Origin of the sequence: Bacillus sp. BHET2, from assembly GCF_005938125.1 — a bacterium.
Lineage (GTDB): Bacteria > Bacillota > Bacilli > Bacillales > Bacillaceae_B > Rossellomorea.
This window is the reverse complement of sequence record NZ_VCQN01000003.1, coordinates 173,015-288,357: the sequence shown is the minus strand read 5'-3', so window position 1 is coordinate 288,357 and position 115,343 is coordinate 173,015. Positions and strand designations below refer to the sequence as shown.

The 115,343-nt window shown below is 42.6% G+C and carries 108 protein-coding genes, 1 riboswitch and 1 other annotated feature (2 of these 110 running past the window's edge); of the genes, 37 read left to right on the top strand and 71 right to left on the bottom strand.

Translation table 11 applies throughout. The annotated features are described in order from the left end of the window. The 12 genes from FGG79_RS14025 to FGG79_RS13970 form a co-directional block, all read right to left on the bottom strand. Positions 1-269, bottom strand: the 5' portion of a protein-coding gene (locus FGG79_RS14025; RefSeq protein WP_138779360.1) for a hypothetical protein. Its footprint begins 244 nt before the window's first position; only the first 269 of its 513 coding nucleotides appear in the window; its start codon is at positions 267-269; the stop codon falls past the left edge of the window. A gap of 19 nt (positions 270-288) precedes the next feature. Further along, complete coding sequence (locus FGG79_RS14020; protein WP_138779358.1) at positions 289-1,314, bottom strand: hypothetical protein; 1,026 nt, start codon at positions 1,312-1,314, stop codon at positions 289-291. Between the two features lie 27 nt (positions 1,315-1,341). Continuing rightward, complete coding sequence (locus FGG79_RS14015) at positions 1,342-2,556, bottom strand: MFS transporter (RefSeq protein WP_138779356.1); 1,215 nt, start codon at positions 2,554-2,556, stop codon at positions 1,342-1,344. Between the two features lie 62 nt (positions 2,557-2,618). Continuing rightward, positions 2,619-2,868 (bottom strand) — a binding site (T-box leader). Positions 2,869-2,920: 52 nt separating this feature from the next. After that, positions 2,921-3,559 (bottom strand): hypothetical protein, encoded by a 639-nt coding sequence (locus FGG79_RS14010; protein ID WP_138779354.1) that lies wholly within the window; start codon positions 3,557-3,559, stop codon positions 2,921-2,923. Beyond that, on the bottom strand, positions 3,552-4,103 hold the full coding sequence (locus FGG79_RS14005) for a sigma-70 family RNA polymerase sigma factor (protein WP_138779352.1): 552 nt from the start codon (positions 4,101-4,103) through the stop codon (positions 3,552-3,554). Before FGG79_RS14005 ends, FGG79_RS14010 begins: the two co-directional genes overlap by 8 nt. A 466-nt stretch (positions 4,104-4,569) precedes the next feature. Beyond that, positions 4,570-4,767, bottom strand: a complete 198-nt coding sequence (locus tag FGG79_RS14000) for a hypothetical protein (protein WP_138779350.1) — start codon at positions 4,765-4,767, stop codon at positions 4,570-4,572. A gap of 342 nt (positions 4,768-5,109) precedes the next feature. Continuing rightward, entirely contained in the window at positions 5,110-6,558 is a 1,449-nt protein-coding gene (locus FGG79_RS13995) for a carbon starvation CstA family protein (RefSeq protein ID WP_138779348.1), read from the bottom strand. 281 nt (positions 6,559-6,839) lie between these two features. Beyond that, on the bottom strand, positions 6,840-7,556 hold the full coding sequence (locus FGG79_RS13990) for a LytR/AlgR family response regulator transcription factor (RefSeq protein WP_240794285.1): 717 nt from the start codon (positions 7,554-7,556) through the stop codon (positions 6,840-6,842). Continuing rightward, positions 7,553-9,292, bottom strand: a complete 1,740-nt coding sequence (locus FGG79_RS13985) for a sensor histidine kinase (protein ID WP_138779346.1) — start codon at positions 9,290-9,292, stop codon at positions 7,553-7,555. Before FGG79_RS13985 ends, FGG79_RS13990 begins: the two co-directional genes overlap by 4 nt. A 117-nt stretch (positions 9,293-9,409) precedes the next feature. Continuing rightward, positions 9,410-10,252 carry a YihY/virulence factor BrkB family protein gene (locus FGG79_RS13980; protein ID WP_138779344.1) on the bottom strand — a complete coding sequence of 281 codons (843 nt, stop codon included), beginning with the start codon at positions 10,250-10,252 and terminating at the stop codon, positions 9,410-9,412. Between the two features lie 17 nt (positions 10,253-10,269). Further along, complete coding sequence (locus FGG79_RS13975; RefSeq protein ID WP_138779342.1) at positions 10,270-10,689, bottom strand: YtxH domain-containing protein; 420 nt, start codon at positions 10,687-10,689, stop codon at positions 10,270-10,272. Next, positions 10,676-11,170, bottom strand: a complete 495-nt coding sequence (locus FGG79_RS13970; RefSeq protein WP_138779340.1) for a low molecular weight protein-tyrosine-phosphatase — start codon at positions 11,168-11,170, stop codon at positions 10,676-10,678. Before FGG79_RS13970 ends, FGG79_RS13975 begins: the two co-directional genes overlap by 14 nt. A gap of 178 nt (positions 11,171-11,348) precedes the next feature. Between FGG79_RS13970 and FGG79_RS13965 the strand changes: the two genes are divergently transcribed. Continuing rightward, positions 11,349-11,573 (top strand): DUF1128 domain-containing protein, encoded by a 225-nt coding sequence (locus tag FGG79_RS13965; protein ID WP_138779338.1) that lies wholly within the window; start codon positions 11,349-11,351, stop codon positions 11,571-11,573. Between the two features lie 87 nt (positions 11,574-11,660). Here the strand turns inward: FGG79_RS13965 and FGG79_RS13960 are convergent, their stop codons facing one another. The 10 genes from FGG79_RS13960 to motA all read right to left on the bottom strand — a co-directional run bounded on the left by FGG79_RS13960 (position 11,661) and on the right by motA (position 24,837). Then, positions 11,661-12,176 (bottom strand): type 1 glutamine amidotransferase domain-containing protein, encoded by a 516-nt coding sequence (locus FGG79_RS13960; RefSeq protein ID WP_138779336.1) that lies wholly within the window; start codon positions 12,174-12,176, stop codon positions 11,661-11,663. Positions 12,177-12,241: 65 nt separating this feature from the next. Then, the gene (locus tag FGG79_RS13955; protein ID WP_240794284.1) at positions 12,242-13,558 is read right to left on the bottom strand and encodes a lysine N(6)-hydroxylase/L-ornithine N(5)-oxygenase family protein; all 1,317 of its coding nucleotides are present in this window, start codon (positions 13,556-13,558) and stop codon (positions 12,242-12,244) included. A gap of 484 nt (positions 13,559-14,042) precedes the next feature. Next, positions 14,043-15,032, bottom strand: coding sequence for a class I SAM-dependent methyltransferase (locus tag FGG79_RS13950; RefSeq protein ID WP_138779334.1), 990 nt, complete (start codon positions 15,030-15,032; stop codon positions 14,043-14,045). After that, on the bottom strand, positions 15,029-16,345 hold the full coding sequence (locus tag FGG79_RS13945; protein ID WP_138779332.1) for an FAD-dependent oxidoreductase: 1,317 nt from the start codon (positions 16,343-16,345) through the stop codon (positions 15,029-15,031). Before FGG79_RS13945 ends, FGG79_RS13950 begins: the two co-directional genes overlap by 4 nt. Positions 16,346-16,689: 344 nt before the next feature. Continuing rightward, on the bottom strand, positions 16,690-19,149 hold the full coding sequence (locus FGG79_RS13940) for a PAS domain S-box protein (protein WP_171050932.1): 2,460 nt from the start codon (positions 19,147-19,149) through the stop codon (positions 16,690-16,692). Between the two features lie 116 nt (positions 19,150-19,265). After that, a complete protein-coding gene (locus tag FGG79_RS13935; protein ID WP_138779807.1) occupies positions 19,266-20,195 on the bottom strand; it encodes a pseudouridine-5'-phosphate glycosidase in 930 nt (309 codons plus the stop codon). 23 nt (positions 20,196-20,218) lie between these two features. Further along, positions 20,219-21,322: a carbohydrate kinase gene (locus FGG79_RS13930; RefSeq protein ID WP_240794305.1), complete on the bottom strand. Its 1,104-nt coding sequence runs from the start codon at positions 21,320-21,322 to the stop codon at positions 20,219-20,221. Between the two features lie 128 nt (positions 21,323-21,450). Next, on the bottom strand, positions 21,451-22,842 hold the full coding sequence (locus FGG79_RS13925) for an alanine/glycine:cation symporter family protein (protein ID WP_138779326.1): 1,392 nt from the start codon (positions 22,840-22,842) through the stop codon (positions 21,451-21,453). A gap of 425 nt (positions 22,843-23,267) precedes the next feature. Further along, positions 23,268-24,059, bottom strand: a complete 792-nt coding sequence (motB, locus tag FGG79_RS13920; RefSeq protein ID WP_138779324.1) for a flagellar motor protein MotB — start codon at positions 24,057-24,059, stop codon at positions 23,268-23,270. Next, a complete protein-coding gene (gene motA, locus FGG79_RS13915) occupies positions 24,046-24,837 on the bottom strand; it encodes a flagellar motor stator protein MotA (protein ID WP_138779322.1) in 792 nt (263 codons plus the stop codon). The genes motB and motA overlap by 14 nt, the downstream gene beginning before the upstream one ends. Before the next feature lie 176 nt (positions 24,838-25,013). Here motA and FGG79_RS13910 point away from each other — a divergent pair, with 176 nt between their 5' ends. After that, positions 25,014-26,495, top strand: coding sequence for a methyl-accepting chemotaxis protein (locus FGG79_RS13910; RefSeq protein WP_138779320.1), 1,482 nt, complete (start codon positions 25,014-25,016; stop codon positions 26,493-26,495). A 49-nt stretch (positions 26,496-26,544) separates the two neighbouring features. Then, positions 26,545-26,730 carry a histidine kinase gene (locus tag FGG79_RS13905; RefSeq protein ID WP_138779318.1) on the top strand — a complete coding sequence of 62 codons (186 nt, stop codon included), beginning with the start codon at positions 26,545-26,547 and terminating at the stop codon, positions 26,728-26,730. 39 nt (positions 26,731-26,769) lie between these two features. On the opposite strand, the gene FGG79_RS13900 is transcribed toward FGG79_RS13905, so the two are convergent. Further along, entirely contained in the window at positions 26,770-27,147 is a 378-nt protein-coding gene (locus FGG79_RS13900) for a DnaJ family domain-containing protein (RefSeq protein WP_138779805.1), read from the bottom strand. Between the two features lie 204 nt (positions 27,148-27,351). Here FGG79_RS13900 and FGG79_RS21835 point away from each other — a divergent pair, with 204 nt between their 5' ends. Beyond that, the gene (locus FGG79_RS21835; protein WP_171050931.1) at positions 27,352-27,519 is read left to right on the top strand and encodes a hypothetical protein; all 168 of its coding nucleotides are present in this window, start codon (positions 27,352-27,354) and stop codon (positions 27,517-27,519) included. Between the two features lie 177 nt (positions 27,520-27,696). On the opposite strand, the gene hmpA is transcribed toward FGG79_RS21835, so the two are convergent. Next, a complete protein-coding gene (hmpA, locus tag FGG79_RS13895; RefSeq protein ID WP_138779316.1) occupies positions 27,697-28,890 on the bottom strand; it encodes an NO-inducible flavohemoprotein in 1,194 nt (397 codons plus the stop codon). 162 nt (positions 28,891-29,052) lie between these two features. Between hmpA and FGG79_RS13890 the strand changes: the two genes are divergently transcribed. Further along, positions 29,053-29,511 (top strand): RrF2 family transcriptional regulator, encoded by a 459-nt coding sequence (locus tag FGG79_RS13890; protein ID WP_138779313.1) that lies wholly within the window; start codon positions 29,053-29,055, stop codon positions 29,509-29,511. 342 nt (positions 29,512-29,853) lie between these two features. Here the strand turns inward: FGG79_RS13890 and FGG79_RS13885 are convergent, their stop codons facing one another. Next, complete coding sequence (locus tag FGG79_RS13885) at positions 29,854-30,246, bottom strand: hypothetical protein (RefSeq protein WP_138779311.1); 393 nt, start codon at positions 30,244-30,246, stop codon at positions 29,854-29,856. Between the two features lie 231 nt (positions 30,247-30,477). Here FGG79_RS13885 and FGG79_RS13880 point away from each other — a divergent pair, with 231 nt between their 5' ends. Beyond that, positions 30,478-31,710 carry an aminopeptidase gene (locus tag FGG79_RS13880; RefSeq protein WP_138779309.1) on the top strand — a complete coding sequence of 411 codons (1,233 nt, stop codon included), beginning with the start codon at positions 30,478-30,480 and terminating at the stop codon, positions 31,708-31,710. 361 nt (positions 31,711-32,071) lie between these two features. On the opposite strand, the gene FGG79_RS13875 is transcribed toward FGG79_RS13880, so the two are convergent. Beyond that, entirely contained in the window at positions 32,072-32,653 is a 582-nt protein-coding gene (locus FGG79_RS13875) for a DUF6944 family repetitive protein (RefSeq protein ID WP_138779307.1), read from the bottom strand. A 186-nt stretch (positions 32,654-32,839) separates the two neighbouring features. On the opposite strand from FGG79_RS13875, the gene FGG79_RS13870 reads away from it, so the two are divergent. Continuing rightward, positions 32,840-34,129: an MDR family MFS transporter gene (locus tag FGG79_RS13870; RefSeq protein ID WP_138779305.1), complete on the top strand. Its 1,290-nt coding sequence runs from the start codon at positions 32,840-32,842 to the stop codon at positions 34,127-34,129. Between the two features lie 42 nt (positions 34,130-34,171). Here the strand turns inward: FGG79_RS13870 and FGG79_RS13865 are convergent, their stop codons facing one another. Together FGG79_RS13865 and FGG79_RS13860 are read right to left on the bottom strand one after the other, a co-directional pair. Continuing rightward, entirely contained in the window at positions 34,172-35,626 is a 1,455-nt protein-coding gene (locus tag FGG79_RS13865) for a hypothetical protein (RefSeq protein ID WP_138779303.1), read from the bottom strand. Positions 35,627-35,659: 33 nt separating this feature from the next. Further along, on the bottom strand, positions 35,660-36,844 hold the full coding sequence (locus FGG79_RS13860) for a hypothetical protein (protein WP_138779301.1): 1,185 nt from the start codon (positions 36,842-36,844) through the stop codon (positions 35,660-35,662). A 308-nt stretch (positions 36,845-37,152) separates the two neighbouring features. Between FGG79_RS13860 and FGG79_RS13855 the strand changes: the two genes are divergently transcribed. From FGG79_RS13855 to FGG79_RS13805, 11 genes are all read left to right on the top strand, one after another. Beyond that, the gene (locus tag FGG79_RS13855) at positions 37,153-37,281 is read left to right on the top strand and encodes a DUF2639 domain-containing protein (RefSeq protein WP_138779299.1); all 129 of its coding nucleotides are present in this window, start codon (positions 37,153-37,155) and stop codon (positions 37,279-37,281) included. Between the two features lie 168 nt (positions 37,282-37,449). Further along, a riboswitch (purine riboswitch) is annotated at positions 37,450-37,551 on the top strand. 146 nt (positions 37,552-37,697) lie between these two features. Next, positions 37,698-38,891, top strand: a complete 1,194-nt coding sequence (locus FGG79_RS13850) for a NupC/NupG family nucleoside CNT transporter (RefSeq protein ID WP_138779297.1) — start codon at positions 37,698-37,700, stop codon at positions 38,889-38,891. A gap of 89 nt (positions 38,892-38,980) precedes the next feature. After that, positions 38,981-39,484 carry an acyl-CoA thioesterase gene (locus tag FGG79_RS13845; protein ID WP_138779295.1) on the top strand — a complete coding sequence of 168 codons (504 nt, stop codon included), beginning with the start codon at positions 38,981-38,983 and terminating at the stop codon, positions 39,482-39,484. Positions 39,485-39,835: 351 nt separating this feature from the next. Then, positions 39,836-40,813, top strand: coding sequence for a BMP family lipoprotein (locus FGG79_RS13840; protein WP_138779293.1), 978 nt, complete (start codon positions 39,836-39,838; stop codon positions 40,811-40,813). A gap of 22 nt (positions 40,814-40,835) precedes the next feature. Then, positions 40,836-42,494 carry a methyl-accepting chemotaxis protein gene (locus FGG79_RS13835; RefSeq protein WP_138779291.1) on the top strand — a complete coding sequence of 553 codons (1,659 nt, stop codon included), beginning with the start codon at positions 40,836-40,838 and terminating at the stop codon, positions 42,492-42,494. Positions 42,495-42,872: 378 nt separating this feature from the next. Then, a complete protein-coding gene (gene mreBH / locus FGG79_RS13830; RefSeq protein ID WP_138779289.1) occupies positions 42,873-43,877 on the top strand; it encodes a rod-share determining protein MreBH in 1,005 nt (334 codons plus the stop codon). Positions 43,878-44,068: 191 nt separating this feature from the next. Continuing rightward, positions 44,069-44,632 (top strand): RNA polymerase sigma factor, encoded by a 564-nt coding sequence (locus FGG79_RS13825; protein ID WP_138779288.1) that lies wholly within the window; start codon positions 44,069-44,071, stop codon positions 44,630-44,632. Beyond that, on the top strand, positions 44,629-45,345 hold the full coding sequence (locus tag FGG79_RS13820) for an anti-sigma factor (RefSeq protein WP_138779287.1): 717 nt from the start codon (positions 44,629-44,631) through the stop codon (positions 45,343-45,345). Before FGG79_RS13825 ends, FGG79_RS13820 begins: the two co-directional genes overlap by 4 nt. Positions 45,346-45,702: 357 nt before the next feature. Next, positions 45,703-47,055: a copper amine oxidase gene (locus tag FGG79_RS13815; RefSeq protein WP_138779286.1), complete on the top strand. Its 1,353-nt coding sequence runs from the start codon at positions 45,703-45,705 to the stop codon at positions 47,053-47,055. A 74-nt stretch (positions 47,056-47,129) separates the two neighbouring features. Beyond that, positions 47,130-47,777, top strand: coding sequence for a class F sortase (locus FGG79_RS13810; protein ID WP_138779285.1), 648 nt, complete (start codon positions 47,130-47,132; stop codon positions 47,775-47,777). Positions 47,778-47,865: 88 nt separating this feature from the next. Then, positions 47,866-48,093, top strand: a complete 228-nt coding sequence (locus FGG79_RS13805; protein WP_138779284.1) for a hypothetical protein — start codon at positions 47,866-47,868, stop codon at positions 48,091-48,093. Between the two features lie 78 nt (positions 48,094-48,171). On the opposite strand, the gene FGG79_RS13800 is transcribed toward FGG79_RS13805, so the two are convergent. From FGG79_RS13800 to queF, 7 genes are all read right to left on the bottom strand, one after another. Next, on the bottom strand, positions 48,172-49,239 hold the full coding sequence (locus FGG79_RS13800) for a nitric oxide synthase oxygenase (protein WP_138779803.1): 1,068 nt from the start codon (positions 49,237-49,239) through the stop codon (positions 48,172-48,174). Between the two features lie 191 nt (positions 49,240-49,430). Then, positions 49,431-50,405: an NAD(P)/FAD-dependent oxidoreductase gene (locus tag FGG79_RS13795; protein ID WP_138779283.1), complete on the bottom strand. Its 975-nt coding sequence runs from the start codon at positions 50,403-50,405 to the stop codon at positions 49,431-49,433. 88 nt (positions 50,406-50,493) lie between these two features. Further along, positions 50,494-52,374, bottom strand: a complete 1,881-nt coding sequence (gene abc-f / locus FGG79_RS13790; RefSeq protein ID WP_138779282.1) for a ribosomal protection-like ABC-F family protein — start codon at positions 52,372-52,374, stop codon at positions 50,494-50,496. Positions 52,375-52,603: 229 nt separating this feature from the next. Continuing rightward, a complete protein-coding gene (locus FGG79_RS22355) occupies positions 52,604-52,717 on the bottom strand; it encodes an RAxF-45 family protein (protein WP_098351140.1) in 114 nt (37 codons plus the stop codon). A 79-nt stretch (positions 52,718-52,796) separates the two neighbouring features. Then, positions 52,797-54,437 carry a DUF2339 domain-containing protein gene (locus tag FGG79_RS13785; protein ID WP_138779280.1) on the bottom strand — a complete coding sequence of 547 codons (1,641 nt, stop codon included), beginning with the start codon at positions 54,435-54,437 and terminating at the stop codon, positions 52,797-52,799. 130 nt (positions 54,438-54,567) lie between these two features. Further along, positions 54,568-55,416, bottom strand: a complete 849-nt coding sequence (locus tag FGG79_RS13780) for a YitT family protein (RefSeq protein ID WP_138779278.1) — start codon at positions 55,414-55,416, stop codon at positions 54,568-54,570. A gap of 412 nt (positions 55,417-55,828) precedes the next feature. Beyond that, positions 55,829-56,326 carry a preQ(1) synthase gene (gene queF, locus FGG79_RS13775; RefSeq protein WP_138779276.1) on the bottom strand — a complete coding sequence of 166 codons (498 nt, stop codon included), beginning with the start codon at positions 56,324-56,326 and terminating at the stop codon, positions 55,829-55,831. Between the two features lie 347 nt (positions 56,327-56,673). Between queF and FGG79_RS13770 the strand changes: the two genes are divergently transcribed. The 3 genes from FGG79_RS13770 to FGG79_RS13760 all read left to right on the top strand — a co-directional run bounded on the left by FGG79_RS13770 (position 56,674) and on the right by FGG79_RS13760 (position 58,535). Continuing rightward, positions 56,674-57,324, top strand: coding sequence for a cobalamin B12-binding domain-containing protein (locus tag FGG79_RS13770; protein ID WP_138779274.1), 651 nt, complete (start codon positions 56,674-56,676; stop codon positions 57,322-57,324). 128 nt (positions 57,325-57,452) lie between these two features. Continuing rightward, a complete protein-coding gene (locus FGG79_RS13765; RefSeq protein ID WP_138779272.1) occupies positions 57,453-57,950 on the top strand; it encodes a hypothetical protein in 498 nt (165 codons plus the stop codon). A gap of 27 nt (positions 57,951-57,977) precedes the next feature. Next, entirely contained in the window at positions 57,978-58,535 is a 558-nt protein-coding gene (locus tag FGG79_RS13760) for a beta-class carbonic anhydrase (RefSeq protein ID WP_138779271.1), read from the top strand. Positions 58,536-58,681: 146 nt separating this feature from the next. On the opposite strand, the gene FGG79_RS13755 is transcribed toward FGG79_RS13760, so the two are convergent. Next, positions 58,682-59,404, bottom strand: coding sequence for a 5-formyltetrahydrofolate cyclo-ligase (locus FGG79_RS13755; protein ID WP_138779269.1), 723 nt, complete (start codon positions 59,402-59,404; stop codon positions 58,682-58,684). Positions 59,405-59,756: 352 nt separating this feature from the next. Here FGG79_RS13755 and FGG79_RS13750 point away from each other — a divergent pair, with 352 nt between their 5' ends. Continuing rightward, positions 59,757-60,200 carry a GNAT family N-acetyltransferase gene (locus FGG79_RS13750; protein ID WP_138779267.1) on the top strand — a complete coding sequence of 148 codons (444 nt, stop codon included), beginning with the start codon at positions 59,757-59,759 and terminating at the stop codon, positions 60,198-60,200. 127 nt (positions 60,201-60,327) lie between these two features. Here FGG79_RS13750 and FGG79_RS13745 read toward each other — a convergent pair whose 3' ends face one another. Then, positions 60,328-61,512, bottom strand: coding sequence for an acyltransferase (locus tag FGG79_RS13745; RefSeq protein WP_138779265.1), 1,185 nt, complete (start codon positions 61,510-61,512; stop codon positions 60,328-60,330). Then, positions 61,503-61,820 carry a phospholipase gene (locus FGG79_RS22150; protein WP_138779263.1) on the bottom strand — a complete coding sequence of 106 codons (318 nt, stop codon included), beginning with the start codon at positions 61,818-61,820 and terminating at the stop codon, positions 61,503-61,505. The genes FGG79_RS13745 and FGG79_RS22150 overlap by 10 nt, the downstream gene beginning before the upstream one ends. Before the next feature lie 171 nt (positions 61,821-61,991). Between FGG79_RS22150 and FGG79_RS13735 the strand changes: the two genes are divergently transcribed. Beyond that, positions 61,992-62,495, top strand: a complete 504-nt coding sequence (locus tag FGG79_RS13735; protein WP_138779261.1) for a peroxiredoxin family protein — start codon at positions 61,992-61,994, stop codon at positions 62,493-62,495. Between the two features lie 45 nt (positions 62,496-62,540). On the opposite strand, the gene FGG79_RS13730 is transcribed toward FGG79_RS13735, so the two are convergent. Further along, entirely contained in the window at positions 62,541-63,449 is a 909-nt protein-coding gene (locus FGG79_RS13730; protein WP_171050930.1) for a phosphotransferase, read from the bottom strand. A gap of 110 nt (positions 63,450-63,559) precedes the next feature. Between FGG79_RS13730 and FGG79_RS13725 the strand changes: the two genes are divergently transcribed. Both FGG79_RS13725 and aldA read left to right on the top strand, forming a co-directional pair. Next, positions 63,560-64,582 carry an NADP-dependent oxidoreductase gene (locus FGG79_RS13725; RefSeq protein WP_138779257.1) on the top strand — a complete coding sequence of 341 codons (1,023 nt, stop codon included), beginning with the start codon at positions 63,560-63,562 and terminating at the stop codon, positions 64,580-64,582. A gap of 173 nt (positions 64,583-64,755) precedes the next feature. After that, a complete protein-coding gene (aldA, locus tag FGG79_RS13720) occupies positions 64,756-66,204 on the top strand; it encodes an aldehyde dehydrogenase (protein ID WP_138779255.1) in 1,449 nt (482 codons plus the stop codon). 278 nt (positions 66,205-66,482) lie between these two features. Here aldA and FGG79_RS13715 read toward each other — a convergent pair whose 3' ends face one another. Next, positions 66,483-66,716 carry a hypothetical protein gene (locus FGG79_RS13715; RefSeq protein WP_138779253.1) on the bottom strand — a complete coding sequence of 78 codons (234 nt, stop codon included), beginning with the start codon at positions 66,714-66,716 and terminating at the stop codon, positions 66,483-66,485. Positions 66,717-66,879: 163 nt separating this feature from the next. On the opposite strand from FGG79_RS13715, the gene FGG79_RS13710 reads away from it, so the two are divergent. Beyond that, on the top strand, positions 66,880-67,314 hold the full coding sequence (locus FGG79_RS13710; protein WP_138779251.1) for an RDD family protein: 435 nt from the start codon (positions 66,880-66,882) through the stop codon (positions 67,312-67,314). A gap of 25 nt (positions 67,315-67,339) precedes the next feature. Here the strand turns inward: FGG79_RS13710 and FGG79_RS13705 are convergent, their stop codons facing one another. Further along, positions 67,340-67,756 carry a GNAT family N-acetyltransferase gene (locus FGG79_RS13705; protein ID WP_138779249.1) on the bottom strand — a complete coding sequence of 139 codons (417 nt, stop codon included), beginning with the start codon at positions 67,754-67,756 and terminating at the stop codon, positions 67,340-67,342. A 772-nt stretch (positions 67,757-68,528) separates the two neighbouring features. Here FGG79_RS13705 and FGG79_RS13700 point away from each other — a divergent pair. After that, complete coding sequence (locus FGG79_RS13700; protein ID WP_138779247.1) at positions 68,529-69,329, top strand: VLRF1 family aeRF1-type release factor; 801 nt, start codon at positions 68,529-68,531, stop codon at positions 69,327-69,329. Positions 69,330-69,618: 289 nt separating this feature from the next. Further along, positions 69,619-69,906, top strand: a complete 288-nt coding sequence (locus FGG79_RS13695; RefSeq protein ID WP_138779245.1) for a hypothetical protein — start codon at positions 69,619-69,621, stop codon at positions 69,904-69,906. Between the two features lie 58 nt (positions 69,907-69,964). Here the strand turns inward: FGG79_RS13695 and FGG79_RS13690 are convergent, their stop codons facing one another. Together FGG79_RS13690 and FGG79_RS13685 are read right to left on the bottom strand one after the other, a co-directional pair. Beyond that, positions 69,965-71,923 (bottom strand): phospholipase D-like domain-containing protein, encoded by a 1,959-nt coding sequence (locus FGG79_RS13690; protein ID WP_240794283.1) that lies wholly within the window; start codon positions 71,921-71,923, stop codon positions 69,965-69,967. Between the two features lie 341 nt (positions 71,924-72,264). Then, the gene (locus tag FGG79_RS13685; protein WP_138779243.1) at positions 72,265-73,074 is read right to left on the bottom strand and encodes an RDD family protein; all 810 of its coding nucleotides are present in this window, start codon (positions 73,072-73,074) and stop codon (positions 72,265-72,267) included. A 103-nt stretch (positions 73,075-73,177) separates the two neighbouring features. Between FGG79_RS13685 and FGG79_RS13680 the strand changes: the two genes are divergently transcribed. Then, entirely contained in the window at positions 73,178-74,140 is a 963-nt protein-coding gene (locus FGG79_RS13680; protein ID WP_138779241.1) for a stage II sporulation protein M, read from the top strand. Here FGG79_RS13680 and FGG79_RS13675 read toward each other — a convergent pair. The 11 genes from FGG79_RS13675 to FGG79_RS13625 form a co-directional block, all read right to left on the bottom strand. Further along, positions 74,132-75,490, bottom strand: coding sequence for a DUF58 domain-containing protein (locus FGG79_RS13675; protein WP_240794282.1), 1,359 nt, complete (start codon positions 75,488-75,490; stop codon positions 74,132-74,134). The genes FGG79_RS13680 and FGG79_RS13675 overlap by 9 nt on opposite strands. After that, positions 75,441-76,370 carry an AAA family ATPase gene (locus FGG79_RS13670; RefSeq protein WP_138779239.1) on the bottom strand — a complete coding sequence of 310 codons (930 nt, stop codon included), beginning with the start codon at positions 76,368-76,370 and terminating at the stop codon, positions 75,441-75,443. Before FGG79_RS13670 ends, FGG79_RS13675 begins: the two co-directional genes overlap by 50 nt. Further along, positions 76,367-77,497, bottom strand: a complete 1,131-nt coding sequence (locus tag FGG79_RS13665; protein ID WP_240794281.1) for a DUF4350 domain-containing protein — start codon at positions 77,495-77,497, stop codon at positions 76,367-76,369. Before FGG79_RS13665 ends, FGG79_RS13670 begins: the two co-directional genes overlap by 4 nt. Positions 77,498-77,506: 9 nt before the next feature. Then, positions 77,507-78,163 (bottom strand): DUF4129 domain-containing protein, encoded by a 657-nt coding sequence (locus FGG79_RS13660; protein ID WP_240794280.1) that lies wholly within the window; start codon positions 78,161-78,163, stop codon positions 77,507-77,509. A gap of 104 nt (positions 78,164-78,267) precedes the next feature. Beyond that, positions 78,268-79,194 (bottom strand): glycerophosphoryl diester phosphodiesterase membrane domain-containing protein, encoded by a 927-nt coding sequence (locus tag FGG79_RS13655; RefSeq protein ID WP_138779236.1) that lies wholly within the window; start codon positions 79,192-79,194, stop codon positions 78,268-78,270. 247 nt (positions 79,195-79,441) lie between these two features. Then, positions 79,442-80,071, bottom strand: a complete 630-nt coding sequence (locus tag FGG79_RS13650) for a response regulator transcription factor (protein WP_138779234.1) — start codon at positions 80,069-80,071, stop codon at positions 79,442-79,444. Beyond that, the gene (locus FGG79_RS13645) at positions 80,064-81,113 is read right to left on the bottom strand and encodes a sensor histidine kinase (protein WP_138779232.1); all 1,050 of its coding nucleotides are present in this window, start codon (positions 81,111-81,113) and stop codon (positions 80,064-80,066) included. Before FGG79_RS13645 ends, FGG79_RS13650 begins: the two co-directional genes overlap by 8 nt. Next, positions 81,110-81,841 carry a cell wall-active antibiotics response protein LiaF gene (gene liaF / locus FGG79_RS13640; protein ID WP_138779230.1) on the bottom strand — a complete coding sequence of 244 codons (732 nt, stop codon included), beginning with the start codon at positions 81,839-81,841 and terminating at the stop codon, positions 81,110-81,112. Before liaF ends, FGG79_RS13645 begins: the two co-directional genes overlap by 4 nt. A 200-nt stretch (positions 81,842-82,041) precedes the next feature. Further along, positions 82,042-82,695: a PspA/IM30 family protein gene (locus FGG79_RS13635; RefSeq protein WP_138779228.1), complete on the bottom strand. Its 654-nt coding sequence runs from the start codon at positions 82,693-82,695 to the stop codon at positions 82,042-82,044. Between the two features lie 85 nt (positions 82,696-82,780). Further along, positions 82,781-83,125, bottom strand: a complete 345-nt coding sequence (locus FGG79_RS13630; RefSeq protein WP_138779226.1) for a lmo0954 family membrane protein — start codon at positions 83,123-83,125, stop codon at positions 82,781-82,783. A gap of 186 nt (positions 83,126-83,311) precedes the next feature. Next, positions 83,312-85,099 carry a M3 family oligoendopeptidase gene (locus FGG79_RS13625; RefSeq protein WP_138779224.1) on the bottom strand — a complete coding sequence of 596 codons (1,788 nt, stop codon included), beginning with the start codon at positions 85,097-85,099 and terminating at the stop codon, positions 83,312-83,314. A 190-nt stretch (positions 85,100-85,289) separates the two neighbouring features. On the opposite strand from FGG79_RS13625, the gene FGG79_RS13620 reads away from it, so the two are divergent. After that, positions 85,290-86,009 carry a TspO/MBR family protein gene (locus FGG79_RS13620; RefSeq protein ID WP_138779222.1) on the top strand — a complete coding sequence of 240 codons (720 nt, stop codon included), beginning with the start codon at positions 85,290-85,292 and terminating at the stop codon, positions 86,007-86,009. A 97-nt stretch (positions 86,010-86,106) separates the two neighbouring features. Beyond that, positions 86,107-86,241 carry a hypothetical protein gene (locus FGG79_RS22285; protein ID WP_276607966.1) on the top strand — a complete coding sequence of 45 codons (135 nt, stop codon included), beginning with the start codon at positions 86,107-86,109 and terminating at the stop codon, positions 86,239-86,241. A 14-nt stretch (positions 86,242-86,255) separates the two neighbouring features. Here FGG79_RS22285 and FGG79_RS13615 read toward each other — a convergent pair whose 3' ends face one another. The 3 genes from FGG79_RS13615 to FGG79_RS13605 all read right to left on the bottom strand — a co-directional run bounded on the left by FGG79_RS13615 (position 86,256) and on the right by FGG79_RS13605 (position 93,068). Beyond that, the gene (locus FGG79_RS13615) at positions 86,256-88,133 is read right to left on the bottom strand and encodes a cation:proton antiporter (protein ID WP_171050929.1); all 1,878 of its coding nucleotides are present in this window, start codon (positions 88,131-88,133) and stop codon (positions 86,256-86,258) included. 137 nt (positions 88,134-88,270) lie between these two features. After that, on the bottom strand, positions 88,271-89,587 hold the full coding sequence (locus tag FGG79_RS13610; RefSeq protein ID WP_138779220.1) for an oligosaccharide flippase family protein: 1,317 nt from the start codon (positions 89,585-89,587) through the stop codon (positions 88,271-88,273). A 331-nt stretch (positions 89,588-89,918) separates the two neighbouring features. Beyond that, on the bottom strand, positions 89,919-93,068 hold the full coding sequence (locus FGG79_RS13605; protein WP_138779218.1) for an efflux RND transporter permease subunit: 3,150 nt from the start codon (positions 93,066-93,068) through the stop codon (positions 89,919-89,921). 163 nt (positions 93,069-93,231) lie between these two features. Here FGG79_RS13605 and FGG79_RS13600 point away from each other — a divergent pair, with 163 nt between their 5' ends. Next, positions 93,232-94,086: a TetR/AcrR family transcriptional regulator gene (locus tag FGG79_RS13600; RefSeq protein ID WP_138779217.1), complete on the top strand. Its 855-nt coding sequence runs from the start codon at positions 93,232-93,234 to the stop codon at positions 94,084-94,086. A 19-nt stretch (positions 94,087-94,105) separates the two neighbouring features. On the opposite strand, the gene FGG79_RS13595 is transcribed toward FGG79_RS13600, so the two are convergent. Next, the gene (locus FGG79_RS13595; protein ID WP_138779215.1) at positions 94,106-94,534 is read right to left on the bottom strand and encodes a DUF1284 domain-containing protein; all 429 of its coding nucleotides are present in this window, start codon (positions 94,532-94,534) and stop codon (positions 94,106-94,108) included. 14 nt (positions 94,535-94,548) lie between these two features. Further along, complete coding sequence (locus tag FGG79_RS13590; RefSeq protein ID WP_138779214.1) at positions 94,549-95,202, bottom strand: NAD-dependent epimerase/dehydratase family protein; 654 nt, start codon at positions 95,200-95,202, stop codon at positions 94,549-94,551. A 368-nt stretch (positions 95,203-95,570) separates the two neighbouring features. Between FGG79_RS13590 and FGG79_RS13585 the strand changes: the two genes are divergently transcribed. After that, positions 95,571-97,103 (top strand): BCCT family transporter, encoded by a 1,533-nt coding sequence (locus FGG79_RS13585; protein WP_138779212.1) that lies wholly within the window; start codon positions 95,571-95,573, stop codon positions 97,101-97,103. A gap of 83 nt (positions 97,104-97,186) precedes the next feature. On the opposite strand, the gene FGG79_RS13580 is transcribed toward FGG79_RS13585, so the two are convergent. From FGG79_RS13580 to FGG79_RS13545, 9 genes are all read right to left on the bottom strand, one after another. Next, positions 97,187-97,387 carry a hypothetical protein gene (locus FGG79_RS13580; protein WP_138779210.1) on the bottom strand — a complete coding sequence of 67 codons (201 nt, stop codon included), beginning with the start codon at positions 97,385-97,387 and terminating at the stop codon, positions 97,187-97,189. Between the two features lies 1 nt (position 97,388). Then, a complete protein-coding gene (locus FGG79_RS21830; protein ID WP_171050928.1) occupies positions 97,389-97,541 on the bottom strand; it encodes a hypothetical protein in 153 nt (50 codons plus the stop codon). Between the two features lie 11 nt (positions 97,542-97,552). Then, positions 97,553-97,747 carry a hypothetical protein gene (locus tag FGG79_RS13575; protein ID WP_138779208.1) on the bottom strand — a complete coding sequence of 65 codons (195 nt, stop codon included), beginning with the start codon at positions 97,745-97,747 and terminating at the stop codon, positions 97,553-97,555. A 109-nt stretch (positions 97,748-97,856) separates the two neighbouring features. After that, positions 97,857-99,821, bottom strand: a complete 1,965-nt coding sequence (locus tag FGG79_RS13570) for a hypothetical protein (RefSeq protein ID WP_138779206.1) — start codon at positions 99,819-99,821, stop codon at positions 97,857-97,859. A gap of 82 nt (positions 99,822-99,903) precedes the next feature. Continuing rightward, complete coding sequence (locus FGG79_RS13565) at positions 99,904-101,175, bottom strand: ATP-grasp domain-containing protein (RefSeq protein ID WP_138779204.1); 1,272 nt, start codon at positions 101,173-101,175, stop codon at positions 99,904-99,906. 209 nt (positions 101,176-101,384) lie between these two features. Beyond that, positions 101,385-101,972, bottom strand: coding sequence for a hypothetical protein (locus FGG79_RS13560; RefSeq protein ID WP_138779202.1), 588 nt, complete (start codon positions 101,970-101,972; stop codon positions 101,385-101,387). A gap of 147 nt (positions 101,973-102,119) precedes the next feature. After that, complete coding sequence (locus FGG79_RS13555; protein WP_138779200.1) at positions 102,120-102,839, bottom strand: YebC/PmpR family DNA-binding transcriptional regulator; 720 nt, start codon at positions 102,837-102,839, stop codon at positions 102,120-102,122. Positions 102,840-103,071: 232 nt separating this feature from the next. Beyond that, positions 103,072-104,583, bottom strand: a complete 1,512-nt coding sequence (gene gntK, locus FGG79_RS13550; protein WP_138779791.1) for a gluconokinase — start codon at positions 104,581-104,583, stop codon at positions 103,072-103,074. A gap of 90 nt (positions 104,584-104,673) precedes the next feature. Continuing rightward, complete coding sequence (locus FGG79_RS13545; RefSeq protein WP_138779198.1) at positions 104,674-106,017, bottom strand: GntP family permease; 1,344 nt, start codon at positions 106,015-106,017, stop codon at positions 104,674-104,676. Positions 106,018-106,331: 314 nt separating this feature from the next. Here FGG79_RS13545 and FGG79_RS13540 point away from each other — a divergent pair, with 314 nt between their 5' ends. Then, a complete protein-coding gene (locus FGG79_RS13540) occupies positions 106,332-107,186 on the top strand; it encodes a MurR/RpiR family transcriptional regulator (protein WP_138779196.1) in 855 nt (284 codons plus the stop codon). Between the two features lie 572 nt (positions 107,187-107,758). After that, on the top strand, positions 107,759-109,168 hold the full coding sequence (locus FGG79_RS13535) for a sodium:solute symporter family protein (protein WP_138779194.1): 1,410 nt from the start codon (positions 107,759-107,761) through the stop codon (positions 109,166-109,168). A 74-nt stretch (positions 109,169-109,242) separates the two neighbouring features. Here the strand turns inward: FGG79_RS13535 and FGG79_RS13530 are convergent, their stop codons facing one another. The 3 genes from FGG79_RS13530 to FGG79_RS13520 all read right to left on the bottom strand — a co-directional run bounded on the left by FGG79_RS13530 (position 109,243) and on the right by FGG79_RS13520 (position 113,499). Beyond that, positions 109,243-110,565: an aspartate aminotransferase family protein gene (locus FGG79_RS13530; protein WP_138779192.1), complete on the bottom strand. Its 1,323-nt coding sequence runs from the start codon at positions 110,563-110,565 to the stop codon at positions 109,243-109,245. A 47-nt stretch (positions 110,566-110,612) separates the two neighbouring features. Continuing rightward, a complete protein-coding gene (locus tag FGG79_RS13525) occupies positions 110,613-111,998 on the bottom strand; it encodes a YjiH family protein (RefSeq protein WP_138779190.1) in 1,386 nt (461 codons plus the stop codon). Between the two features lie 121 nt (positions 111,999-112,119). Beyond that, complete coding sequence (locus tag FGG79_RS13520; protein ID WP_138779188.1) at positions 112,120-113,499, bottom strand: sigma-54 interaction domain-containing protein; 1,380 nt, start codon at positions 113,497-113,499, stop codon at positions 112,120-112,122. Between the two features lie 294 nt (positions 113,500-113,793). Here FGG79_RS13520 and kynU point away from each other — a divergent pair, with 294 nt between their 5' ends. Beyond that, on the top strand, positions 113,794-115,077 hold the full coding sequence (gene kynU, locus FGG79_RS13515) for a kynureninase (RefSeq protein WP_138779186.1): 1,284 nt from the start codon (positions 113,794-113,796) through the stop codon (positions 115,075-115,077). A gap of 24 nt (positions 115,078-115,101) precedes the next feature. Next, positions 115,102-115,343 carry the 5' end (the start) of an arylformamidase gene (gene kynB / locus FGG79_RS13510; RefSeq protein WP_138779184.1) on the top strand. The gene runs 382 nt beyond the window's last position, so only the first 242 of its 624 coding nucleotides appear in the window; it begins with the start codon at positions 115,102-115,104; its stop codon lies off the right edge, out of view.

Genomic DNA, 115,343 nt, shown 5'->3' with positions numbered 1-115,343 from the left:
AAATAGGGATTCGATCGATACCAGCTATATCCTTTTGTGCTCTTGGATATACTCGCAACACCTAAACTTCCTGCATAATCATAGAATACAATCGTTTCCCCTTGATACTCTTCCATCGAAAGTTGTTTGAGGGGACTACCGCTTTCAGAAGTTCGTATCCCATGATCAACGGCCTCTTCCTTCGTCTCGAACCATTCCCTTGAGTCTTGACTGCTGCAGGCAAATAAAGAAAAGATACAAAGAATAATGAGAAAAGCACTTCTCTTCATTACGATGTCCCCCTTCTACCTAAATCCCATAAAACCTCTCCACTTCCCGACTAAAAAAATCATTCCCATTCCTTGCATCGAAATCCTCGGCAATTTCCTCTGCAATCTCACTCATCACGTCAACCGCAAATCCCGGACGATGACCAGCTTCCACAAGCTTACTGTGAAGCACGATTGCACTCATATAAAAATAGAACATCCCATAAGGGTCTTTAGCACTATCAGCATACTCAATATGCCGCTCCAACACCTTGATTCCCCTGACCGGTTCCGTCAATGCGAGGAAACGGATATGTTCAGATGCCTCCACTAAGAAGTGTGGCTTATCATAAATGAAAAAGTATCCCTCTGATTGGTACCGTTCAGCTTCCTCGATCCGTCCATCTTCATAATAGGGAAGGAGCAGCTTACTATAGGTTAGATGGGGAATTTCACCGCATGTCACTTCTTTCGTTAATAGCAGCTTTTCGATGGGTGCGGCTTTCTCTTTCTCTCCCGTAATATAGAAATACTCCAGCTGTGTCTGATACTCACATGCTTCACAGTCCGCAAGTGCATCCCTTTCAGCCTCTATCCATTTTTGGTAATAAATTTCTGCATATTCCAGGTTCCCTGTTTTCAATGCCATTTTATGCTGGTGCTGATAATAGGGACGGAGGCTATAGCCATATCGGTCATATGCATCTTTAAAGTCATTGAAAAAGGAATCTATCATTTCCATACTGATCACGGGCATTTTCACCATATGCTCTGCCATCCATTTATAGATCCAGAAGAAGCTTTCAACCCACTCCTGCAAATTCTCTTCATTATCTAAAAAAAAGCCGTTGCACCACTCAAAATGATCAAATAACTCTTCATATTCACCAAGGTAGTTGACCGTTCTCATAATCCCGAAACGGCAGCAGAATTCTTTGTAGAGATCCCCTTCTTTTTGCGCTATGAACAATAGATCTTCCAAACCGTTCCACTTTTCAAAACTTGCTTCCTCCTGGTTCATCAACTCTTCCCATTGATCCCAGTACTGATCCATTGTCATCTTCATCTGCGAACCCCCCTTTATGAGCTCTTTTTATTTATTATAACATTCAGAATACTGTTTTTCCCAATTTTTATTCATCGAACATATACACAAAACCACCGTGATCGCGAGCATAACCATCGACCCTGATGCCACTATGAAACGGATCGATATCACTTCTGCCACCACTCCAATGAGCACCGTCGAAAGAATGACCAGTACTCCCTCCAAGAGTCCATATATACTGGCTACACGCCCCATTATTTCAACGGGAATATGTTCTTGATAGAAGGTTTCAAATCCTGTCGTCGCAAATGCTAATGCGAAGGATAATAGAGCAAACCCGATCGCTGCGACGGAGAAACCTGATGAATAAGAATAGAGGATATACCCAAGAGAAACGATCAAAGAACCAACTCCCATTAGGTGCATATGATGGAGTTTGTGGGAAAGGGCCGTATTCAAAATCGAGCCCAGTACAAACCCTCCTCCTGCAATACTCACAAGGTATCCGTACGTACTATTCGAGAGATGAAGCACCTCTTTTGAAAAAGCGGCTTCCAGGGAATCGATTGCAGCCGTCATCACTAACATGCAGATGAACAAAACGTACAAGGTCATCACATAGGTAGAGCGCCTGCTAAAGATCCGCACCACTTGCCAGTCCCCCTTGATGATCTCCCATTTGGTATCAAATGCTCTAACGGAAGCCTTATTTTCAATCTTAGGTAAAAAGAGCGTGATCACCCCTGATAGAAGCAGAGCGAGAGCATTCATGTATAAGGCAAAGGTCGGGGTCCCCATCATAAACATCAGTCCCGCCACTCCTGGTCCGATGAGAAATGCACCTGATCCAATCAATCCCCGCATCGCATTGAAACGCTGTCTGTTCTCTTTCGGAATGAATGCCGTGATATAGCTCATGGAAGCCGGATAAAAAATGGCGCTACCCATATTGATGACCAACACCACCACATACATCCACCAACCTGACGACAGAAAAGGTAATACCCCAATCAATACGGCCCTGGAAAAATCGAGAGCAGCCATCAGATTTCGCTTATCGACCCGGTCAATCACACTCCCCGCCCAGGCATTCGTCAACAGGGCAGCAACTGGCTTCATTACATATAACATCACCACCGCAAGCGGCGATCTCCATTCATCCAGCACAATCAAATTGAGGGCGATTAAATAAATCCATCCTCCTATATTCGAAATCCCGATTCCTGATAGCAATAATAAAGGATACTTCCACTTACTCATTCGTTCTTCCTCCCCGCGATTTCATTTGAGAAACAAAAAAATCCCACCCCCAAGACGTTGGTCTTGGGGGCGAGATTCGATATCGCGGTGCCACCCCAGTTCGTTAGTATGTCGCCATACTAACCTTTTCAGGTACGGCCAATAGGCTTATACCCTAGCTCGCTAACGGGAGCTCCCGTCACACCATCCCCAACCGGTTCCGGTGTACTGCTCAGAGTCTTGGTTCAATACCTTCCTTCTTGCCCCTTTTCAGCTACCGGAGCTCTCTGGTAAAGAAATCTGGATATTTACTCTTCTCTTCATGGCATTTTAGTTGAAATTTTTATTATGGTAACACGGTTAAGTTTGAAAGTAAACATAAAATTCAGATAATCAGTTTCTGTTTAATCAAATCTTCATAATCGGACTTTCGTTTGATGATGCTCATGATAAGTTCACGGAGTTCATCGAGTTCCCTGCCATCTGCTGTTGTATTGCAATCCACAAACCGGTACTCATAGGTATCCCGGTTCATTCTGATTTTCATCACAAAGTTCTGACTCGGTTGAATAGAACATTTTTCCCCATTTGAAAGATGTTTATCTTCTTTGAAATTCATGGTCTCCAATTTTGTGTAAATCTCGTTCATTTCCTCCTTTGAGAAATTTAACTCCCTTTTCTCCCCTTCCTCACTTATAATTGCGTCCGAAAAGGTGCTGATGGTCATCCCTCCGTCGTAACGGATCTCCACATCAAAATTAGACTTATTTGTAAAGAAACCACTCAGCTTCTCGTTCCCAAGAAATCCCCATTGCTCCCCCTTCACAACTGCAAACACAAATACGAAGAGGAGTATGATCATAAAACTGATCAGCGGTGCGTACCACCTGCGGCGATACTCCCTTTTCGGTTTCTCATCGGCTACTCTATTCCTGACCGTATCCTTCATTCTGTTGTTAAAATCGAATCCTTGTAATCCTTCATCGGTCATTTTCCTAATCTGTCGCTGAAGCTCCCTATCCATCGTGATGCACCCCTTTTGGATACATTTTTTGTAGTTTCTCTTTCCCTGTTTTCAATCTCGTTTTAGCCGTGTTGATGTTGATATCCAAACAATCGGAAATCTCCGAGATTTTCAGTTCTTCATAATAATACAGAAAGAGGATTTCCCTGTATTTGATGGGCAGTGACAATAAATTCTTATGCAGCTCCCTGCCCGTTTCCTTATGTATGATTTCAGTTTCCGGTCCATCATTCTTTCCCGGATGGATGATGTCATGTAGTTTATTCGTAAAAGTAAGCTTCCTCGTTTCCCACTTCTTGAGATGATCTTTGCTCTGATTGATCGCAATCCGAATGATCCAGGTCTTCAAAGAGGATTCATTTCGAAATGATTCATATCGCTGATAAAACCTGACAAACACTTCTTGGGCTATATCTTCTGCTACACTGTAATCCTTCACATAGGAATAGGCGATATATAACACTTCTTTCCCATATTGACTCATCGCTTCTTCCAGAATGTCGTCCTTCGAAAGAGTGATATCATATGCCTGGTCGTCATTCAAAGGATGATCACCTCTTTTCTAATACTTTGACGATTGTCGAGGGGAAAAGGTTTGATTTTTTTTCGGGAGTGGATTTTGATTGGGGGTTGGGGTGGGGCCAGATGTTAGATTTATCAACCGTTATGGAGATTTATAGACCGACATGGGATTATATCTACCGCCATAGGGATTTATCTACCGCCATAGGATTATATCGACCGTTATAGAGATTTATCGACCGCTCATCAAAAGACGACACTTTCCACAGGCCAATTCGGACTTGGTGCCAGCCCGATAAAGTTTATCTGTCATTCTGAAGATTTACGTGCCATTTTCAATTTTTATCTGCCGTTTTTTCATTTCATCTGCCATATTCACAATATATCTGCCATTCCGCAAATAACGACAAATTTCGCGCACACACAAAACCGTCCTTGATTCAATCCACAAAAAAAGAGCACTCTCCATACCGAGCGCTCCACTTTCTTTAGCTTCCCATCTTACGACGAGTATTGCTAGGCTTCTTCGTTTGTTGACTTTGCATGCGTTGGTTAGAGGCAACTCCGCCTGTTGATTGTTTACCGCCTGATTGAGCTTCTTTCTTCTTGGCAAGCTGTTGTTTCATTGCTTCTTGAAGGCTAATTTTTTTCTTTTCTGGCTGTATTTGTTGATCATTATTCGACATAATGGGATCTCCTTTTGAGATTGCAAAATTTTTGAAACTACTCTTATTATAATACAACATTCCAGATAAAACATCTGCGTTCCTCAAATAAAAAAGCCAACCCATAATGGATTGGCGATTGTTTTTAGTGGTACCCATTTTGTCCGTTTGCTGAACCGGATGTTTTTTGTGTCGGTTTGTGCTTACCGTTTTGCTTGGTACCGCCGTCTTTTTTTGTTTTCTTTGTCATGCTGAATCACTCCTAAATATTAGTCGCTATCAAGAAAACCTGGTTTGTGAACCACTCTTATTTTGTGCAAAAAGAGAAAAGAGTTTCCCGGTAATTACCGGAAAACTCTCCATTTATGCTGCTGGCTGTGATACCTCTTCGTCGACTTGAATGACGGTCCCATCGTTTAAGCGCTTTCTTAACGTATAGATAAAAGCCAGTATAGCTGCAATGGTTACGACTGCTGCGCCAAAATATGCCGTGCCCATTGAAAGTCCGAATCCAATTGGAGCGCTCAGGATATACGTGAACGTCACCATGGTCATGAAGATGGCAGGAATCGTTGCGACCCAATGTGGTTTCTTTTGCAGTCCAAGATACATAGCACCTACCCAAAGAGCAATCATTGCGGTTGATTGGTTTGCCCAAGAGAAGTATCTCCATAATAGATTAAAGTCCATACGTGTCAACACGACTGAAATGACAAACAGTGGAATGGCGATCCAAAGACGGCTGGAGATTTTCACTTGACCTACTTTGATGTAGTCAGCAATGATCATACGTGCACTTCGGAATGATGTATCGCCAGATGTGATTGGAAGAATGATAACACCAAGGATCGCAAGTGTTCCACCAATCGATCCAAGCATCAGAACCGATACTTCACTTACGACTGCTGCTGGTCCACCTTCTTTTAAGATGGCATTCAGTTCACCTGGTTCAAACAGGCTCATCGCTGCTGCCGCCCAGATCATTGCAATGATGGCTTCTAAAATCATCATACCGTAGAAGATTTTACGTCCATTCTTTTCGTTTTGAGTCGTTCTTGAGATAATCGGTGATTGTGTTGCATGGAACCCTGACAGTGCCCCACATGAAATCGTCAAGAATAATAGAGGAAAGATCGCCACTGAGTCAGGGTGCATATTCGTTAATGAAATCTCAGGAATATCTGCACCTGTAATCACTAATCCTGCTCCGATTCCTACTGCACTGATTAATAGCAATGCTCCGAAAAGCGGATATACTTTACCGATAATTTTATCAATCGGTAAAAGAGTTGCGACAATGTAGTAAATAAAAATCGCTGCAATGATCACGCCTAATGAAATCCAGGCTGGTGATAAATTTGCGATCAAGGCTGCTGGTGCTGTCACAAATACCGTTCCTACTAGTACTAGTAAAAGAATCGAGAATGCGTTCACCACATGCTTCATCGTCTTACCAAGGAATCTTCCTGCAAGCTCCGGTAAATGAGCTCCTCCGTTTCGGATCGAAATCATTCCCGTTAAGTAATCATGTACTGCACCGGCAAAAATCGCACCGAGTACGATCCAAAGAAAAGCAACCGGTCCGTACAACGCCCCCATGATCGGACCGAATATAGGTCCTACACCGGCGATATTCAATAGTTGGATCAAGGAGTTCCGTTTCGTGTCCATAGGCACGTAATCCACTCCATCAGCCTTTGCATACGCAGGCGTCGAACGTTTTTCATTAACACCAAAAATCTTTTCTATAAATTTTCCATATGTGAAATACCCAATAATTAAGACAACAATTGCGACTAGAAATGTGACCATGTATATGATCCCCTTTCGTTCAGTTATGAATACGCTTTCATTATAGCAATCCTATTCACCGTTTCGTCACATTTTGTTTAAGATGTCGTAAATCTGGGTTGAGATGTAATAAGTGGTGATTGACGTGCAGGGGGAAAGGTCGATGTCAGGTACAAAAGGCAGTGCTGGTGCCTGGCACTGAAAGGCCGATTGGTACCTGGCACCCATTCAGCATTGAGTACCTGGCACACAAACCAAAAAATGTACCAGGTACAAATCTGACTCTTCGTACCTGGTACATTCTACAGCTCCAACCGCTCACGCAGTTCCTTCACATAATTCCTGCTCACAGGAATCGCTTCATCCGCGCCATGGACCTTCAATTGATACACGCCGCTTCCCCACGGGATCAGTTCTTCTACAAATGGAAGCTGCACAAGATAGCTTTTGTGAACGCGGAAGAACGGATACGTACTTAGTTTCGTTTCCAAATCCTTTATTGGCAACCGGCACGTGTACTTCTTTTTTTCCGTGCAGATAAAGGTTTCCCGCTCTTCCCGGTAAATATATTGAATCTCTTTAGGGCTGATAAAAACAATCTTATCTTCATCCTGTACTGCTAGCTTTCCTATAGAAGAGGACTGCACCTTGTCTTCCACCTTCAACACATTCTTCAACCGCTCCATCGTTTGGGCTAGCTGGCCTTCCTCAAATGGCTTCAATAAGTAATCCACAGCTTCCACTCTAAAGGCTTTAAGGGCATAATCAGGATACGCCGTAGCGAAGACGACCTCAGGCTTCCGTTTCATTTTCTGAAGGGCTTCAGCCAAATCGACACCGCTCATCCCCGGCATTTCAATATCCAGAAATAAGACGTCTGGTTCGCTCGTTAAAATGAGCTCCAATCCTTTTTCCGCTGAGCTTGCTTCTCCCACAACCTCCACCCAAGAGTAACCACTTAAGAGGTGCTTCATCTCCTCGCGGCTATAAGGTTCATCATCTATAATGGCGACTTTCAATCTTTCTCACTCCTTATGGTAAATTTCACTGTGGTTCCGCTTCCTGTTGATGATGAGATCGACAGCCCGGCTTCTTTCCCCATCATCATTTCCAATCTCTTATTTACATTGTATAGTCCGATTCCCGTACCAGAGTGTGATTCTACAGGTGCATTCAGAAGATTCTCTATTCTGCTCTCAGGGATTCCAGATCCGTTGTCCTCCACACAAACGGTCACTTCATGATCAATTCTCCCAATTGAAATCCTCAACACAAACCCCTCCTCTACATTCTTCATCCCATGCTTAATCGCATTTTCAACAAGAGGCTGAAGAGTAATGGCAGGAACTTTGGCCTGTAACGCTACTTCTTCAATCTGATACACCACTTTCAGCCGGTCAAAAAAACGGGCTTCTTCAATGGCTAGATATGATTTTACATGCTGACATTCTTCCTTAAGTGTAGAGGTGGATTTCGTACTCCCCGTAAGATTTTGGCGGACGAACTGGGAAAGGGAGATCAGCAGGGTCCTTGCCTTATCCGGATTAATCCTTGTAAGAGACACAATGACGTTGATAGTATTGAACAGAAAATGGGGATTAATTTGGGCTTGAAGTGCTTTCACTTCCGACTCTTTTGCAAGTTCTTTATGGGTATCAATTTCCGCCAGTTCCAGTTGATGACTGAGGAGGGTGGCAATCCCCTTTGTTAGCTCCATCAGGATCGGGGAGATTTCTTTTTCTGAGTGAAAATAGAATTTCAGTGTGCCGACTATTTCATCGCCTTTTAAAAGAGGGGCCATAATGGCAGCACCCAAAGGGCACCCGCTTCGGTCGCATTGAATATCCTCTCTCCCTACTTTCATCAGTTCACCTGTTCCGATCACTTTCTTCGTCGCTTCGGTTTGAATCGGGCGTCCTTCGTGATGGTGATCCGAAGCCAGTCCCACATGAGCAAGAATATGGGAAGTATTCGTAATCGATACCGCCAATGCGTTGACATCTCTCATCAGAATTTCACATGTAGCCTGGGCAGAAGAGACATTCAGCCCTTTACGCATATATTTAACCGTACTATCAGCCAGCCTCAAAGCTTTCTGGGATTGTGCTGCGCCCATCCGCTCTTCTTCATAGAAAACACTCTTAATAATGAGGAGGAATATACCAGTCCCGATACCATTTGCAAGAATCATCGGCCAGCCGATATCTGAAACGAGTAAGTATGCCTCGTCGTATGGTTTGGATAACAGAAGAATAAGGAGCATCTGCATACCTTCCGCGATAAAACCTACCAAAAATGCTTTTTGGGGAGAAACAAGCCTGTTCTTTTTTTCACGCTTCCCGACCCAACCTGCAAGTAATCCTGCTAACACAGTGGAGATCCCGCATGAGAAGGCTGTGAATCCACCAAGAAAATATCGGTGAATCCCGGCCACCAAGCCAGCACCAAGCCCTATCCACGGTCCTCCCAGTAAACCGGCGACCACTACGCCGATCACCCTGGAGTTGGCGATCGCTTCATTTTGCTGAAGATGCCACTGCCACTTCGTATATTCTTCCTGAAACGGATTCACAATCAATCCTGTATATGTACCAACAATCCCAAAAAAACCAAACAACAAAATAAGAAGCAGGGTCTGGCTCTTTTTCACATGGGTCCGCTTCTCGATCAAATGACGGAAGAAGCTGATCCTCGTCATGACAAAGGCAATCGTCACGATGATGCCAAGCCGTTCGACCATCGCCGCTATCAACATATGCTCCACCTCGATTTCTTTAATGCATAAAAAAAGAAGACCTATTAAACGAGTTGTTTAATAGAATCTTCCCCTTGTTTACCTACTACTATGTCCAAGGATCGATTTCCTCTTATTTTAACACGAATCCTTGTCCTTAATCGTCACTAAAGCGTTGATTTCCCCACCGATCATGATGATGATTCCAGTTAGATAAAACCAGATCATGAGTACGATGATTCCTCCGATGCTTCCATAGGTGGCTGAATAATTCCCAAAGCTTCCAACATAAAACGAAAAAGCCAAGGAAACAAGAACCCAGCCAAGGGTCGCAAAGATCGCTCCCGGAAACGCGCTTAGGCATTTGATTCGCTTACTTGGAGCGAAGTAATACAAGCCTACAAACACAATAAAGAGGATGATTGGACTGATTGCCCAGCGTACGGCATTCCATATCGATAGAAATTGCTCGGAAAACCCGAATTGTGAGAATAATAATACTCCGATTTGCTTGCCGAATACTGGAAGTAAAAGAGCTACCACAAACACTAAAATCATTCCCAAGGTAAGCAAGATCGATATGAAGCGTGTCACGATAAATGACCTGGACTCCCCCACATCATATGCCCTGTTCAAGCTTTTCACAATTGCATTCATCCCATTGGACGCAGACCATATGGTAGCGATGATACTGACCGATAGCAAACTGGAATTACGATTAGACATGACGTCTTGAAGAGTCTCCTCTATCATCGTCATCGTCTCACCTGGTGCGAAATCCCTGACGACCCCAAGCAAATCTGACTGCTCTACCGGCAAATAGGGCAACAGCGTGACAGTGAAAATCAGTAGTGGAAAGAGAGATAAAAGAAAGTAATAGGCAATTTGCGCAGCAAGACCCGTTACATCATTCGCACTAATATTTGAGAAAAGACTTTTCGAAAATCCTTTCCATCCTCCTTTGAACGTCTCATCCGACATCTTCTCACCTCGTTTGATTAATATCCCTTGAAGGATGAAGCAATCGGTTGATTCTCTTCATCTTGTGTGGATAGTTCATTTGATGTTTCTCGATCTGAAAACGTCTCTTTGTAAGTTTCTGAAGAGTCTTCAAAGGTTTCTTTTGTTTCCTCGATCATTTCCTTCACCTGTGGAGACATTCCTTTAATTTCATCTACTTTTTCGCTGATGAATTGAATATCCCTGCTCACTTGATCGGCCGTCATGCGCAGCTTATCATACACATCCTTCGACGCCTCGACCAAGTTCTGAGGATTTTTTGTATAGGCAGACAGATAGTTCCCGCTGTTCTTTAATGAAGCACCTACTTCTTGACGTGTCTTTTTGTCCAGCAAGGACAGAAGCCCCCCCGCAACAGCACCTAACATGACTCCTTTGAAAAATTTATTGCTTCCCATATGTATTACCCTCCTTCAAATGATTGTCCTTTTTGATTTTATTTACTAATTGGCTGCACCCGGATTCCACTAAATCATACACTTTTTGAAAATTCCCTGTGTAATAAGGATTGGGAACATCCTTCCTATCACTTTCCTCGACCAGATCAAGGAGCTTAAATACCTTCCCGTGATGTTCCGGTTCCAGGATAACCATCACATTTTGTTCGTTTGATGAATCCATGGCTACGATATAATCATACTCCTTATCCTCTCGCTGAAATTGCCGGGCAACGAGGCCATCACTCTCTATATTATTTTCTCTAAGGATGGACAAAGTTCCTTCATGAGGTTTTTTTCCAACATGCCAGTCACCAGTACCTGCTGAGTCCACCTCAATGATATCTTCCAAGTTCTCAGCCTTTATTTTCGTTCTGAAGATTGCTTCTGCCATTGGGGAGCGACAAATATTTCCCAAACATACGAACAAAACAGATATCATCAGCATGCCTCTCCTAACGTTTTAGCTTACCTATTCATTTCCCATTCCATAATAGTGTAAAACATTCTCGAAAAAAATCCTTATCCAATCACCCTGAACGAAGGTGTGTTGACAGGGAGATCAAATCATGGAAAGATAAATGGTATAATAACTGGTACGTCAGAAAGGACGATTTCAATTGAATTTATCTCAAAACACAACCGAGAATATCGAATTCATGGTAACAGCAATTAAAGAAAAATTAAAAATAGTTAACGGCGGTGCAGTAAAGCCTGAAGATTTCGACGAAGCAATGTATGAAGACCTTCATGATCTTTATGTTATGGTCGATCGGAAAGAGCGATTCAGCCCGAGTGAAATGACAGCCATCATTGAAGAAATGGGTAACCTTCGCCGTAAGTAAGCAGCTGGCAGGTTGAGCATTTGAAAAGGGGACATTCCCACAAAGGTACAAAATACCTTGGGGAATGTCCCCTTCCATTTACTTGTCTTATTTCGAAAGGAGCGCTAATGATTCACGGTTAAATGCCGGGATATCATCTGGCGTTCTGCTTGTCACAAGTTGGTTGCCGCATACGACCACCTCTTTGTCCTCATACGTCACACCTGCATATTCCATATCTACTTTAATAGACTTAAAGCCTGTCGCTTTTCGCCCTTCCAATGCTTTTGCCGTGATCAGTAATTGTGGACCATGACAAATCGCGAATACCGGTTTCTTCTCGTCCATGAAATGCTTCGCGAATGCTACGAACCGGTCATCTGCCCGAAGCTGATCCGGCGAGAATCCCCCTGGTAATAAGAGGGCATCAAAGTCTGATGGATTGACGTTATCGATGCTTTCATCAATGTTCACCGTCGCGTCCCCCTGCTTACCTTTGACCGACTTTCCTTTTTCTTTCTCGATTGTCACAACTTCGTGCCCAGCTTCCTTAAACGCTTTTTCAGGATCTGTGAATTCTACGTCTTCAAACATGTCTGTAATTAATGTTGCGATTTTAGCCATAAAATTAAACACTCCTATTTTTCGTTTGTATTTATCACACATATACTTTACCCTCAACACATAAATTAAAACCCTTTTTTATCCATCGTAAATTGAGTAAATACCGTATTCCTCTGTACTTCATATACTTCTTCTCCAACGATGTCATTGATGATTTGAATATTTCGGTCGACGGCTAATCCCAGGTTCGTAGCTCCAGCACCGTGGGAATGTTCAAGATTCGTCACCGTGTAGAAATGATACTCTCGATTGGAGCTCTCTTTAAACTGGAGCTTATAATTTCGGGAAACTTTATATTTCTTCTCGTCTTCCCATACTATTTTATCCTCGAATTCTTCATAGAACCACTGTGGAATATTCGGTTTATATCCTGTTGCCAATATCACCTTCTCACTCTCATACGTGAAGTCACGTTCCTCCTGCCATTGACGGCAATTCAAGACGTAACGATCCCCTTCTTGCTGGATCTTATTCACTTCCGTTAAAGGCTGAATCGTAATATCCGGTGAGCTATCGCTGACTGAATGGTTGTATAGGATGTTGTAAATATTATTGAGGGTATCAGGATCAATTCCATTTCTAAGTTGATCCAGCGTTTTCAGGGTTTCCTTCCGTTTGTCGTATGTAAGCCCGTGGAAATAATCCACATAGTCAGGTGCGAAAAACTCTTGTCCGAGCTTTGACGACTCGAGCTGAAGTATCCCTTCGGAACGGGTTAGCCATGTAAGCTGATACGAATGATTTTCCTGCTCTTTCAATAAATCGTAGAACACCTCGGCTGCACTTTGTCCGGATCCGACAATTGTTATCGAGGATCCTTCCAAGGTCGTGTCTTTATGAAACAGATATTTACTCGTATGGTGAACATCAACATCAGGGAAACCATCCATTCCGTCTACTATCAACGGCTTACTTCCTGTCCCCATCACTACATGCTTGGAGTAATAAACCTCACGCTCGTCGGTCAACCGGTTATCGATGACAACCTTATAACCGTCTCCTTCATCCGTTACCCCAATAACTTCACTATGAAATTGGCACGAACTGAGCTGACTCACCACCCAGCGGGCATAGTCATTGTACTCCTGCCTTGGCATTTCGAATTTTTGAAAGAAGAAAAATTTATATAAACGATTATGGGTATGTAAATAATTCAAATAACTATACCGGCTCTGAGGATTCGCAAACGTCACCAAGTCGGCGATGAACGGAACCTGCAAATCGGTCAGATTAATCAACATTCCTGGATGCCACTGAAACTCCGGGGTCTGATCGAAAAATTTCACCTTCAGATCCGTCTTCTCCTCCATCAGGGCCGCTAAACTTAAATTGTATGGACCGATTCCAATCCCGATACAATCATACATATCTTGTCTACTCAAATAGCTCTCCTCCATCTTCATGATCATCTTTTTATTTTTACCCTAAAACGCTGGACGTTTACCCTATTTAGTGAAAATAATTGTGACGGATGTGTTGTGGAGATATATATTTTGGTTGAATTTTGTTGCCTGTTTTGTTGCCTGTTGAATCGAGCCAAATTTTTAACAGGTGAATTTCAAACGGAATTTGACTGTTAAAATGACTATCTATAGGGGATGCCTCCGGGAAGTAAGAAATACGTATGTATTCGGAGCTAATAAGGGCTGCGAATCTTTTTATTATCGAGTTTTTGATTATTTTATCGACTTTCCCTCATATATTATCGACTTTCCAATTATATTATCGACTTCACTGCTTTTATTATCGACTTTCCAGATATATTATCGACTATTAAAACAGTGGTACGAACCGTCATATCAAAAATGCCACAAACACAACCACAAACCACTCGGTCAAACAAAAAAACGATCCTCACCTAGAGGATCAGTTTTTCCTGAAAACCATTACGTACCATCCTCCCTCTTTTACAATCGGTTCGAGGGACTCTACTTTGAAATTCGTTTTCCCCGCCAATGTCTCCATTTCCTTTTGGGAAGGAATTGGGTAAAGGTTCTCGAATGTCATGAAGAAGCTGTTGAAGGCACTTGAGAATTGCTTTCCGTGCTTTGATTTCTGCATCGGGGTTAGGACAAAGAAGAGCCCTTCCGGTTCAAGCCATGCGGATGCCTTTTTGAAGAATTGCAGGCGTTCCGATGGATCTATATAGTGAAAAAGATTGTTGGCCATAATCATATCGAATTGTTTTTCAGGCTCATATTCATGAAGATCCTTACAAAGTACTTCAATATTCTCGAAGCCTTGAAGTGATTCTGCTGCAGATTTTGCCACCGCCTCATGAATTTCGATTCCTACCATGCGCTTTTTAGGATAACGCTCTCCTATTCTTTTAACATATCCACCTTCACCACACCCTAAGTCCAGGATTGAATCAACGTTATATTTTTTGATCACCTTCTCGACTTTTGGGAAAGCAAATCGTTCCAGTAGAATCGACGTTTTCGCTACCGTCGAACCATGGACATCCGAATTGAAGTGCTGTTTGGTTTGATTACGCAGTAATTGAGGATATGATAACAGGGCGGGAATGTGGAGCTCCATCATTTCTTTTAACAGGATGCCTGATGAGTGGGGATCTTTTTTTGATGTCGGCAACTTCCACCTGTTTCTCGTTGTGACTTTTTCATCCTCTACCCGTTTCAGGTGCTTGATGGTTATGCCGACCTCCACCCACTGTTCAAGCAAATCCATTTCGATGTCTCTCGCTAATGCCACTTCCTGAATGGATGCAGGCTTTGTGAAGCTTTCAAACAAATCCATTTCATACCCTACATAAGCATGCCAGCTGTATAGAAAAGGGACATTTTTTTTCATCCATGTCCTAGCCCTCCATACTTTCACTATTTCTCCTATCATTGTAGTGCCTCCTTTCGTTTCCAAGGATAATCCTGGTGTTCCGTAAAGGTGGTAGTCCATTTTTCCTCGTCCGTTAACGGCTCATTCCTGATCGGAAGCATGCCTCCTTGAATCATCCGATCATATAGGGTTTCCCTCCACATACCGAGACCGGAAATATTCAGCATCTGCTTGAAATGGGAAATGGAATCCTTCTCCATCCGCTGCAGACTCTTATTTCGAAGCCATCCTACCGGTCGGTATGGATACGAATATACAAGCGCCGATAAATGACTGAGGTGCATTTGATGGGCGACTCTTCTTTTTCTGACTTTTGGATACCACTCCAAATTGACTGGATCTAATTTTCTCTGCGCATACATATCACATAATAATTCACCAAGAATACTTCCATCTTGTATCGCCATATTCATGCCTTCCCCTGCCATGGGGTGAACGGTATGAACAGCATCACCGATAAGGGCAAGGTGATCCAACACATATGTTTCTGCATGATATTTCACCGGCACCATCAGCTGGATTTTCTTCCAGTCTTTTATTTGGTTCACATATCCATCCAGGTCGGGGCACATTTGTATATAGAGCTTATGAAACTCTGAAATTGGCTTTTTCCGAAGCGTTTTGTATTCCCCGGCCGGAATGAGATACACGGATCTCACTTCATCATTTGGTAACGGGAATAGGCCTAAGAATGATTGATATGTAGAAATGATCCGCCCCTTTATCAGTTCTTTTGGGCGGGGAAAGGTCACCGTTAAGAAATGATGGTTGTATTTCTTTTCTTTCACATTGACTCCCATATAGTCACGGGTGACCGAGCTTCTCCCTTCAGCACCTATGATAAAGTCACTATAAATCTCTTGTTCTTCCTTTGATTCTCTATCTTCAACGATCACACTATGTCCATCAATTTTCTTGCAGGCTGTATTCGGTCGATAGTGAAAGGTCGGATACTCTTTCCCTTTTTTTCGTAAGATCTCTTTTAACGTTTCATGGTGGATCATTAAAGAAAAGGGATAACGACTGGGAAGAATTGAATAGCTCATCATGGAGTGATCCTCTTCCGATTTAGCGTTCTTCAATTCGATGAGTTCTAAATCGGAAATGATATGTCCGTTTTGGAAAACAGTGTCTAGGACACCTAATGACTCGAATATTTCCAAGCTTTTAGGTTGGAGGAGTTCCCCTTTGTAAACAGAACCTGGTCCTGGCAGACGTTCCACGACTGTTACATCGATATCACATTTAGCCAATTTCAATCCGAGTGTCAGGCCTCCGATTCCTCCACCACTAATCAACACATTGGTCTTCATCTCTCCTCACCTCTTTCCTATTCTTTATCCTTATTCCAAAATGTTGAAACGTGACGATGTGCTCTCACCACGAATAGACAACTTTCTACCAATGAGACAGAATGATAGAATTATGTAGAACATAGATATTTCCCGGAAAATATCTATGTTCCACTCGATACTACCTGTATTCAAACTCAGTTATTGTCGTATCCTCGCCGCCTTGAATTCGACATTACTCTTCATCTACCTACCCTGTACCGATGTGAAGAGTGGTGAAAATCATCAAGACACATTCATGAAGATAATTTGCCATAACCAGAAAAACTCCACGATAAGATTGTCCTCTTATCGTGGAGTTTCTCCTATCTTTTTTCAGCTATAGGCAGGAGGATCGTAACAGTCGTCCCTTCACTGACATTGCTACGAATGGAAAGGGATCCATGGTGCTCTTTAATGATTTTTTGGCAAATCATTAATCCCAGGCCCGTCCCTTTTTCTTTTGTGCTATAGAAGGGTTCTCCTAAATGCTTCATCCGTTCAGGGGGAATCCCGCTTCCGTTATCCTGAATGAATATTTTTGCATGTTCATCTTCTTTCTCCAGTTGAACATTGAGGAGACCTCCGCTCGGCATAGCTTCGAGGGCATTCTTCATCACGTTCAAGATGACCTGTTTCATTTGATGGGAGTCACAATCGATTTCTGCTTCCTCCACCGAAAATCTCACATCGACTCCCTGCTTCAGGCACTCCATCTTAATAAACTCAACGGAGCTTGTGAGAAGTGTCGTCAATGAAGTTAATGAAAACTTGACGGCCCTTGGTTTGGCCAATGCCAGAAACTCATTGGTAATGATCTCGATACGGTCTAATTCTCCTTGGATGACCCCCAGATAGAAATCATCTTCTGCATTTTCTTTCATGAGTTGAAGAAATCCTTTTAAGGTGGTCAACGGGTTTCTGATTTCATGGGCGACACCTGCTGCGAGTTGTCCAATCATGGCAAGCTGTTCTGATTTCTTCAATAAATCTTCATTTCGCTTCTTCTCTGACAAGTCCCGTATGATGGCTGAAATACCGATTAGGCTTCCATTGTCATTTATGATCGGATTCATATTAAAGGCGATTTCAATAGGTGAGGCGTTTTTGCGGTATCGAATGGTTTCATAATCCTTGATCCGCTTACCTGCCTTCACCGTGGATAGGTTTTGCCTGAACTGTCCCACTTGATCTTCCTGATGCAAGAAGGTAATTTCCCTCCCTGTAATTTCATCCTTTGTCCAACCGAACATAGATTCAAATTGTTGATTGACCTTTAATACATTTCCTTCGGGATCTAGCAGGGCAATCCCGTCACCGGCATGTTCGAAATAAGCTTCAAGTAATTCTTTTGCTTCTTTTAGTTCTTCTTCCATCTTCAGTTTTTCTGTGATGTCTTGTCCGAATCCATAAATTCCTATGACCTTATTCTTGACCCGTATCGGTATATTGGTCACCGCTACATGACTCTTGCCGCCTTCCCCGTTTTCAAAGGTGGTCACAAACCTTGAGGCTTCTCCTTGAAGTGCAATTTCAAATTGATCTATGGCTGTCTTCTTACTTCCATCTGCAATGAACTCACTGAAATGGCTTCCGATCATGTGAGGGGAGATATGATTCCACTGATCCTTTACAGCCGGATTGATTTCTTGAATGATCCCCTTTGTATCGACCATATAGATATTGTCAGGACTGTATTTCACAATCGATTTATACTTCTGTTCGCTTTCGATGAGCTTTCGCTGGATATCCTTTACGAGAGAAATATCTGAAATGGAACAGATGATTTCTACCACTCTACCGTTTTGGAGGACGGGTACGATGGAGGCTAAATACTCTAATTCCTTGTACTCATCTTCATACGTCAATTCTTCCCCTGTTTCCCATATACGCTTTAGCTTTGGTTGGATTTTTCCTAAGTGGTGGGAATCGAACACATCCTGGATCGTTTCCCCGATCACTTTTGAAGGGGTCAGGTTCAGCTTTTTCAATAGTTCCCCCGCTGCCATTTCAATGACAAAGTCATTCTGTTTCTTTTTAATCTTGTATGTAATTGTCTTCTGTAGCCGAAGTGTGTTTTCAAGCTCCACTTTTAGTGACATCAGTTCATTTTCATAATTTTTCTTCTCGGTAATGTCGTGAAGGATGATTCCGACGCTGTCAACCGTTCCATCACTCCTATAATTTGCAGGGGAAATCGTGATGTTACAAGTGATTTTCTGATGAGACGGCATGTCAAAGGTAACTTCTTTTCCTGTCGTATTCATTCCCTTCAACCCGTCCTCCACAATAGTGATAAAGGATTGATGCAGGAGTGGCGTCTGGTTATAAAGGGATTCTCCCAGAATGGCATCAGATATCTGGAACAGCTTCTGGAATGAATGATTCATTTCCATCACTCTTCCGTTTTTATCAATGATACATACACATGTCGGGGTGTTGTAAATTAGCGATTCATAGATAGCCGATTGAGAGTGTTGTAAGTTCTCACCGGAAGCAAGGTTTTCTTCAGAACCTTGTGGAACAATCATCACAAGTTCCTTGGAATGATCGATGCTTTTCCTTTTAAAGCGATGGGATTGATGGTTGATGCGAATGGAATAATCCTCTTCTTGCAATATCCTGGTAAGAAGATCTCCTTCTTGAAGGGTAATCCCTTTCCATTCATTGTTTTCTTCTATAATCGAAGGGTTCAATACATCGATTATTGCTGCCGGGGCGGGAATTGACTCAACGTTCAGTGCATGATAGGGGTGCATATCAGCCATAATACCTTCCTTTTTCATAACATTATTTAACACCATTTTACCCTACCTCTGACCACATATAAACGACAATATCAATTCAACCTAAAAAACCTGGGCGTGATGTCCCACCCAGGTCCACTGTTCACCTCATTGAATTAAAAGGTTTCCACCTTACCAAGTTCACAGTAATGAACGGCAATATCGGCTCCTATATGAGCATTATGCTTCACGAGGGCAATATTTGCCTTAAGGCTCTTTCCATCTGTTAACTCTTTCACTTTTCCAAGAAGGAAAGGTGTGGCTTCCTTACCTGAAATCCCCTGTACCTCCGCTTCCTTCAATGCCATTTCGATTATCTGATCCATCTCTTGTTCATCCAATGCATCCGTTTCAGGTATCGGGTTAGCCACAACGACCCCTCCCTTTAATCCAAGATCCCATTTAGCTTTTAGTATCGCAGCTGTTTCACCAGGAGTCTCGACTTTATAATTCACTTTATAAGGACTTTTTCTTGTGTAGAATGCCGGCAATGAATCGGTTTTAAAACCTAAAACGGGAACTCCTTTTGTTTCTAAATATTCGAGGGTCAAGCCGATGTCCAATATCGATTTCGCTCCTGCACAAACTACCGCTACATTCGACTTCGCCAATTCCTCCAGATCTGCTGAAATATCCATCGTTACTTCTGCGTTTCGATGGACTCCTCCAATCCCCCCCGTCACAAATACAGAGATGTCTGCAAGCTCCGCACAAATCATAGTCGCAGCAACCGTTGTCGCCCCGTCTTTTTTAGAAGCCAGGATATACGGAAGGTCCCGGCGGCTGGCTTTGATGACTGCTGTGGCCTGACCCAGATATTCTAGCTCTTCATCGGATAATCCTACTTTTATTTTCCCATTTAATATCGCGATCGTTGCCGGTACTGCACCCTTTGAACGAATGATATCTTCCACTTCACGTGCGGTCTTTACGTTTTGAGGATATGGCATCCCATGAGAAATGATTGTCGATTCTAAAGCAACGATGGCCTTTCCCTTTTTTTGGGCTTCCTGTACTTCCTCTGAGTATTCTAAATATGAATTGATGTCCACGTACTTATCCCCCTCTATTAATAATAAAGACTAAACTCTTGTTGCAACTTGCTCTTATTCAATGTCGGTGCCACCGTATATTTTGATTGGAGGGTGATCGATGAGCAAACGACGCCGATCCTGCACGCCCCGTCGGTATCGGATCCCTTTAGATAGCCGAATAATATCCCGGCAACTAGGGCGTCACCTGCACCAGTTACGTCCTCGACATCAACCTTTGGTGGCAATACGGCCCTTGCTTCTTTGTAAGTAGTGTAATAGATTAGCCCTTGATCCCCCCTTGTAATGACGACTCGCTCCGCCCCTTTCAAGGTAAGGGCTTTCGCTGCTTTGAAATAATCTCCTTCTGTTTCAATCTTCATATCTAAATACACTTCAGCTTCTCCTTTATTGCATATAAACCACGTAACTCCTTCTAAAGAGGTGGGGAGCTTTTTTACCTTGGGTTCTGAAACAGGAATCACCGTCAGTGGTATTCCTTCTGTGTGACACCTTCGAATAATGTACTTTAGGACATAATCAGGAAAATTAGTATCCAATATCACCATTTCGGACGACGATATCAAACTCCATCGCTTTTCGATAAAGTCAATGTCAACGCTTTCATAAATGTCCATATCAGCCAGGGCAAACATCATTTCACCCTTTTTATCCAAAATCGCCGAATACGTTCCTGTATTTTCATTTAACAGTCTCTGGGAACCAGAAATATTAGCAAAAGATTTTGTTTGGGCCAAAAGCCAGCTGCCCCCTGTGTCTTCTCCTACTACAGTAACCAAATTAGCATCTCTACCCAGTCTTCCAAGGTTCTCGGCGATATTCCTCGCCACTCCGCCACTTGTTTGTTCCGTTCTTGCAGGATTTGATGTTTCAGGTATCATATTTCCCTTCAACTGCATCTTGCGATCTATATTCGCGCCACCTATGCATGTGATACCATTTTTCTTCGGCAATACGTACGCACGACCCAATAGTTTTCCCTGCTTTACCAGATTCGAAATGTAACCTGCTACTGCTGATCGGGAAATTCCACTTCGTTCTGACAGCTCCTGTTGGGTCATAAACGGATTTTCCTCGATGTACGACAATAAAAGCTTTTCCTTTTCGTTCAATTCTCCCACCCCTATAAAGAAAATCAACTTTTGTTAATATTCTAAACTTTTGTTTTAATTTACACAAGTTGGAAGATAGTAATCTTCAAAAAAAAAAATGGAATGGGGTTTCTGTGCAGAAAACCCATTCCATTCGGTTACGATATTTTCTTTTCTTTTACCTGACCAGTATCCTTCAAATAGTATTCATCCGATGTAAAGAATTCGTCCGTCAATCTCTTAACCTCTTTGCTCAAGAGTAGGACTGCAATGATATTCGGAATCAAGATTGCCACTAGTGCCAGGTCAAGAAATTGCCAAATGACTTTCGCTGCTCCGACAGAACCAAGAACGATGGCGATGGTATAAACAATTTTGATTGCCTGTGATGCTTTCCAGCCGAATAGGAATTCCGCTTGCTTTGCTCCATAAAAGACGATGACGATAATCGTCGACAAGACGAAGAATAGTAAGGAAATCGTTACGAGAATTCCGCCAAATTCTCCAAAATAACTGCTGAAAGCTTCTGTCGTAAGAGCAGAAGGGTCATCCAGTGCATTTTCTGCAGTCCAAACCCCTGAAGATAATACGACGAATGCCGTGGCCGTGCAAACGATGATTGTATCAATTACAATTCCCACAATCGCCCAAAGTCCCTGTCGCACAGGATGATCCGTTTGTGCTGCCGCATGGGCAATCGGTGCGGTTCCAAGACCTGCCTCATTCGAGTACAATCCCCGGGCAAATCCCCAACGGATCGTCTCAGCTACTGCTACACCTGCGAATCCGCCCATCGCAGACATGGGTTGAAAGGCATTGGAAAGAATTAAACGGAAGAATTCAGGTACGGCGTCCATGTTCATAAACAGGATCACGAGTGCACTTCCTACATAGATCAGCGCCATGAACGGTACGAAGATTTCCGTTACTTTACCAATTCGCTTGATTCCTCCAAATACAATCAACACTACGATAAGTGCCACCACAATACCTGTGATGAGTCCATTTATATGGAACGTTTCTTCTACTGTTGAAGCAACAGCATTCCCTTGGACCATGACACTCGGAATCAACTCAATCATAAGGGCAAAGGCGAACCATACACCTAACCATTTCATGTTCAAGCCTTTCTTCATGTAGTACATGGGACCGCCTACATACTCTCCCTTTCCATTCTTCTCACGGTACCTTACAGCCAGGACGCTCTCTGAAAATTTCAGAGCCATTCCGATTAATGCAATTACCCACATCCAGAAAACAGCTCCTGGACCACCGAACATAATCGCGGCCGGGACACCTACGATATTCGCCGCCCCGATCGTAGACGACAGAGCTGATGTTAAAGCCTGCAGCGGAGTCACTGTACCTTCACCCTTAGGTTTTTTAAATACACTCCCTACGGTTTGCTTAAAAATATAAAGCGGATACCGAAATTGTATAAATTTCAATAAAATTGTTAAGTACAAGCCTGTTGCTCCTAGGACAATGATTAACGGGGGACCCCATAACCATGCAGAAATCTTACCTATGATGTCAAAAAAAGTCTCCAATCATGCTCCTCCTCTTGTAGAGGCCATGGCTAAGGTTTGGATGAATTCACGGGGGCATATGAATCAGTCTAAAATATGTATAAAACTTGTCATTCTTCTATTAGAGACCCCCGGATCCAGAAAAATTAGCCAGTGCTTCTAAATCGTTTTCCTGACTTTTCCCTTAATAAGGAAGCTCAAAACCTTCTTCGTGAATTTTTTTAAAAATTCTTTCTACATCTGGAAATCCAATAGAAAAATGGTTATGACCACTCAGGAAAAACATGTCATATTTTCGGCTATTTGTTTCTTTACCAATGGCCACAAATGTAGCTAGCGACTATCCCTCATCACCATTTGACAAATTCGGTTCATTTCCCTGGAAATGTGCCAGCATTTGACCATAAAAAAGACTGCAGCCGACATTCAACTGCAGTTCCTGAAGTTTATTCTGTGACTCTTGGCAATATCAGTACTTCCACACGACGATTCTGTCCCCGTCCTTCTGCTGTTCCATTGTCAGCAATCGGCTCAAATTCTCCAAATCCTTTTGCGCTGAACCATTGTGGATCAAGCTTTGGATTGTGCAAAATAATTTTCATGAAATTGACCGCCCTCATGACGCTTAGCTCCCAGTTGGAATCGAATTCTGCATTCCGGATGGGCACATTGTCAGTGTGTCCGCTGATAATAATGTTCCGTGGTGGATTCATCTCAAGCAGACCGGACAATTCGTCGGCCACCCCCAGATCACTCCCCTGCACGGTCGCAGATCCCGAATCGAATAGGACATTGTCCCGTATTGTCAGAAGCAACCCTTCATCGGTCAGTTTCGTGACGAACTGAAGCTCCAAGTTATTCGTTTTGATGTACTCATTTATTTTTTGCTGAATTTCTTTTAACTCTTCTTGATCCTTAAGAAAAGCCTGTTTGTCCAGTTCTTCTTTGCTTAATTCCTTCTCTTTCTCTACATCATGTCCTGAGGAAGCTGCCTGCTTCTCCACCTGATCACTCGACTGCTGAGGTGCCACCGGGCTTGGATGATCCATCATCCCCGTTCCTCCAGTGAAGATTTCATTGAAGACTTCTGAAAGTTCCTCAAATTTTTGAGCGTCCACTGAACTTGACGCATAGAGGACGATAAACAGGGCCAATAACAAGGTGAGTAAATCCGCATACGGGATCAGCCAGGACTCATCCATATGCTCGTCGTCATGTTTCTTCTTACGCCGCCTCATCCTCATCCCCCTTTAGTAGTAAGATCCGTTCACTTGCCGGCAAATAGGACGCAAGCTTCTGTTCAATTACCCGTGGTGATTCTCCTTCAATAATTGAAAGGATACCTTCTACAATCATCATCTTCATCTGGACTTCAACTTTGGACTTCCTTTTCAACTTGTTGGCGAAAGGATGCCAAAGGACGTATCCCGTGAAGATACCGAGCAGTGTGGCAACAAATGCCGCTGATATCGCATGTCCAAGCTCTTCAGTATTGTCCATATGACTAAGTGCTGCGATTAATCCAATGACCGCCCCGAGCACACCAAGTGTCGGCGCGTACGTTCCTGCCTGTGTAAAGATGAGCGCCCCTCCACTATGACGCTCTTCCATTGCGTCGATTTCTTCATGTAGTACATCCCTTATGTAATCCGCGCTCTGGCCATCAACAGCTAAGGAAAGTCCGTCCCTCAAGAAAGGATCGTCTACTTCCTGAGTCTTGGCTTCAAGGGCAAGCAGTCCTTCTTTTCTGGCAAGATCTGCGATTTGAGAGAAAAATTGAATCGTTTGTTTCGGGTCCTGCACTTTTTGTTCTTTAAACAATATGCCAAAAAGCTTCGGCACTTTTTTTATTTCGTGTGTCGGGAAGGCAATGGTCACTGCGGCCACCGTTCCAAGTATAATAATCAATATGGCCGCAGGGTTCAGCAAGGCAATCGGGCTTACACCCTTGAATACCATCCCCACTCCAACCGCTATAATCCCTAAAATGACTCCTATAAAAGACGTCTTATCCATCTGATCGCTCCACCTTACTTCTCGTAGTCTACTATTAGTATCGGATGGAACCTTGGAATATTGAATGAAAGATGCGTTCGAAATTTTCTTAAAATTACTTCTAAAGGTTATTAAAGCGCTATCTATTTATGACGATATAGAGAGTATTAGGTGTCTTATTAAAGGAGAGAATCGTCATGACCCCAAAGCAAATGAAAGAAGTCGACAGTAAAAGAAAGAATCTTCTACTGCTGATTACCTATGGAATCAGCCTGGTAGCCGCCCTTACGTATTCAATCATCCACGAATCGGGCATCATCACCGTTGCTGCTTTTGCATCACAGATCCTGCTTCTGGCCGGATATTTTGTTGTACTTCAATTGATCATGAAAAGACCGCATTACTTTGTGTATTTGAGCATCCCTACTGTGTACGCCATTATGGGAATCTGGCTCTTTCTTGAAGGATCCAACCCTCCTGATTTAGTCATTCTTCTCTTTTTAGCTGTGATCAGTGCCATTCACTTTAATCCTGTCATCTTTGGAATAGGTTACACGTCCGGTCTTGTACTGCTCGTTATGAATGGTGTATTGGCTCCAAAGGGAGATCCGGTTTTCGCCGAATTATTTGTCCCTTCCTTGCTCAGCTATGTATTGCTCGGAATAGTCCTAGGGGTCGTCATCCAATTAAATCAATCACAATTTAAACAGCTTCAAGAATTCATTCACATAACAGAAAGCGAAAGTAAGAAAAAAGAGAATCAGCGAAATTTCTTACAAAAAGAGTTGGCGACAATCTCAAGCAGTATCCATCAAATAAACGATCAGATTCAAACCCATCTCATTTCACATGAAGAAATGAAAACGGCTGTCGGAGAAATTTCGGCAGGAAGCGTCACGCAAAGTGATCAGATCAACAATATCGCCTCCGTAACAGAAACGACGATGAGTAAAATGGAGGAAGTCTCCAAACTCTCAAATGACCTGACAATACATTCAACGGATGCGAACGCCATTGCTGTTTCAGGCAGCGAACGGGTCATTGATCTTCAGGAGAATATGATTGAGTTGAAGAATATCATTGAAGGACTACATCAAACCTTCAAAGAACTTACAAGCAAGATTGAAGAAACCAATACCTTTATCGGAAGCATACAAGACATTACAGATCAAACCAATTTACTCGCATTGAATGCTTCCATCGAAGCGGCAAGAGCTGGTGAAGCAGGACGAGGCTTCAGTATCGTAGCGGACGAAATTCGCAAATTAGCAGAGATCACACGTAACACTGCCACCCAAATCAACGACAATCTTGCTTCCGTGAACACAGCAAACTCTACCGCTGTGGAAATCATGAATCTTAGTTCGGTTAAGCTGAATGAAAATGTGGGGGCAACGGGTGAAGTAACAGAGTATTTCACGACACTCCGAGAGAAGCTTACAGCCTTATCATGCGAATTCCAGCACTTGACTGATACTGCTTCGGATGTAAGAGGACAGACCCAGGATGCTGAACTATCAACGAAAGAATTGGCTGCCGTCATCCAACAAACTTCTGCCGGACTTGAAGAAATCAGCGCAACCATCGAAACCTTGCACGGAGATAACCGGACGATCGCCCAATATGTTCAAGAAACTGCCACAAGCGCCGAACGAATTCAGCGAAGTGTAGAGGAATAAACTATGATACACTAATAACAACATTTACGTTTATAAGGATGTGGCACTCTTGAAGAAACGACTCACCATGGTCATTCCCATCATGATTATCGTAGCTCTGGCAGCTAACTGGATGCTCGGCAAACAATACGCTGAAATTCCGCCTGGATCAAAAGCCATGCTTATTATCGGGGGCGCACTCTTATCCGGGGTCATTTCTTTCTTCTTGTTCAAAGAGGACAAGGACCCGAAATAATAATAAACACCACTTTCGACGATGAAAGTGGTGTTTTTTTTATTTCAGTAGCTTTCCTTCGAGCTTGTGTTCATAATTTTTAAATAAGGAACTATTGGTGTTGATTCTCTTCTTGGAAAGCATGGCATTATACTTCAACATTTTCTCATTCAGGTTCTGTTGCAGCTCCTGTTTATCCAATTCGTTATCACATACTTTGATCAGATCTTCAATACGCATCATTTCTTTTTTCACGTTCATTTCATCCGTTGAGAAGCCAGCATTCTTCATCATTCGATGCGCCATCTTCAACTCTTCTGGGACTCCTAAATCATCGTCCAGATTGAGCGGTTTACCGAAGCCTGGCAACGCCTTAAACTCACCGTCCTCATACGCCTTCTTAATTCGATGCTCAGATACAATCATTGAAAAATCCATCTCTACCCCTCCTGATTCTTTTTCAGTGGAATCGGGTGATCTTTCCATATCGTAGTGACTACGCCCCACCTTTTACAACTAGTATATCTAAATGACCGGGTCACAGAATGAATGAAATGAGTCTATTTTCTGACAATTCATTTCACATATTTTCATTCGAGCTGGAAAAGCTATTTATATACTGGAATAAAAGGAGTGGCGAACATGGCACGTGGTAAATCATTCGATTCAAAGAAAAAAGGACACCCAGGAAACTTCCCTCAAAATAGCACATCAGTAAAGCATTCTGAAGAGGCAGCTGGTGATGAAGAACTGATCGTGACACAGGAAGCCTTTAAAAATCGTGAAGATCACGACGAACATCGATTATAAAATAGAAAAAACGCTAGGATTCCTAGCGTTTTTTCTATTCAGCATGGCGGTATGATGTGAAATTTGTGTTTGGATTGGGACCAAACGTTTTTATATTTTCAACTTTGTGACTTTTATTTTCAAATCCACCACATTTATTTTCAAGTTAAGCATTTTATTTTCAAATCCCCAATTTGATTAAACCGGTACACTTTCCACCTTTGATAAATCCATCGCCGGGCCGAAGAATTCAAAATGGATTGTTGTCACGCCCATTTCTTTCAATGTCGAAATAACCGCTTTCATAAATGGTGCCGGTCCGCACACATAACATGTCGTCCCTTCATCCACATACTGGGAAAGGATGTCTTTGTTCACGTAGCCTTGAAAATGTGATTGGGATTCATCATGGGGATTTTCATAAATATAACAAGTCTCTCCGTTCACTAATTCGTCCATGAGAGTGTCTACTTCATCTCTAAAGGCATGAACACCTTCGTGTTTGCTCGCATGGATAAAAGTCGTTTTCCGTTCAGGTATGTTACGGGCTATTGTATCAAGCATACTCATCATTGGTGTAATGCCAACCCCTCCACTGATCAAAGCAACAGGTGACTGACCTTCCTCTAGATGAAAATCTCCAGCAGGTGCACTGACTTCGATCTCACTCCCTGCTTCGATCTTCTCATGTAAGAAATTAGAAACTTTTCCAATAGGATCGAATTCTGCTTCTTTTTTGACAGAGATTCTGAAGAAGTCTTGACGGGGTGCACTTGATAAGCTGTACTGGCGGATATGTGTGAACTCTTCACCTGGAATGGTCACGCGCACTGAAATATATTGGCCTGGTATATAGGCGGGAACGTCGCCTCCTTCTTTCGGTTGAAGATAAAAGGAAGTAATCACATCGCTTTCCTCTACTTTTTCTGATACAACGAAGGTCTTAAAGTCTCTGTATCCTGCTTCTTTGTACATCTCTTCCTCTACATTGATGAATACTCCTGCGATGACACCGTACGCCTCTCCCCAAGCTTCAATGATCTCATCTGTCGCTGCCTCTCCAAGTACTTGTTTGATCGCTTGAAGGAGATGCTCGCCAACAATCGGATAATGTTCAGGCTTTACGCCTAAACTTCTATGCTTGTGGGCAATCTGCTTCACTACAGGCAGAATCGTCTCGAGCTTATCGATATGTTGAGCCGCTGCATACACCGTATTGGCTAATGCCGTTTGCTGTCGACCTCTTTTTTGATTGGCATGATTGAAAATATTTAATAGTTCCGGATGATTGGTAAATAAATTATTATAAAACACGGACGTAATTTCCGTTCCTTTAACTTCTAAGACAGGGGCAGTAGACTTCACGATTTCAATGGTTTTTTGAGATAACATATTGGTCACTCCTAAAGATATATTTTAAATACACCTTTAGAATACTCTCACCTTCCTTTTAAAACAATATATAAAATACATCTTTAACAAAACAGTCACATTTAGACACAGACTTAATTCCTTCTGTATAATAAAAAAGAACGGAACGGAAAGGTGAGATACATGAGACTAACTTTATACACTGATTACTCACTGAGGGTCTTGATCTATTTGGCATCAAAGCCAAAGGATGAGCTCTCTAATATAAAAGAAATTGCTGATGCCTACAGCATCTCAAAGAATCATCTTATGAAAGTGACATATGAGCTAGGAAAAATGGGGATGATCGACACGATCCGTGGCAGAAACGGCGGTATCAAACTCGCACTATCTCCTGAAGAAATAAATATTGGAAAACTCGTACGGGCCACCGAAGAGGATTTCCACCTGGTCGAATGTTTCGATGCCGAAAATAATTCCTGCATCATCACTCCCGTATGCGGATTAAAACACGTACTCGGCCAAGCATTGAACGCCTATCTCTCGGTCCTCCAAGAGTATAGCTTGGCAGACTTGGTCCAGAATCCAATGGACTATCGGTTCCTTTTCCAGGAAAAGCAGCAGGATGAAAAGTTAACGTAAAGAATGAAACGCGCCTATTTCCATAGTTGGATAGGCGTTTTTTTGATGGCTTTGTATCAAGGTAGAGAGGTTGTATTACTCATTAGGATTCCAGCTCTTTCAAAATCCCCATATAAAAGAGGTTTTTGGAAGGTAAGTTAGTTATGTTCAGCTGCTGAATTCAGCAACTGAACTTTAAATGACCTGCATTCGTTTAACAGTTACTATTTACAGGTAATTTAACTGTTAAACTATGACCAATATTCACCTGTCAAAAATCCGTTATTTTTTGACAGGTGAACAACCATCGCATAACTCCCAAAATAAAAAGCCTGTCTCCAAACTGAAAACAGGCACACTCCCTTACTTCTTACTCTCACTATATTTAAATGTCATAAAAACAAACAGGAAAAAGCTGAGTAGTAGAGTGCTCCCTCCAACTATGTAGAAGACCGTTGTAAAACTGCTCGACAGGTTGAAAGGGTTTAAATTGTACATCCACATTCCAACAGTCAATCCAATTGAACCGATGATCGCCGTCCACACATGTGCGAATGCCAGTTTAGAAGATTTCGGCACTTGATAGGAGCGGTAATAAGAGGAATATGCAAACAAGCTCAGCCAGCCAACAACTAAAATATGAGCGTGAATGGGCTTAAATGCATAGGATCCTGCCCCAGCCATATGTGACCCAAGAAATGCTCCGATAAACCCATAAATGGCTGACATTCGTAATAGTAGTACATTCCACGGCATTGTTTCATCCCCTTTATCTATAATCATGCTCCAATCATTATAGTATAGTTGTCAGCAGCTATGCTATGTTCATGTTGTAATGCCATAGAACGTTCATATTCTTCGTGCACCTCACAAATACTTTCTTATTGTATTGCATACGATACAAAGATAGGTGTAAACACTTGCAAACCGTGTAGGCACTGATACAATAAGAATGTAATAGAACATTCTGAAAAAAGGAGAATACATATGTCTAATTTCCAACAAAATCTTGAGAAATACGCAAGTCTTGCTGTAGAAGTCGGAGTGAATGTCCAAAAGGGACAAACGTTGGTCATCAATACGTCCATCGATTCTGCAGAATTCGTCCGTTTAGTAGTAAAAAAAGCCTATGAAGTAGGAGCTAAGCATGTATACGTCAACTGGAATGACGATATGGTCAACCGCACGAAATACGATCTTGCTCCAGACGAAGCATTCCAGGAGTTCCCTCAGTGGAAAGCACGCGAAGTGGAAGAGCTGGCTGAAGGCGGAGCTGCTTTCATGAGCATCGTATCGTCAAGCCCTGACCTATTAAAAGGTGTCGATCCTGAACGTATTTCAAACTTCCAGAAGGTTGCCGGCAAAGCGATGTCCAAATATCGTCAATTCATTCAATCAGATAAAGTGAGCTGGTGTGTGCTTGCAGCGCCTTCTAAAAATTGGGCTGCAAAAGTATTCCCGGATGCTTCTGAAGAAGAGCAAGTAGACCTATTATGGGATGCGATCTTCAAAGCGGTTCGTGCTGACCAAGCTGATCCAGTACAAGCTTGGAAAGACCATGACGCAAACCTTCACACAAAAGTAGAATACCTGAACGAAAAGAACTACAAAAAACTTCATTACACAGCTCCGGGGACGGACCTTACCATCGAGCTTCCTAAAGGCCATCTATGGGTAGGAGCTGGAAGTGTGAACGAAGAAGGAACTACTTTCATGGCGAACATGCCAACCGAAGAAGTCTTCACGGTTCCTCAAAAAACGGGTGTAAACGGTACAGTATCAAGTACGAAACCACTTAGCTACGGCGGTAACGTGATTGACAATTTCACAATAACATTCGAAAACGGACGAATTGTGGATGTAAAGGCAGAAGAAGGCGAAGAAATCCTGAAACGTCTTGTGGATACAGATGAAGGATCTCATTACCTTGGAGAAATAGCCCTTGTTCCACATAAATCCCCTATCTCTCAATCGAACGTGTTATTCTACAACACATTATTCGATGAGAACGCCTCAAATCACCTTGCGATCGGTAATGCTTATGCATTCTGTATCGAAGGCGGCAAGAAAATGAGCGAAGAAGAGCTAGAGAAAAACGGCTTGAACAACAGTATCACACACGTTGATTTCATGATTGGTTCAGACAAAATGAACATTGACGGCGTGAAAGAAGACGGCTCGACTGAAGCAGTATTCCGTGATGGCGGTTGGGCGTTTTAAGTAAATATGCATTGGGAAATCCCTGAAGGAAGCTTTGGCTGTCTTCGGGGATTTTTTTGAGGATGTGGTGGTGGACGATTTATGTATGGGGTTGGGGTTTGGTTGAGTTGAGTTGAGCTTGGTTGATCGAGCGCTCAATCAAATGGATACTTTTGTAAAAAGACGCATAAATTCAATTTTTGACGCAAATCCATTCAAAAACGACGCAAATATCAAAAAAATGACGCATAAATTTTTATTTTGACGCAATAACCTTGAAAATGACGCAATTCCCGGCCCACAACAGATTAATCCAGCTTATCATATACTAAATATCAAGAAAGTTAGTCCCTTTCACACCCATTCCAGTCTATATTCCCCTCTACCCGTACTGCTTCGTCAACGCAATCGCAGAAATTGTAGCACCTGCTGCCTGGGCATAGCTTCCGAATGCAGTGATCTGCAAACCTAACTCCTTCATTTCGTTTACGATATATACTTCTCCTATCGCTTCAAGGGCTGCCCCCAGTGATTGAATGGTATTTCCCGCAGCAAGAAGGTTTGAAAACTCTTTAGTACTCAAAGTCGCTCCATACGCTTCCAAGCCAGCACCAATCGATTGAACTGTGTCCCCGAATATATCAAGATTTAAGCCTTCCAGCTCCCCTCCTTCAAATTGCATCTCAGCCGCTATAACGTTGGTTACGTTACCAGATGCTTGAATCCAATCTCCTATCACTCTGAAGTTTTCACCAATTGAACCATCCGAAAGCTTTTCAGCACCTACCGCCTGCAAAGAGTTTCCTGCGGCTTCAAATCCATTTCCGATGGAGACTAATCGTAGTCCGAGAGGCTCCTGGTCGTAACGTTCTTCTCGAATAATCATGGTTTCCCCGATCGCAGCAATCACTGTTCCGGCCACCTGGGTCCACACTCCAGTAATGAGAATAAGCCTATCAATCACCTCCGTCCACCGTTCCTTTCCTCTCAGTACTTTTAATGTATTCAAAAAGGTGAAATTGGTATCTCAAGCCCGGAAATCACTTTGAGTAAATATTTTGTAAATACCAGTAAATGAGTCTTGTTTATATTGTCCTATCAGGCTATGATATTCTAGTTCATCTAGTGTTTCATGAGGGGAGGAATATAGATGAGAATACGGGATTGGGATCGTAATTTAAAGGTCCGGCTGTTTGGGGAAGCAGCGATTAACATTACTTTCTGGATGTTTTTTCCTTTCTTGACCATTTATTTCACGGATTCATTCGGAAAGCAGACGGCTGGATTACTATTGGTACTTTCGCAAGTATTTGCCGTGCTGGCAAATCTAATGGGTGGCTACTGCGCGGACCGCTTCGGGCGTAAGCGAATGATGGTTATCTCGGCGTTCGGACAAGGCTTAGCATTTTTAATCTTTGGACTTGCCAGTTCACCATGGCTTGATTCTGCCATGATCGGCTTTATCTGTTTTAGCTTAGTCGGGGTATTCGGTTCGTTTTATTGGCCGGCCAGTCAGGCCATGGTTGCTGATGTGGTGGATGAAAAGGACCGAAGCCATGTATTTGCAGTCTTTTACACATCTATTAATATCGCGGTGGTCGTCGGGCCGATACTCGGAGGCATTTTCTATGTCCACTACCGTTTCCAACTTTTAATTGCCGCCGCACTTATATGTATGCTCCTTGCTCTTCTTTTATATAAAATGACAAGAGAAACAGCACCAACTGATAAGAACAAACTTCTTGTCACTGAAGGAAAAAAGAAAGCCTGGCATAGTGTAATATCGGATCAATTCAGGGATTACAGTGTTATTTTCAAAGACAAAACGTTTTTATTGTTTATTTTAGCTGGTGTTCTTGTAGGTCAAACGTTCATGCAACTTGATCTGTTGATTCCTGTATATATTAAAGATGTCGTGGACCAAGCCACTCTGTTCAGCTTCGATAACTGGTCATTGACCCTCGTAAGTGAGCAGGTATTCGGCTTAATTCTATCTGAAAACGGGTTCCTCGTGGCCCTACTTACTGTGGTGATCACGCGATGGATCACGAAATTCCGTGAGCGCAATGTGTTCATCCTGTCTTCTATCATTTATGCGGTTTCGATCTTTATGTTTGGACAGACCAGTTCTGTGTGGATGTTTGTCATCAGCATGGCAGTATTCACTTTCGCAGAGTTGATGACTGCCGGTATTCAGCAAAGCTTCGTCTCGAAGCTTGCGCCAGATCATATGCGTGGACAGTACTTTGCTGCTGCCAGCCTTCGCTTCACGATTGCGAGAACGATTGCGCCATTATCTATCACCTTGTCACTTTATGTAGGATATGATTGGACGTTTATCATTCTGTCGATCCTTGCTCTAGTTAGTGCTGCACTCTTCTTTGTCATGTTCGAGCGTTTTGAAAAAGAAGAGCAGGAAATGAAAAAAGCTGTTCACTAAAAAAAGGAATGATCCATTGTGGATCATTCCTTTTCCTTCCTATTACAGTCCTAAATTAGAACCTTCATCATCAGACTGTAGCATTGTATTTAGACCAAGATCTGTAGAAAGACCAAGGTTGAATTCAGAGTCTGAAGAATCTTCATTCTCCCATTGAGTGTAGCTTGCATCTGCATTTACACCAAGGTTAGACATTAGAGAAGATTCATCTTCTTCATGAGAAGACAAGAATCCAAGAGTTGTATCCGTACCAGCATTTAATCCGGCACTCGTATACTCTTCTTCTTCAGAATCCATTGATTCAGCCCATAGTCCTGCTTCAACTGCGTTCATGACAGTAGCAGCAGACTCGTTATCTTCATCGTTCGTCATAGCACCTAGCATTAGGTTGTTCGCTACGTTTGTTTCAAACTTAGAATAGTCGTCGCTGTTTTCAACTGTTGTCATAAGAGAAGTATCGTTCATCGCTTCTACTTTAGACGAGTCACCATCTTCTTTATCTTCTGTTCCCAATACAAGACCATTTGTAGATTCAGTACCAAATGACGCTTTAGAAGAATCGTCTTCGCTGCTTTCAGCACTTACCCAAACATTTGAATCGGTCATAGCATCAGCCATTACTTCATTATCTTCATCAGATGCAGAAGCATTTAGACCAGAAGTAAGGTTTCCAGAAGTAGTAGTAGCATAAGAATCATCTTCTTCATTGTACATTGTTTCATTCATGATCCCAGCATCTGTTTCTGCATTCACTTCTGCTGATTCGTCTTCTCCTTCAACAGCTGCATTCACATCTTGAGACGCTCCCGCTTCTGTTTTTGAAGTAGCTGAATCTTCTTCTACCATTGTTTCGTTCATAACAGCTGCGTCTGTGTCTGCATTCACTTCTGCTGATTCATCTTCTCCTTCAACAGCTGCATTCACATCTTGAGATGCTCCTGCTTCTGTTTTTGAAGTAGCTGAATCTTCTTCTACCATTGTTTCGTTCATAACAGCAGCGTCTGTGTCTGCATTCACTTCTGCTGATTCGTCTTCTCCTTCAACAGCTGCGTTTACATCTTGAGTCGCTCCTGCTTCTGTTTTTGAAGTAGCTGAATCTTCTTCTACCATTGTTTCGTTCATAACAGCTGCGTCTGTGTCTGCATTCACTTCTGCTGATTCATCTTCTCCTTCAACAGCTGCGTTTACATCTGAAGTAGCTTCCGCACCATTTTTAGTAGTAACAGAATCATTTTCTTCATCAACGACAGTTTCGTTTACTACGTTTGCATGGGCATCCGCATTTGCATCCGTATTCGATTCTTCGTCTGATCCACCGATGTTCAATCCCTTTAATAGACCATCTTCAGAATCAAGGATGTTGATATCCTCAAGGATTCCATCGTTGCTGTTAAGCAGTGAATCATTCCCTGCCGCTAAGCTTGTGTGACCTCCGATTGCTAGACTTGCTGCTAATCCACCTGTCATTACTAATGTTCTAAATACGCTTTTTCTCATTTTATTTTTCTCTCCTTTTAAAAGTTTTTAGGTTTATATACTTTTGAAAAGAAGAGAATCTTGAGGTGGTTGGGACGGTGGTGCGTTTAACCACTGATCATAATAGAGATTCTTTTTCTCATATAAACTGGCTTTTTGGAAGTTGACGGCCACTGCTTGCTGGTCCGACAAGTACCATGAAGAGCTAGATCCTGAGACTTGCCCATTCATTCCACTCGTGGTTGAAGACTGACTTGTAGAATTCATGGTTGTTGTCGTTAACACCGGTTCCATCTTCTTGGTAGGCGTGAAAGGACGTTCCTTCTGATTTTTCGGTTCTTCAACCTTGAAGGTTTCCTTTGGCTCAACTTTAGCCGGTTTGGTAAGTATAGAATCTTTTAATTGTTTTGCTTTGCTTATTTTAATGGGCTTTTCATCAGTATCTTCAGATGATGATTCAGCAGGGACATCTTGTTTAAATGTTTCCTTCTGAACATCTTCTTTCTCCATTTTTTCTTCATCGTCTACCTTATTGTCAACAGAAGGCTCATCGTTTACTTCTGTTTCAACGATTCCAGTGTCCACTTTTACCTTTGGGTCCTCGGAAACCTCGGTATCGACAACCCCTGTATTCATTTTCACTTCAGGGTCATCTGAAAGGTCGACTTCCAGGAGAGGCTTTTCGTCTGATAAAGAATCGGTAACAGGTTCTGTCGTTTCTTCCACCGTGTCCGTGACCGTTTTGGTCGTCGATTCAACTGAATTGGTTACCGTTTTCGTTGTTTCTTCAACAGTATTTGTAACGGACTTCGTTGTATTGTTTACCGTTTCCGTTACAGGGGCCGCTGAGTCCCCTACGATATCAGCAACCGGTTTTGTTGTGCGTTGGACGGTTTTGTCTACAGTATTTCCGACCGTTTTGGTTGCGGAATTGACTGTATTTGAAACGGTCCCAGTCGTATGATCAACCGTTTCTGTCACCGAATCAACCGTATTGGAAAGTAAATTCCCTTTTGATTGATTCTCATCCTTTGAAGTTGTACTTTTCTCTTCAGTGGAAGGTTTGTCCTTCTCCTCGTCAGGAGCGGATACGGCCTCATTCACTGTTGACGTTGCTTCATCAGTGACAGCGTTGACTTCTTTTGTCACATTGGAGAGAAGTCCGCCCTCTGCAGAAGCAAAGGTAGGAATACTGATGACTCCCAGAAATAGCAAAGCCTGAATTAGGCGTTTTTGCACTGCGTCTTGTCACCTCCTTCCGATTCGCTTTTATTGAGTGTGGTGTACCTGATACTGGCACCCTCCATCCAATTTTCACAAAGCTAACGAAGATGGTTCAATTTTGGATCACATTTTTTCAAAAATAATTTATTTTCCCTGAAAAATTTTCAGAAAAGGATGAATCCGAAGAATTCCCTTCCACCCCTTTTATCCTGAATAATGAGATGTTACAATGTACAACCGTAAGCAATCTTAACGTAGCTCGGAAGCGAAGAGTTAGTCGGAGATTCCAATCATTACTAAGCAAAGAAAGGATGTTGATTTCAATGCATAAAGGAAGCAAAGGCTGGTACGTACACGAACTAAAAAAAGCAGGCGTACGCCACTACGAAGAACGCTATGTTGAATCATACAAAAAACACGTTCTTGCAAACCTATTAGAACGTACAAAATAAACAGATTTAGAGGGACGGACCTCGATTCCTATGACCTGGTCATAGGAATGAAGGTCCGTCCCTCTTTTTATAGTAGAAATGAACCACCACCTTTTGCCATCAGTTTTTTCGAAAAAAATTGTTGTGATGAGCTTTCTTCCTGTGATAGAGTAAAGAACATATTTCAAACATAACTTCATACGAATTCCTTATATATCTATGGTGATATGGACCATAAGTCTCTACCTGGCACCCGTAAAGTGCCGGACTATAAGGAAAGTCTTATCTATATGCTATATTCATTGTGTGTGGAGACTTTCCCTATGTGTATTAGAGAATGTCTTCATGCACTTTTTTATTTGTCTTTTTGAGAAGTCTGACATCATACGACATAAACGAAGGATTCGATGAAGAAACTATTTTGGAGGATTGGTATTATGAGTTTGGTGTATGGCATCTTATCTTTACTTGGCGTTTTATTTTTAGCATGGATTTTGAGTAGCAACCGTTCAGCCATCCAATGGCGCACGATTGTCATCGGCATTTGCCTTGAGTTTTTACTCGTTCTTTTTGTATTAAAGGTTCCATTTGGACAAAAAGTATTGGAGAAAGCGGCTTTGGGTGTGCAGAAGGTTATCGATTTCAGTAATGAAGGAATTATGTTTGTCTTCGGTGGATTCTTTGAAAAGGGCACGAACATCTCCTTCGTTTTTGCGATAAATGTTCTTGGAGCCATCATCTTTATTTCTGCCCTTATTTCAGCACTTTATTATCTGCGAATCATCCCATTTTTCGTGAAATATATCGGAATTGGATTAGGGAAGATCTTAGGGACAACAAAGGTTGAATCATTCAATGCGATTGGGAATTCATTCCTCGGTTTAGCAGAAGCTCCTTTACTGATCAAACCTTATTTAGAGAAATTAACACGTTCTGAGCTCTTTGCCGTGATGGTCGGAGGAACAGCATCGGCAAGTGGAGCCATTCTGATCGGATACTCCCTGATGGGGATTGATATGAAATTCCTGCTTCTATCTGTGTTCAGTGTTCCAATTGTGTCTCTTATCATGGCTAAGATCATCGAACCGGAAACAGAAGAATCCAAGACGAACGGTGATATTTCTTTAGGAAAAACTACTCATACGAACGTTTTTGAAGCTATTTCAGAAGGTGCCCTTAGCGGAACTCAATTGGCTATTAACATTGGTGGGCTGCTGATTGCGTTCATCGGTATCCTGGCCGCTGTAAATGGATTATTAGGAATAGTCGATACTAGCCTTTCAACGGTATTCGGCTACGTCTTCTATCCATTCGCCTTATTGGTAGGCATCCCGATGGATGAAGCATTTCGTGCAGCTTCCATCATTGGAACGAAACTTTCAGTGAATGAATTTGTGGCATACAAAGAGTTATCAGGCATGATGAACGAGCTTTCACCGAAAACCATCGCGATTCTTTCTGTTGCACTTTGTAACTTTGCCAACCTGTCTTCCATCGGACAGTTGATCGTCGGACTTGGTTCACTGGAGCCGACTCAACGTCCTATGGTTTCAAAGTTGAGCTTAAAAGCTGTCCTTGCAGGCACTCTGGCTAGCTTTATCACTGCTATTATCATTAGTATATTTCTATAATTTTTTCTAATCATGTTTCTTCCATCGTCATTTAGTGAATAGTAGAAGGTAGCAATCTTTTTTCATATTGATAACGGAAGGTGAATCCATTGAGAGAAAAAAAATTTATGAAAGAAACGAAAACAAATAAAACGACCCACGTTCTTCCGCCGGACACGAACCATCACGGTACTCTGTTTGGTGGAAAACTGATGGCCTATATAGACGATGTGGCTTCTATTGCCGCAACCCGACATGCCCGCAAGTCCGTCGTAACGGCTTCCACTGATTCCGTCGACTTTCTTCAGCCTATTAAAGTCGGGGATGCCGTAACGTTAGAAGCGATCGTCACCTATACCGGACGAAGCTCTATGGAGATTTGTGTGAAAGTGACTTCGGAAGTCCTTCTCACAGGAGAAACCAATGTAGCGGCCATTTCCTTCCTGACCTTCGTCGCATTGGAAGGCAATAAGCCAGCCATCATACCTGAAGTCGTTCCTGAAACAGAAGAAGAAAAATGGCTGAATGAAACAGCCAAAAACCGTGCCGATCACCGTAAAGCACGCAAAAAACATAGTGAAGAGTTAGCGGATTTTTTCCGCAAAGCCTATTAATTTTCCGGAGATGCTTGCTTTAGAGCATCTCTTTTTTTTATGAAAAGCTGGCGTTCGCCGTTAAAATCGTGATTTCGCCGATAAGTGGTGTGATTTCGCCGTTATATTGAAAATTCCGCCGATAAAATCATGATTTCGCCGTTATCCCTCAATGATAGTCCCCATCAATGACCCCTCCGCAAAACCTCTCACCCCCTATCCGATCTGAGAAGCTACATACCCAGATAAATAGTCCACTCCCATCTGCCCATCACTTTTTTTCCACTTCCCCTTCAAAAAAGGTCCGTCCCTCCGATAATAGAGAGGTACGGACATGATAAGTGTCTTATTATTATATTTGGAGGTAACGGTTTGAAGAAAATAATCAGTCTGTTTCTTCTTGTCACTCTTGTTGTGGCGGGATGTTCTACACCTAAAAAAGAAGAAGCCAGCAAAGAAAAACAGCAAAGTATTGGAATCCTTCTCTCGGATACGGGACTTGGGGATGGATCATTTAATGATTCGGCATTCAGAGGACTGGAACGTGCCCGGGATGAATTAGGTATTTTATTTGATTATAGAGAAGCACCAGACGGCAATTTTGAAGAAGCCCTTCAGGAACTTGTTGATCAGGGACATGATCTTGTAATCGGACTCGGATTTTCGATTCAGGACCCTATTGAAAAAATAGCAAAAGAAAACCCTGACCAAAAGTTTCTATTAATAGACGGGTTTTCTGAACTGGATAATATAACATCGATTACATTCAAGGAACATGAAGGAAGCTTCCTTCTAGGGATGGTTGCCGCAATGAAATCGAAAACAAAAACGCTCGGATTCATCAGTGGAGCAGATGTACCTGTCATCCAACGCTTTGAACTAGGCTTTGAACAAGGTGCCAAGTATATCAATCCTTCTATTAAAATAGTAAAAGATATTGCCAACAACTTCGGTGATTCCGAATTAGGACGCAACATAGCGGAGAAGCAAATAAAACAAGGTGCAGACTTCATCTATCCTGCCGCCGGTTTCACTGGGGTCGGAGCGATTCAGGCTGCGCAATCAGCAGGCATTTTATCAGGTGGCGTCGATTCAGACCAATACTTCATTGCAGAGAAGTCAGTAGCCACTTCCATGGTCAAAAAAATCGATAACGCTGTTTTCAACCTGACGAAAGAGCTGATTACAACGAACGAAATCTCTCAGCATGCATATGAACTCGGACTGAAAGAAGACGGGGTAGGGTTAGCCCCGATCCGTGTCATCACCCTTTCTAAAGAAGAAACGAAACAACTAGAAGAGGCAAAAAACAAGATCATTTCAGGAGACATCACCGTTAACATGCAATAAATCTCACCTAAGGAGCAATTTTATGGCACTAAAAAAACGTTTATTGATATTGGGGCTGATCCCCCTTATCCTTTCTACCTTAATCATTGGCTATATCGTTTCACAATTGATTTCACTGCAAAATTCCGCGAACGAAGACGTTCAGGTGCTGCTTGAAACAGAAACACTACGAGGCGATTTGGTTGTCACCAAACAAGCCCTATCTAACTACTCGGTCAATTCAACTGAGGAAAATAAGCAAATGGTAGATGGGCTATTGGAAGAAACCTCCACACAAATATCTGATCTAAAAAAGATCATTTCTGTAAAGAAGCAACAAGATACTTTGTCCACCATCGAAACGAAGTTCACTGATTTAAAAGCTGTTTCCGATAAAGCACTCAGTGAAATGAACAAAGCCGAAATCAAACGGCAATCGATCCGCATTTCCGGGGTACTGAACGATATGTACCTATTAAATAAACAAACAAACGACTGGTATCAAAATCTCCAAAAAGACAACAAGAGTAAAATCCAGTTTATCGTCTGGGCGTCGATTATCGGTTTCATCATTGCTGCAATCCTTTCTCTTGCAGCATCGAATCTTCTATCACGACGCATCGTCAACCCATTGAATCTCATGGTTCAGAATGCTGAAAAAATGGCAGATGGAGACCTTACGATTACGATTGACTCGGTTAAAGAGAAAAACAGTCGATTCGAAGTGGATAAACTCCAAACCGCTTTTCATCATATGGTAGAAAATCTCCGGAATACGGTTCAATCCGTTCATGACATAGGATCAAATGTCGAGAGGTTCACCCAGGATGTTCGCTCCCAAATGGAGAGTTTATCAGAAAGCAGCAATCAAGTTGCACTGTCTACCGAGGAACTGGCAAAAGGAAGTCAATCCATTTCTGAAGATATCCAATCCACGGCTGCTCTCATGGCTGTTATGGGCGATGATTTTGCCCTAAATGTCCAACAAAGCAGCCAATCATCATCAAGCAGTAAAGTGGCACTTGAATCTGTCGACCACGGCCGGACTTCATTAAATAAACAGCAGCAATTTGCTGAAATGATCGCCGACTCATCGTCTACAATCATGGAGTCAGTCGAATCATTTGCCCAGTACACAGGGGAAATCGAGAATGCTGCCCAGGCAGTCAGAGAAATTGCCGACCAAACCAACCTTCTGGCACTGAACGCTGCCATCGAAGCCGCCCGTGCAGGTGATGCTGGAAAAGGATTTGCAGTCGTTGCCCAGGAAGTCCGGAAGCTTGCAGAAGACTCTTCTGTTGCCACCGAGCGCATCGGCAGCATGGTCGGAAATATTAAGAACGGAATCCATTCTATTATGGATGCTTCACAAAAGGGGAAATCCCTTTCTACTCAGCAAGTGGACTCCATGAGTGTGACGGAGAATGCATTTGAAGAGATTTCCGGAAATGTGTCTACCATATTTGAGAACCTTACCAAGCTTGAAGACGGGATGCATGCTTCCACCGAGCGTACCAATCAAGTGATTGCCGCAATCGAAAATATTTCTGCCATTACGGAGGAAACAGCTGCCGGAACAGAAGAGATTTCTTCTTCTACCGAAGAACAACTCCGTTACTTTGAGCAAATGAATGAACAAGTTGGTCAGTTGAACGTTATGACCGTTGAAATGAAGAAAGAATTAGAGCGGTTCACGCTTTGATTGTGGGAAAATGCCTCTTGGTGGGGCATTTTCTTTTTTTGATAGTAGAGATATTGCTGATTCGCTGATATTCATGTTTTTAGGTAGTCCAATGTCTCATTCACAACCATTCAACTAGTCTAAAACACCCCTCTAATTATTACAGAACGTTTAAATTTTTTTGACGTACATAAAAGAAAGGTCCGTCCCCACATACACCCATAGGTATATAAAACCCCTATTTGATAACCTTCTTTTTATATCGTAACGCTTTCATTTTTGTCATGGTTTGTAATAATTTGTCGATGGTAAATATCTCCACCTTCATAACCCACAAAAATCTCCTATACTGTATAGAAGGTTATACTGTCTAGAATTCTTATAGTTGGAGGAATATTGATGTTATCAAACTCTGAAATTGGGATCGATTTAGGAACTGCAAATATACTTGTTTATAGTAAAAATAAAGGAATTATACTTAATGAACCATCCGTTGTGGCGATTGACACAGAAAATAAAACGGTATTGGCGGTTGGTACTGAAGCTAAGAACATGATCGGTAAAACACCAGGAAAGATCGTGGCTGTGCGCCCCCTTAAAGATGGTGTGATTGCAGACTTTGACGTGACAACTGAAATGTTGAAGCAAGTGATGAAAAAAGCGAGTAAGAAATTAGGCTTCTCCATCCGCAAGCCAACCGTAGTTGTTTGTACGCCTTCAGGTGCAACAAGTGTCGAACGACGAGCGATCCAGGATGCCGTGAGAGGCAGCGGTGCGAAATCCGTGACCCTGATCGAAGAGCCTGTTGCTGCCGCAATCGGTGCAGACTTACCAGTAGGAGAGCCTGTTGCCAACGTAATCGTTGATATCGGCGGTGGTACAACGGAAGTTGCGATCATCTCTTATGGTGGTGTTGTTTCATGTAATACGATTCGTATCGGCGGAGACCAAATGGATGAGGATATCGTCCAATATGTGCGCAAACGTTACAACCTGCTCATAGGTGAACGAACAGCAGAATTAGTCAAAATCGAGGTTGGTCAAGCTCTGATTGATCATGAAGAAAGAACGATGGACATTCGCGGACGAGACCTAGTCACCGGTCTTCCAAAAACGATTGAACTTTCATCCAACGAAATCCAGGATGCATTGAAAGAATCTCTTCTTCACATCTTGGAAACGATTCGAGCAACATTAGAAAATTGCCCCCCTGAATTAAGTGGAGACATTGTTGACCGCGGAGTTATCTTAACTGGTGGCGGAGCCCTTCTCAATGGACTACAAGATTGGTTAAGCCAAGAGATCGTCGTACCGGTTCACTTAGCTCCAAACCCATTGGAGTCTGTAGCAATCGGAACAGGCCGATCCCTATCCGTGATTCACAAATTACAAAAAGTAAAATAAGAGATTCAATCCCCCATTTGGTTGGGGGATTTTTTTTTGTATTCAACTCCAAACCCATTTATTTACCCCGCTATCATTTATTCAAACATATGTGATCCAAATACTTATTTCATTCGTTAGCTTATTAAAATTGAGTTCAGCTCCGTTGTTTAGTATCCTTATTGTATTATGACAAAGACGAGGAGCGTATTATGCCCAATGCAAGTAAGGATATAGAACTGTATCAACAAGTTTTAGACAAAGATTCAACTGCATTACGACAGCTATATCAGCAATATGAAAAACTGATTTATTCTTTCTCCTATAAAATGACAGGTGATAGAGAAATTGCAGAGGAAGTGATTCAAGAGGTTTTTATGAAACTCTGGAAAAATCACTCTCCTTATGACCGCAGTAAAGGAAAGTTTTCTTCATGGCTGTTAACAATGACGAGGAACACCTGCCTGGATGCGATTCGTAAACGCAAGAAACATGAATCTGTCGAATATATTGAGAAAGACTCCCTACAAGTATCCTATGACACTCCGGACGATCAATTAGAATGGAAGGAAAAAGGAGCAGCAATCAGGGCTTGTATCCACTCATTAAAGGATGATCAGCAGAAAATCGTGCAATTATTTTATTTTAAAGGATTGACACAACAATCCATTGCCGAATCTACTGACATTCCACTAGGTACTGTTAAAGGAAGAATTCGTTTAGCTCTCAAACATTTACACACGTGTCTAAAAGGGAAAGGAGGTACATTCGAATGACTACACAACAATGCGAGCATTTACTGGACTACTACAACGGTCATTTATCTGAACTCGAGAAATCCCAATTTGAAAAGCATCTGGAGAACTGTTCACAATGTCCAGAAGAACTTCTAGAACTGGAGCAGTTAGCAGATTACTTACCTTTCGCATCTGATGTTGTCGAACCTCCCAAGGACCTGGAAGATCGTGTTTTTGCAAATATTCTAGGTGAAGAGCAGAGAGCGACAAATGTCGAGCCTTTTGCTAAAAGGAAAAAGAAGGCATGGTTCTTCCCATCTATCGCAGCCGCATTAGCTCTTTCCTTAATCGGGAATGCGTATCTTGTTACACAGATTGAAGATCAGAATGAAGTCGTCGAACAAGCAACGATTGATCAGGTTGTTCAATATGTCGATCTTGCAGCTGTTAGCGGAAACGCCAAGGGTACAGCAAGTATCATTAAACAGGGTGCACAAACAAGCATGGTGGTCCAGGCTTCTGAGCTGCAAAATCTTTCTAACGAAGAAGTATATCAAGTATGGCTCATAAAAGATGATAAACCTGAGCGCGCTGGTACGTTTGTAACCAGCAAGGATGGAAAAGGTTCCGTCGTATTCAAGTTTAACGAAGAGTTCACGAAGAAAGACTGGGATACGGTCGCCATCACCCTCGAGCCGGATGCGAACAGTCAACTTCCTCAGGGAGACATTGTATTAGCTTCGGAAATATAAAAAAGTTCTTATAATAGTTTTTCGCCCGGCAGCTCAATACTGCCGGGCTTTTTTTCATTTCTATTTGTTTTTATTTCATATTTTTCGCCTATCGAAATGTTTGAGGAATTTTCACTAGGGAATTAAGTCCTATATAACAGAAGTTGTACAAATGTTGAACAGTCGAAGAAACAGAATGCTTTCTCCTTTTTAATGGGGCTACATAGTTAAAGACGCGTTATTCTTGTTATTTTTTGACACCCCACTTTTAACCCGAAATTAAAAAGAATAGAAATAAATTTCAAAAAAGTGATCCATGGTTCAACTTCTGTCGTTAGCTCTATGAAAATATAAAAACAAAAAAGGAGAGATTCGATTATGAAAATGAAAAAAAGTTATTTAGCCATCCCATTAAGTATGACGTTATTAATTCCAACTGCAGGTGCTGTATCAGCACATAACGGTGAAGATCATTCTATGATGAAAGTAGATACTCCCGCAGGGGAATTAAGAACGACATTAGATCGCTTACTTACTGAGCATGCATACTTAGCTGTTGAAGCAATGAGACGTGGAGCTGAAGGCGCTGAAGATTTCGATGCAGCAGCTGGTGCTTTAAATGATAACGCAGCCGACTTAAAAGGGGCGATCACTTCTGTATATGGTGAAGAAGCCGGTAACCAATTTAACACAATCTGGACCAATCACATCGGATTCTTCGTTGATTATGTGAAAGCAACGGGTGCTAACGACCAGGCTGCAAAAGATGAAGCCCTTAAGAATCTGGAAGGATATAGAGAAGATTTCTCTAATTTCCTTGAAACGGCAACAGGTGAACGTTTGAAATCTGATAGTTTAGCAGAAGGACTTCAAATGCATATCAACCAGTTGATCGGCGCATTTGATAGTTATGTAGCAGGTGACTACGAAAAGGCTTACGAATACGAGAGAGAAGCCATCGGACATATGGCAATGGTATCAAAAGGGTTTTCTAGTGCGATTACTGATCAATATCCAGACAAATTTGAAAACACAATGGCGGTAACTCCTGCAACGGATTTACGTTCCACTCTTAACCATCTATTAACTGAGCATGCTGCCCTAGCAACAATGGCAATGCAAAACGGAATCGACGGTTCAAAAGACTTTGACGCTTCCGTTGGTGCACTGAATGCTAACACAGAAGACCTATCTGCAGCCATCGCTTCAGTATATGGTGAAGAAGCTGGTAACCAATTCAAAGAAATGTGGTCAAAACACATCGGATTCTTCGTAGACTATGTAAAAGCAACAGGTGCTGAAGATGAAGCAGCTAAAGAAGAAGCGATCAAGAATCTTGATGGTTACCGTGCAGAATTCTCAAATTTCCTTGAAACAGCAACAGACGGACGTTTGAAATCTGATGCTCTTGCAGACGGACTTCAAATGCACGTAGAACAATTAACCGGTGCATTTGACAGCTATGCAGCTGGTGACTATGAAGAAGCTTGGGATGGAATCCGTATGGCGTATGAGCATATGTTAAACCCTGCAAAAGGATTATCAGGTGCGTTCACTGATCAATTCCCTGACAAATTCAAAGCGAACATGCCTTCTGAAATGCCGAACACTGGTATGGGTGGAGCAGCTGACGGAAACGAATTCCCGTTCGAATTCCTTCTTGCAGCCCTACTGATCATCGCTGGTGGAACAACTCTTGGAATGAAAAAATACGCTTCACACAAACAATAATCTTTAACATGAGAGGGACGGACCTACAATAGGTCCGTCCCCCAGTGTGAAGATGAAAGGAGTGGCTTCACATAATGTATACTATGAGGGTTGTACTACTTGTGCTTGTACTATTGCCCATATCTGCGTGCTCTGCAGGATTTAGTTCAAATTCCACAGTTGATGAACATTCAACTATACAAACAGCAGAGAAACAGGAAAAGCCAAAAGCTCAGATGGCCACTACTACCACTACCCCTTCTCCTTATGCAGATACCATCATTAAAGACCAACGTAGCGGAATTGTACCGGCTACGATTGAAATCCCGGCGATTGATGTTTCTACATCTATAGAAGCGGTTGGCTTGAAAGAAAACGGTGAAATGGCCGTAACAGAAAGCTTTGAGACAACTGCTTGGTACCAAAGCGGATATAAGCCAGGGGAACCCGGCAATGCCGTGATCGGTGGCCATGTGGATAGCCGGAATGGCCCAGCTGTCTTTTATAATCTGAACAAGCTTTCAAAGGGCGATGAAATCATTCTCAAAGATAAAGATGGTGAAAAGCGAACATTTGTTGTGTTGGATAAGAAAGAATATCCATGGGATGAATCTCCCCTGAAGTCCATTTTCGGATACTCTGCGGCAAGCTCCCTTAATCTGATCACATGTACGGGTGACTTCGACCGATCATCCCGAAACTACAGTAAGCGACTGGTTGTCTATACTGAATTAAAATCATAAAAAAACAGCATGGACTCCACCTCATGCTGTTTTTTTATGGATATTTTTAAAAGGAAAAGAAACCCTATTAGTAAGGAAGGTGGTAACCATGAACGATCAGCAATTAGAAGATCTCTTTAGCTTTTATGGGTATGAGGATCTGTATAGGCGTTTTAAGACTCCTTTATACGTGACAGGGATCATGGACGATGCTGACACCGAATTACTGGAGGATTTCTTTGAGAACTTTACTTTCGATAGACCTGTTTTATTCGATGAGTTCAGGTTTTGGTTTCAATATTATGAGGTGTCCAAACGGCCGCCGTTCACCTTATAGTCGGCACTTCCATAGCATTGAAAAAGAGCAGACTTTAAAAAAAGCTGTCTTCTGCATGATACAGAAAACAGCTTTTCCTTAATAAGGTCCATCCTGATAGAAATAATTCGTGGAATTCCAAGAATTATTGTATTCTTTATGAAATATATGAGTCGTTGCAGGTGACACAGGAGGAATCAACCAGGTCCAATCTCCCGTCACATCACGATCGGCATTCTTCTCATTCTCTTCAAATAAACGGAACTGCTGTGCAGCCGTATGATGGTCCACAATGCTGACCCCATCTTCTTTAAATGAATGAAGCACAGCAATGTTCAATTCAATCAGTGCTTTATCCTTCCATAATGTTGCCGCTCTTGACGTATCAAGACCCAAGCAGCTGGCTACTTTAGGGAGAAGGTTATATCGATTTTCATCGGCCAGATTCCGAGCGCCGATTTCAGTTTCCATGTACCAGCCATTAAATGGAGCTGCTTTGTACGAGATGCCCCCGATCTTCAATTCCATATCCGAAATGATCGGAATTCCATACCACTTCAACCCAAGCTCCCAGAACCAATCAAATTCCGGATGACGAAGAGGAACTTCCAGTGTACATTGAGAATTGATATCTCTCAGCTGCGGGGCATGATCCCCGATTTGCACGACAAAAGGAAGAATGTCAAAGTCCGTCCCCTCTCCTTTCCAGCCAAGTTCCTGACATTTTCTTGTGAACTCGATGGAATGGGGGTCACCCGTGTAATGACCATTTTCCTCATAGCCTGCATACCGGATCAATTGATGATTCCATAATCGAATGTCGGGCTTGTTCGGTTGGGACGGTCTGAAAACCGTAATGGTAGGACGGATCCTGCCACCATTGGACGCAAAATCCATATGACGATCCAATGCTTGAAACACATCCTCCTCTGTCGTGGCTTCCCGTTCGTCAAATACATTCAACGAATTCCAGAACAAGCGGCCGATGCAACGATTGCTGTTTCTCCAGGCCATCTTCGCTCCGTGTACAAGCTCTTCCTGGGTATGAGTATATGTTCCTTCTGTTTCCAGTTCATCTTCTATTTGTTTTATACGAAGCGTCATTTCATCCTCGCTTTTATTCAGTTCCTGGTAACACTGTGCAATAAAGGCCTTCGCCTCATCCATAATCGGTGTCAATATAATCGCTTCCCTACTATCTTATTCAGCGCATACTGTACCTTCAAGTATACCATTTTTCCCATGCATTTTTCCTTGGTACATTTGAACAACCGTTGAATTCTAGCGTTTCAGTACTTTTCCCCTTGGTATATAAAGCTAATTACCGCCTTTGTTTGCGGACTCTTCTTACAGCTCATTCAACTCTCCCCCTTGAGCTTCTCAATGATTCTCTCTCCCGCTGAAACCCCTGACAAATAAGCACTTTCAAAGCGTGTCCGCCCTGATTCATCGGTTTCACGCAAAAAGGCATCCCCGCATACGACGACCCGATAACCCTCCCCCACTTCCATATAAGGGGTATGCATGACTTCCTCGGCTTCTGCATATCTCCATCGTTTCAATTGGGCTTCAATAATTGTGCTGTCCTTATCCAGGTAAAGTGCTGCAACCTTTTGAATTTCAGCTGAAATCTCCTGATCACCGAGGTTAAAGCGTTTCTTCGACCACTCCCCGGTCATATATACACTTATTGTCACCGTAGACGAAATCCCCTTCTTCCGGTGATCAACGACTCTCTCTACCCCTGATGGCACCTGTTCATCAAGATGACCAGGTGATGGTACACGGCTTTCCCCATCAAAGGTGAACATGCCGACGAAACAAGGAGCAAATGTTATATGCGATAGTTGAGAAACCTCCATCTCAGAAAGCAATGTGAGTGCCTGAGGCACTGGTGCAGTAATAATACAATGCTTGCACAGAATTTTCTCTCCACTATCCAGTTCCACTTCTAAAGGTCCGTCCCTCATGTCGTTAATGGAAGATACCTTTGTATTCAGTTGCGTAGGCAGAGCCTCAGCCAGTTTCTTGGATAGTGCATTCATCCCGTTGACGGACGTATACCGGGGGTAGGGGGCTCCGAACCACTTTTTCACCCAGCCCGATTCGAGCCAAGCTTCTACGTCTCTTTGGAGTTCTGGCGAGCGGACGGTGAAAAATTGAGCACCGTGATCGGCTTTTCCATCTTCAAGCCGCCTTGTGGCAAGCCTCCCCCCCACACTCCTGCTTTTTTCAACAATGAGGATATCCTTGATTCCATTTTCGAGCAGCGTTCTGGCAGCCATGATTCCTGACAAACCGCCTCCAACTATTATTACTTCTTTCGTCGACATGTGATCTCTTCCTTCCTGTTCTTACATTATACGAAGTTGCATTGAAATAATGGAAGGGAGATGTCTTCCATATCATCCCCCCTCCACTCTAAGCCATTAATCCATCTAATTCCTGATACATTCTGTCACGAGCCGATTCTTTCTGTTCTTTCTCCTTGTACAGTTCCTGGAGAACATCCAAGTCCTCGTGGGTAAGGAGTCTTTCATCAATAGCGTAGATTTCTTCTTCCAACTGCTCAAGGTCTGCTTCGATATCCTCCAGTGTTCGAGACCTTTGTTTCGCCGTTGCTTTTACCGGTACCTCTTTTATCACAGGTACTGCGACCGGTTCTTCCTGTGGAGCGATTGCAGGAAGCTTCTCCTTCGCCCAGCTATAAGGCCCGTCAAAGAAGTAAAGCTTACCTTTTTGAATCCAATACGTTTTCTTAAACAGCTTATTCAAAAAGTATCGATCATGAGAAACAGCTAAAATCGTGCCTTTAAAATCCTCCAGTGCATCTTCCAATACTTCTCGTGAGTCGATATCCAGATGGTTGGTCGGTTCGTCGAGGACTAGGAAGTTAATATCCTGATGCATCAACTGGGCAAGACGGAGCCTCATTTTCTCTCCTCCGCTAAGCTGACCTACTTTTCGAAACACATTCGGTCCATAAAATAAAAACTTGGCGAGAATATGGCGGGCATCCCCCTCTGCAACAGTGACTTCTTCACGGAATGCATCAATCAGCCGGACATTTGGGTCAGCTACCGTAAAGTGCTGTGAGAGGTAACCAAGCTTCACATTACTTCCGATTTTCACCTTACCTGCATCTGCGGTTTCTTCTCCAAGAAGCATTTTAATGATGGTCGACTTCCCTGTTCCATTTTGACCGACAATTGCTGTACGATCTTTGAAATGAACGAGAAAACTGGCATCCTGAAAGAGCGTTTTCTCTCCATAAGATTTTGAAACCTCCTCCATGGAAAACACGATTTTACCACTTCGGTCCGTTTCTTCAAATTCTAACCCCATTTTCTTCCGATCCAAAATAGGTCGTTTGATCTTCTCCATCCGTTCCAATGCTCTTTCCATATTCCGTGCTCGTTTGTGAAGGGCTTCGTTAGGAGGATTGGCTTGATTAGCCCATTCCCTTAACCTTTTTATTGCCTCTTTCATTTTCTTGATTCTTTTCTGTTGTTCCTGATACGCATGGAATTCAATCATCAAGTTCTCTTCCTTCTCTTTCACAAATCCGGAATAGTCTGTATGATAAATCGTTAACTCTCCGTCCTCTAAGTCATACACTTTCGTAATGACGTTATCGAGAAAATAGCGGTCATGAGAAATGCACAACACGGTGCCTTCATACTCTTTCAAAAAGTCCTCCAGCCACTCGACGGCCCCGATGTCCAGATGGTTCGTCGGTTCGTCCAGCAGCAACAGGTCCGGCTTTTCGAGAAGGATCAGACCTAAACAAAGTTTTGTTTGCTCTCCGCCGCTGCAGTCATTGAACTCCTTCTCCACTAGATCACCTATACCCAGTCCATTCACGATTTTCGAAATAGTCGAGTCGATTTCATATCCCCCGGCAAGGGTGAATTGATCCTGTATCTTTCCGTATTCGTCTAATAATCGATTGAGAGTATCCGGATCCTGTTCTGCCCCCATTTCGATTTCCAACTCTTTTAACCGTTCACCGGATTTGATTAAATCGGAAAACGCCGAGCGTAATACATCCATTCCTTTCGTGCCCTCTTCGTATTGGGGAATTTGAGCGAGATATCCTACCTTCGCTCCCTTCTTAAGATGAATAAGGCCTTTATCAGGCGCTTCCACCCCGGATAATAATTTAAAGATCGTCGTTTTTCCTGACCCATTCCGACCAACCAATCCAATTCGTGCCTTTTCCGGTATCTCAAAGGATAATTCTTCAAATATTAAATGGCCTCCAAACATTTTACTTAATTCCTGTGCGCTGCAAATAATCATCTTCCTCTTCCTTTCTGATATCTATTTAGAGGTAAGAGGTTCATAAAAAAAAATGCCACGAGAGAGCAGAAGGCTCTCTTGTGGCTATGGAAATGCGGGATGAATTGCACCGCACTTCCCCCTTTTGTAAAAAGAAGGTACAAAAAAAGAGAGCGAAAACGCCCCCTCTTTCCGATTCTTTATAGAAAAGTGATTGGAATTGAGACCTCTTACCGTTCAGTATTCATATTCATTTGCTGAAAAAGGGCATACGTGTCCCCTTGAACGCAAATGCATGAAAAATTGCACGGCAAATGTAAATATAGTCTAAATACTTCCCACGCAATCCTACAGAACGATTCATCTCAATTCCACCTCCTTCTCCATTAAACGTCAGTTGATATCACCATTATATAATTATTCTGACATCTATTGCAATATGTTTATCGTTTTTTATATAAAATCCTTGATAACACAAGGCCGATTACCCCGATTGGAATCAAGATCATGGCACGGATCGTGAAGTCCAGGAACACAAGGTCAGCAAGGAAAAATTTCACTAGCGCAAGGGCTAAAAAGCTGATTCCCACCCAGCGGTAGAAAGCATCTTTCCTGCTCTCACCATAGATGAGATACAGAATGGATAGAGCAGCAATGGCTACCGTGAAGGCTGTTGTCCGCGGCGTGTAGTCCCAGCCGATTACGATATAATCCGTTAATCTCAGCACGAAGAACATCACGAGTCCTGTTAGAACAACTTTCATCGTGTTTCTAGAAACATTCAAAAATGAAGATTCAAGTTGATTGTAATGGGAAAACAGATAGACATACCCGAATGCCAATACGAAAACCGGCAATTCTATCGTAAAAAAGTCATCGGAATTCCCGATCAACACGCCTAATAGAGAGAACATCATCAATAAAAATGAGCCTGCAAGCCCAATATAACTTTCACGTCTCCCTGCAAGAAACAGAAGGGCAATGGCCTGTATCGCCACCAATACGAAACGCCAATCGTATTCGAACCATTCAAATAAGAATAGAAGTACATACAGGAAGCCAAGGACGAGTAATACGTCCTTCGTTCGTTTCTTTTCCTTCGGTTCAACAAATGACACTCCGATATATCCCCCTGCAAAGATGACATAGTAATAAAGGGGAATCGTAGTATAGATATCATTGAGCAGCCCCAGCAGGATGAAGCTTCCCGATACCAATGCCGGAATCATTTCAGCGCTCACCCGTTCATCCCGGTTAAGTATGATCAACAATAAGAGATACCCATGCTGAATTGCAAATGGTATAAGGATAGTCAGCGTAATCTCCCCAATACCAAACGCTGCGAAGAAAAATAGGGAGAAATACAGTAAATAATAATGGATATTCCAGGCAACGCGGTACCTCTTCAACGTGCTGAACGTCATCAACACAAAGAACAGCACCAATTCATACCCGTAAAACAACCATTCATTCCTTTCATCCCCTGAGAAAATAAACGGAAACAGATACGCTCCTGCCCCAATCAAGCACAGAATCAATTGGGAACTATGTTTATGGGAAGCCCACAGCCCGACTGATATGATAATGACCAATAGAAGATTCGTCAGCCATCCGCCAATATATCCATACAGGATATTTGCAGAAAATAATGTAATGATGGCAAGTACGATACTTCCTGATAATAATGTAATGGATAATTTACGCTGATCCCGACTATATCTTTCTCCTAAGAAGTACATGATGAAACTGATCAGAACACCGGTAAGCACTCTTAAACCCGGTGTCACCCAGCCATTTTGGGAAGCTGCCATGAAGCCCCATATACTACCTATTAATAGGACAAACAGGAACACTTTAGGAAGCCAGCGTTCGACTGAAAAATCGTAAGGTTCTTTTTCGATTAATGGGTCGTTTGCTTTAGTAGCGATTGTCTTATCGTGCTGCGCCTCATATACATCTGCTTTTTGTATAACAGGTGAATCCATCTCTCCCTTTGCCTGGATCAACTGTCGCTTCACATAATAAAGCTCTTTTTCCAAAAAGCTGATTTTCCTCTCTAACCTTTCAAACTCTTCCTTCTCCATATCTCCACCCCCTTACTTCTATTTATACTGGAAGGATGGAAGATTTACCTTTATTTTTTATGAGAAGTAGATGATTATTCTTGACCATAAAAAATAAGCTTCACCCTCTTGAAAAGGTGAAGCTTCGTTTCTACGCCAGTCGTTTAAAGTTTTGACCAAGAATTTCATTCATTGTATGGACTGTGATAAAGGCACGGTTATCAACTTGGGTGATAAATCCTTTCAGTCTGGTGAAGTCCTTGCGGCCGAGGATGGTCGTGATGACCTCCTTCTCATCGGAAGTAAATGCTCCCGTTGCCGTATGAATCGTCGCCCCTTTTCCAAGTTCGTGCACGATATACGACTTGATTTCATCACTGTACCGGCTGATGATCACAATCTCTTTATTCGAATTAAATTGTTGTAGTGCGTAGTCGATGACCAATCCGTTAAGGATGACACCGAAGAACGCATACATGCCGACTTGTGGACCGAATAACACTGCAGAGGACATTGCAATGGATAAATCCGCTAGCAGAACGCCTCGTCCTACATCTATATTGAAATATTTATTAAAGATCAAGGCCACGATATCCGTTCCACCGGTTGATGCCTGTTGGTTGAACACGATCGCCATACCGATTGCGGCAATGCATTGGCCGATAATCAATTGAATTAAAATATCATCACTTAATGGCGCGCTCATAGGAGCAAATCTTTCTAATAACCAAACATAGAATGAAAGGGCGAAACTTGCGTAAATGGTTTTCGCACCGAAATTAAAGCCAAGAAAGATCACACCGACGATAAATAGCAAGATATTGATTATAATCATGAACAGTCCAAGGGACATCTCTGGAAACAGATCGTTCATGATGATCGACAATCCACTGACGCCCCCTGTCGCTAAATTATTAGGCGATAAGAAAAAATGGACATTAACCGAAACTAGAAATGCACCAAGATTCATCATTAAGAAGGAAAATATTCTTTGTCGCATCACCGCAACCTCCTTTTTCTTTAAAATTTTTAGGTTTTCCGTAAATAGTTGAACAACGGGATTATAAAGCCCATCAAGACCCTTTGTAAAGGGAATCCGGCTAAAAAAATAAGGTTTAATAATTGTGAAAATTGCAAGGGTTTGCAGATGCAATAAGGATAGGCTTTTCGGTTACTGGCCTTTTCAGTTCAAAACTCTGTATGATCAGTAGACCTCCCGTATATTGTCGTGTTTGAAAATAACGACCGCTAATCGGCATGTTTCACGACCGAAGCATGAATCCCGTACGAACTCGCTCCAAAGTCACACAAAGTGTTGCAGGTAACGCATATATAATTCTCTAATTTTATTTCTATAGAAATATTCAGCTACAAAAAAAGAACGATTCCTGTAACAGAATCGTTCCTGACTTTTACCGATTATCGATTTTTTCCGGATACAGATCATGATTCATCAAACGGTGGTCTGCCATCGTTTCATATTTCGTACCAGGCTTCCCGTAGTTGCAGTATGGATCTATGCTGATTCCGCCACGGGGAGTGAATTTCCCCCACACTTCAATATAACGCGGATCCATTAATTCGATAAGATCATTCATGATGATGTTCATACAGTCTTCGTGGAAATCACCGTGATTACGGAAACTGAACAGATAGAGCTTGAGTGATTTACTTTCCACCATCTTTTCACCAGGGATGTAGCTGATATAGATGGTTGCAAAGTCAGGCTGACCTGTCTTCGGGCAAAGACTTGTGAATTCAGGACAGTTGAATTTCACGAAATAATCCCGGTTTGGATGCTTATTGTCGAATGCCTCTAAGATGTGAGGGGCATACTCGAATAAATATTTTGTTCCTTGATTCCCAAGTAATGATAAATCTGTTAAATCTTCGTCTTTTCTTCCTGACATGTAAAAATCCTCCCCTTCAAAGTGACCCGAATGTAAGGAGGACATAGCATTAGCCTAAGAATCGACATAACAGGCACGTGAATTGCACAATGTGTAAAATCCTGTTACGCTTAAATGATAATTTGACGCAAATTTGGCCAAATCAGATTCAAAGTACCATAGTTTTTTATAGAGGGTTAATGCTATGAACCTCTCTCAATATTTGAGCAACATTAAGTGTTACAGAGGTTATATTAAATAACAATTTAGTCAAAGTCAACTCCAATTATAAATTGAAATGGATAGAAGGAGTTTCAAATCTATCTATTGAATATATTAATTAGGGTTATCGCTAGGAGTGATGATAAATGAATCAACTGGTCCAGTCTTTCACTAAGTCTATTCTCGCGGGAGACGTGCAGGCCTTATTGGAATTGCATTCGTCATCCATTCACTCGAAAATGGACAATTTCACTTTCTACGAGAAAATCATTAAGCCATCCATGTATAAGGTTGGTGAACTTTGGGAGAAAAATCATATTACTGTAGCAGATGAGCACCTTGCCACTGCCACTCTTAAATATTTGCTTGCTACTCTCTTTACCCATCAAGAGGCTTTCGAAAACCAGCCGAAAGCCCTATTGTTCTGTATAGAAGGTGAACATCATAGTCTAGGGCTGGAACTTGCAAACGAGGTATTCAAAGAAAGACACTGGAATACCCGTTACCTGGGATCCAACGTACCCACCAGAGATGCCTTACGTTTTATTGAGGCGTGGAAGCCCCATGCCATTGGAATATCCATCGGTATGACAACGGAACTGGTCCGATTAAAAGAGTGCTTAGAAGAGATCAGAGCACAGCATCAAGAGATAGATATCCTGGTCGGTGGCAGATTAATTTCTCATTATTCACTTGATTTCTTACTTGAATCAAGGGCGTCAAGTTTTCATGATTTGATAGAACTCGATCACCATCTTACCAATTTAACCGGGCAACCTGTTTCACTGAAGGGCTAACTCCTTAAGTACATGCAGTCGAAGAAAAAAGGGTTCTCTTGAATGTCTTTCTATATGGTACCTCTCATCTTACTGGATAGGGCTTTTAGTCATTGACGTTCGTAAACCTTTCACAAAGGAGTGATCGTGTGGAAAATTTACATTTATGCCCGATTCCTTATCTCTTATTGGATAGGCAGTATCAACTAATCGATGCTTCGAATTCCGGCTATGACTTTTTAAAGCCAGGTGAGAACTTCATGTCCATCATCGAAGAAGAAAGCTCACCAAAGTTTGCCCGCATTATCCATAAACACACACAGGGCAAAATGGAACTGAACCTGAAGAAAAACGATTCCTTTGAGCTATTTGATATCTATTATCAGTTTTCAGATATTCAGCAGTATTTTCATATTGCTGTCATCTCGAAGGATCATCAGTATAAAAAAGTTTCAGAACAAATGAATGGTTTAATTGATCTCATGGGCAATGCTCCTTTTACAGGGAAAGAGCCTAACCTGACCGAAGTACTGGCTAAAGTATCTTCATTATATTTGAAGCTTGCCAATACTTCTGATTGGAATCGGCAAGAAATTATGGATAAAATAAAAGAGATTGAACATCACTTAGAACAAACTGTGAAATAACAATACTTTTTTATAGGAGACTACGATATGACTTTATTGACGAACATACTTGATTACAACCAGCAATTTGTACAAGAACAATCATACGAAGAGTACAGAACAACCAAGTTCCCAGACAAGCGCTTAGTTATTCTTACATGTATGGATACTCGTTTAGTAGAGCTTTTGCCTAAATCCATGAACATGAAAAATGGTGACGTAAAAGTCGTAAAAAATGCCGGTGCAGTTGTAAGTCACCCATTCGGAAGTATCATGCGCAGCCTGCTCGTTGCCGTTTATGAACTCCAGGCAGATGAAGTACTCGTGATCGGTCACCACGACTGCGGCATGAGTGCAATCAACAGCCACCAAATCCTGGACAAAATGAAAGACCGAGGTATTGGAGAAGAAACACTCAATACCGTCAACTACTCAGGCATTGACCTCCACGATTGGCTAAAAGGCTTCAGCTCGGTTCAAGAAAGCGTCGCCCACAGTGTCGAAATGATCAAGAACCACCCATTAATGGACAAGGAAATTCCCGTTCACGGACTCGTCATCAGTCCAGAGACAGGGAAGCTTGATTTGGTGGTTGAAGGCTACTAACTACTAACATAATAAAAAATCCATGAAGGCACATCCGCCCTCATGGATTTTTTTGTACCACTTGGAGGCCACTTAGAGGGACGGACCTCAAAAATCAGGTATATTTACAACACAAATCCTATTATATCAAGCTTTTCGAGGTGGATTTAGAGGTCCGTCCCTCTGGCAAAGTCCTTTACTTCTTTCAATATGGGCATTTTGTCCATTTCGTCTTCGGTTACATGGTCCCATTCGATTCCTTGGGGTTTTTCATAGGGGGTGAGGGTTTCGATGATGCCTTCTTCTGTTATGATCCAGTCGACTGCAAGGTCATATGAATCCCTCGGTATGTCATCTTCTATCAGTTGTTCACTGTTAATGGTAGTTATGACGGGCACTCTGTTGTTTCCGATTTCGCGAAGGATGGCGTATTCACGATCAGCATAGCCCTCTCCTTTGCCAAGCCTTCTTCCATCGGGATGGATGGCGACAGAGCCCACTACAATAAGGTCGATGCCGGGGATATCGCTCAAGGGCACGACTTTCCCATATGTATTCATATGCTTGATGCTCGCAGCTTTTCTTTCTTCTCCAATCGGGACCCCTTCAGGTTTGATCATGACAAATCCATCCTTCAAACGAGGAGTTGGAATCAGCAGCGTTTTCCCGTCTTTAAGTACGGACGCACGAAGGGGCAGCTGTGGTGAATCAGGATTTACTTTCACAACACTTGCAGCTTTGTAAATGTCCATACTCTGTACAAATGATGCTGCTTTCTCTGCTCCTATGAAATTGGGGATCCTGCCTGTTAGCGGAAATGGAAACCGACCAAGCTTCTTTTCTGTCAGGCGACTCCACACTTTATGCCTGATTTCATCTTTGTCGCTCATTTTTTAACCTCCTTAGAGTTAGCTCACCTCTGAGTATTTTCCATTTTATGTATAAATGCGCATAAACCAATGAAAGTGACGCAATTATTCAAAAAACGACGCAAATACGTCCATAAATGACGCAATAATCTCATTTTACCTAACTCCCTGCCCCATTTCACCTCTCACTCCACCTCCAAGACCGTTCATATTAACCTCATCCACCCCTTATAAGCAAACCAACAACCTTTAATCTACTATTTTTCTCAAGAAAACCAACCCTCTAGCCTTATCATATTTCAAACTTTGACCCTCACTAACCGTCATTTTATGGCCCGGCCTTCATAAAATAAGAGGTGTAAGGAGTGATTGGATGAAAGTATCTCGTGCTCGACTGTCAGATTTGGAAGGACTAGTGGAACTGTTTAATTCGTATCGCATGTTTTACCATCAAATGTCGGACAGGGTTGGCGCCAGGAAATATCTAGAAGACCGCCTGTCCCAAGATGAGTCAGTCATTTTCATAGCGACCCAACATGACGAATATGTAGGATTCACACAATTGTACCCATCCTTCACTTCCGTTTATATGAAACGGATTTGGAAACTGAATGATCTCTATGTATCCTGTCAAGCTCGGAATATGGGTGCAGGTCAAATGCTGTTGGATGCAGCGAAGGCACATGCAGAACTTACCAACGCACAATCGCTTATCTTAGAAACGGATTGGGATAATGTGAGGGCACAGGCATTGTATGAAAGGAACGGTTATATTAAGGAGGACAGGGTGTATCATTATAAGTTTACTCTTATATAATCACCATGGGTTCTCAATTCATAAGGTCCTGTATGATTAGCACCATTAAAACCGTACTGACCTGTCTTTAGTGATTTCAACTAAAAAAGAACCGAGCGATAATTTAATATCGTCTCGGTTCTTTCGTCTATGCAATCACTTTTTTTGATGTTACATTCTCAAAATTTTTTTTTATTTTTGGCACGGGAATAAAATAACCGCTAAGTGGAAAGTATTGAATAAGCCGAATTATTGCTATACAAATAAATAATACAAACGTAAATGTTATTGGCAGGTATATCATATTCCATATAGAACTAGGTAAATATATTTTCATTAAGTGAAGGACAAGGGGATGAACAAGATAAATTCCCATTGAATATTTCCCTAAAAGTGTTAAGGGCTTTTTCATAACATTCCATTGAGAGAGTATTGGATACATCCCTATAGTAGCAATGGATAGCAGGGGAATATTTAATAAATTACTTACTCTTCTGTTCGTAAGATCTCCATTGAATGTGTATTCAATTATTGCACCTGCAGTTATGACTAAAGATAGTATTAACATAATCCAAGGGAACTTTGCTGTGAAATCTCTAATATCATCCCAGAAAAATGCCAAAAGACCACCGAATGAAAAATAGAAAATCCATAAAGGCATGAATGACTTACTTGCTATAAAGTCCCCAATAAACCCATCCATTCCAGGATTAAAACCGACCATATTATAACTAATAAAGAGTGAAAGAGCAGTTAAAATAATTAATCCCAATTTCGATCTGAAGAACTTTTGCAAAATAGGAAAGATAAAATAAAATTGAACAATAATAGCAATAAAATAGAGATGATAAAAGTGGTCACCAGTAAAAATCTTCACAAGTTCAGTTTTCATGTCTCCAATTTGATGATTATCAAAATAATAAAGTAAAAAGCGATAGACAAAGCTCCATAAAATTAATGGCAAAACGATTTTCGAAAATCTGGAAGTTACAAACTTACCAAATGAATAAGTGTTCCTTTTCACTTGATAAAATAGTAAGAATCCTGCTATCACAACAAAAATTGGTGTTCCAAATCGTCCTACCTGATTTAAAAAGTAAGAGAACCAATTAAAGGTATTATCATTCATAGAATAATACGTTGCGGAAACATGAACTCCTAGTACAGCTAAACAAGCAAATGCTCTTAAGAAATGTATTTCAAAGAGATATTTTTTCTTTTTTGATGAAATGGATGACATAATTTCTCCCACTTTCATAAAATTGGATTGTTTTAACCATTCCCCAAAAATAAAACCGCTTGAAAAAACCAAGCGGTTTATAGTTAAATCCAAGACCCTCTACACCGATTTCTCCCACATCTATCCTTCTGACATTTAACTTTCGTCTGCAGCTGCATATATTGATAGAAGAGGAAGGCATGTCTTCCCTTTCGAGTATGGGAATTGATTTCTTTCTTCAATTTCTTCATGAACATACGGTCACACTCACAGGTCGGGCCGTACCTCTCGTAGCATAGATCATGAGCTTTGCATGCGGCATCTACTGAATTGATAGGCGCACCAGGTCCACTACAGCCAGGGCCACACCACTTGTATTCAGGGAAAATACATAGTTTTGGGCTACGATTATCATTTCTCATTGATTTCTTCCTTTCTAGTCATTATCTGCACATTGATACGTTTTATTTCTCATACAAAGGGAAATACACCCTATGTAGGAAAAATAAATTACTATACTTTATGTACTTTGCTGTAGTTAGGTTTGTCCTAACGCCTATATGAATTGAATAAAACTTTAGGAGGAATGAATAATGGCAACTTTTCAATTAAATGATACGGTACCAAACTTCACGCTCCCTGCAGTTTCAGGTGAAACATTCTCGTTCGAGGATCATCAAAAAGAACATCAAAGCTGGCATCTCATCGTCTTTTTCAGAGGGTCATGGTGCCCGGTATGTCAGGAAGAATTAAGAGAGCTTCAAGCAAACAAAGAATACTTCGAAAAACATAATGTTCACTTATTGACGATTTCAAGTGATAAAATGGAAGATTTACAGGAGTTTGCGAATAAAGAGGATCTGACATTCCCGATTTTAGCTGACGAAAAATTGGAGGCCATCAAAGCTTATGATGTTTTTTATCATGGTGAAGATGCCCCTTATGATGACCATGGACAGCATGGTGAACCGGCTTACTTCCTTATTAATGAAAAGGGACAAGCGATGTATCAACAGAGACAAACCAGCCCATTTGGCCGTCCTCATGCAAATGAGCTACGTAAGATTGTGAAATATATTCAAAAAAATGTGAAGTAAGAAACTAAAAAGCCGAATTGACTCTTCCGTCAATTCGGCTTTTTTTTATGTCAGGGCAAGCTCCAGGCTTTTCTGTGCTTCTACTACAGTATGAGACTGATCTTCGTGGTATCCGTATAGAAGTAAGACGACATTGGTATAGATAGCTTTAAAGCGTGCATAATCCAACTCGGTTTCATGAATCTCCCCATACTCATTTAAAAAGATCCTCCGGCCATCCGGATCGAGAAAACTGAAAATCAGATTGAAATCAACGGCTCGATGACCAAGGTGTACATCACCCCAATCGAGCACCCCTGATAACACTCCTTCTCTATTCACCACAATATTTTTAAAATGAAGATCGCCATGAACTAATGTGGTTTTACCAGACAACGACTTATCAGGAAGTTGATGAAGATATCTTTCTAACTTTCCCATCTGATGAAATAGCCTTAGCCCTTTCACTTCCCGAATGTTTTTTTCCAAGACAGGGAGACGTTTTGTTACATGTAAGCGATCCAGTTCATCAAAGGGTACGCTGCATTGTTTCGCCTCTGTCACATTTGTTCCATGAAGTTTTTTGAGAAAGCGCGCCATCACGGAAGCTGATTCCTTTCTCTTTACTACATGAGCACGTGATGGAATCGTTCCTTCAACGAATCGATACCCAAGAAATGGCCACTTGTACTGAGAGGAAGGTTTGCCGTAAAAGGCAGGAATCGGGATTTGCAAACTCAATTCACGTTCTTCGAGTAGAGGCAAGAGTTGTCCTTCCACTTCCAATAGCTTCACTGCACTATTCCTTCGTGGAAACCGGAAGACCCAATCATCGTTTACTCTCATGACTGTATTGTCAAAACCATAGTCCATGATCTCGACTCTAGCCGGAGTGAGGTTTGGAAACTGAGACTCTATCCATCGTTGCGCCTGACGGGTGGTAACAGCCACTTCAGCATCCCACACAGGTGACATATGCATCACACCTTTCTCAAGTGTTATTCATTGTAGACATTGATCCTCATGTGATAAGTTTTTAGTAATCGGAAATAATTAATATTGTAAAATGAGAAGGAGGAATATTTATGCTACCTGAAAAACAGCAACAAATCCAATTAGTCTCCCGTCCTGAAGGAATGCCTCAGAAAGAGGATTTCCTTTACAAGGAGATCGAAGTGCCTAAGCCATCCAGTGGTGAAGTATTAGTGAAGACACTCTACCTTTCCGTGGATCCTTATATGCGCGGCAGAATGTCCGATGCCAAGTCATATGTAGCTCCCTTCCAATTAAATGAAGCGTTGGCAGGTGGAGTGGTCGGAGAAATCGTCGAGTCAGAATCAGATCACTTCCAAAAAGGTGATTTCGTAGTTGGCATGCTGCCTTGGCAGGAATATTCCCTTGCAAGTGAAAAAGAAGTCCGTTCCATCGATCCGAGTGTCGCACCAATTTCTACACACTTAAGTATCCTTGGTATGACTGGACTAACTGCCTATTTCGGACTTATGGACATCGGTCAACCTAAAGAAGGCGAAACCGTTGTTGTATCCGGTGCTGCAGGTGCAGTTGGATCCGTTGTGGGACAAATCGCCAAAATCAAAGGAGCACGTGTTGTAGGGATTGCAGGGTCTGAGGAGAAAGTCAGCTATTTGACAGATACCCTGGGATTCGACGCAGGTATCAACTACAAAACGACCGATAATATCTATGCATCGTTAAAAGAAGCGTGTCCAAATGGCATCGACGTGTATTTCGAAAATGTCGGTGGTGAAATCGGTGACGCTGCCCTTAGTTTACTAAATAAACATGCACGTGTACCAGTGTGTGGGGCGATTTCTTCATACAATAAAACCGACCGGGATCTTGGACCCCGCGTTCAAACGAAACTAATCAAATCAAGTGCTCTCATGAAAGGCTTTGTTGTCAGCGACTACAGTGACCGCTTCAAAGAAGGAGCAACTGAGCTCGGCCAATGGCTTTCACAAGGAAAACTTCAATACGAAGAAACCATCACAGAAGGCCTAGACAACGTAACCGACGCCTTCCTCGGACTCTTCCAAGGAAAAAACATCGGCAAACAACTCGTCAAAATCGCCGACCCAAGTAAATAACCATCTCGAGGGACGGACCTCCATATTCTCACCAAAACCCTGTTGCATCAATATTCAGGTATGTGTGAGGGAGGTCCGTCCCTCTTTCCTTGCACATTCACAGGTTTACTCCTCCCCCTGCTAAGGGAAAGTACAAGATATGTGAAGAGCCAGTACTATGAGGAGGAGTAATCGTGAAGAAGTATCAATTATATATTAATGGAGAATTTGTTAATAGTACGTCAAATGAAGCGTGGGATGTCATTAACCCCGCGAATGAGAAGATGATATCGTCCATCCAATTGGGTACGGAAGAGGATGTTAATCACGCAGTGGAGGCAGCCCATACGGCTTTCCTTTCATGGAAAAGGGTTCCATCTAAGGAACGTGCCTCTTATATAAATAAAATTGCTGATAAATTGGAAGAGAGACGTGATCAATTTGTTCAGATGTTAACGGATGAAAATGGGAAGACGTTGGATGCCTCGGAGGGAGAGGTCGATCTTGCTATCGAGTACTTCCGCTACATGGCTGGATGGGCGCTCCGTTACGAAGGAGAAATCCTTGAAAGTGAACGTTCAAATGAAAATATACTCGTTTATAAGAAGCCGATTGGAGTAGTTGCAGGAATCGTTCCGTGGAACTTCCCGATGTTCATCCTGGCAAGAAAGGTAGCCCCTGCTCTCGTAACAGGATGTACCATCGTCCTGAAACCAAGTCAGTACACACCAAACACGGCATGTGAATTCGCTAAAATCATAGACGAAGTAGGACTTCCTAATGGAGTCTTCAACCTTGTGACTGGAAAAGGGTCAGATATCGGCAACCCGATGTCCAGCCACCCTAAGGTCCGAATGGTGTCCATGACGGGCAGCTATCCAGCCGGTTCAAAAGTGATGGAAGCAGCGTCAAAATCCATTACAAAAGTAAACCTAGAGCTAGGCGGCAAGGCGCCTGCCATCGTCACGAAGCATGCAAATATTGACCTGGCCGTGGAGAAGATCAAAACCTCCAGAATCACAAATTCCGGGCAGGCTTGTACGAATGCTGAACGGGTGTATGTCCATGAGGATGTCGCCAAAGAATTCATCAGTAAAATGACCGACGCTATGAAAAATACAACAGTTGGCGACCCAACAAACCGGGACAACGAGATCGGTCCGCTCGTGAATAAGGATCGACTGGAAACCGTGACAGAAATGGTTAATACCGCAGTTAAAAATGGAGCAAAAATCCTTACAGGCGGAAAGCCCGTCAATGTGGAAAAAGGCTTCTACTATGAACCTACCGTTCTTGTGGACGTAAAACAGGATATGGATATCATCCAGGAAGAAATCTTTGGGCCTGTCCTTCCCATCATGACTTACAAGGATTTTGATGAAGTGCTGGAACTTGCCAACGATACGGAATATGGCCTTTCTTCTTCGATCTTTAGTGAGAATCTCCATGAAATCATGAGAGCTGCTAACGAGCTTCAATACGGGGAAACCTTCGTAAATCGTGAAAACTTCGAAGCTATTAATGGATTCCATGCTGGTCGGGGTCAGTCAGGAATCGGCGGAGCAGACGGGAAACATGGACTAAATGAATACTTGGAAACTCACGTCGTTTATCTTGAATACGATGAAAACTACAAAGGATAACCACATGAAACGTACCCGCTTTCTCTAGAGAAAGCGGGTACGTTATTTTTTTCTAAACTATTCATTTAAAAAAGCTTCCAGTGATTCATTTTCGAATCACTGGAAGCTTCTTCATATCATTACGAATGATCTGCTATTTGTGGTCAATGCTTTCTTAAATCCTCAAGCTAAGATAAAGAAATTTGCCAATGCGAGTAAGGAAAGAATAATTGCAACTCCTGAACTCATCCAAAGAATATCATTAAAATCCATTTTCAAATCTGTCAATTTATCCTTATTTAGCAACGAACTTCACTCCCTTGAAAATTTTCAATAAACCCAATGACCTTAAACAGGGAAAGATCAATTTTAGGATCTGTTGACGTTGAGCAATTTGAACACTCTATTTCGTTTACATTCATCGTCGAACGGAATTCATTCGAACACTGTGTACACTCCAGTATATGTAAATCCCTTGTCTTCCCCTTGCGATCAAATTGAATACGTTCTTTCCCCTGATTAATATAGCTCATATTTTTCTCTCCCGTCGAATGTTTGATAGTACATATTTACCCGATGTGTAGAACATAAAACATGATTCATCTGATTTCTTCCAGATTATTAACTTTATGGAACACATCCACTTCCTCTATATGCTACAATTTTCATATACTTTGACAGAAAGGAGGCTATGCGATGATCACTCAACCAGCTGGCTTTTGGGTAAGGCTCGGGGCAGGAATTGCAAATGGATTCTTCATCAACCTCCCTCTACTTATATTATTCGCTATTGTGACCGATGAATTTAATCCTGACGACCCAATCGTCTCCCTGATCGTGTTTCTCTATTCATTGCTTACACCTGTTTTCTGGAAGGGATATGATGTAGGGAAAAAGACGATGGGCATACGCATTGTGAAAAAAGATGGAAGTAACGTACATATTGGAAACATGCTGATGCGAAATGTTGTAGCAGGACTTTTTTATCTTATTACATTCGGAGTGGGATTGCTGATCAGTGGCCTTTTCGTCATATTTCGGGAGGACAAGCGTGCGATTCACGACTTCATTGCCGGAACCTATGTGACGAAAATAACTTCTGAAGAAATGTCCAGCCATCTTGATGCATAAAAAAACAACCAGCCCCGGCTGGTTGTTACAATCGTTTCTCCATAAAATGCTGGCTTCTTCCTTTAGGAAAATCCTCTAGTACCCCGAACTCCCGATAGCCCATTTTTTTATAAAAGTCCGGTGCCTGGAAGCTGAATGTATCCAGCATGACGAGATGGCATCCTTTTTCCCTTGCGTATTCTTCTATTTGGTGGATTAATTTTGAGCCATATCCTCCGTGGCGAAAGTCTTCTGACACCCAAAGAAAATCGACGTGCAGATGATGCCAAAACATTTCCCCTACCACGCCGCCAACGATTTCGTCCTCATCATTTCTCAGTACAAAACTAATCTTTTCGAGTGGCGTTTTTGTTTCATAATCAATCTGAGTCATATTGTACTCAACTAATCTTTTTCGTATGTAATCACTATCTTCCTGAACCCACTGTTTTGTAATTTTCATCTTCACTTCCCCCTTATCACTCTATTGTTCCTCAATCTTAATTCCCAGTCAATTCCCTTTTTTCAAAAGGCTCTTTTCGCAAAGATTGTTGTTTCTAACATAGGAGCTGCCAATGCTCTGTCAATGAGTGTTTGCGATAGATGATGAGGGGAACAGCTTCGCTTTCCGGCGGACGAACGGCCAAGCCTCCTCAGCTGCGCTTCCGGGGTCTCGGCACGCCCGTTTTTCCGCAGGAGTCTACGCCGTTCCCCTCACCATCTAAATGAGATATTGTGACAGAGCTTACTAGTGAAAAAAACGAATGAAATAGTATCATACTATTCAAGCTTAAATCGACCACTGCACACGTTGAAAATTGATGTTTTCTAGCCGTGTATAGTAGTAGATTCGTCCTCATACTTAGTAAGTTGATTTACGCTGCAGGTGCTCGACTCCTGCGGGAATTGCGGGAAAGTACGAAAAGCGGAGGTGGCTCGATCAGCCCCGACAAGCATAAGATGAATGGGCTGTGAAGGCGCATTTTGCCTTCATGGACCATTTAGCTTATGACCTCGAGGGGCTAGCCACCGGAGCTAGACATTGAGACCCCGCAGGGCAAGCCCGAGGAGGCTCAACTCACGCCCCGCGGAAAGCGAGCACCTGCAGCGGAAATCAACTAGCACTCGCTACCTTCAATAGCAACAAAGTTTACGAAAAGAGCCTTTCAAAAAGATGTTTAAACACTGCCTCAACCGTTTATATGAACAGTAAGATTTCTATAAGGAGGAATTCCATGTCTTTCAAAGAAACACTGAGCGTACTTGAGAATTTATACTTGCAGAAGCCGGATAAATTGCTGACAATCTACTTAAATACAGACCGAAGCGACCCTGATCAGCAAGGGGGAGAATGGAAGATTTCCCTTAAAAACGGGTTCAACCGCCTGGAAGAATACCTTGAAAGTGCCCCGGAGGAAAAAGAAAGACTCCAAGCAATCCGTCAAAAAGTAGAAAAATTCGTGCATAGCTTAGAGCGCGAACTGCCAAGAAGCTTCATCATCTTCGCTTCTGCAGATAGCGGTATATGGGAGACATTCGAACTCCAGGTCCCGGTGGAAACCAATATCTATTGGGAAGAGAATCCCCATCTTGATCAACTTAAATCGTTGCATCAAGAATATCCTTATACAGGATTAGTGCTTTTACAACAAAACCAAATCAAAATTCTAACCTCCGCATTTGGAGAGATCCAGTCCAGCGAGTTCATGGAATTCGATTTGGAAACCGATGACTGGCGAAAGCACGAAGGACCCCATCACGCAGATGTCAGTATGGGAAGCAGCGGCGGAAAAGGCAATCAGCAGGAAGAATACGAAAGTCGCCTAAAGGCGAATCAACAGCGCTGGTGGAAAAGTCTTGGCAGCATCCTCGACAAAAAGGCTGCCGATGAAAAATGGGAACGAATCGTTCTAGTCGGAGATAAGGAAGAAGCGGCTGTGTTAGAAGAAAGTATGAATAAAGAAGTCCATGAAACGATCGGAAAAAACTTGTTGAATGAAAATGAGCATACGGTTGTAGAGAAGTTACTGGCTTAGTCTAAATGGCCACCGTCTTCGGTTAAGACGGTGGCCATTTGTGTTTGAGGCAGCTGTATTTATTCGGCAGAGGGAAGTTATCTGCCGTTTTAGAGATTTATCTGCCATATTTTCATTTTATCTGTCGTTTTCATCTTTTATCTGTCGTTTTCATCTTTTATCTGCCATATTCCTCACATATCTGCCATTCTACATAAATCGATAAATTCCTTCTAGCTCAAAAACATTTCACTTAACCAAGCACATACACCTCCTGTATTCATACATTAAAATAAGGAGGTGTGTGTCCGTGCTTTCACGTATAAAATGGTTGTCGTTTTCAATTGAATTATTTTTGGCTGTACCCATCTTTGGTAATATCGCCGGAGAATCCATTCCTTTTCTCCTCTGTTTAATAGCTCTGTGGCATGCAAGCGTGTTGTATATCTCAAGGTCGGAAGATCAGCCGATCCTAGGAAGTATTCTTGGAATTCTAGCTGCTTTCTTGAATTTCTTCCCGGTCATCCGATTGATTGCCCATGCGATCACTGCAATTGTACTTATTTTTGAAATACAGAAGGCTCCCGGGATGGAATAAAACAGAAAAAGGATGGTTCTCGAACAAAGAGAACCATCCTTTTTCATGAAACAAAATTCTACTGTACAACCCCGCCGGCATTCACGTACCTGGCATTGAACTCCTGAAGGAATTGGTTCGTAATGGCGTCGTCATGGATAATGAGCATGTTTTCATCGTTGACATTATTGCCGTTTTCACTCCAGTTAGTCGATCCCACGATAACGGTCGGATCGCTGTTCGTGTCAGCGTCAATCAGCATCGTTTTGGCATGAAGCTTACGGCTTTCATTTGCTGAGTACACGGGTGCCGAATTCGCCCAACGAGTGTTTGGATTATTCGTACTCGTTTGCGCGGCCGTTCTACCTGTCATTTCAATGCTCGCAGACCACCATTGATTCCAAAAGCTCGGGTCGAATAAGCCTTTTACATCAAAGCCTGTCAATGTACCCTGGTTATCCACATAGCTTCCTTCCCATTTGTTCTTTAATTCATCCACTAGTGCCTGATCACTCCAAGCGAAAATGGTGAAGTACGCATTCTCGTCGGCTTCTGTTTTCACAAGTTCCGTCATGCGTCCAACAGCGTCATCACCGGAAGAAAAATAGATTTCAACCGTATCACCACCGATTGTCAGTGTATGAGGCGTATTATCGATTTTGCGGGTGCTGAAGTTGGAAACCGTATTATCAGGAGTCGTTGTCCCGCTTCCCCACATCTCTTCGAATTCCGTTTTGTAAATCGAAGCAAGTTCCGGAGAATGAACTTCTACAACATGCTGTTGATTTCCATCAAGAATTCCTTGATTCATGTTCTCTTCAGTACCATAAAGTCCCGTCACCGTATAGTTCCAGCTACCTGTGAAGACCCATTTCCCATCGATCACGGCAAATTTGTTATGCATTTGATTGCCGGGAGAATAGTAGCTGTCTGTGTCTTTGAATTCCCCTTCCACAAACATATAACCTGTCGTCGCTGTGCTTCCGACCGTCACGTTTCGCTGTGGAATATCTGAGAAATCAGCAGGCAGATTGTATGATGCACGTTTCGCCGAATCTTCTACGACAAACATAGGAGAATCGGATAAGATATGAGCATCATCCCCTGTCCCGACTACGCCATCCTGTCCGCGGACGAGCTTTTCTAAATATAAGCGCATCGTTTCATAGCGCTCTGCGTAATGAGGATCTGTGCTATCCTTTGCATCAGCAAGAATTCGTACGTCCACCCCTTGGGCTGCTTTATTCATTAACGTATCGATCACTCGTGGTAAGTTAATTTCATACGTTGCCAAATCGATGGATGTCGTTGCATCATTTAAACGTTTCAGCAAGCGATCCTCCAAATTTACATTGTAATTCGCTTCGTTGCCTGTCGTCGCATATTGAGTCGATGCGCTTTTGTTGAAATACACGTTGATCGCACCAAGCTCCTCACTTACATTTGTGAGGGATTCACTACCGCTAGCTGGTGCTGTACTGTTTGCGGCTTTAGGCGTTCCGAATCCACCTTCATATGAAGTGGTTGCTGTATTCCAATTTGTTGAAACCGTTCCACTGACAGAGGAATCAACCCGTGCCATCGTTGCTTTCGTCGTATTGTCCCCTGCATACCAGCTGTTCACTTCATCGATAACCACACCTGATGCGTCTTTCAAGTACAGGGTTTCATTGGAGTTCCCAAGGCTTCCTGTATAAATCTGATCAGCTACTACCGCTGAAATCGTACTATCACTAGTTCTTTCCAGTAAAAAATAATCTTGTGCCGGAACTGTCCCACTTAAGGCAATGCTTGGTGATCCGTCCTCGGCTTCAAGGGCCCATCCATCCAGAGATAGATCGGATGAAGTTGGGTTATGCAATTCGATCCATTCATCATTATAAGAACCCGTCGTTCCCATCCATGCCACTTCATTGATGACAGCTGACTGAGTTGCAGCTTCCACACTTTTATTCATTCCACCCTGGGGCTGAATGAATCCTCCAGTAAGTAAAAATAGAATACTGATGACCGATAATGAAACCTTTTTTGTCCTCATACCCTTTCCCCTTTCAGAATACATATCAAATGTATAATAATGATTACAGTACAAGTATATTTTGTCGCATTTTGTAATGTAATGGGATAATGGACATTATTTTTCTTATTATTTTGTAAATTTTGTAGAGTCAGTGTAAACTGACATCTCTAATTCCCTACTTGTTTACCTATATTTTCTAAGATATTTCCTGATTACGTACAGAAACCCTTGAATACCAACCAGCCAACGCAATTAGGTAATAAGTCACATTCAATGCTCGTTTTTTACTCCTATCCAGGGCTAAAATACTCACAAAAAAATCACACAAAAAAAGCAAAGTCCATTTAAGACTTTGCTACCTACAATTCAAATTCCCATTCTTCCCTTAATACCACATAAATTAGAAGAAGCGTATCTTCAATATCTTCATAGGTTTGGTCTTCTATCTCCATACCCAGTTTCGGATAGAGGATGGATGCCAGTTGTTTGGTCAGGTTGTTCCGTTCTGAAAGGGGAAGCTGCATGAATCGTTTGCTATACGTGTTAACGAGATTCCATTCTTTCGTATTCAGTTGCTTTAGCTGCCACTCTTCAACTGAAAGATTTTCTTTAAGAAGACCCCGTTGACGAATTTCTTTTTCGATCGCTTTTTCTCTTTTCTTTCTTTTTAGCCGGCGCTCATGTACGACAATGGTTCCAGCTACGAGATCCCCCACCCGCTTATGCTTGGAATGAAGGAAGACCATCACGATTCCAAGGAAATAAGCGGCCGGGAGCATGTCGATGATTCTTAATAGATTGCGAATAAAGCAGGATAGAAGCGTGACACTGTGCCCGTTTTCCTGCATCACGCGAATGCCTAATAGGCGTTTCCCTACCGTCTTTCCACCCCAGTAATATTCTAAAGCGAAGAAGTATCCCCAATTCAGAACAAATATGGTGATAATTACAAGGCCCCACAGGGTTGAGTCGATGTCGAACATATACAGGCCAAACGGTCCTCTATTTCCCCATGTTGCGTATAAAAGAAGAACTACAATCAGGACATTGATGACGCCTAATAGCAGCTGATCAATCATAAGAGCAGCTGCCCGGCTGCCTAAACCCGCTGGTTGAAATTTCAGTGAGACATACTCGGGGGTTCTGATATCGACTTGCTCTTCGTGCAATACAATCCCCTCCTAATGGATGAATTTACCTTTAATTGTTTCTATTTATTGCTAAACTTACTATAATAAGAGATAAGAAATCCAAGTACAAGTAGGTGTCAAAATGAACGTGAAACAATTTGTTAAGCAGCACCGGGACGATTGGAAGAGCCTTGAGGAACTACTCGGAACCCTTCGAAAAAGGAAAAACGTGACCGGTCCCACCATTGATCAATTCAATCGTCTTTATCAGAAGGCTGCACAGAATTTATCGTACAGCCAAACCTATTTTCCAGGTGAAGAGGTCACAGATTATTTAAACGGTCTCGTCTCGAAATCTCATAATCTCTTGTATAAAGATCAAATCACGAGTGGAAAACAGGTTAGACATTTTTTCTCCACCACGTTCATCGGTTTGCTTCTCGAGCAATGGAAATTCGTCATCCTCGCATTGATTTTATTTACAGTCGGAGCACTGGGGGCTTTCCTATCGGTTATGAATGATCCCCTTCACATTTACTCTATTTTGCCACCCGAGTTGTCCCAGGGGGTCGACCCAAGTAATTTAGGAAAAAGTGATGGTCAAGTAGATTCTTCGATTATGTCGGCTTCGATCATGACGAATAATATCCAAGTTGCCTTTCTTGCCTTTGCCGGCGGAGTTACATTCGGTCTGTTAACGGTTTACATGCTTGTGTACAACGGAGTCATCATTGGTGCGCTGGCCGCTCTCTTCTGGCACCAGGGCATGAGTTACGAATTTTGGGCATATATCGTTCCCCACGGAATCATCGAGCTTACCGCCATCTTCATCGCAGGTGGTGCAGGATTATTAATGGGCTATAAGCTCTTTGTACCCGGCCGCTTCACCAGAAGCTTCCAACTGAAAGAGCAGGCGAAACGTTCTGTCCAGCTCCTCCTTGGTACGATCCCGTTGTTCGTAATTGCTGGAATCATCGAAGGCTTCATCACACCAGCAGCCATTTCCCTTCCGTCAAAGTACATCGTGGCTTTGTTAACAGTTATAGGACTGATTCTTTATATGGTATTCGGTAAACTTCGCTTGAACAAAGGGGTACTACAATAACCCCCTGTTCATCATGTCGATATAATACGAAACGGCCGTCGCCGCTAGTGTTTCTTCACGGGCCTCCACCATCAGGAGGCCTTGTTTTTCCCACTTAGCTTTTTCCTTTTTCTTCACTAGCATCTGCTTTTGTGCCATGCTCTTCATCATTGCCTGCCTTGTATCAACAGGGTCTGCTTTAATCCTTTCCATGACCAATTCATCTTCTATCCCGATTGTTAAGAAGAGATGCTGCTTCCGGAGACGCTGTAAATAATACAGTGCACTATCTTCATGAAGAAATGTGTGAATATCACTAAACAATAACAACAGGCTCCGTTTCTTTTGAACCGTCTGAACGTAATGGAGAACGGATGCATAATTGGATTCCGCCGCATCCACCTCCAGATTATAAATGCGGTGAAGGATGGTCTGCAGATGCCCCATCCCTTTAGCCGGAGGAATGTATTCCACTACATTTTTACTGAAAGCAAGGACCGATACATAATCCCCGTTTTGCAGGGCAGCTGCCGTAACGGTAAGTGCAGCTTCAATGGACTTCTCTAATCGATTGCCTTTTGTCAGTTCCGCACCCATCATTCTTCCGCAATCAATCAGAATCGTAATATATTTCCCATGCTCAGGCTCATATTCATTGGTCATCACTTCCCTGAGCTTGGCTGTTTGACGCCAATTGATCTTTCTAGGGTCATCTCCGAGTACATAGCTCCTGATCTTGGAGAACTCACCTGCCCCGCTCTGCTGTTTCTTGATCTTCATTCCTTCATATAGCAGGAATCTCTGGGCACTTTCTAACACTCTTTTCGTTTCAGTCAAATCTGGTATAACTTTCACATCATCTTTGCTTTCCACTGTCTTCTGTTTTTCCCACAATCCAATTGAACTCCGATACCGGAGATACAGTTTGGATAGACGATAGTCTCCTCTTACAGGCGTCACCACATCATAGGTGATAGCCATTGTTGATTCACTGGAGAGCTTCCCTTCTAAAGGAAAAGACGTTTGAAAGCTTTCCGGTGTGCCATCTATGATCCGATACGAAACGCTACGGGAAGAGGTGTTCTTGATTTTTAATTTGACAACATACTCGAGACCTCTCTCCATTTGGTCTGGGATACTGCGGATGACGTCAACTTCTTTTTTCGAAGGGGAGAGAAACAAATCAAAGAGACTCCCTGCGATAAATAAACCGTTTAGGATGAAAATCAGCGGCCACGACAATCCAATCAGTGTTCCTACCATCAATAGACCTGAAAAGAGCATATACGTAATCAATAGCCGATTTGTCGGCAGAATCCCCTTATCTTGGAACAGGAATCGACCCAATAAGCTCCTGGATGACTTGGTCAATGGTCAGTCCCTCCAATTCTACATGCGGGGATAACTGGATGCGATGTCTAAGAGCCGGTCTTGCCACCATCTTAATATCATCCGGTGTGACGTAATCTCGGCCTGATAGATACGCCCACGCCCGACCCGCTTTTCCAATCGAAATCGCCGCCCTTGTACTTGCCCCGAAGCGAATTGACTCCGTTTCCCGGGTTTTTCTGACTATTTGCATAATGTAATCCAATACTGAATCATTGAGAGTGACTTCCTCGATCTCCTTTCGAATCGACAAGAACGTTTCAATGTCTAGTACCGCTCCCACTTCACTTGTTTCAAAATGATTCTCAACCACTTGTTTTAACACATTTTTCTCTTCCTCAAATGAAGGGAAATCTATATCGAGCTTAAACAGAAATCGATCCTGCTGCGCTTCTGGCAGGGGATATGTTCCTTCAAATTCGATTGGATTCTGGGTTGCCACCACAAAGAACACGTCTTCAAGAGGGTACGTCGCTCCTTGGATTGTGACCTGCTTTTCTTCCATAGCCTCAAGCAAAGCCGCCTGTGTTTTCGCAGGTGTCCGATTGATTTCATCCGCTAACAGGATATTCGTGAATATCGGTCCTTTGATCGTTTGGAAGCTGCTGTCCTTCATGTTGTAAATTGTACTTCCCGTAATATCACTCGGTAATAGATCCGGCGTGAATTGAATCCGGTTAAAGCTTCCTCCAAGCAATCGTGACAGGGTCTTGACCATTTGTGTCTTTCCTGTCCCAGGTACTCCTTCGATCAAGACATGTCCTCCTGCCAGAATGGAGGACAATAAGAGTTTAAGATTCGTCCCCTGCCCCACGATGCGCTCTTCATATTTCTCCATTAAGGATGTGATTTCTGGTTTCAACGATCCTCCACCTCTTTCCTGAATAATTCGATTTTCTTAGACCACATAATGTATTCCTGTTTGTTCACATATTCTTTTGCTAACACGTTCTTTATCCCTGATATAAATGAAGCAATTTCTTTATTCGACATAGTCTTTATTCTCCGTTCCAATGTCTCCTTCAATTCCGGCCATTCTTTACCCGTTGGGATACCCCACCGTTCCTGGAAGAGATGTCGAACATATTCGGATTGAATCTCAAGGGAAGCCTTGTATTGTCTCCCTTTCAGGTACCAGGCCGCTAACGCTTTGATACGTTCATCACTGAATCGGACCATTTCTTCACGGGGTGTGATAACCCCCCCGTATCGTTTCCCTTTCATCCAAAGCGAAAGGAGGGTAAGGATTGCAAATTGGAGCAACAGGACCAACAGCCATTCTGGATACAGAGTTGCAACAGAAGCCTGACTCTCTCCACCATGAAGGTATTCATCCACCAGAATCGCCCCATCTTCTGCTCCCCCACTTTCTAATAAGGTAAGCACCAACGGGAGGTGATCTTTTGTTAAGATATTCTCGTTCGTCATCCAATCCGGTGACGTCGAGACAATCAAGTGCCCTTTACCTACATTAGATTTGAGGGCAATCGTCCCATCACGGTCTTCTAATAGAATCGTATCTTCAGAGGTCGTTTCTAATCGTACGTTGGATGTCTGATTGGAATGATATGTATGTCCATCACGATCATGTATGATGGACCCGTCTATCCCTTTGTCTATAATAATCGACTTCTGATCAAACATTCCTTTTGGATTCTTTTTGAATAGAAGAATGGTATTACCAGCCTTTATGAAATTCTCGTACTCTTCCATTTCTTTTCCGTCCGGAATGGAAAATGGTTCTATCATGATCAAGAGTTGATTGGAATCCGTATCTGATAACCGGGCAGGTGAAAAGGACCAACGCTCTACAGACCCATCCTCATCTTTCAAATAGGTATAAAGTGCTTTTATCCCAGTAGGAGAAGGAGAATCTGAAAGATAGGCCGGATATTCCTTTAGCTTCTCTGGAGTAAGAAAGACACCTGTCATGATAAATAAAGCGAGAAGAACGGCGAGCCAAATCCACGCCTTAATATTTGATTTCAATGCTCATTCCTACCTCCCTTCCCTCAACCTGTCTAACGATGGATCCTCACCGTTTCCCAACCATTCCTCGGCTTGATGTTTATACTGAAGATACTCACTTTCGTTCACATCCCGCTCACCATACGCTACCTCATCAAACAAGAGAGCAAGCTTATAAAACCGGTCAGCCCACCCCTGATTGACCCTCTGCAATTCATCATAATATTCCCAGTTCGTTTTCCAAACCCTCGCTTCCAGATATTCTCTTTCATGGAAGTACAGGAGCAGTGCCAAGAACATGTGCCGTGTCGCTTTTGAATAATCGTGGAGTGCCTCTTGCTTGTATGCTTCTTCCAAATGGCTTGAATAGGACCACTCCATTTCATTCAAGGATTGAAGGGGTTTGTTGGAGCGGAATTTACGTATCCGCACCCTGGTTCGAACCATGAAGAATACTATCACGAGAAGAACGGCCAAGACGATTACGATCAAAGTGATCAAAATGCCGGAAGCGGCAGCGTCTGTCGGTCCGAAAGACGGATTTATTTTTTGAAGTTGCTCAGCTAACCATTCCTGGGCTCTTTGCCACCAACCTGCAAGCAAGCCCTGTGACTCATCTTGGTATGCCTTATATTCCTCCCCCTCCAGGATGTCTTTGATTTGATCCTTTGCTCTTCTTTCATCCAACAATGTTTTCACCTAACTTTCAGATCAAAGCTCGGGTGCATTTAAGAAAATGCCCCTCGGAGCCGAGACTCGTTACATCCTCTTCTCAAGTGACTGCCTTTCGATTAAATAGTGTGATAGTCATCAATCATTTCTTTCAAATCGTCCGCATCGTGTCTTGTTCTCAAGTCAAGGAACATGACCCCGAATCCGACAGCGAACAGCATCGATGTAAATAAACTCACTACATTGACAATCATCCCGTACAGAACGCTATTCCCAAGGACCAATCCAAACGTAAATTCAAAGGCCGTGCTGACTATTCCAATTATCAGAGCAAACACTATATATAAACCAACCAGCGTCAATGTTCGCTTCCTAGTCAAGCTCCAGCTTCTTCCGATCCCAGGGGCGTCATGCTCAATTGCTGCCGCTCCAAGATAGAAGCTCCATCTGGTTAAGAGGTATGCGACGACAAGAGCAAAAACAAGTAGCAAGATAATCATGGTTATGACGATACCCGCACCAGTGTCCATGAATGCAGAACCGAAAACACCTGCAAAGGTGACTATGATAATCGGAACTATGACTAACACAAACACAATCAGTCCGAACAGAATACTGCTTCCGATAATCGGCCAAAAACGGGAGAATGCCTGTTTGATTACTTGCTTTACCGAGTATTCTTCATTCTTCCTCATATGATTGAGGGTAAATAATATCGCAGCTTGTGCGATAGGCATGAGAATGGTACCGATGAGACCGACCAGACCTGTACCAAGCTCTGTCCCCAGATTCATCCCCTGTCCTGCTTCGGTGGCTACTTCTCCTGAGAAGCTGTTGATCACCCCATCGAACCACGTCTCACCGCTCCCCGCAGTTCTAAAAAAACTGATGCCTGATGCCAGTTCAACGAGTGCCTGCAGTAAATAAACAGGTCCTAATAAAATTAGAAAAACGAAGAAAAAGTCTTTAAAATGGTTCTTACTCAAGCGAAATGTGTGATCCAATATTTCACCGAATCCTTTAGGTTTACTAAATTGTGCGTTCACTCTTAAATCCCCCTACTAGTAATATTTCAAATTTTGACAATATATCGCTTATTTTAACATTATTCCTCCTCCCGATGATGAAATTTTTGTCATTTTTCCATTTTTGTTACAAAGTAGCATAAGGTCTTATTAGATGTATATTTCTCGATTTATTTCTGATGCTGGTAGTAAGGCGATTGCTTTCTTCTTTCTATACGAAAAAAAGACCCAAAAAGTTTTGCTTTTTTTGGGTCTTTTTCTTTGATTATTAAGCCAAATCATGTTTAAAAGCATAGATCACTGCCTGCGTCCGATCTTGTACGCTAAGCTTGGAGAGAATATTGCTCACATGTGTTTTCACCGTTTTCAGGGCGATGAATAGTTCATCGGCGATTTCCTGATTCGTTTTACCCTGAGTCATAAGGAGGAGGATCTCCAATTCACGATTGGTGAGTTCCTCGTGGGGATGAGAAACGGTCTTCTGTCTCATCCGTGTCATCATCTTACCTGTCACTTCCGGCTCTAGAATCGATTGACCACTATACGTCTTCCGAACCGCTTCTGCTATCTCACTTGCTTTCGACGTTTTCAGCATATAACTGACAGCACCCGCTTCAAGGGCAGGATACACCTTATCATCATCAAGAAAGCTCGTGACGATGATGATCTTCGCGTCAGGCCATTCCTGGATGATTTCCTTCGTCGCTTGAATCCCATCCATTTCTTTCATCACGAGGTCCATTAGAATAATATCAGGACGGAGAGAAAGAGCGAGCTGAACGCCTTCTTTCCCGTCAGATGCTTCCCCTACGACATTGATATCCGCCTGTGCAGACAGATAAGACGATACCCCGATTCGTACCATTTCATGATCATCGACAAATACCACTTTAATCATTCATTTCACCTTCATCCTCTACAACAGGAACCTTTACTTCTAAGCGTGTTCCCTTATTCGGTACACTGATGATTTTAATAGTCCCACCAATTTCAATGGCACGTTCCCTCATATTCTGAAGCCCATACGAGCTTGTAACCTTCGATTCATTCACATCAAAGCCTTCGCCATCATCCACTATCCGTAAGATGATGATGGATTCCCTTTTAATCAGCCTTATGTCTAAGGAAGAAGCCTTGGCATGGCGAAGGGTATTCGAAACCGACTCCTGCAGGATCCGGAAGAGATGATCTTCAATCCCCTTGTCAAGACGCATATCTTCGATTTTCCACTCAATATCAAGTGGTACCTTTTGGGACAATTCGACTAACAGCTCCTTCATTCCTTCTTGAAGGTTCTTACCTTTAAGCGCAACGGGACGAAGATGAAGGAGTAGCGCTCTCATTTCAAGCTGGGACTGGTGAATCACCCGTTCCACCATTCCGAGTTGTTTCTCTTCATGAGGGGTTCTGCCGGGAGGGGGAGTTTCCGTGATGGCTGACATCAGCATAGATGCGGCAAATAGCTGCTGACTGACCGAGTCATGCAATTCTCTGGCCAGCCGGTTTCTTTCTTGTGACACGATTTCCTGGATTCTCTTTTCCTGCTCTTCTGCTTTTTCATTGGCGAGCTTCTGGGAATATCGTGCTTGATCTGTGAGGTGCTTTCCTAGCGCGTCGACCTTTTTCCAAACCTGTTGTACTTCAGACGTCGCCGTTTCTGGCAGGGTGATACTTCTTCCTTGTTCTACATACAAAAGTGCATCTTCTATTTCTCTCAGCTGCCGTTTATCCTTCAAACCCGTTCCGATTCCAAAAACAATACCGATGAGGATACTGACAACGAGAATAAATCCTACACCCGGTAAATCCATAATCTCAACTTCCCATAAGAGTGACCAATCCTGTAACGGATACAAATAAAAGAACGATAGAGATAAGAATACCACCATCACAAGGGAAAAAAGGATGCCTGCAACCACCTGCTTACTAACTGTACTCATATTCTCTTCACCTCTAAATCCCCGATCCACATAGAGGTGACGATTTTCACACGCTGAACGGCCGCATCATAACCTGGCGTTTGATAATACAGAGATTGATTAATTGCTCTCGGCTCCACCTCATCAAAGATCTCGATCGATCCTGCGAGAACCGAGTGATGAATACTCACATCCACATCGTACGGGATGAGAATCTCAATGTTCCCCAGAATGTTCCGAATGGAAACGACAGACGTCCCTTTAGGAAGCACTGTATTCCCAACATCGATGACTGAATCTCCTATGACTCCCTGAATGTTGATATCATTCCATTCATACACGTCATCCGGAGTCCTTTTTGGGCCAAACCATTCATTTTGGAGTGCGGATCTCTTCATCACGAGAGGTTCATGGTTTTGAGTGAACGTTTCTTTAATCGAAGGAGTGATGTATTTAGGATGCTTCTTGGAATCGGCAAAGCGGACAATGATAAAGAGAAGAATACCGAATAGCAAAAACTTAAATGCAACCGTATTGAAGATATTGATCGCCAAACTGATGATTCCGAACCACAGCAGGATTTTCCCTGATGTCTTCGGAAGCTTCTTACGTCCAATATAGATACAGAAGGCTGCAATCGAAAGAAAGACCAGAACCCCCCCGTCATAAAATGAGACTTCCAGCAGTATTAACAATGTTCCTATTAAAATGATCCAGCTTATCCCGTCAGAGCGTAAACGATTGAACATGAGGGGTTCCTCCTTTCTGGTTATGTAATGATTTGGTGAAGACATGTATAATGATGTTTCGAGAAACAGCTCATTTATTCCAATTCCGGCTCATAAAGTCCCCGAATCGGCTCATATCAGAGTTTAAAACGGGGTGAACCCATCATGAGTTCCCCCTGTTTTTACATTATCAAGTATTTACTAACCTAGAATACCATGTTTCAGGAAGGAATGGCTTCCGTTTCCTCATTTTTCATGTCTTTTTCTAGTTTGGCGATCTTCGCATCAATCGTGTTTCGGTAGTAGGAGGAATTCACTCCATGCTCCAGTTGATCTAAGTATGAATCGATTTCATCAAACTTAGAAAACGCCTGATTGTTATACCCTGAAGATGATTCCAGTACAGAGTTCATTTTATTATGAGCCCTGGCGATATTTTCTCTGCCCATCAGTTCCATGCGCTTAATGTACATATCCTTCAACTTATGTTTCATTTCTTCATATCTTCTTTCAAGCTCTTCAAGCTCCATGGTGGCTTGAAGCTTTGAATCCTGAATGCGAACCGCACGCTCTTCGTAATATTTTTGTTCCTGGAGGGCAAATTCATACAACCCTTCTTCATTGGCTTTGGACGCTACCTCTGCCTGATATTTCCGCTTGTCAGCAAGAACCGAAGCCTGCTGATACTCTTTTTGAAACTCTTCTTTTAGAAGGTATTGTCTTTCCACAAGCTTGCTTACTTTTTCCACTTCCTGCTCACATTGTCGTAAATAATGATTCAACACGCCAATTGGATTTTTCTTTTCCTTTTTATCTATTGCTTCGTGTAGGTCGGACATGACAGTATTTTTCATTCGTTGAAATAGGTTTGCCATAATGAGAATCTCTCCTTTAGTTTTTTCGTGGTTTTATTAAAGGATGTTGATGTCTCTTTCAATCAACATTCCCCTTTACCAAAGTCTAGTTTTTTAATTGTGACCATTCTCTTTCAAAATTCGTGAATGGATCGGATGATTTTTCTTCAATGATGACTTCTTCTTTTTTCCAGTTCTTATAAATCACATACAATACATACAGAGCCACTAGTCCGATGATTGCAGGGAAGTTCGATACAGTTGCACTGAATGCTGCAAGACCGATCAGCGCCCATAAGATCTTTTTCCCGGTCGAGTCTGTTTTGATAAACCCTTTAAAGCTGTAGTACATAATCAATAAAGAGATCGCGAGCCCCACGATCGGCCCTAAATTCGCAAGCAGGACAATCGCTGCAATCCCTCCAGCTAAAAGCAATCCAAATTTCTTCATTTGATGTTGCCTCCTTTCTTCTTCATGTCTCTATCCTATCTAATTTCCCGATTTTCCATAACGAGCCCGAGCTTTATTTTCGTATCAGACTTGAGGCTTAGTGAAGGTAGGACTGTTCTTTTTCGAGGGGATAAAACTACAAAGGTCCGTCCCTCAAATCTCAAGGGACGGACCTTTATCCGTTTTTCACTTTGTAAGTTCAAGGAATTCTTCTACATCGGAAATGCAGAGGTTGATTCCCTTTTCCCAGAAGGCTTCTTTGGTAATATCTTCTCCTAGGTGTTTCATGGCCAGTTCTTCTACGCTCATTACGGCCGTGTCACGTAGCAATGCCATGTATTTTTCTTCGTAGCTTTCGTTTGAATCCAGCGCTTTCGCATAAATGCTAAGTGAGAAAAGGTACCCAAATGTATAAGGGAAGTTATAGAACGGGACTCCTGTAATATAGAAATGAAGCTTTGATGCCCAGAAGCGCGGGTGGACTTCTCCAAGTGAATCAGCGAATCCTTCTTTCTGCGCTTCCACCATCAGTTCGTTAAGCTTCTCAACCGAGACAATTCCCTTCTCCCGTTCTTCATAGAAGCGCGTTTCGAATAAGTAGCGGGCATGGATATTCATGAAGAATGCGACGCTTCGCTGCAGCTTATCTTCAATAAGGGCAACCTTTTCTTCTTTCGTTCCCGCCTCTTTAACGGCTGCATCAGCCACAATCATTTCGGCGAAAGTCGATGCCGTTTCAGCCACGTTCATGGCGTAATTCCGATTCAATGTGTGCATCGGTTTCAGTGCATAAGAATGGAACGCATGCCCTAGCTCATGCGCTAAGGTGGATACATTCGACATAGATCCTGAGTAGGTCATAAAGATGCGTGACTGATCACTTAACGGGAAGGAGGTACAGAAACCGCCAGGACGTTTCCCGGCACGGTCCTCTGCTTCAATCCATTCATCCTCAAATGCTCGTTGGGCAAAACTCTCCATCTCCTTGCCGAACAGAGAGAACTGCTTGAGAATAAAGGCAGCCCCTTCATCGTATGACATCGTACTTGTGGACTCTGCGACCGGCGCATCTAAGTCATACCAGTCCAGTTTGTCCTTTCCAATCAACTTTGCTTTCCTATCAAGGTACTGAACAAAAGGCTGTTTGTGTTTTGAAATCGCTCCCCACATGGCATCAAGCGTTTCCTGCTTCATTCTGTTATATTCCAGAGGCTCTTTCATCAACTGGTCCCAGCCCCGCTTTTTATAGACATTCAAGCGAAATCCGCCTAGGTGATTGAGTGTTCGGGCAAAGAGTTCCTCGTTGTCTCCCCAAGCCTTCTCCAATTTATCAAAAACCTCTTTACGCTTTTTCTCATCGGAGCTCGAAAGTAAGTTGTTCGCCTGCCCTACTGACAATGTTTTCCCATCATGGGTGATTTCCATCGCTCCTACAATCGTGTCGTACATCTGGCCCCAGCCGTGATAGCCATCGACGGCTAATGCTTGAATCAATGATTCTTCAGTGCTAGAAAGCTTGTCTTTCGCTTTTTGTCTCCACTCAATCAGCACGAACGTGATCTCATTGAGACGTTCATGCTGCAGCAGTTCATTCCAGACTTCTTCTGTGCAATCTGCAAGCTGTTGCTGAAACTTTGTAAAAGTTGAAGAAAAATCGGCACTCAGACTCGTCACTTCCCCACGAAGAGAATCGGCTTTCCTGTCATTCATGTTTTGTGCTTCCAAACAGCTGACAAAAGCACCTGCCTGACGCAAATACAGCATCACTTCCTTCGCTTCCTCAATGAGGCTCCACACTAAGTCCCCATCCTTCGCCGATTGAGGTGGATGGAAAGCAAGTGCGTTGTCTGCGAAATCATTTTTCTTTTTTTCTAACGTGTCGAGGTGCTTTCTGAATTCCTGCGAATCACTTCCCCCACTGAAAAAAACATCTAAGTTCCAAATATCTGAATATGTATGAGTTGTACGGTTCATAATGTCCCCCTAATATGATTGTTAAAATTGGCCCTATTCTATTTCTAATTCTCGATAAATCTGCTAAATCCTTCATGATCTTTTCCAAATCGCTCTTCTTAAACTCTCTTCATTTGGTTTTTAAGTGAATAAAAGTGGAATAGTATATAGCAAACACCACGCCATACCATTTGCTAAAGGAGGCTATACAATGAAACTGGTCGTAAATATTGTCGCTTTCGCTTTAGTGATTCTGATGAATACGCTTGCTGTCACCTTGCCTTTGAATAATCAATCAACAGGAGAGATCAGTGACAGGCTAGACATCATGATCACACCGGCAGGATACGTTTTCTCCATATGGAGTCTTATTTATCTTCTCCTTGCCATCTGGATCATTCGTCAATTCCCTAAAGATAGACGGGACCTTCCGCTTTATCAGGAAACTAGTGGCCTCTTCGTATTGAGCTGTTTATTGAACTCAACATGGATACTCGTTTGGCATTATAATTATTTTCTCGTTTCCGTCTTTATTATGCTCGGACTCTTATGCACCTTAACCGCCCTTTATAAACGGATTAAAAGTACAGGTCCGTCCCTCTTGGATCTAGCCCCATTCTCCATCTATTTAGGGTGGATTTCCGTTGCAACGATTGTTAATATCACCTATTATTTAACGGATATCGACTGGAACGGGTTTGGAATATCCGAGCTTTTATGGGCTTATATGGGATTGATTGTGGCCACTCTACTCACTTTCTGGTTCCGCACAAGGCAGCACGACCTGCTTTATCCACTCGTATTCGTGTGGGCATTTATCGGAATCGGTGCAAAAAACATGGCAGAGCACTCTGCTTATACCTATACCGCCTATGCCCTAGCCGTTATCATCCTGATTTTTGACCTTGTCTACAAGCGAACCCGTCTATGATCCGCCCACGAAGGTCCGTCCCTATACTTTAGGGACGGACCTTCGTGTATAAAATGCCACCCCATGACTTACATTAAGTGATAGGGGGTGCTTTAGGATGAAGCAGCATATGAAAAATGTGACGAAGGCAGGCACAGATATCGATGATGTCAAACGCCAAAATCAGCATTCTGGTCTGACGTATAATCAAGTAAAGCAGCTATTAGGTGACCAATATATTGGTAAAAAATGAAAGAAAGCGCCGAGTCATTCGGCGCTTTCTTTTTCTTTATTTTCTTTTTCAATGTTTTCCCTTTGATCGTTAAGTTTCTCTTGAATCTTATTCTTTTCCTTACACGGCTGAGTCAGGCTGACAATCACATCTCCCTGTTCAATCTTAGGTGAAGCGCCTTCCGTGAAGAATTCTATTCTCCCGGTCGGTTTATGACAGAACATAAGCAGTGTGTGTTCATCTCTCTCTTGTAAGTAGTCTTCAAATGTGTATTTTTCTGTGATATTGGTTTTCCTGAACACGTCCCCACGTTCGACACGTTTATTCAGTTCTTCCCATGTCACATGATTCTGGAAGAGAATACGTCCACCAATTGTATGAACCATATCTTCCAGGTCATCATCTCGCTTGCTGCGGAGACTCAGTTGGAATAGGTTATTCCGTCCGACTTCCGGGACAAATGTCGTACAAACAAGAGCATTGTAGGAATCAAGCTCCGTAGCTGCAATCATATACTCGTATGGGGTCATATCAAGGTAATACTCGGTTTGCTCAGAAAGAATTTCTCCCCTGTAAAATGGAATCCCGGCTTTTCTGACTGAAAACAATCTCTGCCAGGAAGAATCCGTAATCAAGACAGGAATCTTGAGATCTTGAAGGGTCTTGGCAAATTCAGTACTGAACTTACTCCCACCGACAATGACGATTCCCGGTTGATCACTGATGGCTAAGTCCAGCTTTTTAGCCAGCCATTTGATTGAAAATCCGTGGGCACATACCGTTGAGAATACAAGGGCGAACGTTAAGGATGTCAGGATGGCAGCATCCTCAAATCCCTTATCTGACAATACTGCCGCAAAGTAACTTGATACGGTTAACGCGACAATTCCCCTCGGCGCAATCCAACCAACAAGGATTTTCTCCCTGTTAGAGAGGTCCGTCCCTATTGTGGACAACCAAATGGATACCGGTCGTACGATGAACAGCATGAGCAGGACAAATGCTACGATGTTCCAGTTGAAGATTTCAAACAGGGTCTCGACGGTTAAGGAAGCTGTCAACATGACAAAGATGGTCGAAATGAGCAACACGGATATATTTTCTTTAAAATGGCGCATATCGTCGATAGATGAAATATGCATATTCGCAAGGGTCATCCCCATGGCTGTTACGGCGAGCAGGCCGGTTTCATGAGTGATGTGATCTGAAATCGTAAAGCAGGCAAGGACCAGTGCAAAGACAACCGGTGATTTCAGGAACTCAGGAACATGTCCATTTTCAAAGATAAAGCCTGTGAATTTCCCCAGTGCCCATCCAAAGAAGACGGCAAACAGGGAAGCTGCAAAGAATAGCAGCAGTGCTAATCCTGAGACATCATCACTAATTAAAAAGTTGATGATTTCAAACGCAAATACGGCAATAAGGGCGCCGAAGGGATCGACGACAATCCCTTCCCACTTCAAGATTGCAGCTGGCCTTGGCTTTAGCTTGGCCTGCCTAAGCAGTGGCAGAATGACCGTCGGACCAGTGACGATGAATAAACCACCGATGACGAAGGCGACCGCCCAGGACAAACCTGCGACATAGTGGGCACCAAGTGAACCCAGTATCCATGCAAGGAGGGCGCCGAACGTGACAATTCTAAAAACTGGCTTCCCCAGTCCCCTTACCTCACGAAAATCAAGATTTAAGCTTCCTTCAAACAGAATGATGGCAACTGCCATGGATATGATAGGTTTAAAGACTTCACCGAAATCGTCCTTTGGATTAATAAGACCGAAGATCGGGCCAACGAGTAATCCGACAATCGACATGATGACGATAGCAGGCAGCCTGAATCTCCAGGCAACCCATTGGGAAGCAATCCCAAGTACTCCGACTAACATGATGTTGAATAAAATAGAATCGATCATAGCTTTCTCCTTTGGAGGTTATGAAATCAGCCATCATAACAGCAAATAGTATGTACATGTTACCAATTAGAATAAAAGGTCCGTCCCTCTTATTGCAAAACAAATGCCTTATGTCAGCACATTTGTTTTTGTATAGTTTACATTTTTATGGCCGATTTTAACCAAAGAGTCGTTTCCAGTCGTCTGCAGATGGTCACGTAGTGAAGCGTAGTGATGAGAACGGCTCCAGCATTCATCCCAACAATGACCCCTTCCATTCCAAAACGGGATCCCAGCAAGTAAATCATTGAAAACGAAAAGATGCTCGACCAGATGGTATGAAGAAGGGCATCCTTCACCAACCCTAAGCCAATTAAAAACGCCTGAAGAGGGAAGACTAAAAAATGAAAAAGAAAATACGGCCAGAGCAACTTTAAATAATAAGCCGAGGGTACAGAGTGAAAGAACGTCTCTGTTAAGTAATCCCCAAGAGTATAATAAATAAACACGGCAGGTATGCCGTAGCCTAACGTAATCCACATTACTTGTTTAAGATGCGTTAAAATCCCATCAAAATCCTTCGATGATACTTTCTCCGATACGGTCGGAATCAACACAATCAGCATAGAAAAAGCAATGAAGGATGGGAAAAACCCGATGGTAAGAGCTATTCCAGCAAGCATTCCGAAGTGCTCATTCGCTTCCACTGCCTCCATCCCTGAGAGCACCAAAGCCCATTTGATGAGAAAAGGCTGAACGGCATGTGTCAGCGCATGAAAGATGCGAAGGACAGTTGTCGGAATCGAAACAGAGAGCACTGACTTTCTCATATCATTTGTTGATAGTGTAGAATGGCTGTTCTTTCTTTTACCCTTAATCACTAGAACGTAAGCATGAATCAAATAAACAAATACCACCGCTTCACTTGCAATCAGAGTACCCAGGGCAATAAAGATTGATGTGTCTATTCCAAAGGATAAAAATTGATAGATCGACACTAATAAAAACAACTGGATTCCTTTACGAAGAAAATTCGCTACAGCAATTTTCCCCATTTGCTGGATTCCCATAAAATATCCTCTTGTTATTGAAGTGAAGGCCACAATCGGGATCACGATCAAGACGAGCCAGCGGATACCTGGATGATATCCTTGAAACAATGGAGTCCATGCATACACAAGTACCATGACCATTAAAAGAACACTTGTCGTAACCACTGCAAACCGAAAGGCATAATGCAGCATCACCCGATGATACCGTTCCTCCTTTTCGGCAAAAAACTTCGAAAGACTGATCGGTAATTCCATGCTCGATAAAATGACGATCAGAAATACGGTAGGCAGAATCGACATATATGTTCCAAGACCCGCTTCTCCAAGCTCCCGGGCAAGTATCATATTAATCACAAACTCCAAACATTCCCCTAGAAAAGCCGTCACCACCAACACCATCGTGCCCCTTAAAAACAGACTCATATGCTTGTACCCTGCCTTTGTTTAAGATGGTCTATTCTATGATGGTTGTCCGGGGAATATGTGATGGGGTGATAGGAGCGAGGGAAGTGGCATGATATACATCGGGTATTTGAAAGGTTTGGAGGGGACCGATGATGGTTGATTGGGCCACTTTTCCCTTTTATTGGGCCACTTTTAATCAAAATTGAGCCACTTTCAACATTAATTGGGCCACTTCCGGACGAATATGGGCCAAATTGTGAACAACGTATACAAAATACCCCCACCACCATACTAAAAACCTACATTCAATAAAAAAGCAGCCCCACTATAGGACTGCTTTTTCCTCAATCTATTCTTTCACTACTTTACGCTTACGTCCACCGATTTTCCCTTTGATCTTCATCAGGATTTCATACACGATTGGTACGATAACAAGCGTTAGGAGAGTCGAACTGGTCAACCCGCCAATAACGGTTACACCGAGACCTTTCGAAATCAATCCGCTTCCTTCAAGACCCAACGCCAGTGGGAACAAGGCCCCGATGGTAGCAATCGCAGTCATAAGGATCGGGCGGAGTCGGGTAGCGCCGGCTTCAAGTAACGCTTCCCGTGTAGATAGACCTTCTTTTTCTTTGTGAATTACTCGGTCGACTAACACGATCGCATTGGTTACAACGATACCGATCAGCATAAGTGCTCCGATCATGGAGGAGATACTGATGGTTTCCCCTGCAATCAATAACCCTACCAGTGCACCGATAATCGTGAATGGCAGTGAGAACAGGATGGCAAATGGCGCAAGACCGCCGCCGAATGTAATGACAAGAATCAAGTAGACAATTGCAATCGCTGCAAGCATGGCTAATCCTAATTGCGTGAAGGATTCCTTGATGTCTTCTGTCACTCCACCCATGTTCACGTCGATACCGGATGGAACATCGATATCTTCAATTTCTTTTTGTATGTCTTGAGATGCTTTTGAAACATCATCGGTTTTCAGCTCTCCACTCACTTGAGCAAAGACTTTTCCGTCACGTCGTGAAACGGTATCGGACGTTTTACCTTCTTGAACTTCTACTACATCTTTAATTTTCACTTCCATACCAAGCGGTGACTGGATGGTTTTATCCGTTAAGTCGTTGATACTTTCGTACTTTTCTTTCTCAACGTCCAGATAAACGTTCACTTCTTCCCCATCTTTTTCAATGGTTGTGAGGACTGGACGCTGACGTGTCTGACCAAGTTCCATGGCGATTTGCCCAGCTGTCAGTCCAAGCTCACTTAGCTTTTCCTGGTCAGCGATGAACGAATATTCATCATATGATTCGGAGATGCTCGATCCGACTTTTTTGAAATCTTTCTTCTCTTCCATCATGCTTTGTATATCGTTTACAACAGGTTGGATTTCTTTCAGTGTTTCCCCGTACACATACACGACAATTTCATTACTGCCGGCACTTGCAGAGAAGTCCTGAGAAGCCCACTCACCTTTATCAGTGGATTTCTGTAAGTCTTTGATGACTTTTTCTTTTTCCTCAGAGAAATTTTCTGTATCGTCGTTATATTGGACGTAGAAGATCGCATTGTTCGAAGCTCCCGGACTCATCGGGTTCTCTCCACCGACAGAGTACTGAATCGTTTCTGCTCCTTTACGTCCCTGGAAGTATCCTTCTGCATCCTGAGCTATCTTGTTGACGTCTTCTTCTGTTTGACCCGGATCTGGTTTATATGTTGCCATTACCATCTTTTCTTCGTCTGATGGAAGGAAACTGACTCCGATAAATGGTACCAGGAACAAACTTCCAACAAGCATGGCAATCGCCAGGATTGAGGTGATGATCTTATGGTTCAGCGTCCAATTCAATACGCCTTTATACCACTGGGCCAAACGGCTTTTCTTTTCTACATGCTTCTTCCCTACACCTTTTTTAAACATAGAGTGTGCAAGCATTGGTACAATCGTTACGGCCACAAGAAGTGAAGCCAACAGAGCGAACACGATTGTTAAGGCGAATGGCAGGAATAGTTCCCCGATCATCCCTTGAACCAATCCTAATGGAAGGAAGACGGCAATCGTGACAATTGTGGAAGACGCGATCGGTACAAACATTTCTTTCGTTGCCTCACGGATTAAGTCTTTCCCTTTTAGCATTTCACCTTTCAGTGACATTCTTCGATAAATATTTTCCACTACGACAATGGAATCATCGATTACCCGTCCGATGGCTACGGTCATCGCCCCAAGGGTCATAATATTCAATGTGATATCCATCTGTTTCAGTAATAAAATCGCAATCAGAAGCGATAACGGAATCGACACAACTGAAATCAGCGTCGATTTAATATCCCGTAAGAATAGAAGAATGATGATAACTGCAAATATGGCACCGAATAATGCTTTATTCAGCATGGTGCTAACAGATTCTTCGATCGGTTCACCTTGATCAAAGGTAGAGATAATTTCTACTCCATCTATGTCTTTCTCAAACGTCTTGACTTCTGCTTTGACGGCATTGACAACATCCACCGTATTGGCGTCAGCTGTTTTCACCACTTGAAGGCCAATAGATTCTTTCCCGTTGGTTCTTGAAATGGATTCTGCTTTTCCAATCAGTTTAATATCAGCAATATCTGATAGTTGCACCGTCGGAATCTTCATTCCTGCTGGTGCTTCTCCAGCTGCAGGAGCTTGAGGAGCCTGCCCCTGTCCTGAACCTTGTTGTCCTTGTGGAGCTTCCATGGATCCGCCAGTATTTGGCGTCACAGGAATCTTCATTTCTTTCAAATCTTCAATCGTTGTAATGTTCCCGTCAACCATCACTGATTTCTGGCTGTCTTTAAACGTGTACAATCCCAGTGGTGCTGTCACGTCTGAGCCCTTGATGATATTTTGAACAGTTTCTTCTGTTAATCCATTTTCTGCAAGTTTATCTTGATCAAAGACGATTTGCGCCTCTTGCACTTGTTGACCAGATGCCTGGACAGAAGCAACACCTTCCACTCCCTCAAGCTGCGGAACAATCGTATCTTCTACAGTTGAAGTTAATTGAGCTAACGATTGATCTTCATTCGCTACACTGAGAGCGATGACCGGAAATGCATTGAAGCTGAGTCGTGATACTTCAGGATCATTGACTCCCTCTGGAAACGGTAGATCCGCCAGGGCTTCTTCTACTTCGGTCTTTGCTTCATCCATATCTTTCGAAAACTTGTATTCTATTTGGACGGCTGAAGCATTTTGGTAAGACGTTGAGCTTACAACGTTTACCCCATCTAAATTCTTCAAACGTTTTTCAATTGGTTCTGAAACCTTATCGGCTACATCTTCAGGGGTCGCTCCCGGATACACAGTTGTAATACTAACAATCGGTGTATTAATGTTAGGTAAGGTTTCTAGTTTCATATTAAATCCTGAATATAAGCCTGCAATGATGACGATGATGGTCATTAACCACACTGCAAACTTATTTTTAAGTACGAAATTAATAATACTGTTCACGTTGTATTCATCCCTTCTCTCTTTTTCTGACCGACTAGTCATAACATAGTCTAATATAACTGACCGTATAGTCATAAGTCAATATACTTATAAAAGAAAAGGTTTATTTATTGTGACCAATCGGTCATAATGAAGATAAGGAGTTAATCAAGGAGAGGAAAGTATGAAGGAAAAAGAGAAGTTAATTATTGAAACATCAATCAAGCTGTTTGCTACGAAAGGATTTAACGCAACCTCCGTTCAAGAAATCGTGAACGAATGCGATATTTCCAAGGGCGCCTTCTATTTGTATTTCAAATCCAAAGAAGCCCTACTATTGGCCATCATGAACTACTATTTTAAAATGATCACAGCTAAAGTGAACGAGATTGAAAATGAGGAGTTGCCTCCTTATGAGAAATTCCAAAAGCAATTAGAGTGTCAGCTCGTCGAGATTTGCAAGCATAAAGAGTTTATCATCATGCAAATCAGAGAGAATGCCATGCCGTTTAATGATGAAATCCATGATCTTCTCAGCGAGATGAAAATGGACACCAATCGTTTTTATAAAAGAAGATTGTTTGCCATCTATGGAAAAAAAATCGAGCCTTATTTCTGGGATATCACCATGATGATTCAAGGTTTCTTCCATTCTTACTTAGAATTGGCGATGATGGATAAAATCGACTTGGACTTTGCGTACTTATCTCATTTCATTCTGAAAAGAACAGATGATTTAGTAGAAGGCTTACTAAAAAGCGGAGATGAGCCTGTCCTATCCTTTGAGAAATTGGATGACCTTGTAAAGGATTTCACGGCTTCAGCAAGAATCTCCGAGTCAACCGTTCTTCATATGATCGAGGATGCACTTGAAGTCGTAGAGGAAGAAAATAGCCGGGTAACATTGGAAGTAATTCAAGAAGAGGTTCTGAAGGATGCAACGCGCATCGTCGTCATTAAAGGAATGATTCTGAATCTTGAAGAGGACCCTTCTCTGAAACATGTCGTGAAAACACTTAAACACTACTATAAAATCTAACAAAAAGGACCCGCTTCCATTAAGCGGGTCTAATTTTTCCCCTTAATTTATTGATCCCTTCCTTACAAACTCCATATTGAAGCCAGGAGCAGCCTTCGCATAAATGATCAAGGTCTGTCGGCTTAACCCTCTCCGCTGTCAAGTTAATCAGCTCTGATTTCATGTAAATACCCCCATTTTTCAATCCTAAATGGTGAAGCACCCGGCTATCTAATGAAAGGACATGATCATTGGAGTCTTCGCTCTTCTCACATTCGGATTTCCCCTTATGCGGACATGCTTGACAGGCATCATCGAAGGCTTGGACCACCTGAATGGGAAAGTCCAATTCAGCATTTCGTAGCTCTTCTGTTATGTCACTCATCACCTTAACAAAATCATCACTGTACCCCATCCCTTTAAAGCCATGGGTACAAAGGAGATGATGACCTCTTAAGATCCTCTTCATCCTGCTCCCCCTTTTTAAAACTGTTGGATATGATCCGATTCATGAATGGTTACATTCTCGTTTGTTGAGCAATTTGCTGCCTTATACATTCCATATGCGACTTGTTTACCTGAGATGCTTCTGTACCGCTTCAATTTACCGACCATCACGGGACGAATGGCTCTCGCAAACACTTCTCCTGCTTTCTCCCCTAAACGAAATTCGTCTCTTTCCCCTACTAAAATGGAAGGTCTGAAAATATGCAATACGGGATAATAAAGTGCTATTAGGTCCTCTTCCAATTTCCCTTTGACCTTGCTATAAAAGAAGAGAGACCCGGAGCTTGCCCCGATAGCAGATATAACCAAATACTGTTTACCTCCATGTTCCTTCCCAAGCTTCCCCAATTTGATGGGGTAATCGTAATCTACTTTCATAAAAGCTTCTTTCGTTTTCGCTTTTTTGATTGTGGTTCCGAGACAACAAAACACGTCATCAATTTCCTCATGAGGCAAGAGCTTCATTGCATCGAACGGAATGATCCGTTCATCCAGCTTTTCATGTACCACCCCACTGCTTCTTCTTACAAACGAAATCACTTTACTGTACTCGGGACTCTTTAGGATTATTTCAATTAGGTGAGACCCGACCAAGCCGGTCGATCCTGCAATCAAGGCTACTTTCGACATCTTTCATTCCTCTTTTCTGTATCTATTCAGATAGAACCTTCCAACTTCTGATGTGGTGAAGGGTAATTCCATTATTAGAAGAATACGTATCAGAATGAGCGTCAATCCCAGCAAGCTAAATAAGTTTGTTTTATTCTCTCTCTTTAGTATAGTCCTTTTCCCTCTGCTGAAAAGATGTAATTTTCGAAATTCAACTCATGATAAAAATTTTCTTTACAGCGCTTTTCCACCTGTGAGATAGTAGGACCTTGTGTTTTTTTGAACGAGCTTTTCACATTGTTTGTTTCTTTTTACCAATCACCTGTTCATAAAACAAAAACCTTATGGAAAAGATAATGAAATAATATTTAAAGGAGCATTTATCTTATATGACTACTAAACAGCATCATACATCCAAGATTGATTGGCCCGTCTTCGCCATCAGTGGCGGGTTATTAATTGCTTTCGTGATTGCGGCTTTCTTAAGTCTCGATAGCGTTACAACATTTGTTAACGAAGGGTTTGCATGGTCTTCGAAATATTTTGGAGCTTTCTGGCAAGTATTAATGTTAGTCCATTTTATCGTTGCCCTCTACCTTGCCTTCTCTAAATACGGGAAGGTCCGGTTAGGTCATATGGAAAAACCCGAAATCGGAACATACAAGTGGTTATCGATTATTATGGCCACACTGCTTGCAGGTGGCGGAGTTTTCTGGGCTGCTGCTGAGCCTATGTACCACTTTATGACGGTTCCACCAATGCACAATGGAATCGACGCCAAAACGGGTGGAGCGATCATGCCTGCCTTGGCTCAAAGCTATATGCATTGGGGCTTTCTCGCATGGGCTATCTTAGGGACACTGAGCGCTGTCGTCATGATGTACGGTCATTACCATAAAGGAATGCCGATGAAACCCCGAACTCTGTTGTATCCCATTTTCGGGGAAAAGATTAAAAACAGCATCTTCGGTACGCTAATAGATGCGTTCGCCATTATCGCTGTAGCTGCTGGGACAATCGGTCCAATTGGATTCCTCGGGTTACAAGCAAGCTATGGTCTGTCTGCTTTATTCAACATACCTGACCAATTCTCTACTCAGCTTGCTATCATTATTTGTTTAGTGATTGTCTCAACCGTATCCGCTGCAACTGGTATTCATAAAGGAATTCAAATACTGAGTAATTTTAATGTTCGTCTGGCATTCGGATTGATTCTCTTTGTCTTGATATTCGGGCCTGGAGGATTCATCATTGATTCCTTCGTTTCCTCTTTCGGATATTATGTTGACCACTTCATCCAAATCAGCACATTCCGGTCAGATAAGAGTTGGTTGGGGAGTTGGACCGTGTTTTTCTGGGGATGGTTCATAGGATATGGACCGATGATGGCGATCCTCGTCAGCCGAATATCCCGTGGAAGAACCATCCGCCAAATTATCACGGCCATAGCCGTTATCGCGCCCATTGTCACCACCTTCTGGTTTACCGTTGTCGGTGGTTCAGGGATCTTTTATGAACTGCAAAATCCAGGGAGTGTTTCACAGGAATTAACGAGTGGGGGAATGCCTGCTGCTATGATCGCCATTACGAATCAACTCCCACTTGCAGAGATCATTTCACCGCTATTTTTATTACTGACCATCATATTCGTGGTTACAACAGGTGACTCTATGTCATACACAATTGCAATGGCCGTTTCAGGTGAAGGGAATCCGAGAGTGTCCTTGCGTGTATTTTGGGCGATCCTGATGGGTTCCATCGCTGCTATCCTACTTTATATAGGCGATGGTAGTGTCAGCGCCCTACAGAACTTTATTGTAGTCACCGCCGTTCCCGTCTCCCTATTATTGCTTCCAATGCTGTGGCTGGCACCGAAAGTGTCCAAAGAGTTATTGGTTGAACAATCTCGCGACAAAAAGTAATGTAAAAGAAGAGCCAGTCAATTGACTGGCTCTTCTTTGTGCAACTTTATTTTTTTACGTCTCTTTAAGCTGACCTTTATGCGTTACAGCTCTTCGTCTTCAAAAAATTGCTGAAGCTTTTCCTCTTGTTCTGGATTTGCCTTTTCAGACGAATACGGATCGTCTTTGACGCCCGCCGTATCCATATTCGTTTTGATCGCTAAAAACGGTCCTTTTGGTTCCTCTGCTTTGACCCGGTCGTTTAACTGCCTAAAATCTGTCTGGTCTTCATTTCCCTTATTCATCCTATTCTCTCCCTTCAATGGAGTCACCGCCATTCTGATAGGCAATGAGAATAATATCCTCGTTTGTTTGCTCACGTAGTTCGCTTTCCATATTCTTCACTTTACTCACTGAATCTTCAGATAGGGTGGCTACTGATATTTCTTTTCCATTCATCTTTTCACCCCCTACCCATTTTCCTTAGCTTGTCCGATTTCCTTACTCGCTATAAATTCATTACTTTCCTCATTGGCGTGTTGTTCGTCGATGGACTCACCGGGAACATAAACCTGACTCGGATTCCGAAGTCGGCCATTCATTGTGAACTCTGGATTAAGGGGGGTATCCATGCTTAACTCTTCTAGTTTCTTATGACTTCCCATCGTTTCCACCTCCATTATTTAGTATGGCTAGTGAAAAATGAAACATACAACGAATGCCGCACCATAAAAAAAGCGCCGAGCAACATCGCTCAGCACCTTCATGCATCCTTTAAACCCAGGTATAATCTTTTCCCCAGCTTTCACGGGCAAGTCCTTTGATTTCATCTACAATGTCATTCTCAACCGCAAAGGCATCTCCCTGTTCATACGGGTTGTAGTGAAAAGCGTATAGGCGGGAGACAAACTCATGGAACGGAAGAGAGCATTCCCCTTCCAGCTCCCCATTTTCCATAACGGAAGGCTGAATCCCCTGACCCCAATTTTGAGAGCCATCGTTGTTTGGGTTATAGAAATAAATTCTGTATTCTCCCAACGGATCTTGAGTGATTCTTAAAATGGAAACGGCATGAAAGCCAAGCAGCTTCCCGTGAACATTTGTGATGAAAATACCCACTGGATTCGGATAGATCAAGCCGTAGTCATCATTGTATTCTGGATGATGGGTGGCATAAAATAGGCGTACGAATCCTGGGTAATCAGCAATGAGTCCTGTTAAAGGATCAATGACTGTACTAAATCCTTTTTGAACCCAATCCCCATAAAATTCCGGGTTCACCCAACGATGCCCGTCCTCTCCTCGTAGTGATACCCTTCTCATCATCTCACTATAAATCCGATCTAGATGAGGTACGAGAACGAGTGAAACAGGATCAAGCTCCTGATGAAGTTCAGGCGCTAACCCGCCGGTTAAATCTCTGGAATGGACTGGAGTCCCTTCAAACATAATATCAATATCTCCGTCCCTTGCAGCCCGCGGAATCAGTTCCAGTAAGTACCCTGGAGCGTGCTGTGCCCAGAGGCTGATCCCCCTTGCTGTTTGACACGTCGGGTTCAGCCCTTGTCCAATCCCAATAGGTTGGCCAAGGACATTGATGACCCCGGCGAGGAGGACAGAGTTAGCTGTAATTCCATCTCCTGTCTTGCATGAATTGAGCAATGTCTTTCTTACTTCCGGTCGAATATCAAGCTCAATGAGCCTTTTAAGCCCAGGTGAAACAGGGGATGAAGAAAGCACTCCTCTTTCAAGCATGAGGGCAAGGCCATATACCGATTGCTTCGTGGCAGGATAGATCGCCACTTTAATGAGTTGAAAAACCAATTCCTTGTGTTCATCAAGATTGGCTTTCCCTTTGTCATTCAACTGAAGGGCCACCGGGACAAGTTCTTGAACCTTTCTGCTCAGGAATCGAAGTAAAATCGCGTGCTGAGGAGAGACCAATCCTGTTTCCCGCATGGATTGTGCAAAAGAAACAGCTTCTTTCCCAAGCTCTTCCTTGGATAATTCCATCAGCTTCTTCCTGTACTCACCAGGCTGAAAGATACTTTTACTTAACGGTGAAGGTCCTTCAATAGCAGAAACATACTTCTCCAACACAAGCCTTTCTGCTACGCTTAAATCAGAATGAAGCATCTTTTTGGCAGTTTCTATCATCGATACAGTCCGCTTTACCATGATCGGACGCTGTGCGGTCAACCGTTCAATTTCTTTAATCAACGTAGTCGTCAATGCTTGATAAGAAAGCTTCCCTGATAAAAATTGAAATAATTCAGTGGCTCTTTCAGTTTGCTCGCCACCTTCGATCCTGGAGGCTTCCGTCGCTTCCGGAAAGAGCAAGTTTAAATTTAGAACCATGACTTCATTCAGGAAATCCTCTGCCATTTCAGTTGACACATCAGAGTGTTCATATTGTCCTTCTGCAATGGAAAGCATTCTTAGCTCACTAAGAATTTCAATGATGGAGGGAAGCCCCTTAGCTTGCAGGGACCCCGCCACAAGAGGGGGCTGAAGCTTCGATGCTTTCTCCCATGGTCCGTCCTGAAACACTCCGGCTCTCTCGAAACGACTTGCGCTCCGATATAATACATCGAGTCCTTCATCTGTATCCAGCAACCTTTGCGCTTCCTGATAGACGTCCGTTTGATACATTGATTTTGCAAATGATGCTGCGCTTTCCAATCCATTAAGCGCTTGCAGAAATCGTTCTTCGAGCTTAGACGTTAATTCAAATGCCATTTCAAAACTCCTTTATCGATCAGAATACTGTGATGAGAGATAGGCTGTTTTCACAAGGATGAGAGGTCTCTGTCATTGCCTGTTACACGTAAAAATTAAATTGTTCATACTCCTTCAGTAAATCCCTCATGACTTCACTGTCTTCTCCATAGAAGAAAATCGTTCCGTAATGATTCCCGAAACCGATACGCTGAGCCACTTTTCCTTGGGCGGGACTGAACATATCATGCTTTTCAAAATATGGATGATTCTCAAGTTCATCAGGCACTTCAAGCTTCTCCACATAATTCACATGAGGATGAACCATTAAACACCCTGCATGAGCTTTTGCCTTTTCACCTGTTGAAGGAAAAAATTCTCTTAACTCCTCTTCCGTCGTATTCGGATCACCGCAAAGGATCTGGGCTTGATATGCATTAAACCCATATGCCCGCTCGATGAGATCAAAGATATGCCCACCTGGCACCCTGGCTGCGACTTCACCGAAATGAAGAGTTCCATCTGAAGTAATGAAGTATTCAGGATGAATAACGCCGTATTCAATCTCAAATGCATCAATGAGCTTTTGAATCGCCTCACGGATAATCGGACGTTTTTCTTCAAGGGTTGGGGATGCAGGTACGAAATTCGAGTAACCTAAACGTACATACTCCGTTATGTTTAAGAATTGAATTTTACCCTTGTGAATGAACACTTCGCACGAAAATTCCTGCCCGTCTAGGTGACTTTCCATCAAGAGGGGAAACTCAGAATCGGTAAGGGCATCGATATCTTCCGGATTCTCAATGGCCCGGTGCCCGACAGATCCGGCTTTATCAAGAGGTTTTACGTGAATGGGGTCATTTTTATCACCTTCAACTTTCAAAAGGGCTTCATTCACACGTTTTAAGAAACGCCTTACATCTTCTTTATCACGGGCTTCTTCAAATACACCCACTTTGATACCGGCAATTTGCGCTTTCCGCTTCATCATCCCTTTATCTCTTAAGAGGAGAGAGCGATTAAAGACGCGTGGTTCACTTCGGAATCGGGAGTTCAATGCCCCTGCCCATTCCACACATTCTTCATATAACGGAACGGCCACCTCAGCTCCAATTGCCTTAAGCTGTTTATACAGATGATCCGAACCTTCATTCAATCGATCGAAGTCCCACCCGATAAAAGCAATATCATGCTTTTGTGCATACGCTTCGAAATCTGGCGGACCTACAACGACGAAAGGTCTATCTAACTTGGTACACGCCTCGATCGCTGGCAGACTCCACCCGATCAATGCCGTTAAATAGGGTTTGGTTTTCTCCTTCCGATCTACCTTCTGTTCTGCTTGCTGCAATTCAAGTTGATCTAGTCCCATATTTCCCTCTCCCTTTTTCACGATTTATTCAGATTCATCTTTAGCATAACAAAGCAAAATGGGATAATGAAGTATTTTGCTGAATTTTCAATTAATTCGACAAATAAAGTGCTAATCCGACCTCCCCCGACACCTACCCTCCTCACACAAAAAAAGAACAAGGCATACTCCTATTTCTGAGTATGCCTTGTTCTTTTCAAATGAGGACATTAAAAAGGAATGCCCTCTTTCTTTGAGATGTCGTCATTGATAATTCCTAAACCTCTGATTTCCCCTGATTGAACACCCGGTTGCACTGAAGGATTAGAAGGATAGGTTTTTCCATCGAATCGTAATTGTTTATAACCACCTTTTATTCCTCCTCCAGAAACGTACATGATGATATTTTTCCACCCGTTTGTTTTTTCATTTTGGACAATAATCGGAGTTCTGACTAATGAAAATGTTGTAAGCAACTTGTATTCAGAATTTTCCTTTGTGAATAGCGCGCCACTGCATCCCCCACTTCCACACGTAGGTATACCCACTAAATAGACAAACGTTTCAGGTTGGTTATCATCATTCAAGTCGATTTGATTATAGTAATATTGAATCTTATCTTCACCACGTTTAATTTTGAAAGCCTTACTGAATGAGTTCTCCAACAAGGTATCCGGTTTCGTTTCTGACTGTACATACGTGACTCCACTGAGATCTACTTCTGCACCTCCATGAATTGGGTGAGCACTTACGATTGAACTTATGCAGAAAAATATGAGAGAAACCACTACCGTCAATACAACGCTGTAATGCTTCATTTATCTTGTTCACCCTCTATCAAATTGGAATAAAAGTAGTTTTCCTTATTCATCAGGATTATATGAATTTACTTTCGTCACTGTAATCCCATCCTGAGCATTAAAAAGCCCCTTGGCGTCTAAAGCGCCAAGGGGCTCTCCCATTCATTATTCACCTAGATCGACATTATGATAAACCTGCTGAACATCTTCCAGATCTTCAATCGCATCAATCATTTTTTCAAATTGAGCTTGATCCTCTTCTGAGAGCTCAACATCATTCTGAGCGAGCATAGTCAGTTCCGCTACAGTAAATTCAGTGATACCGGCACCTTTGAATGCCTCTTGTACCGCATGGAATTGATCCGGCTCAGCATAAACGATCACGGAATCTTCTTCCTCAATGATGTCACGGGCATCCACGTCCGCTTCCATCAGGATTTCCATTGCGTCTTCTTCAGATTTCCCTTCGATCCCAATAACAGCCGTTGCGTCGAACATATAGGCAACCGACCCACTCACACCCATGTTTCCACCGTTCTTCCCGAATGCAGCACGCACTTCGGATGCTGTTCGGTTCACATTGTTCGTCAATGCGTCCACGATGACCATAGAACCATTCGGTCCGAAGCCTTCATAGCGAAGTTCATCGTAGCTTTCTTCTGAACCGCCCTTTGCTTTCTCGATGGCACGATCCACAATATGTTTAGGTACGCTGTACGTTTTCGCACGTTCGAGAACAAACTTCAGCGTTTGGTTCAGTTCAGGATCCGGTTCGCCCTGCTTTGCTGCCACATAAATCTCACGACCAAATTTTGCATATATACGACTTGTATTGGCGTCTTTAGACGCTTTCTTTTCTTTAATATTATTCCACTTACGTCCCATTTTGTTTCACTCTCTTTCACATTTATCTATAATCTATTTCTATTAGTAAAAGGTATTTTCGTTTCTATTATACATGAAAATGACCCTTTTTGGCGAAGTGATTCCCTTTCAACTTTCTTTCTAATAGTAGAGTTCCCGTAAAGTTCACTGCCTTCACACAAAAGATCTGTAAGGTGCATCGTCAACCAGTGGACAAACCACACTTCTCCGAAAAAAAGCCGACTCATATGAGTCAGCTTTCCTCCTGATAAGCACTGATCGCTTCGTATTCTTCCTCTAACAAACGTGGGACACGTATAAAAATCGGCATCAGTTTTGTATAAGCGTGCGTTGCTTCGGGATCTGGCTGGTGAGAGTGAACCGATCCTACCATTCCGCTTACTTTCTCCAGGGAATCGATCATTCCGTTACCGTACATGCCAAGCACAACTGCACCGAGGCAAGAGCTTTCAAAGCTTTCCGGAACTTCCACCTCTTGATCGAACACGTCTGCAAGCATCTGGCGCCACAATTCAGAACGAGCAAAACCGCCTGTTGCCTGTACACGTTTTGGTGTACCAATTAATTCTTCCAGGGCAAGGAGCACACTGTACAAGTTCATGACAATCCCTTCAAGGACGGCACGAATCATATGCTCTTTCTTATGGTGCATACCAAGTCCGAAGAAGGAGCCGCGGGCTTTCGCGTTCCATAGTGGTGCCCGTTCTCCAGCCATATAAGGATGGAAGAGCAGTCCCTCAGATCCCGGTTTCACTTTAGCCGCAATATCGGTGAGCACCTCATAAGGATCCTTGCCTAAACGCTTCGCCACTTCCACTTCCCCGGAAGCAAGCTCATCACGAACCCATCTGAAGATCATTCCGCCATTATTGACCGGCCCTCCGATCACCCAATGTTTATCTGTTAAGGCATAGCAGAAAATCCGACCCTTTGGATCCGTCACCGGTCGGTCCGTAACGGCACGAATAGCCCCACTCGTCCCAATTGTCACGGCTACCACACCAGGTTCGATGGCATTCACGCCAAGATTCGAAAGAACGCCGTCACTTGCCCCGACAACAAATGGAGTATTTGCAGGTAATCCAAGCATCTCCGTATATTCAGATTTTAGCCCAGTCAGACTTTCTGTTGTAGAGATTGGAATGGAAAGCTGATCCTTTGTCACACCTGCAACCTTCAGTGCTTCTTCATCCCATGCCAGATTTTCCAGGTTGAACATCCCTGTTGCAGATGCAATGGAATAATCCACGACGTATTTTCCAAACAAGCGATGGAAAACAAATTCTTTGATGGAGATGAACTTTGCGGTTTTCCCGAATAATTCCGGTTTTTCATCCTGAAGCCAGGCAAGTTTCACCAGTGGAGACATTGGATGAATCGGCGTGCCTGTTCTACGATAAATCTCCATTCCATTCATTTCTTTTTTAATTTTTTCCGCCCAATCTGCACTTCGATTATCAGCCCACGTAATGGAAGGAGTCAGCGGCTGATCGTTCTCATCCACGAGGATTAAGCTATGCATGGCTGAGCTGAACGACACAAAAGAAATGGTTTCATTTGTATTCGAGGTCACTTCTTTAATGCATTTAATGACAGCTTGGAAAATTTCTTCCGGATCCTGCTCAGCTGTTCCAGGAGCTGGTGTATGTAATGGATATTCGACCCCATGACGATCGATCGCTTTTCCTTCTTTATTAAAAAGAACTGCTTTTGTACTTGTGGTCCCGATATCGACACCAATCATGAATTCTGACATCTTCGTTCCTCCTAAATAAATAGAGAAAAGGAAGAAGCGACATGGCTCTTCCCTCTTCTACTATTATTCTATCCTATTTTAGCTAATGAAAATCCCTAAAATGAATGCAACGGCAAACCCTACAAAACCGATAAGCGTTTCCATTACTGTCCATGACTTTAACGTATCTTTCACATCTAATCCAAAATAACGGTTCACTAACCAGAAACCACTATCATTAACATGGGAGAAGACCGTTGCCCCTGAAGCGATGGCAATAACCATTAAGCCAAGAACAGGCCCTTGCATACCAAGTGTATCGATCAACGGACTCATCAACCCTGCTGCTGTGACCATAGAAACAGTTGCTGAACCTTGTGCTACGCGTACGACCATAGCAATTAAGAAAGCAAGAGCAATCGGTGGTAAGCTTGAACCTGCCATCATTTCACCAAGTACTTCACCTACACCAGAGTCAATCAATACTTGCTTGAATACTCCCCCAGCACCTGTTACAAGAATGATGATCCCTGCAGGTTCAAGTGCTTTAGTGGCAATATCCTGAACGTCTTGACGTGAATATCCGCGCTTTGTTCCTAAGAAAATAAATGTAAGAAGTGTCGCAATCGTTAACGCTACGAAAGGATGACCCAAGAACGTCAAGATTGCGCGAATTGTGTTTCCTTCATCTAATACTACACCCGAAAGCGTATTCAATAAGATCAATACTAATGGAATCGAGATAAGAGATGCAATCAGTGCGAAACTTGGAAGCTCTTTATCATACTCCATTTCTTCCGCCTGCATATAATCAGGTACCACTGCATGAATTCGTTTCGAAATCCATTTTGCAAAAAGTGGACCTGCGATGATCATGGATGGAACCCCGGCAATAGCACCAAACAGGATAACCCAACCAAGGTCCGCACCGATTAAGTCTGCAACTGCAATCGGTCCTGGAGTCGGGGGAATGAAGCTGTGTGTAACAGCAAGACCCGCTAGTAATGGAATTCCATAGTATAATAATGACTTTCCAGTTTTTCGAGCTAATCCGTACACAATCGGTACAAGAATGATAAATCCTACATCAAAGAATACGGGAATGGCTACAAGGAAACCTGTAATCCCAAGAGACCATTGTGCTTTATCTTCACCAAATTTATTAATCAGCGTTTGAGCGAGTCGTTCCGCTCCCCCAGACACTTCAAGCATACGACCGAACATCGCACCTAAACCAACAACTACTGCGACAAACCCGAGGGTTCCTCCCATTCCGCTTTGAATCGAAGCTACTACTTCCTGAAGCGGCATACCAGCAGCGATCCCTACAATTAAACTCACCAATAATAGGGCAACAAAAGCATGAAGCTTTGTTTTAATTACTAAAAATAATAGAAGAAAAATTCCGGCAAGCGCCACTAAAATAAGCATTTGATCAGACATGTCTATTCCTACCTTTCTTTTTTCACGACAGCTCAGCTGCCAATTTTTTATAACTTCTAATCTTGATTTCTTGATCCAGACGATGGTAAAGCGTTTGCAATATATCTATGTAACTTTCACTCTCCCATTTACGTTAAGAGAATTTCTCTTCAGGAAATTCCTTTCTGGATGACAAATCATCAGGAAAATTATTTTCTGTCTATCTCTATTATAAAAAATATTTTTCTTTTTGCAACCGTTTACAGAAATTATTTTTATTTTTTCTTTTATTCTTGTATACTATCAATATGAAAACCCTTACAGGAGAGGTGTCTATGAATCAAGAACATCAGCATTGTTTAGCAAGCATTCGCTCACACTACCCTCAATTTAGCGTGACCGAGAAAAAAATAGCCGACTATATACTTGAAAATCCAACCGAAATTATCCATTCGACCATTAATGGGGTGGCGGAAGATTTAGGAGTTGCAGACTCGACTGTTTTCCGTTTTTGTAAACGAATCGGCTTTAAGGGATATCAAGCGATGAAAATTGCCCTTGCCTCAGAAATCGTGACTGGCCTCAAGGACATACACGAGCGCATTGATGAAGGAGACACAGCTCAAACTGTTGCCACTAAAGTATTCCGATCAAATATTAAAACCATAGAAGACACATTGATGGTCATGGATGAAAAAAAGCTGATGAAAGCTGTGGACATCATGAGCCAAGCGCGATCAATCGAATTCTTCGGCAGTGGTGGATCCGGTGTCATCGCCCTTGATGCGTACCATAAATTCATTCGAACCGGTTTACGTGTCCATGCTGCGAGCGACAGCCATATCCAGCTAATGACCGCTTCCCAAATGACGAGTGAAGATTGCGCCGTGTTCATTTCCCATTCCGGATCGACAAAGGACATTCTACAGGTCATGGATATTGTCAAAGAATCGGGGGCAAAGACCATCTGCATCACGAACTTTGCCAGATCTCCATTAAGCCAAGGTGTCGATACGTCCCTCTTCACCGTATCAGAGGAAACCGACTATCGATCTGAAGCTCTCTCTTCCCGTATTGCTCAGTTAACCTTGATTGATGCTCTCTACGTTAACTTGATGATGAGAAGAGAGAAAGAAGGACAAGATGCTCTAAGGAAAATGCGGAAAGCCATTTCGGTAAAAAGACTATAAGCATATGGGTCGATCAGTGCAAACTGATCGACCTTTTTTTGGGATATTAATTCTTTCAGAGTACTCTCAATACAACTAAAATAATGGTCGTTAATACCCACATTCTCACACCGATATATAGGTATTAAGTATGATTTATTCTCTTTTTCCGATCACGATTTATTTTATATTTCAAATAATTCCTTCTATTTCTGTACCAATTGACCCGCATAGGCTTAGCATTCATCCCACTTTTTACCACTGATTGATTACCAGCTCAAAATCTTGTCAAATCAAGCTTCTCATCCATTTTTTATCGAAATAGATATATGCTAAGGTTAATGAGAAATGTTTTTACGTGAGACAAGCATTCATGAAAAACATCACAACGAAAGACATTTTATAAAGCCTCTTAATAACCTCTAAACTCATATTCAATAGTTTTAGATTTTCCAATTGTTAGGTAGAACGTTCTACCTTCTCTTCAGGCTAAAAAAAAGTGTTTATCTTTTCACCGGTGATCGACATTGTGATTAAGAAATGAATCAACGTTCTCTCGCGTGAACAAATATTGTTCAGGAGATGATCGTTTTATGGAATTACAACAAAATCCACATTTACTTTGGTTTATAGGTATATACGCGGTGCTCATGATTGGGATCGGAACCTATATGTCAAAGAAAGTATCCAGCAGTAATGATTTTATTCTGGCTGGAAAAAGTCTGGGACCATTCGTATTGATGGGGACTCTACTTGCAACATGGACTGGTAGCGGAAGTATTTCCGGAGGAGAAACTTCTGTAGCATATAGCTTTGGGATTATCCCATCGTTAATGCTTATGATTCCCACACTTTTAGGAATCGGGATTCTATATCTTGTTGCACCTAAAATACGTGCATTCAGCAAATATACGGTTTCAGCAATCTTAGAAGAAAAGTATGGTTCTTCTGCACGAAATCTTTCAAGTGCCATTATCATCTTAGCTTATGTAGGAATTGTCTCTTATCAGATGAAAGGCTTCGGATTTATTCTTAATTTAACGACAGGCATGTCTGTTGGTCTTGGTACGACAATTGGTGCTGCACTCATCATTTTTCTAGCGATGATTGGTGGTCTGCGTTCTGTATCGCAAACAGATGCACTAAGTGGTTTTCTAATGGTCGGGGGGTTAATCATTACCGTTCCAACCATTTTCGCCATTGCCGGGGGCTGGGATGAAATTGTCAAAAATGTTCCCACATCCCATATGTCAGCCACAGGTGATTTATCGATCATTCAATTGATCGGATATTTATTGCCGTCACTATTTTTATTGCTCGGTGACCAAAACATGTACCAACGTCTAGCTTCATCCAAAGGGGATTCTTCATCAAGAAAAGGTCAAATCGGGTGGCTCATTGCCATGATTATCATTTCCCCTGCCATCTCTTTAATCGCCTTTGCCTCCCGTTCTCTATTCCCGGATATTGATCCCGGAATGGCTTTAATGGCGACGACGATTGCGATGCCGATTGGAATCGGAGGGATTCTATTGGCAGCAGCAGCTTCCTTTATCATTACAACAGGAAATTCCTATCTATTGTCTGCTGCAACGAATTTAACCTATGATATTTATGGAAAATATATCAATCCAAATGCTTCAGATGATAAACAGTTGAAGATTACAAAGATGTTCATTGTTGTACTCGGAGCTTTAGCCTTTATCATTATCAATTACTTCCCAAGTGTGCTCGATGTTCAAATGTACGCTTACACTGTTTATGGAGCAGGCATTACCCCTGCAGTTCTTGCCGTTTTCTTCTGGAAACGAGTGAATGCTGCTGGAGGCGTTTCTTCAATGGTAACAGGAGTTATATCCACATTGGTTTGGGAGATTGCTCTCCAGAAACCATTTGATCTAAACAGCGTAGTCATCGCTGTTCCACTGGCCATTATTGTGTTGATCGTAGTGACCCTGCTGACCACAAACAAGAGTGACGATCAATTACAACAAACTGCATAATATCATAATAAAAAAGCCCCGTCTCCAGATACACTATTGTATCTGGAGACGGGGCTTTATTTTATGAAGCCAAATCAGTCAAAATGACTCATCAATGTAGCTTCATATTCACTCATCGCTTCATCCAGCATTCGGAGACCATCATCAATCTGTTCTTTTGTTACGGTGAGCGGTGGAATCATCCGGATTACTTCACTATGATTGCCGCAAAGATAGAATAAAACGCCTTTTTCCAGAGCACGATCAAGGATATCCATTAAGCCTTCCTGATTTGGTTCTCCTGATTGAGGATGGACGATTTCAATCCCGATCATCAGCCCAACAGCTCGTATACTTCCAATCACGTGATGCTTTTCCTTCAAGCATTCAAGTCTGGAAACAGCATAAGCCCCCATTGTTTTCGTATTATCAAGAAGATTTTCCTCCTTCATGACCTCTAATGTAGCAAGACCGACAGAGCAGGCGATCGGGTTCCCGCCAAACGTCGTCCCATGACTTCCAAGGGGCCATTGCTTCATTAGTTTATTGGATGCTACCGTTGCGCTTAGGGGTAGCCCTGAAGCAATTCCTTTTGCAATCGCCATAATATCCGGGGTGACATCAAAGGTTTGAGCGGCAAACCAATTACCCGTTCGACCGAACCCTGTTTGAACTTCATCGAAAATCAATAATATATCGTGTTGATCACAGATCTCCCGTACTTTTTTAAGCCATGCCTTAGGAGGAACAATATACCCACCCTCACCAAGGACTGGTTCTAGTATGACACAAGCCACTTCCTCAGGAGTCACCTGATGATTAAACAGCGTCTCAAAATCTTTTTCAAGCTTGCGCACCATATACTGAACTGAGTCCACACCCTCTGGGCACTCACTCTCTTCTGCATAAGGAATTTGATAGGTCAGGCCTGATGGCTGCATAAACTTTCGATACTTACTCTTAGATGTGGTGACACTTAATGCGCCAAGTGAGCGGCCGTGGAAACATCCAGTAAAAGAAATCACATAAGGACGCTTCTTAACATATTTGGCAAGCTTAATCGCTCCTTCAATGGCTTCCGTTCCACTGTTAGCAAAAAAGAAACTGTCTAAATCTCCCGGAAGAATCTCAGCCAGTTCATCTGCCAGTCTGAGGATCGACTCATACATAATGACGCCTGACGGGCCATGCATCAGACCGTCCGCTGCATCTTTAATCGCTTGAACGATTTTCGGATGACGATGTCCTACATTCGTTACGGCAATTCCAGAGGTGAAATCAAGATATTTCCTTCCGTCCAGCCCGTAGTAATAACACCCCTCTTCTTTCACTACCGGCAAATTAGGATGATCCTTCGCCATACTCGGCGCCAGACGATTAGGCATATGTTCAATAAGCTGTTCAAATGTGCGTTTCATTCCAGTAACCCCCATAGTTAGTTTGTATAGTCAGATTATCGAAGCTTTTACATAAAGAAGAAATGAGCCAACAACGCTACGATTGGCAGCGTAATGATCGTACGCTGGATGAAGATGATAAAGAGATCTAAAAAGCTGATCGGAATTTTTGACTTGATTAAGAGAATCCCGATTTCAGACATGTAGATTAATTGGGTCAACGACATAGCAGCAATCACGAATCTCGTTAATTCGCTCTCAATCCCACTTCCTACTACAGCAGGCAGGAACATATCAGCAAAGCCGACGATCATTGCTGGTGCAGCATCTGCAGCTTGCGGGATTTGAAGTAACTCCAATAGCGGAACAATCGGGTACGCCAATACATCAAACACAGGAGTATATTCGGCGACAACCAACGCAAGTGTACCAAGGGCCATAACTAAAGGAATCAGTCCGAACCAGATATCCAATACGTTCTGCATTCCCTTTTTTGTTACCTCTCCAATACCTTTCACTTCCGATGCTTTATCCACAGCTTTCTCAAATCCCCATTGAAGACGGGATACGTTTTCAGGAACGGTTTCAGAAATTTGCATTCCGACCGGCTCATAATACGTGTCTTTCTTACGAGAAAGGGGCGGGATACGGGGACAGATCACAGCAGCAGCGATTCCTGCAATGACCACTGTTCCATAAAGCTGTACAAACATCGATTCCAGACCGATAAAACTAACAATAACAAGACTGAAAGCGATAGATGCAACGGAGAAGTTTGTGGCGATCACTGCCGCTTCCCGCTTTGTGTAATAGCCTTCTTCGAATTGTTTCGTTGTAATTAACACACCCACTGTCCCGCTCCCCATCCAGGATGCAAGTGCATCAATAGAGGATCGACCAGGCAATTGGAAAAGCGGCTTCATGATTTTCTGAAGCAGGGTCCCAAAGAAGTCCATCAACCCAAAATCTAAAAGCAGGGGCATTAATAAGCCTGCAAACAAGAACCAAGTCGTTAAGACCGGGACTAGCGAATACAGCACCGTACCACCTGTAAAGTCGGATGTAATCCACTCAGGACCGACACCGTTAACGGTCATCACTGCAAAGATAGAACCTATGACCCGGATAGCAATCCAAAAATAGCCTACATCGAATAGTCCCTTTAAGAAGGACTGCTTCACGATCCACTGAGGTTTGAATAATTTCGTATAAATAGCCATAAGAGCTGATAAACCAAAAACGACCGTCATGAATAATGGCAATACACCTTCAAGCAGACCTTGAAAATAAGAAGCAAATATCCCGACTCCAATGGTCATGTTTCCTTCATACGTAACAGGTAACAGGAACAACAATACCCCTAACAAGGAAGGAATGATAAATTTCATTGCCTCCTTTACCGTCCTGCCCGACCGGGTTTGCAATCCACGTACATCTTGTTTTCCAACTTCCATCGTCAAACACCCCTTTGAAATATAGTTCATAACCACTCATCACCGTAAGCGCCGTACAAAGACCTCCTCCAGGCATTCTTCTATCTAATCACCCTAACACTTGCAAGTTTCATGCCAATTTTTATTTAATTTTGTATTTTTTAAGTTTTCTGACTACAGAGGGTTGACTGATTCCTAAATTTTGAGCCATTTGAGTCGTCGTCTTATGAACCTCACGGGCCCTTCTCACTACTTGGGCTTCTACTCCCTCAAGGATGTCCCTTAATGATGTTCCACTTTGCTCAAAGCTTGTGATATCCCCAGTGTGTTTAATGTATCGACTGGGCAGGTTTTCCATCTCAATCAATTGCTTAGAAGCTGTCACAATCAACCGTTCTATTAAATTCATTAACTCCCTTACATTCCCTTTCCATTCTTGTACGAGTAATTGATGAAGCACTCCTTCATCCAATCTTCTTTCCCGGTTATATTTTTCGGAGAAATGATTAACAAAATACTCGATCATCGTCATGATATCAGCCGTTCGTTCCCGTAAAGGAGGAATGATGATGGGGACTACATTCAAGCGAAAGAACAGGTCCTCCCTAAATGCTCTCTCCTCAACGGCTGTCTCTAAATCTTTGTTTGTCGCTGCCAGAACGCGAAAATCCACCTTTCTTGCTTTGGTACCACCAACCCGATAATAGTGTTTCTCCTGAATGAACTTTAATATTTTGACTTGATTTGAGAGCGATAATTCCCCAATTTCATCAAGAAATAGCGTTCCCCCTTCTGCGAGTTCTGCAAGCCCCACCTTCCCTTTACGATCTGCGCCAGTGAAAGATCCGGGTTCATACCCGAAGAACTCTGCCTCGAATAAGGATTCTGGTATCGCCCCGCAATTGACCTCAATGAAAGGACCACCTTTTCTCTGACTCTTATTATGTATGAATTTCGCAATATGGGACTTACCAACTCCCGATTCCCCTAACAAAAGAACGTTCACATCCACATCGGCTACCTGCAAGGCAACCTGCAACACCCTCTTCATTTCATCACTTGTAGCGATGATCCCTTCTGAGTAATAATGACGGCTCCTAAGGAGATCAAGCTCACTTTTCACCCTTTCCATCTCGTCTTCCATATCCATCAAATATTTTTTCATGTTTAATAATTCCGTTACATCATGAGAATAACTGACAATCCTCACTAACTCACCGTCTTCTTGAAATACAGGAATTCCTGTAACCAGGAGCTTCTTTCCTTCTTTACTCGTCTGAACCAACGTAATTTTCTTCTTTTCTTTTATGACTAAAGGGGTTAAGAGTGGGGAAAAAACTCCTTCCTTCTCCAGGTCATATACCGATTTCCCTATCATGTCTTCCGAGTTCACATTGTAAATTTCACCGGTTGCGTCACTGACTTTCAAAATGATTCCATCTGTGTTTGTTACTAAAATATCATCTTGCAAAGAATGAAGGATCGCTTCATTCTCATTCCAACTTTTTTTATTTACTGTCATTGAGCCCTACTCCTTTATTCAGGCAGAAATTATTCAAAAATGAATAAAATTTTCCTGAAATTATTAATATTAATCAATTTATACCAGACTATTCTGAGTTTTAATACATTTTTGAATAATTTATTCAAAAATAAATACTTTCACCTATCTATGCTCACTGCATATGGATGCCGCTTGTAAGAATGTTTATAGATTGATAGAGAAAGATTTCCTTTTCATACAATCAGATAATTATTTTACTATTCATACCATTTCGATTATTATTTTGGTAAGACTGTATAAGGTGGGGTTGGGATGATTCAAAGAAGAACATTAACAGAGGAACATGCACTAGAGCTGGATAGACAGGATTCATTGGCTCGTTTCCGCAATGAATTTTACATAAAGAATGGTCACTATTATATGGATGGAAATTCACTGGGCCTGCTTTCAAAACGTGCGGAGAAGTCGCTCCTGACTTCACTTTCGGATTGGAAGAAACATGGTATCGATGGTTGGATGGAGGGACAGGAGCCTTGGTTCTATTACTCTGAGAAGCTTGGAGAGATGACTGGGCCCTTAGTGGGGGCAGAAAAGGAAGAAGTCATCGTGACGGGTTCCATTACGACGAACCTTCATCAATTACTTGCCACCTTCTATAAACCTAGTGGAAAACGAACCAAAATCCTGGCTGATGAACTGACCTTTCCTTCAGATATTTATGCGATTCAAAGCCAGCTGGAGTTAAAGGGATACTCCCCTGAAGAGCACTTGATTCAAGTGGAAAGTCGAGACGGTTACACGCTAAGAGAAGAAGACATCATTGAAAACATGCACGATAATATCGCATTGATTCTCTTACCATCTGTTCTTTACCGGAGTGGACAGCTCCTCGATATCAAACGATTGACTGCTGAAGCCCATAAACGGGATATCATAATTGGATTCGATTTGGCCCATTCGATCGGGGCACTCCCACATCAATTACATGAGGACGGTGTGGACTTTGCTGTTTGGTGCAATTACAAGTACTTAAATAGCGGTCCCGGTGGAGTAGGTGGATTATTTGTTCACAACACGCATGCAGGGAAGAAACCAGGACTGTCCGGATGGTTCAGTTCACGCAAGGATAAGCAGTTTGATATGGATCACACGTTGACCCATGATGACTCTGCCGGTGCATTCCAGATTGGCACCCCCCATATCTTAAGTAGCGCTCCTTTACTCGGTTCACTCGAATTATTTGAAGAAGCAGGAATTAAAAATCTGAGAAAAAAATCCCTTTCACTGACAAGGTTCATGATTGATCTGTTCCAGCAAGAGCTTTCAGAGCATGGATTTACAATCTGCAATCCACTAGAAGATGACCGGAGGGGCGGCCATATCAGTTTAAAGCACGAGGAAGCGGCAAGAATTTGTAAAGCCTTGAAGGTGAATAAGGTCACGCCGGATTTCCGTTCACCAAATGTGATTCGCTTGGCGCCTGTTGCCCTTTATTCCTCCTACCTAGATGTATGGAATACAATTCAAATCTTAAAGACTATCATGGAGACTGAAGAATATAAGCAATTTGAAAATACGCGGAATGTTGTTGCTTAATATCATAAGAAAGGATGAAAGCATATGAAGATCATTGATATTTCCAGACCATTGCATCATGACACACCGGTTTGGCCTGGAGACACCCCTTTCTCGTTTTCATTGAATTGGACGAAGGAGGAAACGGGATCCGTCAATGTCGGACAGATGATGTTGAGCTCCCATACAGGAACCCACGTCGATGCCCCCTTTCATTTTGACAGTGATGGAAACCGAATACTCGACCTGCCTTTGGAGCGATTCATGGGACAAGCGATCGTAGTGTC

What these genes read in the sequence shown, in the direction of transcription:
- FGG79_RS13620 (WP_138779222.1), top strand. Translation starts at nt 85,290, where the DNA reads ATGAAACTGGTCGTAAATATTGTCGCTTTCGCTTTAGTGATTCTGATG.
- FGG79_RS22285 (WP_276607966.1), top strand. Translation starts at nt 86,107, where the DNA reads ATGAAGCAGCATATGAAAAATGTGACGAAGGCAGGCACAGATATCGAT.
- FGG79_RS14020 (WP_138779358.1), bottom strand. Translation starts at nt 1,314, where the DNA reads ATGAAGATGACAATGGATCAGTACTGGGATCAATGGGAAGAGTTGATG.
- FGG79_RS13800 (WP_138779803.1), bottom strand. Translation starts at nt 49,239, where the DNA reads ATGGATGAGGCGAAGGCCTTTATTGCACAGTGTTACCAGGAACTGAAT.
- FGG79_RS13850 (WP_138779297.1), top strand. Translation starts at nt 37,698, where the DNA reads ATGAGTTTGGTGTATGGCATCTTATCTTTACTTGGCGTTTTATTTTTA.
- FGG79_RS13750 (WP_138779267.1), top strand. Translation starts at nt 59,757, where the DNA reads ATGAAAGTATCTCGTGCTCGACTGTCAGATTTGGAAGGACTAGTGGAA.
- FGG79_RS13530 (WP_138779192.1), bottom strand. Translation starts at nt 110,565, where the DNA reads ATGAAACGCACATTTGAACAGCTTATTGAACATATGCCTAATCGTCTG.
- FGG79_RS14010 (WP_138779354.1), bottom strand. Translation starts at nt 3,559, where the DNA reads ATGGATAGGGAGCTTCAGCGACAGATTAGGAAAATGACCGATGAAGGA.
- hmpA (WP_138779316.1), bottom strand. Translation starts at nt 28,890, where the DNA reads ATGTTATCTCAAAAAACCATTGAAATCGTGAAGTCTACTGCCCCTGTC.
- FGG79_RS13910 (WP_138779320.1), top strand. Translation starts at nt 25,014, where the DNA reads ATGACCCCAAAGCAAATGAAAGAAGTCGACAGTAAAAGAAAGAATCTT.
- FGG79_RS13820 (WP_138779287.1), top strand. Translation starts at nt 44,629, where the DNA reads ATGACTACACAACAATGCGAGCATTTACTGGACTACTACAACGGTCAT.
- FGG79_RS13700 (WP_138779247.1), top strand. Translation starts at nt 68,529, where the DNA reads ATGTCTTTCAAAGAAACACTGAGCGTACTTGAGAATTTATACTTGCAG.
- FGG79_RS13710 (WP_138779251.1), top strand. Translation starts at nt 66,880, where the DNA reads ATGATCACTCAACCAGCTGGCTTTTGGGTAAGGCTCGGGGCAGGAATT.
- FGG79_RS13835 (WP_138779291.1), top strand. Translation starts at nt 40,836, where the DNA reads ATGGCACTAAAAAAACGTTTATTGATATTGGGGCTGATCCCCCTTATC.
- FGG79_RS13870 (WP_138779305.1), top strand. Translation starts at nt 32,840, where the DNA reads ATGAGAATACGGGATTGGGATCGTAATTTAAAGGTCCGGCTGTTTGGG.
- FGG79_RS13900 (WP_138779805.1), bottom strand. Translation starts at nt 27,147, where the DNA reads ATGGATTTTTCAATGATTGTATCTGAGCATCGAATTAAGAAGGCGTAT.
- FGG79_RS13565 (WP_138779204.1), bottom strand. Translation starts at nt 101,175, where the DNA reads ATGGGACTAGATCAACTTGAATTGCAGCAAGCAGAACAGAAGGTAGAT.
- FGG79_RS13980 (WP_138779344.1), bottom strand. Translation starts at nt 10,252, where the DNA reads ATGTCGGATGAGACGTTCAAAGGAGGATGGAAAGGATTTTCGAAAAGT.
- FGG79_RS13855 (WP_138779299.1), top strand. Translation starts at nt 37,153, where the DNA reads ATGCATAAAGGAAGCAAAGGCTGGTACGTACACGAACTAAAAAAAGCA.
- FGG79_RS13975 (WP_138779342.1), bottom strand. Translation starts at nt 10,689, where the DNA reads ATGGGAAGCAATAAATTTTTCAAAGGAGTCATGTTAGGTGCTGTTGCG.
- FGG79_RS13795 (WP_138779283.1), bottom strand. Translation starts at nt 50,405, where the DNA reads ATGTCGACGAAAGAAGTAATAATAGTTGGAGGCGGTTTGTCAGGAATC.
- FGG79_RS13645 (WP_138779232.1), bottom strand. Translation starts at nt 81,113, where the DNA reads ATGAGTACAGTTAGTAAGCAGGTGGTTGCAGGCATCCTTTTTTCCCTT.
- gntK (WP_138779791.1), bottom strand. Translation starts at nt 104,583, where the DNA reads ATGATTGGTGTCGATATCGGGACCACAAGTACAAAAGCAGTTCTTTTT.
- FGG79_RS13625 (WP_138779224.1), bottom strand. Translation starts at nt 85,099, where the DNA reads ATGAACCGTACAACTCATACATATTCAGATATTTGGAACTTAGATGTT.
- FGG79_RS13760 (WP_138779271.1), top strand. Translation starts at nt 57,978, where the DNA reads ATGACTTTATTGACGAACATACTTGATTACAACCAGCAATTTGTACAA.
- FGG79_RS13960 (WP_138779336.1), bottom strand. Translation starts at nt 12,176, where the DNA reads ATGGCTAAAATCGCAACATTAATTACAGACATGTTTGAAGACGTAGAA.
- FGG79_RS13635 (WP_138779228.1), bottom strand. Translation starts at nt 82,695, where the DNA reads ATGGCAAACCTATTTCAACGAATGAAAAATACTGTCATGTCCGACCTA.
- FGG79_RS14000 (WP_138779350.1), bottom strand. Translation starts at nt 4,767, where the DNA reads ATGTCGAATAATGATCAACAAATACAGCCAGAAAAGAAAAAAATTAGC.
- FGG79_RS13610 (WP_138779220.1), bottom strand. Translation starts at nt 89,587, where the DNA reads ATGAGTCTGTTTTTAAGGGGCACGATGGTGTTGGTGGTGACGGCTTTT.
- FGG79_RS13615 (WP_171050929.1), bottom strand. Translation starts at nt 88,133, where the DNA reads ATGATCGATTCTATTTTATTCAACATCATGTTAGTCGGAGTACTTGGG.
- FGG79_RS13525 (WP_138779190.1), bottom strand. Translation starts at nt 111,998, where the DNA reads ATGGAAGTTGGAAAACAAGATGTACGTGGATTGCAAACCCGGTCGGGC.
- FGG79_RS14015 (WP_138779356.1), bottom strand. Translation starts at nt 2,556, where the DNA reads ATGAGTAAGTGGAAGTATCCTTTATTATTGCTATCAGGAATCGGGATT.
- FGG79_RS13810 (WP_138779285.1), top strand. Translation starts at nt 47,130, where the DNA reads ATGTATACTATGAGGGTTGTACTACTTGTGCTTGTACTATTGCCCATA.
- FGG79_RS21830 (WP_171050928.1), bottom strand. Translation starts at nt 97,541, where the DNA reads ATGAATGGAAAAGAAATATCAGTAGCCACCCTATCTGAAGATTCAGTG.
- FGG79_RS13595 (WP_138779215.1), bottom strand. Translation starts at nt 94,534, where the DNA reads ATGAAGAGGATCTTAAGAGGTCATCATCTCCTTTGTACCCATGGCTTT.
- FGG79_RS13535 (WP_138779194.1), top strand. Translation starts at nt 107,759, where the DNA reads ATGGAATTACAACAAAATCCACATTTACTTTGGTTTATAGGTATATAC.
- abc-f (WP_138779282.1), bottom strand. Translation starts at nt 52,374, where the DNA reads ATGATTATTTGCAGCGCACAGGAATTAAGTAAAATGTTTGGAGGCCAT.
- FGG79_RS13770 (WP_138779274.1), top strand. Translation starts at nt 56,674, where the DNA reads ATGAATCAACTGGTCCAGTCTTTCACTAAGTCTATTCTCGCGGGAGAC.
- FGG79_RS13630 (WP_138779226.1), bottom strand. Translation starts at nt 83,125, where the DNA reads ATGAAGAAATTTGGATTGCTTTTAGCTGGAGGGATTGCAGCGATTGTC.
- FGG79_RS13780 (WP_138779278.1), bottom strand. Translation starts at nt 55,416, where the DNA reads ATGCGACAAAGAATATTTTCCTTCTTAATGATGAATCTTGGTGCATTT.
- FGG79_RS13690 (WP_240794283.1), bottom strand. Translation starts at nt 71,923, where the DNA reads ATGAGGACAAAAAAGGTTTCATTATCGGTCATCAGTATTCTATTTTTA.
- FGG79_RS13880 (WP_138779309.1), top strand. Translation starts at nt 30,478, where the DNA reads ATGTCTAATTTCCAACAAAATCTTGAGAAATACGCAAGTCTTGCTGTA.
- queF (WP_138779276.1), bottom strand. Translation starts at nt 56,326, where the DNA reads ATGTCAGGAAGAAAAGACGAAGATTTAACAGATTTATCATTACTTGGG.
- FGG79_RS13885 (WP_138779311.1), bottom strand. Translation starts at nt 30,246, where the DNA reads ATGCCGTGGAATGTACTACTATTACGAATGTCAGCCATTTATGGGTTT.
- FGG79_RS13785 (WP_138779280.1), bottom strand. Translation starts at nt 54,437, where the DNA reads ATGGAGAAGGAAGAGTTTGAAAGGTTAGAGAGGAAAATCAGCTTTTTG.
- liaF (WP_138779230.1), bottom strand. Translation starts at nt 81,841, where the DNA reads ATGTTCAATCGTTTACGCTCTGACGGGATAAGCTGGATCATTTTAATA.
- FGG79_RS13735 (WP_138779261.1), top strand. Translation starts at nt 61,992, where the DNA reads ATGGCAACTTTTCAATTAAATGATACGGTACCAAACTTCACGCTCCCT.
- FGG79_RS13945 (WP_138779332.1), bottom strand. Translation starts at nt 16,345, where the DNA reads ATGAAGACCAATGTGTTGATTAGTGGTGGAGGAATCGGAGGCCTGACA.
- FGG79_RS13520 (WP_138779188.1), bottom strand. Translation starts at nt 113,499, where the DNA reads ATGACAGTAAATAAAAAAAGTTGGAATGAGAATGAAGCGATCCTTCAT.
- FGG79_RS13985 (WP_138779346.1), bottom strand. Translation starts at nt 9,292, where the DNA reads ATGTTGATAGCGGCGATGGTCGAACGGCTTGGCATCATCGTGACGATT.
- FGG79_RS21835 (WP_171050931.1), top strand. Translation starts at nt 27,352, where the DNA reads ATGGCACGTGGTAAATCATTCGATTCAAAGAAAAAAGGACACCCAGGA.
- FGG79_RS13580 (WP_138779210.1), bottom strand. Translation starts at nt 97,387, where the DNA reads ATGAATAAGGGAAATGAAGACCAGACAGATTTTAGGCAGTTAAACGAC.
- FGG79_RS13680 (WP_138779241.1), top strand. Translation starts at nt 73,178, where the DNA reads ATGAACGTGAAACAATTTGTTAAGCAGCACCGGGACGATTGGAAGAGC.
- FGG79_RS22150 (WP_138779263.1), bottom strand. Translation starts at nt 61,820, where the DNA reads ATGAGAAATGATAATCGTAGCCCAAAACTATGTATTTTCCCTGAATAC.
- FGG79_RS13590 (WP_138779214.1), bottom strand. Translation starts at nt 95,202, where the DNA reads ATGTCGAAAGTAGCCTTGATTGCAGGATCGACCGGCTTGGTCGGGTCT.
- FGG79_RS13755 (WP_138779269.1), bottom strand. Translation starts at nt 59,404, where the DNA reads ATGAGCGACAAAGATGAAATCAGGCATAAAGTGTGGAGTCGCCTGACA.
- FGG79_RS13825 (WP_138779288.1), top strand. Translation starts at nt 44,069, where the DNA reads ATGCCCAATGCAAGTAAGGATATAGAACTGTATCAACAAGTTTTAGAC.
- FGG79_RS13545 (WP_138779198.1), bottom strand. Translation starts at nt 106,017, where the DNA reads ATGTCTGATCAAATGCTTATTTTAGTGGCGCTTGCCGGAATTTTTCTT.
- FGG79_RS13715 (WP_138779253.1), bottom strand. Translation starts at nt 66,716, where the DNA reads ATGAGCTATATTAATCAGGGGAAAGAACGTATTCAATTTGATCGCAAG.
- motB (WP_138779324.1), bottom strand. Translation starts at nt 24,059, where the DNA reads ATGAGGCGGCGTAAGAAGAAACATGACGACGAGCATATGGATGAGTCC.
- FGG79_RS13865 (WP_138779303.1), bottom strand. Translation starts at nt 35,626, where the DNA reads ATGAGAAAAAGCGTATTTAGAACATTAGTAATGACAGGTGGATTAGCA.
- FGG79_RS13560 (WP_138779202.1), bottom strand. Translation starts at nt 101,972, where the DNA reads ATGAAGCATTACAGCGTTGTATTGACGGTAGTGGTTTCTCTCATATTT.
- FGG79_RS13890 (WP_138779313.1), top strand. Translation starts at nt 29,053, where the DNA reads ATGAGACTAACTTTATACACTGATTACTCACTGAGGGTCTTGATCTAT.
- FGG79_RS13815 (WP_138779286.1), top strand. Translation starts at nt 45,703, where the DNA reads ATGAAAATGAAAAAAAGTTATTTAGCCATCCCATTAAGTATGACGTTA.
- FGG79_RS13600 (WP_138779217.1), top strand. Translation starts at nt 93,232, where the DNA reads ATGAAGGAAAAAGAGAAGTTAATTATTGAAACATCAATCAAGCTGTTT.
- FGG79_RS13705 (WP_138779249.1), bottom strand. Translation starts at nt 67,756, where the DNA reads ATGAAAATTACAAAACAGTGGGTTCAGGAAGATAGTGATTACATACGA.
- FGG79_RS13940 (WP_171050932.1), bottom strand. Translation starts at nt 19,149, where the DNA reads ATGAAAAAGGAAGGTATTATGGCTGATATGCACCCCTATCATGCACTG.
- mreBH (WP_138779289.1), top strand. Translation starts at nt 42,873, where the DNA reads ATGTTATCAAACTCTGAAATTGGGATCGATTTAGGAACTGCAAATATA.
- FGG79_RS22355 (WP_098351140.1), bottom strand. Translation starts at nt 52,717, where the DNA reads ATGAATCGTTCTGTAGGATTGCGTGGGAAGTATTTAGACTATATTTAC.
- FGG79_RS13725 (WP_138779257.1), top strand. Translation starts at nt 63,560, where the DNA reads ATGCTACCTGAAAAACAGCAACAAATCCAATTAGTCTCCCGTCCTGAA.
- FGG79_RS13970 (WP_138779340.1), bottom strand. Translation starts at nt 11,170, where the DNA reads ATGATATCTGTTTTGTTCGTATGTTTGGGAAATATTTGTCGCTCCCCA.
- motA (WP_138779322.1), bottom strand. Translation starts at nt 24,837, where the DNA reads ATGGATAAGACGTCTTTTATAGGAGTCATTTTAGGGATTATAGCGGTT.
- FGG79_RS13650 (WP_138779234.1), bottom strand. Translation starts at nt 80,071, where the DNA reads ATGATTAAAGTGGTATTTGTCGATGATCATGAAATGGTACGAATCGGG.
- FGG79_RS13805 (WP_138779284.1), top strand. Translation starts at nt 47,866, where the DNA reads ATGAACGATCAGCAATTAGAAGATCTCTTTAGCTTTTATGGGTATGAG.
- FGG79_RS13555 (WP_138779200.1), bottom strand. Translation starts at nt 102,839, where the DNA reads ATGGGACGTAAGTGGAATAATATTAAAGAAAAGAAAGCGTCTAAAGAC.
- FGG79_RS13995 (WP_138779348.1), bottom strand. Translation starts at nt 6,558, where the DNA reads ATGGTCACATTTCTAGTCGCAATTGTTGTCTTAATTATTGGGTATTTC.
- kynU (WP_138779186.1), top strand. Translation starts at nt 113,794, where the DNA reads ATGATTCAAAGAAGAACATTAACAGAGGAACATGCACTAGAGCTGGAT.
- FGG79_RS13570 (WP_138779206.1), bottom strand. Translation starts at nt 99,821, where the DNA reads ATGGCATTTGAATTAACGTCTAAGCTCGAAGAACGATTTCTGCAAGCG.
- FGG79_RS13540 (WP_138779196.1), top strand. Translation starts at nt 106,332, where the DNA reads ATGAATCAAGAACATCAGCATTGTTTAGCAAGCATTCGCTCACACTAC.
- FGG79_RS13575 (WP_138779208.1), bottom strand. Translation starts at nt 97,747, where the DNA reads ATGGGAAGTCATAAGAAACTAGAAGAGTTAAGCATGGATACCCCCCTT.
- FGG79_RS13585 (WP_138779212.1), top strand. Translation starts at nt 95,571, where the DNA reads ATGACTACTAAACAGCATCATACATCCAAGATTGATTGGCCCGTCTTC.
- FGG79_RS13730 (WP_171050930.1), bottom strand. Translation starts at nt 63,449, where the DNA reads ATGTCACCTGTGTGGGATGCTGAAGTGGCTGTTACCACCCGTCAGGCG.
- FGG79_RS13950 (WP_138779334.1), bottom strand. Translation starts at nt 15,032, where the DNA reads ATGATAGGAGAAATAGTGAAAGTATGGAGGGCTAGGACATGGATGAAA.